The sequence below is a fragment of the Nocardiopsis sp. NPDC049922 genome (assembly GCF_040660275.1).
Taxonomy (GTDB): Bacteria; Actinomycetota; Actinomycetes; order Streptosporangiales; family Streptosporangiaceae; genus Nocardiopsis.
This window is the reverse complement of sequence record NZ_JBFAME010000004.1, coordinates 110,722-224,634: the sequence shown is the minus strand read 5'-3', so window position 1 is coordinate 224,634 and position 113,913 is coordinate 110,722. Positions and strand designations below refer to the sequence as shown.

108 protein-coding genes and 1 pseudogene (2 of these 109 cut by a window edge) are annotated in these 113,913 nt (G+C 72.7%); 40 read left to right on the top strand and 69 right to left on the bottom strand.

Annotated features, from left to right (window positions below):
- The 14 genes from AB0I72_RS09980 to asnB form a co-directional block, all read left to right on the top strand.
- Nucleotides 1–184 carry the 3' portion of a beta-ketoacyl-[acyl-carrier-protein] synthase family protein gene (locus AB0I72_RS09980; RefSeq protein ID WP_358565096.1) on the top strand. Its footprint begins 1,088 nt before the window's first position, so the window shows 184 of its 1,272 coding nt (coding positions 1,089–1,272); its start codon lies beyond the left edge, outside the window; the stop codon is at nt 182–184.
- Complete coding sequence (locus AB0I72_RS09975; protein ID WP_358565093.1) at nt 181–1,422, top strand: ketosynthase chain-length factor; 1,242 nt, start codon at nt 181–183, stop codon at nt 1,420–1,422. Before AB0I72_RS09980 ends, AB0I72_RS09975 begins: the two co-directional genes overlap by 4 nt.
- Nucleotides 1,423–1,432: 10 nt before the next feature.
- Nucleotides 1,433–1,693: an acyl carrier protein gene (locus AB0I72_RS09970; RefSeq protein WP_358565090.1), complete on the top strand. Its 261-nt coding sequence runs from the start codon at nt 1,433–1,435 to the stop codon at nt 1,691–1,693.
- The gene (locus tag AB0I72_RS09965) at nt 1,690–2,151 is read left to right on the top strand and encodes an SRPBCC family protein (protein ID WP_358565087.1); all 462 of its coding nucleotides are present in this window, start codon (nt 1,690–1,692) and stop codon (nt 2,149–2,151) included. The genes AB0I72_RS09970 and AB0I72_RS09965 overlap by 4 nt, the downstream gene beginning before the upstream one ends.
- Nucleotides 2,152–2,221: 70 nt before the next feature.
- Entirely contained in the window at nt 2,222–2,686 is a 465-nt protein-coding gene (locus AB0I72_RS09960) for a DUF1772 domain-containing protein (RefSeq protein WP_358565084.1), read from the top strand.
- A gap of 120 nt (nt 2,687–2,806) precedes the next feature.
- Nucleotides 2,807–3,556, top strand: a complete 750-nt coding sequence (locus AB0I72_RS09955) for an SDR family NAD(P)-dependent oxidoreductase (RefSeq protein ID WP_358565082.1) — start codon at nt 2,807–2,809, stop codon at nt 3,554–3,556.
- Between the two features lie 2 nt (nt 3,557–3,558).
- A complete protein-coding gene (locus AB0I72_RS09950; RefSeq protein ID WP_358565079.1) occupies nt 3,559–3,891 on the top strand; it encodes an antibiotic biosynthesis monooxygenase in 333 nt (110 codons plus the stop codon).
- Entirely contained in the window at nt 3,888–4,205 is a 318-nt protein-coding gene (locus AB0I72_RS09945; protein WP_358565076.1) for an antibiotic biosynthesis monooxygenase, read from the top strand. The genes AB0I72_RS09950 and AB0I72_RS09945 overlap by 4 nt, the downstream gene beginning before the upstream one ends.
- Nucleotides 4,206–4,207: 2 nt before the next feature.
- The gene (locus AB0I72_RS09940) at nt 4,208–6,118 is read left to right on the top strand and encodes an acetyl-CoA carboxylase carboxyltransferase subunit alpha (RefSeq protein WP_358565073.1); all 1,911 of its coding nucleotides are present in this window, start codon (nt 4,208–4,210) and stop codon (nt 6,116–6,118) included.
- Complete coding sequence (locus tag AB0I72_RS09935) at nt 6,115–6,681, top strand: biotin/lipoyl-containing protein (protein WP_358565070.1); 567 nt, start codon at nt 6,115–6,117, stop codon at nt 6,679–6,681. Before AB0I72_RS09940 ends, AB0I72_RS09935 begins: the two co-directional genes overlap by 4 nt.
- Before the next feature lie 11 nt (nt 6,682–6,692).
- On the top strand, nt 6,693–8,030 hold the full coding sequence (locus AB0I72_RS09930; RefSeq protein WP_358565067.1) for an acetyl-CoA carboxylase biotin carboxylase subunit: 1,338 nt from the start codon (nt 6,693–6,695) through the stop codon (nt 8,028–8,030).
- 25 nt (nt 8,031–8,055) lie between these two features.
- A complete protein-coding gene (locus tag AB0I72_RS09925) occupies nt 8,056–9,102 on the top strand; it encodes a ketoacyl-ACP synthase III family protein (RefSeq protein WP_358565065.1) in 1,047 nt (348 codons plus the stop codon).
- Nucleotides 9,099–10,574 (top strand): oligopeptide:H+ symporter, encoded by a 1,476-nt coding sequence (locus tag AB0I72_RS09920; RefSeq protein ID WP_358565062.1) that lies wholly within the window; start codon nt 9,099–9,101, stop codon nt 10,572–10,574. Before AB0I72_RS09925 ends, AB0I72_RS09920 begins: the two co-directional genes overlap by 4 nt.
- 44 nt (nt 10,575–10,618) lie before the next feature.
- On the top strand, nt 10,619–12,478 hold the full coding sequence (asnB, locus tag AB0I72_RS09915; protein WP_358565059.1) for an asparagine synthase (glutamine-hydrolyzing): 1,860 nt from the start codon (nt 10,619–10,621) through the stop codon (nt 12,476–12,478).
- 13 nt (nt 12,479–12,491) lie between these two features.
- Here asnB and AB0I72_RS09910 read toward each other — a convergent pair whose 3' ends face one another.
- Nucleotides 12,492–13,439 carry a cation diffusion facilitator family transporter gene (locus tag AB0I72_RS09910; RefSeq protein WP_358565056.1) on the bottom strand — a complete coding sequence of 316 codons (948 nt, stop codon included), beginning with the start codon at nt 13,437–13,439 and terminating at the stop codon, nt 12,492–12,494.
- Nucleotides 13,440–13,709: 270 nt separating this feature from the next.
- On the opposite strand from AB0I72_RS09910, the gene AB0I72_RS09905 reads away from it, so the two are divergent.
- Nucleotides 13,710–14,081 carry a calmodulin gene (locus AB0I72_RS09905; RefSeq protein ID WP_358565053.1) on the top strand — a complete coding sequence of 124 codons (372 nt, stop codon included), beginning with the start codon at nt 13,710–13,712 and terminating at the stop codon, nt 14,079–14,081.
- Between the two features lie 8 nt (nt 14,082–14,089).
- Here AB0I72_RS09905 and AB0I72_RS09900 read toward each other — a convergent pair whose 3' ends face one another.
- The 3 genes from AB0I72_RS09900 to AB0I72_RS09890 form a co-directional block, all read right to left on the bottom strand.
- On the bottom strand, nt 14,090–14,986 hold the full coding sequence (locus AB0I72_RS09900; protein ID WP_358565050.1) for a phosphorothioated DNA-binding restriction endonuclease: 897 nt from the start codon (nt 14,984–14,986) through the stop codon (nt 14,090–14,092).
- A gap of 106 nt (nt 14,987–15,092) precedes the next feature.
- Entirely contained in the window at nt 15,093–15,794 is a 702-nt protein-coding gene (locus AB0I72_RS09895; protein ID WP_358565047.1) for a CBS domain-containing protein, read from the bottom strand.
- A gap of 103 nt (nt 15,795–15,897) precedes the next feature.
- Nucleotides 15,898–16,545 carry a class I SAM-dependent methyltransferase gene (locus AB0I72_RS09890; protein WP_358565044.1) on the bottom strand — a complete coding sequence of 216 codons (648 nt, stop codon included), beginning with the start codon at nt 16,543–16,545 and terminating at the stop codon, nt 15,898–15,900.
- A gap of 553 nt (nt 16,546–17,098) precedes the next feature.
- Between AB0I72_RS09890 and AB0I72_RS09885 the strand changes: the two genes are divergently transcribed.
- The 3 genes from AB0I72_RS09885 to AB0I72_RS09875 are packed head-to-tail and all read left to right on the top strand — an operon-like array spanning nt 17,099 to nt 20,000.
- The gene (locus AB0I72_RS09885) at nt 17,099–18,211 is read left to right on the top strand and encodes an iron ABC transporter permease (protein WP_358565041.1); all 1,113 of its coding nucleotides are present in this window, start codon (nt 17,099–17,101) and stop codon (nt 18,209–18,211) included.
- On the top strand, nt 18,211–19,002 hold the full coding sequence (locus tag AB0I72_RS09880) for an ABC transporter ATP-binding protein (RefSeq protein WP_358565039.1): 792 nt from the start codon (nt 18,211–18,213) through the stop codon (nt 19,000–19,002). Before AB0I72_RS09885 ends, AB0I72_RS09880 begins: the two co-directional genes overlap by 1 nt.
- Nucleotides 18,999–20,000, top strand: coding sequence for an ABC transporter substrate-binding protein (locus AB0I72_RS09875; protein WP_358565036.1), 1,002 nt, complete (start codon nt 18,999–19,001; stop codon nt 19,998–20,000). Before AB0I72_RS09880 ends, AB0I72_RS09875 begins: the two co-directional genes overlap by 4 nt.
- Nucleotides 20,001–20,068: 68 nt before the next feature.
- On the opposite strand, the gene AB0I72_RS09870 is transcribed toward AB0I72_RS09875, so the two are convergent.
- Nucleotides 20,069–21,091: a pyridoxal-phosphate dependent enzyme gene (locus tag AB0I72_RS09870; RefSeq protein ID WP_358565033.1), complete on the bottom strand. Its 1,023-nt coding sequence runs from the start codon at nt 21,089–21,091 to the stop codon at nt 20,069–20,071.
- A 135-nt stretch (nt 21,092–21,226) separates the two neighbouring features.
- On the bottom strand, nt 21,227–22,024 hold the full coding sequence (locus AB0I72_RS09865; protein ID WP_358565030.1) for a DUF364 domain-containing protein: 798 nt from the start codon (nt 22,022–22,024) through the stop codon (nt 21,227–21,229).
- A gap of 290 nt (nt 22,025–22,314) precedes the next feature.
- Between AB0I72_RS09865 and AB0I72_RS09860 the strand changes: the two genes are divergently transcribed.
- From AB0I72_RS09860 to AB0I72_RS09845, 4 genes are read left to right on the top strand one after another with little or no spacing between them, the layout of a single operon-like run.
- Nucleotides 22,315–23,529, top strand: a complete 1,215-nt coding sequence (locus AB0I72_RS09860) for an MFS transporter (RefSeq protein ID WP_358565619.1) — start codon at nt 22,315–22,317, stop codon at nt 23,527–23,529.
- A 59-nt stretch (nt 23,530–23,588) separates the two neighbouring features.
- Nucleotides 23,589–25,049, top strand: coding sequence for a PepSY-associated TM helix domain-containing protein (locus tag AB0I72_RS09855; RefSeq protein WP_358565027.1), 1,461 nt, complete (start codon nt 23,589–23,591; stop codon nt 25,047–25,049).
- A gap of 16 nt (nt 25,050–25,065) precedes the next feature.
- The gene (locus AB0I72_RS09850) at nt 25,066–26,253 is read left to right on the top strand and encodes an MFS transporter (protein WP_358565024.1); all 1,188 of its coding nucleotides are present in this window, start codon (nt 25,066–25,068) and stop codon (nt 26,251–26,253) included.
- Nucleotides 26,250–27,479, top strand: coding sequence for a hypothetical protein (locus AB0I72_RS09845; protein WP_358565021.1), 1,230 nt, complete (start codon nt 26,250–26,252; stop codon nt 27,477–27,479). The genes AB0I72_RS09850 and AB0I72_RS09845 overlap by 4 nt, the downstream gene beginning before the upstream one ends.
- A 357-nt stretch (nt 27,480–27,836) precedes the next feature.
- On the opposite strand, the gene AB0I72_RS09840 is transcribed toward AB0I72_RS09845, so the two are convergent.
- On the bottom strand, nt 27,837–29,003 hold the full coding sequence (locus AB0I72_RS09840) for an acyl-CoA dehydrogenase (RefSeq protein ID WP_358565018.1): 1,167 nt from the start codon (nt 29,001–29,003) through the stop codon (nt 27,837–27,839).
- 147 nt (nt 29,004–29,150) lie between these two features.
- Here AB0I72_RS09840 and AB0I72_RS09835 point away from each other — a divergent pair, with 147 nt between their 5' ends.
- Nucleotides 29,151–30,767, top strand: coding sequence for a CoA transferase (locus AB0I72_RS09835; RefSeq protein WP_358565015.1), 1,617 nt, complete (start codon nt 29,151–29,153; stop codon nt 30,765–30,767).
- Nucleotides 30,764–32,416 carry a class I adenylate-forming enzyme family protein gene (locus AB0I72_RS09830; protein ID WP_358565012.1) on the top strand — a complete coding sequence of 551 codons (1,653 nt, stop codon included), beginning with the start codon at nt 30,764–30,766 and terminating at the stop codon, nt 32,414–32,416. The genes AB0I72_RS09835 and AB0I72_RS09830 overlap by 4 nt, the downstream gene beginning before the upstream one ends.
- Nucleotides 32,417–32,525: 109 nt before the next feature.
- Here the strand turns inward: AB0I72_RS09830 and AB0I72_RS09825 are convergent, their stop codons facing one another.
- The 11 genes from AB0I72_RS09825 to AB0I72_RS09775 all read right to left on the bottom strand — a co-directional run bounded on the left by AB0I72_RS09825 (nt 32,526) and on the right by AB0I72_RS09775 (nt 40,946).
- Nucleotides 32,526–33,383 carry a zinc ABC transporter substrate-binding protein gene (locus AB0I72_RS09825; RefSeq protein WP_358565009.1) on the bottom strand — a complete coding sequence of 286 codons (858 nt, stop codon included), beginning with the start codon at nt 33,381–33,383 and terminating at the stop codon, nt 32,526–32,528.
- Nucleotides 33,344–34,204 carry a metal ABC transporter permease gene (locus AB0I72_RS09820; protein ID WP_358565006.1) on the bottom strand — a complete coding sequence of 287 codons (861 nt, stop codon included), beginning with the start codon at nt 34,202–34,204 and terminating at the stop codon, nt 33,344–33,346. The genes AB0I72_RS09825 and AB0I72_RS09820 overlap by 40 nt, the downstream gene beginning before the upstream one ends.
- Nucleotides 34,201–34,845, bottom strand: a complete 645-nt coding sequence (locus AB0I72_RS09815; protein WP_358565003.1) for an ATP-binding cassette domain-containing protein — start codon at nt 34,843–34,845, stop codon at nt 34,201–34,203. Before AB0I72_RS09815 ends, AB0I72_RS09820 begins: the two co-directional genes overlap by 4 nt.
- Nucleotides 34,846–35,140: 295 nt before the next feature.
- Nucleotides 35,141–35,698, bottom strand: a complete 558-nt coding sequence (locus AB0I72_RS09810) for a copper chaperone PCu(A)C (protein WP_358565000.1) — start codon at nt 35,696–35,698, stop codon at nt 35,141–35,143.
- 113 nt (nt 35,699–35,811) lie between these two features.
- Entirely contained in the window at nt 35,812–37,074 is a 1,263-nt protein-coding gene (locus AB0I72_RS09805; protein ID WP_358564997.1) for a Dyp-type peroxidase, read from the bottom strand.
- On the bottom strand, nt 37,071–37,694 hold the full coding sequence (locus AB0I72_RS09800; RefSeq protein ID WP_358564994.1) for an SCO family protein: 624 nt from the start codon (nt 37,692–37,694) through the stop codon (nt 37,071–37,073). Before AB0I72_RS09800 ends, AB0I72_RS09805 begins: the two co-directional genes overlap by 4 nt.
- Nucleotides 37,695–37,783: 89 nt before the next feature.
- Complete coding sequence (locus AB0I72_RS09795; RefSeq protein ID WP_358564991.1) at nt 37,784–38,410, bottom strand: sigma-70 family RNA polymerase sigma factor; 627 nt, start codon at nt 38,408–38,410, stop codon at nt 37,784–37,786.
- A 237-nt stretch (nt 38,411–38,647) separates the two neighbouring features.
- On the bottom strand, nt 38,648–39,283 hold the full coding sequence (locus AB0I72_RS09790; protein ID WP_358564988.1) for a hypothetical protein: 636 nt from the start codon (nt 39,281–39,283) through the stop codon (nt 38,648–38,650).
- Nucleotides 39,284–39,361: 78 nt separating this feature from the next.
- A complete protein-coding gene (locus AB0I72_RS09785) occupies nt 39,362–39,487 on the bottom strand; it encodes a hypothetical protein (RefSeq protein ID WP_358564985.1) in 126 nt (41 codons plus the stop codon).
- 47 nt (nt 39,488–39,534) lie between these two features.
- Entirely contained in the window at nt 39,535–40,635 is a 1,101-nt protein-coding gene (arsB, locus tag AB0I72_RS09780; RefSeq protein ID WP_358564982.1) for an ACR3 family arsenite efflux transporter, read from the bottom strand.
- Nucleotides 40,632–40,946 carry a metalloregulator ArsR/SmtB family transcription factor gene (locus AB0I72_RS09775; protein ID WP_358564979.1) on the bottom strand — a complete coding sequence of 105 codons (315 nt, stop codon included), beginning with the start codon at nt 40,944–40,946 and terminating at the stop codon, nt 40,632–40,634. Before AB0I72_RS09775 ends, arsB begins: the two co-directional genes overlap by 4 nt.
- Nucleotides 40,947–40,976: 30 nt before the next feature.
- On the opposite strand from AB0I72_RS09775, the gene AB0I72_RS09770 reads away from it, so the two are divergent.
- Complete coding sequence (locus AB0I72_RS09770; protein WP_358564976.1) at nt 40,977–41,420, top strand: arsenate reductase ArsC; 444 nt, start codon at nt 40,977–40,979, stop codon at nt 41,418–41,420.
- An 11-nt stretch (nt 41,421–41,431) separates the two neighbouring features.
- On the opposite strand, the gene AB0I72_RS09765 is transcribed toward AB0I72_RS09770, so the two are convergent.
- A complete protein-coding gene (locus AB0I72_RS09765) occupies nt 41,432–42,328 on the bottom strand; it encodes a metalloregulator ArsR/SmtB family transcription factor (RefSeq protein WP_358564973.1) in 897 nt (298 codons plus the stop codon).
- Between the two features lie 108 nt (nt 42,329–42,436).
- Between AB0I72_RS09765 and AB0I72_RS09760 the strand changes: the two genes are divergently transcribed.
- Both AB0I72_RS09760 and AB0I72_RS09755 read left to right on the top strand, forming a co-directional pair.
- Nucleotides 42,437–43,756 carry an FAD-dependent oxidoreductase gene (locus AB0I72_RS09760; protein WP_358564970.1) on the top strand — a complete coding sequence of 440 codons (1,320 nt, stop codon included), beginning with the start codon at nt 42,437–42,439 and terminating at the stop codon, nt 43,754–43,756.
- A complete protein-coding gene (locus AB0I72_RS09755) occupies nt 43,753–45,051 on the top strand; it encodes an MFS transporter (RefSeq protein WP_358564967.1) in 1,299 nt (432 codons plus the stop codon). The genes AB0I72_RS09760 and AB0I72_RS09755 overlap by 4 nt, the downstream gene beginning before the upstream one ends.
- A gap of 44 nt (nt 45,052–45,095) precedes the next feature.
- Here the strand turns inward: AB0I72_RS09755 and AB0I72_RS09750 are convergent, their stop codons facing one another.
- From AB0I72_RS09750 to AB0I72_RS09740, 3 genes are all read right to left on the bottom strand, one after another.
- Nucleotides 45,096–45,344: a DUF1049 domain-containing protein gene (locus AB0I72_RS09750; protein WP_358564964.1), complete on the bottom strand. Its 249-nt coding sequence runs from the start codon at nt 45,342–45,344 to the stop codon at nt 45,096–45,098.
- A gap of 105 nt (nt 45,345–45,449) precedes the next feature.
- The gene (locus AB0I72_RS09745; protein WP_358564961.1) at nt 45,450–47,507 is read right to left on the bottom strand and encodes a heavy metal translocating P-type ATPase; all 2,058 of its coding nucleotides are present in this window, start codon (nt 47,505–47,507) and stop codon (nt 45,450–45,452) included.
- A gap of 226 nt (nt 47,508–47,733) precedes the next feature.
- Nucleotides 47,734–48,123, bottom strand: coding sequence for a VOC family protein (locus tag AB0I72_RS09740; protein ID WP_358564958.1), 390 nt, complete (start codon nt 48,121–48,123; stop codon nt 47,734–47,736).
- Between the two features lie 160 nt (nt 48,124–48,283).
- Here AB0I72_RS09740 and AB0I72_RS09735 point away from each other — a divergent pair, with 160 nt between their 5' ends.
- Nucleotides 48,284–49,459 (top strand): MFS transporter, encoded by a 1,176-nt coding sequence (locus AB0I72_RS09735; protein WP_358564955.1) that lies wholly within the window; start codon nt 48,284–48,286, stop codon nt 49,457–49,459.
- 117 nt (nt 49,460–49,576) lie between these two features.
- Here the strand turns inward: AB0I72_RS09735 and msrA are convergent, their stop codons facing one another.
- Nucleotides 49,577–50,266 carry a peptide-methionine (S)-S-oxide reductase MsrA gene (gene msrA / locus AB0I72_RS09730; RefSeq protein ID WP_358564952.1) on the bottom strand — a complete coding sequence of 230 codons (690 nt, stop codon included), beginning with the start codon at nt 50,264–50,266 and terminating at the stop codon, nt 49,577–49,579.
- A gap of 99 nt (nt 50,267–50,365) precedes the next feature.
- On the opposite strand from msrA, the gene rarD reads away from it, so the two are divergent.
- The 3 genes from rarD (at nt 50,366) to AB0I72_RS09715 (ending at nt 53,815) form a co-directional block, all read left to right on the top strand.
- Nucleotides 50,366–51,280 (top strand): EamA family transporter RarD, encoded by a 915-nt coding sequence (rarD, locus tag AB0I72_RS09725; RefSeq protein ID WP_358564949.1) that lies wholly within the window; start codon nt 50,366–50,368, stop codon nt 51,278–51,280.
- 118 nt (nt 51,281–51,398) lie between these two features.
- The gene (locus tag AB0I72_RS09720) at nt 51,399–52,226 is read left to right on the top strand and encodes a hypothetical protein (RefSeq protein ID WP_358564946.1); all 828 of its coding nucleotides are present in this window, start codon (nt 51,399–51,401) and stop codon (nt 52,224–52,226) included.
- A 215-nt stretch (nt 52,227–52,441) separates the two neighbouring features.
- Nucleotides 52,442–53,815 (top strand): hypothetical protein, encoded by a 1,374-nt coding sequence (locus AB0I72_RS09715; protein ID WP_358564943.1) that lies wholly within the window; start codon nt 52,442–52,444, stop codon nt 53,813–53,815.
- A gap of 140 nt (nt 53,816–53,955) precedes the next feature.
- Here AB0I72_RS09715 and AB0I72_RS09710 read toward each other — a convergent pair whose 3' ends face one another.
- From AB0I72_RS09710 to AB0I72_RS09630, 17 genes are all read right to left on the bottom strand, one after another.
- Complete coding sequence (locus tag AB0I72_RS09710; protein WP_358564940.1) at nt 53,956–54,960, bottom strand: polyprenyl synthetase family protein; 1,005 nt, start codon at nt 54,958–54,960, stop codon at nt 53,956–53,958.
- A gap of 142 nt (nt 54,961–55,102) precedes the next feature.
- A complete protein-coding gene (gene nuoN / locus AB0I72_RS09705) occupies nt 55,103–56,767 on the bottom strand; it encodes an NADH-quinone oxidoreductase subunit NuoN (protein ID WP_358564938.1) in 1,665 nt (554 codons plus the stop codon).
- Nucleotides 56,764–58,299: an NADH-quinone oxidoreductase subunit M gene (locus tag AB0I72_RS09700; RefSeq protein ID WP_358564935.1), complete on the bottom strand. Its 1,536-nt coding sequence runs from the start codon at nt 58,297–58,299 to the stop codon at nt 56,764–56,766. The genes nuoN and AB0I72_RS09700 overlap by 4 nt, the downstream gene beginning before the upstream one ends.
- 3 nt (nt 58,300–58,302) lie before the next feature.
- The gene (nuoL, locus tag AB0I72_RS09695) at nt 58,303–60,246 is read right to left on the bottom strand and encodes an NADH-quinone oxidoreductase subunit L (RefSeq protein ID WP_358564932.1); all 1,944 of its coding nucleotides are present in this window, start codon (nt 60,244–60,246) and stop codon (nt 58,303–58,305) included.
- A gap of 14 nt (nt 60,247–60,260) precedes the next feature.
- Nucleotides 60,261–60,560: an NADH-quinone oxidoreductase subunit NuoK gene (nuoK, locus tag AB0I72_RS09690; protein ID WP_017601055.1), complete on the bottom strand. Its 300-nt coding sequence runs from the start codon at nt 60,558–60,560 to the stop codon at nt 60,261–60,263.
- A complete protein-coding gene (locus tag AB0I72_RS09685; protein ID WP_358564929.1) occupies nt 60,548–61,516 on the bottom strand; it encodes an NADH-quinone oxidoreductase subunit J in 969 nt (322 codons plus the stop codon). The genes nuoK and AB0I72_RS09685 overlap by 13 nt, the downstream gene beginning before the upstream one ends.
- On the bottom strand, nt 61,513–62,052 hold the full coding sequence (gene nuoI / locus AB0I72_RS09680; RefSeq protein ID WP_358564926.1) for an NADH-quinone oxidoreductase subunit NuoI: 540 nt from the start codon (nt 62,050–62,052) through the stop codon (nt 61,513–61,515). The genes AB0I72_RS09685 and nuoI overlap by 4 nt, the downstream gene beginning before the upstream one ends.
- The gene (nuoH, locus tag AB0I72_RS09675) at nt 62,045–63,415 is read right to left on the bottom strand and encodes an NADH-quinone oxidoreductase subunit NuoH (RefSeq protein ID WP_358564923.1); all 1,371 of its coding nucleotides are present in this window, start codon (nt 63,413–63,415) and stop codon (nt 62,045–62,047) included. Before nuoH ends, nuoI begins: the two co-directional genes overlap by 8 nt.
- A complete protein-coding gene (locus AB0I72_RS09670) occupies nt 63,412–65,871 on the bottom strand; it encodes an NADH-quinone oxidoreductase subunit G (protein ID WP_358564920.1) in 2,460 nt (819 codons plus the stop codon). Before AB0I72_RS09670 ends, nuoH begins: the two co-directional genes overlap by 4 nt.
- Nucleotides 65,868–67,202 (bottom strand): NADH-quinone oxidoreductase subunit NuoF, encoded by a 1,335-nt coding sequence (gene nuoF, locus AB0I72_RS09665; RefSeq protein WP_358564917.1) that lies wholly within the window; start codon nt 67,200–67,202, stop codon nt 65,868–65,870. The genes AB0I72_RS09670 and nuoF overlap by 4 nt, the downstream gene beginning before the upstream one ends.
- Entirely contained in the window at nt 67,199–67,948 is a 750-nt protein-coding gene (gene nuoE, locus AB0I72_RS09660) for an NADH-quinone oxidoreductase subunit NuoE (RefSeq protein WP_358564915.1), read from the bottom strand. The genes nuoF and nuoE overlap by 4 nt, the downstream gene beginning before the upstream one ends.
- Nucleotides 67,945–69,240, bottom strand: coding sequence for an NADH-quinone oxidoreductase subunit D (locus AB0I72_RS09655; RefSeq protein ID WP_358564912.1), 1,296 nt, complete (start codon nt 69,238–69,240; stop codon nt 67,945–67,947). Before AB0I72_RS09655 ends, nuoE begins: the two co-directional genes overlap by 4 nt.
- A gap of 46 nt (nt 69,241–69,286) precedes the next feature.
- Nucleotides 69,287–70,039 (bottom strand): NADH-quinone oxidoreductase subunit C, encoded by a 753-nt coding sequence (locus AB0I72_RS09650; RefSeq protein ID WP_358564909.1) that lies wholly within the window; start codon nt 70,037–70,039, stop codon nt 69,287–69,289.
- Nucleotides 70,040–70,041: 2 nt separating this feature from the next.
- On the bottom strand, nt 70,042–70,587 hold the full coding sequence (locus tag AB0I72_RS09645; protein WP_358564906.1) for an NADH-quinone oxidoreductase subunit B family protein: 546 nt from the start codon (nt 70,585–70,587) through the stop codon (nt 70,042–70,044).
- 70 nt (nt 70,588–70,657) lie between these two features.
- Nucleotides 70,658–71,017, bottom strand: coding sequence for an NADH-quinone oxidoreductase subunit A (locus AB0I72_RS09640; protein WP_017601065.1), 360 nt, complete (start codon nt 71,015–71,017; stop codon nt 70,658–70,660).
- A gap of 137 nt (nt 71,018–71,154) precedes the next feature.
- Complete coding sequence (locus AB0I72_RS09635; protein WP_358564903.1) at nt 71,155–72,459, bottom strand: geranylgeranyl reductase family protein; 1,305 nt, start codon at nt 72,457–72,459, stop codon at nt 71,155–71,157.
- Nucleotides 72,460–72,892: 433 nt separating this feature from the next.
- Nucleotides 72,893–73,603 carry a demethylmenaquinone methyltransferase gene (locus tag AB0I72_RS09630; protein ID WP_358564900.1) on the bottom strand — a complete coding sequence of 237 codons (711 nt, stop codon included), beginning with the start codon at nt 73,601–73,603 and terminating at the stop codon, nt 72,893–72,895.
- A gap of 159 nt (nt 73,604–73,762) precedes the next feature.
- On the opposite strand from AB0I72_RS09630, the gene AB0I72_RS09625 reads away from it, so the two are divergent.
- From AB0I72_RS09625 to AB0I72_RS09605, 5 genes are all read left to right on the top strand, one after another.
- Complete coding sequence (locus AB0I72_RS09625; protein WP_358564897.1) at nt 73,763–74,071, top strand: hypothetical protein; 309 nt, start codon at nt 73,763–73,765, stop codon at nt 74,069–74,071.
- Nucleotides 74,072–74,096: 25 nt separating this feature from the next.
- Nucleotides 74,097–74,468, top strand: a complete 372-nt coding sequence (locus tag AB0I72_RS09620) for a DUF6507 family protein (RefSeq protein ID WP_358564894.1) — start codon at nt 74,097–74,099, stop codon at nt 74,466–74,468.
- A gap of 82 nt (nt 74,469–74,550) precedes the next feature.
- On the top strand, nt 74,551–77,136 hold the full coding sequence (locus tag AB0I72_RS09615; RefSeq protein WP_358564891.1) for a hypothetical protein: 2,586 nt from the start codon (nt 74,551–74,553) through the stop codon (nt 77,134–77,136).
- 9 nt (nt 77,137–77,145) lie between these two features.
- Nucleotides 77,146–77,796: a hypothetical protein gene (locus AB0I72_RS09610; RefSeq protein ID WP_358564888.1), complete on the top strand. Its 651-nt coding sequence runs from the start codon at nt 77,146–77,148 to the stop codon at nt 77,794–77,796.
- A 256-nt stretch (nt 77,797–78,052) separates the two neighbouring features.
- Complete coding sequence (locus AB0I72_RS09605) at nt 78,053–79,318, top strand: delta-60 repeat domain-containing protein (RefSeq protein ID WP_358564885.1); 1,266 nt, start codon at nt 78,053–78,055, stop codon at nt 79,316–79,318.
- A 34-nt stretch (nt 79,319–79,352) separates the two neighbouring features.
- Here the strand turns inward: AB0I72_RS09605 and AB0I72_RS09600 are convergent, their stop codons facing one another.
- Nucleotides 79,353–79,637 (bottom strand): DUF4229 domain-containing protein, encoded by a 285-nt coding sequence (locus AB0I72_RS09600; protein WP_358564882.1) that lies wholly within the window; start codon nt 79,635–79,637, stop codon nt 79,353–79,355.
- A 434-nt stretch (nt 79,638–80,071) separates the two neighbouring features.
- On the opposite strand from AB0I72_RS09600, the gene AB0I72_RS09595 reads away from it, so the two are divergent.
- Nucleotides 80,072–80,272 (top strand): BldC family transcriptional regulator, encoded by a 201-nt coding sequence (locus tag AB0I72_RS09595; RefSeq protein ID WP_358564879.1) that lies wholly within the window; start codon nt 80,072–80,074, stop codon nt 80,270–80,272.
- Between the two features lie 127 nt (nt 80,273–80,399).
- On the top strand, nt 80,400–80,756 hold the full coding sequence (locus AB0I72_RS09590; RefSeq protein ID WP_358564877.1) for a PLD nuclease N-terminal domain-containing protein: 357 nt from the start codon (nt 80,400–80,402) through the stop codon (nt 80,754–80,756).
- A 93-nt stretch (nt 80,757–80,849) separates the two neighbouring features.
- Here the strand turns inward: AB0I72_RS09590 and ccsB are convergent, their stop codons facing one another.
- From ccsB to AB0I72_RS09530, 12 genes and pseudogenes are all read right to left on the bottom strand, one after another.
- Complete coding sequence (gene ccsB / locus AB0I72_RS09585; RefSeq protein WP_358565617.1) at nt 80,850–81,815, bottom strand: c-type cytochrome biogenesis protein CcsB; 966 nt, start codon at nt 81,813–81,815, stop codon at nt 80,850–80,852.
- Between the two features lie 26 nt (nt 81,816–81,841).
- Entirely contained in the window at nt 81,842–83,458 is a 1,617-nt protein-coding gene (locus AB0I72_RS09580) for a cytochrome c biogenesis protein ResB (RefSeq protein WP_358564874.1), read from the bottom strand.
- On the bottom strand, nt 83,458–84,261 hold the full coding sequence (locus AB0I72_RS09575) for a cytochrome c biogenesis protein CcdA (protein ID WP_358564871.1): 804 nt from the start codon (nt 84,259–84,261) through the stop codon (nt 83,458–83,460). Before AB0I72_RS09575 ends, AB0I72_RS09580 begins: the two co-directional genes overlap by 1 nt.
- On the bottom strand, nt 84,261–85,019 hold the full coding sequence (locus tag AB0I72_RS09570; protein ID WP_358564868.1) for a TlpA disulfide reductase family protein: 759 nt from the start codon (nt 85,017–85,019) through the stop codon (nt 84,261–84,263). Before AB0I72_RS09570 ends, AB0I72_RS09575 begins: the two co-directional genes overlap by 1 nt.
- A 225-nt stretch (nt 85,020–85,244) precedes the next feature.
- Complete coding sequence (locus AB0I72_RS09565) at nt 85,245–85,448, bottom strand: helix-turn-helix domain-containing protein (protein WP_017601078.1); 204 nt, start codon at nt 85,446–85,448, stop codon at nt 85,245–85,247.
- A 253-nt stretch (nt 85,449–85,701) separates the two neighbouring features.
- Nucleotides 85,702–86,499, bottom strand: a complete 798-nt coding sequence (locus AB0I72_RS09560; protein WP_358564864.1) for a phosphatase — start codon at nt 86,497–86,499, stop codon at nt 85,702–85,704.
- A 188-nt stretch (nt 86,500–86,687) separates the two neighbouring features.
- Nucleotides 86,688–87,848: an acetoin utilization protein AcuC gene (locus tag AB0I72_RS09555; RefSeq protein ID WP_358565615.1), complete on the bottom strand. Its 1,161-nt coding sequence runs from the start codon at nt 87,846–87,848 to the stop codon at nt 86,688–86,690.
- A gap of 183 nt (nt 87,849–88,031) precedes the next feature.
- Nucleotides 88,032–89,549 (bottom strand): DUF1109 domain-containing protein, encoded by a 1,518-nt coding sequence (locus tag AB0I72_RS09550; RefSeq protein ID WP_358565613.1) that lies wholly within the window; start codon nt 89,547–89,549, stop codon nt 88,032–88,034.
- Between the two features lie 505 nt (nt 89,550–90,054).
- Nucleotides 90,055–90,852 (bottom strand): annotated as a pseudogene (proC, locus tag AB0I72_RS09545) (pyrroline-5-carboxylate reductase); the annotation flags it as partial.
- Between the two features lie 78 nt (nt 90,853–90,930).
- Complete coding sequence (locus tag AB0I72_RS09540) at nt 90,931–91,890, bottom strand: sugar phosphate isomerase/epimerase (protein WP_358564861.1); 960 nt, start codon at nt 91,888–91,890, stop codon at nt 90,931–90,933.
- 170 nt (nt 91,891–92,060) lie between these two features.
- A complete protein-coding gene (locus AB0I72_RS09535; protein ID WP_358564858.1) occupies nt 92,061–92,627 on the bottom strand; it encodes a C40 family peptidase in 567 nt (188 codons plus the stop codon).
- A gap of 212 nt (nt 92,628–92,839) precedes the next feature.
- Entirely contained in the window at nt 92,840–93,661 is an 822-nt protein-coding gene (locus AB0I72_RS09530) for an SGNH/GDSL hydrolase family protein (RefSeq protein WP_358565610.1), read from the bottom strand.
- Nucleotides 93,662–93,920: 259 nt separating this feature from the next.
- Between AB0I72_RS09530 and radA the strand changes: the two genes are divergently transcribed.
- The gene (gene radA, locus AB0I72_RS09525; RefSeq protein WP_358564856.1) at nt 93,921–95,282 is read left to right on the top strand and encodes a DNA repair protein RadA; all 1,362 of its coding nucleotides are present in this window, start codon (nt 93,921–93,923) and stop codon (nt 95,280–95,282) included.
- Between the two features lie 22 nt (nt 95,283–95,304).
- Here the strand turns inward: radA and AB0I72_RS09520 are convergent, their stop codons facing one another.
- The 3 genes from AB0I72_RS09520 to AB0I72_RS09510 all read right to left on the bottom strand — a co-directional run bounded on the left by AB0I72_RS09520 (nt 95,305) and on the right by AB0I72_RS09510 (nt 97,331).
- Nucleotides 95,305–95,757 carry an SSI family serine proteinase inhibitor gene (locus AB0I72_RS09520; RefSeq protein ID WP_358564854.1) on the bottom strand — a complete coding sequence of 151 codons (453 nt, stop codon included), beginning with the start codon at nt 95,755–95,757 and terminating at the stop codon, nt 95,305–95,307.
- Between the two features lie 100 nt (nt 95,758–95,857).
- A complete protein-coding gene (locus AB0I72_RS09515) occupies nt 95,858–96,478 on the bottom strand; it encodes an SSI family serine proteinase inhibitor (protein WP_358564852.1) in 621 nt (206 codons plus the stop codon).
- 175 nt (nt 96,479–96,653) lie between these two features.
- Nucleotides 96,654–97,331 (bottom strand): hypothetical protein, encoded by a 678-nt coding sequence (locus tag AB0I72_RS09510; RefSeq protein ID WP_358565607.1) that lies wholly within the window; start codon nt 97,329–97,331, stop codon nt 96,654–96,656.
- Nucleotides 97,332–97,475: 144 nt separating this feature from the next.
- On the opposite strand from AB0I72_RS09510, the gene AB0I72_RS09505 reads away from it, so the two are divergent.
- On the top strand, nt 97,476–98,351 hold the full coding sequence (locus AB0I72_RS09505; RefSeq protein WP_358564850.1) for an A/G-specific adenine glycosylase: 876 nt from the start codon (nt 97,476–97,478) through the stop codon (nt 98,349–98,351).
- Nucleotides 98,352–98,371: 20 nt separating this feature from the next.
- Here the strand turns inward: AB0I72_RS09505 and AB0I72_RS09500 are convergent, their stop codons facing one another.
- From AB0I72_RS09500 to AB0I72_RS09440, 13 genes are all read right to left on the bottom strand, one after another.
- Nucleotides 98,372–99,241 (bottom strand): DUF3105 domain-containing protein, encoded by an 870-nt coding sequence (locus AB0I72_RS09500; protein ID WP_358564848.1) that lies wholly within the window; start codon nt 99,239–99,241, stop codon nt 98,372–98,374.
- A 135-nt stretch (nt 99,242–99,376) separates the two neighbouring features.
- Entirely contained in the window at nt 99,377–101,887 is a 2,511-nt protein-coding gene (locus AB0I72_RS09495) for an ATP-dependent Clp protease ATP-binding subunit (protein WP_358564846.1), read from the bottom strand.
- A 990-nt stretch (nt 101,888–102,877) separates the two neighbouring features.
- Entirely contained in the window at nt 102,878–103,222 is a 345-nt protein-coding gene (locus AB0I72_RS09490; RefSeq protein WP_358564844.1) for an Lsr2 family protein, read from the bottom strand.
- Nucleotides 103,223–103,436: 214 nt separating this feature from the next.
- Nucleotides 103,437–103,706, bottom strand: a complete 270-nt coding sequence (locus tag AB0I72_RS09485) for a hypothetical protein (protein ID WP_358564842.1) — start codon at nt 103,704–103,706, stop codon at nt 103,437–103,439.
- Between the two features lie 431 nt (nt 103,707–104,137).
- Entirely contained in the window at nt 104,138–104,728 is a 591-nt protein-coding gene (locus tag AB0I72_RS09480) for an amino-acid N-acetyltransferase (protein WP_358564840.1), read from the bottom strand.
- Nucleotides 104,729–104,865: 137 nt separating this feature from the next.
- Entirely contained in the window at nt 104,866–105,189 is a 324-nt protein-coding gene (locus AB0I72_RS09475; RefSeq protein ID WP_358564838.1) for a LuxR family transcriptional regulator, read from the bottom strand.
- A gap of 661 nt (nt 105,190–105,850) precedes the next feature.
- Entirely contained in the window at nt 105,851–107,350 is a 1,500-nt protein-coding gene (gene lysX / locus AB0I72_RS09470) for a bifunctional lysylphosphatidylglycerol synthetase/lysine--tRNA ligase LysX (RefSeq protein WP_358564836.1), read from the bottom strand.
- Between the two features lie 119 nt (nt 107,351–107,469).
- Complete coding sequence (locus AB0I72_RS09465) at nt 107,470–108,252, bottom strand: type III pantothenate kinase (protein ID WP_358564834.1); 783 nt, start codon at nt 108,250–108,252, stop codon at nt 107,470–107,472.
- A 65-nt stretch (nt 108,253–108,317) separates the two neighbouring features.
- Nucleotides 108,318–110,909 (bottom strand): L-aspartate oxidase, encoded by a 2,592-nt coding sequence (locus tag AB0I72_RS09460; RefSeq protein WP_358564832.1) that lies wholly within the window; start codon nt 110,907–110,909, stop codon nt 108,318–108,320.
- A 101-nt stretch (nt 110,910–111,010) separates the two neighbouring features.
- Nucleotides 111,011–111,898 (bottom strand): pantoate--beta-alanine ligase, encoded by an 888-nt coding sequence (gene panC, locus AB0I72_RS09455; RefSeq protein ID WP_358564830.1) that lies wholly within the window; start codon nt 111,896–111,898, stop codon nt 111,011–111,013.
- Nucleotides 111,899–111,973: 75 nt separating this feature from the next.
- Entirely contained in the window at nt 111,974–112,858 is an 885-nt protein-coding gene (locus tag AB0I72_RS09450) for a DUF2520 domain-containing protein (protein WP_358564828.1), read from the bottom strand.
- 315 nt (nt 112,859–113,173) lie between these two features.
- Nucleotides 113,174–113,416 carry a hypothetical protein gene (locus tag AB0I72_RS09445; RefSeq protein WP_358564827.1) on the bottom strand — a complete coding sequence of 81 codons (243 nt, stop codon included), beginning with the start codon at nt 113,414–113,416 and terminating at the stop codon, nt 113,174–113,176.
- Nucleotides 113,417–113,874: 458 nt separating this feature from the next.
- Nucleotides 113,875–113,913, bottom strand: partial view of a DUF320 domain-containing protein gene (locus tag AB0I72_RS09440; protein WP_358564825.1) — the final stretch only. It continues 201 nt past the right edge of the window; the window shows 39 of its 240 coding nt (coding positions 202–240); the start codon falls outside the window, past its right edge — the gene reads right to left on this strand; it ends in the stop codon at nt 113,875–113,877.

The following is a 113,913-nucleotide window of genomic DNA, read 5'->3' as shown; positions in this document are numbered from 1 at the left end:
GATCGAGCACGACGTCATCCCGCCCACCGCCAACCTGCGCAACCGGGACCCCGAGTGCGACCTCGACTACGTCCCGGTGACCGCGCGCGACCAGCGCACCGACGTGGCGCTGTCGGTGGGCAGCGGCTTCGGCGGGTTCCAGAGCGCGATCGTCATGGCCGCACCGCGAGGAGGCTCCGTATGAGCGCCGTACGTGTGACCGGTCTGGGGGTGGTCGCCCCCAACGGCGTCGGCGTCCAGGCGTACTGGGCGGCGACGCTGGCGGGCAAGAGCGGGATCGACCGGATCCGCCGCTTCGACTGCTCCCAGTACCCGGTGACGCTGGCCGGGGAGGTCGCCGGCTTCGACCCGGCCGAGCACGTCCCCAGCCGCCTGATGGCGGAGACCTCGACCATGAGCCACCTGGCCTTCGCCGCGGCCGCCGAGGCGCTCGCCGACGCGGGCGCCGAGCCGACCGAGCTGCCCGAGTACGAGATGGGCGTGGTCACCGCGAACAGCACCGGCGGGGTGGAGTTCGGCCAGCGGGAGCTGGAGGTCCTCTGGAGCACCGGCCCGAAGAACATGAGCGCGTACATGTCGATCGCGTGGTTCTACGCGGCGACCAGCGGCCAGCTCTCCATCCGGCACAAGCTGCGCGGGCACTGCGGGGTGCTCGTCGCCGACCAGGCGGGCGGGCTCGACGCGCTCGGCCACGCGCGGCGGGTGCTGGGACAGGCCCAGAGCCTGGTCCTGGCGGGCGGCACGGAGTCGGCGATGTCCCCGGCCGGTCTGGTCTCCCAGATCCCGACCGGGCGGCTGACCACCGCCGACGACCCCGGCCGCGCGTTCCTGCCGTTCTCACCGGACGCCACCGGCCACGTCCTCGGCGAGGGCGGGGCGATCCTCGTCCTGGAGACGGAGGAGGGCGCGCGCGGGCGCGGTGTCCGGCAGGACCACGGGAGCGTGCTCGGCTACGCGTCGACCTTCGACCCGCGTCCGGGCAGCGGTCGGCCGCCCGCGCTGGAGGCGGCGGCGCGCGGCGCCCTGGCCGACGCCGGCCTGGAGCCCGGTGACGTCGACGTCGTGTTCGCGGACGCCGCCGGGGTCCCGGACCTGGACCGCGCCGAGGCGGAGGCGATCACCGCGGTCTTCGGCCCGCGCGGGGTGCCGGTGACCGCGCCCAAGACGCTCACCGGACGGCTGTCGGCGGGCGCGGGCCCGCTGGACGTCGTCACCGCCCTGCTGTCCTGCCGCGACGGGGTGATCCCGCCGACCGCCAACGTCACCGCGCTCGCCCCCGGGTGCGACGTCGACCTGGTCCGCGGCGAACCGCGCACCGCGCGCGAGCTGCGCACGGCCCTGGTCCTGGCCCGCGGCTACGGGGGCTTCAACTCCGCGCTGGTGGTGCGCGGACCCGAGAGCACGACCGAACACGCGTCCTGAGGAGGCACAGATGACACGATTCACCCCCGACGTCTTCCGCCGGGTCACCCGCGAGTCCGTCGGCGTCGACGACACGGTCGACCTGGACGGCGACATCCTCGACACCCCGTTCCCCGAGCTGGGCTACGACTCCCTCGCGGTCATGGAGATCGCCAACAAGGTGGAGAAGGAGTTCGGGCTCTCCCTGCCCGAGGAGGACCTCGGCGACCTGGAGACCCCGCGCGCCTTCATCGACTACGTCAACTCCCGCGTGGAGGTGGTGGGCTCGTGAGCGCGCGCACCGAGGCGACCATCGTCATCGACGCCCCCATGGACCTGGTGTGGGACATGACCAACGACGTCGAGTCGTGGCCGGAGCTGTTCACCGAGTACGCCGAGGCGGAGATCCTGGAGCGCCGCGGCGACACCGTCCGGTTCCGGCTCGCCCTGCACCCGGACGAGGACGGCAAGGTCTGGAGCTGGGTCTCCGAGCGGACCCCCGACCGGGAGAGCCGCACGGTGCGGGCGCACCGCGTCGAGACCGGGCCGTTCGAGTTCATGAACATCTACTGGGAGTACCTCCCCGTCGACGGCGGCGTGGAGATGCGCTGGGTCCAGGAGTTCCACGTCAAGGACGAGATGCCCTTCGACGACGACGCCATGGCCGAGCACATCCGCGGGAACACCGCCGAGCAGATGCCGCACATCAAGGAACAGGTCGAGAAGGCCGCACGGAACCGGTCCTCCTGAGCGCGCGGCCGACGGCCGCGGCGCCGCCCGGCGTCGGCCCCGCCCCGGAGGGCTCCGACTGGAGATGACCATGGCCTGGATCCTTCTGCCGCTCGCGATGGTCGGCAGCGGGCTGGTGACGGGGGGCATGATGATCGCCTTCCTCGGCGGAGCCCCGCTCCTGCTCCGCCTCCCCCGGGAGCAGTACGTGCCCGTGCACATGTTCCTGGTCTCCCGCTTCGACCCGTTCATGCCGATCTGCCTGCTCACGGCGCTGGTCAGCGACGCGCTGCTCGTCCTGGCCGCACCGCACGCGACGGCGCGGGTCCTCGCGGGCGCCGCCGCGCTGCTGCTCGTCGCTGCGATCACCGTGTCCCTCACCAAGAACGTCCCCATCAACCGCTGGGTCGCCCGGCTGGACCCCGACGACCTCCCCGAGGACTGGGAGTCGGTCGACCCGCGCAGGCGCTGGCGGGACTGGAACGCCGTCCGCACGGCGCTGGCCGCCGCCGCCCTGGTGTGCAACGCCCTGCTGCTGGGCTCCGTCCTGGCCTGACCGCCGCCGTGCCCCGGCGCCGCGCCGGCGCACCCCTGACCCCCCGGGACACCTGGCACCGTCCCGGCCCCCCTGGCACCGCACCGCCCGCATCCCCCGCCGACGTAGGAAGAGGAACCCATGAACGCCTCCCTGTCCGGAAAGAACGCCCTGGTCACCGGTGGATCCCGAGGGATCGGCCGCGCCGTCGTCCTCACCCTGGCCCGGGCCGGGGCCAACGTCACCGCCTGCTACCGGACCGAGAGCGAGGCCGTCCGCGAACTGGAGCAGGAGCTCAAGGAGATCCCCGGCGACCACCACGTGGTCCGAGCCGACGTGCGCTCCAAGGAGGACGTGGACCGGCTCGTCGCGGAGTGCCGCACCCGGTACGGCCGCCTGGACACGGTCGTCAACAACGCCGGCGTGATCAGCCACGTCCCCTACGACGAGCTGGCCGAGGACGAGTGGCACCGCGTCGTCGACACCCACCTGACCGGCGCGTTCCTGGTCATCCAGGCCGCGCTGCCGCTCATGGGCGAGGGCGGGTCGATCGTCAACATCGGCTCGCGGGTCGCCACGGTCGGCATCCCCACCCGTTCCCACTACACCGCCGCCAAGGCCGGTCTCATCGGCCTGTCCCGGTCGCTGTGCAAGGAGCTCGGCGGGCGCGGCATCCGCGTCAACGTCGTCGAGCCCGGTGTGATCGAGACCGAGGAGGCGGCCAAGCTGCCCAAGGAGAAGTACGAGCAGCTCCAGGCCCGTTACCGCCAGCTGACCTCCCTGGGCCGCCTGGGCACCCCCGAGGAGATCGGCGGCGCCGTCCTCTTCCTGGCCAGCGACCTGTCCCGGTACGTCACGGGCGCCACCATCCCCGTCGACGGCGGAATCTAGCCATGAAGCACACCAACGAGGAGAACACCATGTTCCGCGTCCTGCTGCGCTTCGAACTCAACCCCGGCATGGAGAAGGGGTTCGAGGACACGTGGCTGTCCATCGGCAACGTCATCACCGACCACCCCGCCAACCTCGGCCAGTGGCTGCTCCGGAGCAGTGACGAGGAGAGCGTCTACTACGTCGTCAGCGACTGGGTCGACGAGAAGCGCTTCCGCGAGTTCGAGCACAGCGACGAGCACGTCCAGCACCGGACCAAGCTGCACCCGTACCGGCGCGGCGGGGCGATGTACACGATGAACGTGGTCCACGAGCTGGTCGGGACGCGCGGGTGAGCGGGCGCGCACGGGTGCTCATCTGGCACCGGGCGCCCGACGACGGCCCCGGCGCGGTCGAGGACGCCTACCGCGCGATCAGCGAGGAGTTGGCCGGAACCCCCGGTCTGCTCGGCAACGAACTGCTGGGCGCGGTGGACGACGCCGGTCGACTGCTGGTGATGAGCGAGTGGGAGAGCCTCGCCGCCTTCCTGGACTGGGAGCGCGGCGCGGACCACCGCACGGCGACGGCGCCGCTGCGCCCCTTCCAGGACCGCGAACGCGACCGGTTCTTCGAGGTCTACGAGGTCAGGGACGCGTTCGGCGGGGAGTGACGATGGCGACGCCGAGCGACCACCCGGCCCCCCAGGACCCGCGGCGACGGCTGCTGGCGGGGCTGCGCTGGGCCGGGTGGGCGCTGGCCGCGTACGGCTGGCACCACTCCCCGACCCCCTACGGTCCGGGGGCGGCCGAGTTCGGCCTGCCTCCGGGCGCTCCGCCCGCCCCCGACCGACACCCACGCCAACGACGCCCCCGACGGCCCCCGCGACCGGCGGAGGGAGGAGTGGACATGACGGAGACGATCGAACCCACGGCCACGGCCGCCGACTGGGTGACCTGCGGCCGCTGCTCCGCGCTGCTGTACGCCAAGAGGTTCCGACGCGACCTCGGGGTGTGCTCGGAGTGCGGCCACCATTCCCGCCTGACCGCGCCGGAACGCCTGGCGCAGCTCCTCGACGAGGGCTCCGCGACGGTGCTGACCAGCCCGCACCCGCCCGAGGACCCCCTGGGCTTCGCCGATCTGCGGCCCTACGCCGACCGGCTGCGCGAGGCCCGCGCGGACACCGGAATGGACGACGCGCTGCTCCAGGCCACCGGGACGATCGAAGGGCACCCGGTCGTCGTGTGCGTCCTGGACTTCGCGTTCATGGGCGGCAGTCTGGGCACGGCCGTGGGCGAGGGCATCGCCGACGCCGCCGAGACCGCCCTGCGCACGCGCACGCCGCTGGTCCTGGTGACCGCCTCCGGAGGGGCGCGGATGCAGGAGGGCGTCCTGTCCCTCCTACAGATGGCCAAGACCAGCCAGGCCCTGGCCGCCCTGGACCGGGCGGGGGTGCTCACTGTCTCGGTCATCACCGACCCGACCTACGGCGGCGTGGCGGCCTCGTTCGCCACGCTGGCCGACGTCATCGTCGCCGAGCCCGGTGCGCGCATGGGCTTCGCGGGTCCGCGCGTCATCGCCCAGACCATCGGGCAGTCGCTGCCCGAGGGCTTCCAGACCGCCGAGTTCCTGCTGGGCAAGGGCCTGGTGGACGACGTCCGCCCGCGCGCGGAGCTGCGGTCGACCCTGGCCGGCCTCGTGCGGGCGGCCCGGCCGGACCGGGGGTCCGAGCCGGGGCCGGACACGCTGATCCGCCGGTTCGAGGACCTGCCCGAGCGCGACGCGTGGGAGTCGGTCCGCGCCGCCCGGCACGAGAGTCGGCCCACCGCGCTCGACTACGTCTCCCACCTGCTCGACGGCTTCCAGGAGCTGCACGGCGACCGGATCGCGGGCGACTGCCCGGCGATCGTCGGCGGGATGGGGCTGCTGGACGGGCGCACGGTCATGGTGATCGGCCACCAGAAGGGCCACACCACCCGGGAGCGCGTCGCCCGCAACTTCGGGATGCCCACCCCCGACGGGTACCGGAAGGCGGCGCGGCTCATGCGGCTGGCCGCCAAGCTGCGGATCCCGGTGGTGACCCTCATCGACACCCCGGGCGCGTACCCGGGCATGGAGGCCGAGGAGCGCGGGCAGGCGGTGGCGATCGCGGAGAGCATCCGGCTGATGTCGCAGCTGCCCGTGCCGGTGGTCAGCGTCGTCACCGGCGAGGGCGGCAGCGGGGGCGCGCTGGCCCTGGGCGTCGCCGACCGCGTGCTGTGTCTGGCCTCGGCGGTCTACTCCGTGATCAGCCCCGAGGGCTGCGCGGCGATCCTGTGGCGCGACGGCACCATGGCCCAGGACGCGGCGGCGGCGTTGCGCCTGGACGCCCGCGAACTGCTGCGGATGGGCGCCGTGGACGCGGTGGTCCCGGAGCCGGGCGAGGGCGCGCACACCGATCCGGTGGCCGCCGCCGACCTGCTCCACGAGGCCCTGCGCACGGCCCTGGCCGAGCTGGACGGCCGCTCGGAGGACGAGCTTCTGCACGAGCGCGGACAGCGCTTCCGCGACATCGGACGGAACCCGATCAGGAGGTCGGCACGGTGACCGAGACACCCCTCAACCACACCGCACGGGACACGGACGCAGACGAGGACGCGCCCGCGCTGGACGGGGCTCCGTCCGTCGCGGAGCTGTGCCGTCAGGCGGGGGCGCTGGTCCGCGACACGCACGGGCCGCTGCGGCGGCTGACCGTGCGGTCCGGGCCGACCGTCGTCGAACTGGAGTGGGCCGGAGCCCCGGCGGAGGCCGCGGCCCCGCCTCCCGCGCCCGGTGCCGGTCAGGCGGTCCAGACCGTGGGGACACCACTGGCCGGAGCGCATACCGCCGGGGCGGCGGATGCCGGCGGGGAGGACGTCCGACACGTCACCGCCGTCATGGTCGGCACCTTCTACCACGCGCCCGAACCCGGGGCGGCGCCGTTCGTCAGCCCCGGCGACCTCGTCGACAAGGGCCAGCAGATCGGGATCCTGGAGGCGATGAAGCTGATGAACCCGATCGAGTCGGACGTGCGCGGCCGGGTCGTGGAGGTGCTCGTCCCCGACGGGACCTCCGTGGAGTACGGGCAGCCGCTCATCGCCGTGGCGCCCGAACCGTCCGAGGACCTGTGAGGGAGACGCACGTGATCGGCAGCATCCTCATCGCGAACCGGGGCGAGATCGCCCTGCGCGTGGCCCGCACCTGCCGCGAGATGGGCATCCGCACCATCGCCGTGTGCTCCACCGCCGACCGGGACTCGGCCGTCGCGCGGTTCGCCGACGAGACCGTCGTCATCGGCCCGGCGCCCGCCAGGAAGAGCTACCTCAACATCCCGTCGATCATCGAGGCGGCGGCCCGCGCCGGCGCCCAGGCCGTGCACCCGGGGTACGGGTTCCTGTCCGAGGACCCCGACTTCGCCGAGGTCTGCGCGGCCAACGGACTGACCTTCGTCGGCCCCCGCCCCCGGGTCATGGCCGAGCTCGGGGACAAGGCGGGGGCGCGCTCCCTCATGGAGCGGGCCGGGCTGCCCGTGCTGCCCGGCAGCCGGGTCCCGCCGCCCAACGCGGCCGCGGCCAAGGAGGCGGCGGACGCGATCGGCTACCCGGTGATCGTCAAGGCCGTGGCGGGCGGCGGCGGGCGCGGGATGCGCGTCGTGTACGACCCGCGCGACCTGCCGCGCGCGTTCCGCGAGTGCGTGGCCAGCGCCCGCGCGGTGTTCGGCGACGGACGCGTGTACCTGGAGCGCTTCGTGGAGTCGGCGCGCCACGTCGAGGTGCAGGTCCTGTGCGACGAGCACGGGAACGGCGTCCACCTGGGGGCGCGGGACTGCTCGGTGCAGCGCCGCCACCAGAAGCTGGTCGAGGAGACCCCGGCGCCGGGCCTGTCGCCCCGGACGGTGGAGCGCATGTGCGAGGCGGCGGTGCGGGGCGCGCTGGCGGTCGGGTTCACCGGCGCGGGCACGTTCGAGTTCCTCGTCGACGGCGAGGAGTTCTTCTTCATCGAGATCAACTGCCGCATCCAGGTCGAGCACCCCGTCACCGAGATGGTCACCGGCGTGGACCTGGTCCGCGAGCAGATCCGGGTCACCTCCGGGATCCCCCTGGAGACGGACGCGGTGCCGCTCGACGGCGCGAGCATCGAGTGCCGGATCAACGCCGAGGACCCCCGGCGGGACTTCGCGCCCACGCCCGGCACGCTCACCGAGTTCCACCCGCCGGGCGGCCCGTTCACGCGGGTCGACACGCACGCGTACCCGGGGTGGACGATCACGCCCGACTACGACTCGCTGCTGGCGAAGGTCGCGGTGTGGGCGCCGGACCGGAGGGCGGCGATCGCCCGGATGGACCGGGCGCTGAGCGAGCTGCGGGTGTCCGGACCGGGCGTGCGCACGACCGCGCCGCTGCTGCGCGAGGTGCTGGCCGACTCGCGGTTCGTGGGGGCCAAGCACGACACGTCGCTGCTCCAGGACATGTTCCCGTGACGGATCGGGCGGAAGGGAGCGCGGGGTGAGGTACGCGCGAATGTACGTCGCCGGAACGGGGCGGTGGTTGCCCCCGACCGTGCGGGTGGAGGACGCCGTCCGCGAGGGGTGGTGTCGGAGCAGCGACGTGTGGCGGACGGGCATCGAGTCGGTCTGCGTGTCCGACGACGCGTCCGGGCCTGAGATGGCCGCGCGCGCGGCGCGGGAGGCGCTGGCGCGGGCGGGGGTCGGCCGCGCCGACCTGGTGCTGCACGCCTCGACCTACCACCAGGGCCACGACATGTGGGCGCCCGCGTCCTACGTGCAGCGGGTCGCCCTGGGCGGGGGTGCTTCCGTCGAGCACGGCCCGGCGTTCGAGGTGCGTCAGCTCTCCAACGGCGGGCTGGCCGCCCTGGAGCTGGCCGCCGGGTACCTGTCGGCGGGTGAGGGGCGCTCCACGGCCCTGCTCACCACCGGCGACCGGTTCTGCCCGCCCGGCTTCGACCGGTGGGTGACCGACCCCGGGACGGTCTACGGCGACGGCGGGACCGCCCTCGTCCTGTCGAACCGGGGCGGGTTCGCCCGGCTGGTCAGCCTGGTGACCGCCGCCGACCCCGGCCTGGAGGGCATGCAGCGCGGCCGTCGGCCGTTCGGGGCGGCGCCGCTGGAGCACGGGACGCCCGTCGACGTCGACGCGGCCCGGCGCGGGTTCGTCGCCGACCACGGACTGGACGCGGTGCTGGAGCGGATCGACGCCGGGCAGGAGGCGGCGCTCGACCGGGCGCTGTCCGAGGCGGACCTCAAGATCGAGGACGTCGCCCGGTTCGTGCTGCCCCACCTGGGGCTGGCCCGGATGCGGGCGCACTTCCTCAACCGGTTCGAGATCGACCCCGAGCGCACCACGTGGGAGTGGGGCCGCCGGATCGGGCACCTGGGCGCGGGCGACCAGTTCGCGGGCCTGCACCACCTGGCGGCCTCCGGCGGGCTCCGGCCCGGCGAGCGGTGCGTGCTGGTCGGCGTGGGCGCGGGGTTCACGTGGTCGGTGGCGGTGGTGGAGCTGCTGCACCGCCCCGAGGGGGGTCGGGGCCGGTGACCGCGAACGCCTCCGGACGGGCCCCGGCGCGCGAACGGACCTTCTTCGGGTACCCGCGCTGGTTCGGGACGCTGTTCGTCGTCGACATGTGGGAGCGGTTCAGCTTCTACGGTCTGCTGGCGATCCTCTACCTCCACCTGGTCGCCGACCCCGAGGGGGGCGGCCGGGGCATGGCGGACGGAGGCGCCGCCGCGCTGGTCGGGATCTACATGGCGCTCGTGTTCATGGCGTCCCTGCCGGGCGGGTGGGTCTGCGACCGGCTCCTGGGACCGCGCCGCGCCACGCTGTGGGGCGGGGTGCTCATCATGTGCGGGCACACCGTGCTCGCCGTGCCGGCGGGCCCGTCGCTGTACGCGGGGCTCGGGCTGGTCGTGGTCGGGACCGGGCTGGTCAAGCCGAGCATGGCCGCGATGGTCGGCCGGATGTTCGAGGGCAGACCGGAGCGGCGCGAGGCGGCGTTCTCGGTCTTCTACGTCAGCATCCAGGTCAGCGCGCTGTTCGCACCGCTGATCACCGGATACGTGGCCGAGCGGATCGGCTGGCACCTGGGGTTCGGGGTGGCGGCGGTCGGCATGGCGTTCGGGCTGGTCCACTACGTGCTGGGCCTGCGCGGGCTCGGCGACGTCGGGGCGCGGCCGGGCGACCCCGCCACGGAGGAGGAGCGGCGGCTGGTCCTGCGGCGGACCGCGCTGTGGGGCGGGCTGCCCGCCGCGGCGGTGGCCGTGGGCCTGCTCACCGGTGTGCTGACCGCCGAACGGGTGCTCATGCTGGTCGGGATCGGGGTCCTGGCGGTCCCGGTCGTCTACTGCACGCGCCTGCTGCGCCGCCTGCCCCGGAGCGGCGACGACCGGACCCGGATGGGCGCCTTCGTCTGGATGCTGATCGCGTCGGCGGTGTTCTGGCTGCTGTTCGCGCAGGGTCCGGCGCTGCTCAACCTGTTCGCGCTGGAGTCCGTGCACCGGACGGTGGCGGACTTCCTGGTTCCGGCGAGCTGGTTCCAGTCGGCGCAGCCCCTGTTCCTGCTGCTGCTCGCGCCGCTGTTCGCGGCCCTGTGGGTCCGGCTGGGGTCGCGGGTCGGCCCGGCGGTGAAGTTCTCCGGCGGCCTGCTGTTCGGGGGCGTGGCGTTCGCGGTCATGGCCGTGGCCGCGCTCGGGGCGGAGGCGGGGCCGGTGTCGCCCCTGTGGCTGCTGGGGGTGTACCTGCTGCTCGTGGTCGGTGAGCTGGCGGTGGCGCCGGTCGGGCTGAGCCTCGCCTCGCACGTGGCCCCGCGTGGGCTGGACGGGCAGGTCCTCGGGCTGTTCTGGCTGTTCGCGGCGGTGGGCGCGGCCCTGGGCGGGCAGCTGGCGCGGCTGGTCGACGTCATCGGGGAGCCCGTCTACTTCACGTGCCTGGGCGGGCTCGGACTGTGCACCGCGATCGCCGTGTGGGCCGCGCGGCGCGGGCTCCAGCGGCGCCTGGCCGCCGGTCGGTAGACGACGGCGGGCGCCGGTCCGCCGCACGAAGCGAAGGGAACGACATGTCGGCGATAGCGGGCTGGGTGGACCACGGACGCGACCTGCGGCGTGAGTGGTCGGTGATCAGGGCGATGACCGCGGCGACGGCCTGCCGGGGGCCGGAGCACGAGGCGGTGTGGCACTCCGAGCGGGCGCTGCTGGGTCAGCGCGGGGCGCCGGGCGGCGACTCGGGTGAGGGACCGCCGCTGACCGTCGAGCGGGACGGGCGCGCGGTGGCCGTGGCCGTCCTCGACGGGGAGGTGTACAACGCGGACGGGCTCGCGGGCGAGCTGACCGCGCGCGGGCACCGGCTGACCGGCGGCGGACACACGGAGATCGTGGCCGCGGCGTACCTGGAGTGGGGCTCCGGATGCGCCGAGCGGCTGCGGGGGATCTACGCGTTCGCGGTGTGGGACGTGCTCCGCGGGGAACTCCTGCTGGTCCGCGACCGCCTGGGCAACAAGCCGCTGTTCTACCTGCCCGGCGGACACGGCGTGCTGTTCGCCTCCGAACGCAAGGCGCTGCTGGCCCACCCCGGCACGGAGAGCGCGGTCGACCTCGACGGCCTGCGGGAGATCCTGTCGTACGCGGGGACCCCCGGCCACGGGATCTTCCGGGGGATGCGCCAGGTGCGTCCGGGGCACCTGGTACGCGTGGGGACCGACGGCGTGCGGGAGGAGCGCTACTGGTCGCTGGAGGCCGCTCCGCACACCGACGACCACGACACCACCGTGGCCACCGTCCGCGCGCTGCTGGACGAGGCGGTGGGCGAGCAGACCGGCGGCCCCTCCCCCGTCGGGATGATGCTCTCCGGCGGGCTGGACTCCAGCGGGGTGACCGCGCTGGCCGCGCGGCGGCTGGCCGACCGCGGGGCGGGGCCGCTGCGCACGTTCTCGGTGGCCTTCGGCTCGGAGGAGGACTTCCGCGCCGACGAGGTGTGGAGCACGCCCGACGCCCCCTTCGTCCGGGAGATGGCCGCGCGGGTCGGGGCCGAGCACACCGACATCGTGGTCGACACCGCCGACCTGCTCGACCCGCTGGTCCAGCGGAACGCGCTGCGGGCCAAGGACGTGCCGAGCCCGTTGGGGAACATGAACACGTCGCTGTACGTGCTGTGCCGGGCGGTGCGCGAGCACACCGACCTCGCGCTGCTGGGCGACGCGGCCGACGGGGTGTTCGGCGGGGTGATGTGGCTGGAGCACGAGCAGCTGCTGCGCGCCCCCACGTTCCCGTGGATCGCGATGGCCCGGTGGACGGGGGCGAGGTACGGCCTGGGCACCGACCTGCTCGCACCGGACCTGCTGGCGTCGCTGGACATGGACGGGTACTGCGCCGAGCGGTACCGGGAGACGATGGCGCGGGTGCCGCACCAGCCGGACGAGTCCGAGGTCGAGCGGCGGATGCGCGACGCCTGGTACGTCAACGTCACGAACTGGCTGGAGACGCTGGTCCCGCACAGCGAGTCGATCGCGCAGTCCGTCGGGCTGTCGCTGCGGCTGCCCTACTGCGACCACCGGCTGGTGGAGTACGTGTACAACGCGCCGTGGTCGATGAAGTCCTTCGACGGGCGGGAGAAGAGCCTCCTGCGGGCGGCGCTGGCCGACGTGCTGCCGACGTCGGTGCTGGAGCGCCGCAAGTCGCCGTACCCGGTGGTGCAGGACGTGGTCTACGCCGAGGAGCTGTGCGGGCGGCTGCGGCGGATCCTCGACGACCCCGGCGCCCCGGTCGCCGACCTGATCGACCGGGACGCGACCGCCAAGGTGGCCGCCGCGCCCGGAGCGCTGGTCTCCGGGCGCGGCGTGTGGGTGGCCCGCACCCACGCGGAGATGGTGATCCAGCTCAACACGTGGCTGGAGGTGTACGGGGTGCGGTTGCGGCTCTAGGGTCCGGACGCCGTCACTCGGCGGCGGCGGTCTCCTCCGCGGTCTGGAGCGTGCGCCTGAGGTCGGGCTCGATGTAGATGAGCGTGGCGATCGGCACCTCCTGGCGGACGCGCGCCTCGGCGGCGTCGATGGCGCGGGCGACGCGCGCCGCGTCGTCCTCGCCGTCGACGGCGACCTTGGCCGCGACCAGCAGCTCCTCGGGGCCCAGGTGCATCGTGCGCATGTGGATGACGGAGTCGATGTCCTCGGTGGCGGAGATGGCGCTCTCGATCTGGCGGACGTGCTCCTCGGTGGCGGACTCGCCGACCAGGAGGCTCTTCATCTCGACGGCCAGGACGATGGCGATCGCGACGAGCAGGAGACCGATCGCGGCGGTGCCGAGGCCGTCCCAGACGCCGTTGCCGGTGATGAGGGTCAGGCCGACGCCGATGAGGGCGAACACCAGGCCGAGGAGGGCGCCCGCGTCCTCCAGGAGGATGACCGGCAGTTCGGGCGACTTGGAGCGGCGGATGAAGTCGACCCAGCTGGCCTTGCCGCGGACGGCGTTGGACTCCTTGATGGCCGTGCGCATGGCCATCGACTCCAGGATGATCGCGACCACCAGGACGAGGACCGGGACCCAGCGCCAGTCCTCGATCGGGTGCGGGTCGGAGATCTTGTGCCAGGCCTCGTAGAGCGCGAACAGGCCGCCGACGCTGAAGAGGACGATCGCGACGAGGAAGGCGTAGATGTAGCGCTCGCGGCCGTAGCCGAAGGGGTGCGCGGCGGTGGCGTCGCGCCTGGCGCGCTTGCCGCCGAGGAGGAGCAGGCCCTGGTTGCCGGAGTCGGCGACGGAGTGGATGGACTCCGCCAGCATGGAGGAGGAGCCCGTGAGCAGGAACGCCACGAACTTGGTGACGGCGATCCCGAGGTTCGCCCCCAACGCCACCACGACGGCCTTGGTACTTCCATCAGCAGCCACTGTGCTCTTCTCTCTGCTCTTCCGGCTCAGTCCGCGTCGCATCCTAGCGATCACGGGTGCCGCAGGTCATACCGGAGGTGAACGGACACCGACCGCTGGCCGCACCCGGCCACGTGCACCGCGCGTCGAACGCCGTGAAGGATCACGGGCCGACACGCCCCACGCCGAGAACGCGCGACCCTCGGCACTCACGCGGTCGCTCGATGTAGTCTCCTGTTCAGCGTCCGCCCCGCGCACGCTCGACCCCTCCTCCCGGTGACGGACCCGACCGTGTTCCACGCATCCGAGGGGCTCTCCATGGCCGACGCCGTCTACTTCGCCTTCCAGTACCCCGAGCACAGCGAGTTCGTCATCAAGCTGACCAACGAGAAGCGGATCGCCCACGCCCGCAGGATCGTCTCCGGGGACGAGACGAAGAGGGTCAACGTCAAGGGCACGATCATCAGGAGGCAGGTGGACTACAACCCCGACTGGGACTTCCACCTCGATCCCGCCAGCATCTCCTTCTTCCAGACGGAGATCGAGGTGTGCGACGCCCACCCGGCCTACGTCGGCGACCACCTGGACGTCGTCGGCCGCGGTTTCCTGCCCGGCGCGATCTGGTGCCCGTGGAAGTCCACGGTCCTGCGCGAGGTCGGGTAGCGCCCCGGCTACCCGGCCAGGGCCAGGTGGTCGCCGCGGAAGACCTCGCGGCCGTGCCAGTCGACGTGGTCGGGTTCGACGGCCGGATCCGCGCCCCCCGGACGGTTCAGCGGACGACCCTCCAGTGCGGACACCAGCCGCTCCGAGGCCGGGGAGCGCCCCTGGAAGCGGGTCGACACGGCGACGGTGTGGTCGCGTGAGAGCCCGAGGACGCCCTTGTCGAACAGCCGGTGGTGGATCGAGCACAGGCACAGGCCGTTGGCGAGGTCGTCGGGGCCGCCGAGCGCCCACCAGCGCACGTGCGCGGCCTCCAGCGCCACGGGACCGCCGTCGATCCACCCGTCATAGCCGCAGAAGGCGCAGCGGTGGTCGTAGGCGTCCAGCACCAGGTCGCGGAAACCGGGGTCGCGCCGTCCCGCGACGAAGCGGACGCCGCCGTGCCGGGCGATTCCGCTCTCCAGGTCGAGCCCGGCGAGCGTGCAGATCTCCGCGTGGAGGGAGGGTTCGAAGTTCGCGTCGAGGAGGTAGCGCGCGATGCGGGCGGCCAGGCCCGGGTCCTGCGACAACGCCGCGGAGAACTCGGGGCTCAGGCTGCCGCGCGCGCCCTCGCCCCGCAGCCGGACGGCGGTGTCGGCGTCGCACTGCTCGCCGTCGACGGTGGTGACCCGCCACAGGCCGTCGCTGGCGAGGTGGTGGAACGGGTAGGCGGGCGACGTCCGCCGGGGAGGCCCGAACTCCCGGAGCAGGGCGGCCAGGTGCCGCTCGGCCTCGCTGTAGGAGATGGGGCGAGCGCCGTGGCGCTGGTGGTGCCCCAACGCGTAGAGGAGCAGGAGGGGCTTGTGGGGGGCGCGATAACCGTTGCGGTTCCAGCGTCTGATCGCCGCGACCCGGTCGATCCAGTCCATCCCGCGACCCTAGCGCGCCCGGCTCCGGGCACGAAGGGCGAGCGCGGCCCCGACGGTCGCGCTCGGGCGGGCCCCGGCGCGGCCGGGGCCCTCGCCGCACGTCCGGCTACGGGGTCACGGAGCGCCAGCGGACGTGCTCGGGGACGATGTCGTCGACGTGCCAGTCGAGGTCGGAGTCGACGGTGACCACACCCTCGACCCGCTGGGCGCGGCGCACCAGCTCCTGGGCCTCGCTGCGCAGCCGCACGGTCCCGGTCAGGTGGACGACGCCGTCGGAGACCGTCGCGGTCGGCTCCTCGTCGCGCGCCCGGTTCAGGACCTCGGTGATCTCACCGCGCACCTCGTCCCTGATCTCGCCGTCCCCGCGCAGGAACACCCGCAACAGGTCGGACCGGCTCACGATCCCGACCAGACGCCTCTCCTCGTCCACCACCGGCAGGTGCTTGACGCCGCGCCGCTCCATCACCCGTGCCGCCTCGACCACACTGCTGTCGGGGCCGACCGTCACGGCGGGCCGCGTCATGAGTTCGCCCGCGCTCGTGGCCTGGGCCTTGTCGCGCGCCGCGCCGCCGACTCCCAGTCGGGCACGCAGCCGGGCCCGCGGCGGCGGGATGTAGTCACCACCCTTGAACTCCTCCTTGTGGAGCAGGTCCTCCTCGGAGACCACCCCGACCACGCGCCCCTCGGCGTCGGTCACGGGCAGCGCGCCCACGTGGTGGTCGACCAGCGCTTCGAGGATCTCCCGGTAACCCGCGTCCTCGGTGACGGAGAAGACCTCGGACGTCATGACGCTGCGGACCGTACTCATCACGGACCCCCCTTGTCCGTCGGGCCGCCCACCCGCGCGAACACGGACGCGCGGCCGTCGAGTCCCCTTCCAGGCTACTCCCGCTCGTCCCGGGGGCGCGGGGTCATTCCTTGCGCAGGACCCACCTGTCCCCGTCGACCTCGGGGTCCTGCCCGATCGCCGCGCCGAACTCCCGCGCGGCCGTCCTCACCCCCGGACGGTCGGCCCGGAAGCCACTCCCGATGAGCACGCCGCCGTCGCGCACGAGCGCCCAGTAGTCCTGGATGTCGGTCATCACGTCGCGGTACTCGTGCCCGGCGTCGAGGTAGGCGATGTCGCAGCGCACCCCCTCGCGGTCGAGGATCCTGGCGGCGCGGGCGCTCGTGCACGGGAACGGCGTGATGATCTCCTCCAGCCCCGCGTGCACGACGTTGGCCAGGAACTGGCGGTAGATCTGCGGGTACCCGAACTCCAGTCGCAGTTCGGACCGCCGCCTCGGGAGCGTCCAGTGCTCGACGTCGCCCAGGAAGCTGTCGACGCAGACGATCTCCGTCGTCAGCCCCAGGCCGCGCGCCACCCTCGCCATGTGCAGCGCCGACGCGCCCGTCCACGTGCCGACCTCGATGATCAGCTCGGGTGAGAGCCGGGAGATCTCCCGGGCGAACACCGGGTGGTCGGCGCCCCGCCCCTGCGGGTCGAACCCGGTCCCCTCGGCGAGGAAGCGTTCGTAGGGGGACGTCTCGTGCAGCAGCGACATCACTTTCTGGACCATGCGGGACCCCCTCGGTCATTCGGTCACAGACAGCTCCATCATCACACAAAGTGGTGGATTGGGCACGAATCGGAGCGACAGGGGGAGAGGTGGAACCAGACGATCCGGTGGTCGCGCCAGCCGTTGTCGTCCCACCGGGTGGCGAAGGCGTCGACCATGGCCACCCCAGCTCCGGCCTCTCCGTGCCGTCGAGCTCGCGCGGGTCCGCCCGGCCGACCCCGCTGACCGCCACTCGCAGGCCGTGCGCCCTCCGGCCGCGCGCCTTCCTCCCCCGAGGAACCACCGCCGTTCCTCCGCTCGTCGCCCCCTCCTCGACGAAGCCTCACCTCCGCGCATCGGCACCGCCGCGCCGGGCACGCGCCGGAATCGCGGGGTCGCCTCACCTGGGACTTGACAGAATGATTATCATTTTCATTATCTATCCCGCTTCGCCCCTGCCCGGGGAGAGGACCGCCCCCGTCGTGCCCCTCCCCCACCAGCCACGCCCCCGTGACCCCCGGCGCCGGTTCCCGACCGCCGACCGCTCCCCCACCCGAGAAGGAAGGTGCGCCCCGTGGCGCGGACCGCGACCCCGCCCCCGACCACCCCGCCGCTGACCGTCGGCGGACCCCCGCCCCCGCGAACCGCCCGCCGCCGCACGGGCACCGCCTGGACGGTCACCGTCCTGTCCGTAGTGTTGGCCGTCTCCGCGGTGCTCGCCATCGGCCTCGGGTCGGCGGTGGTCGCCCCCCTCGACACCCTCCGCTACCTCTGGGCGGGCACCACCGGCGACGTGATCGGCGCCGACGAGGTCACGCGCTACCAGATCATCTGGCAGCTGCGCACTCCCCGCGTGCTGCTCGCCGCGACCGTCGGCGCGGGGCTGGGCGCCGTGGGCGTGGCCGTCCAGGCGCTCGTGCGCAACCCGCTGGCCGACCCGTTCATCCTGGGCGTGTCGTCGGCGGCGTCGGTCGGCGCGGTCGCGGTGGGCGTCTTCGGCGTCCTGGGCTCGCTCGGGATCTACGCGGTCTCGGCGGGCGCCTTCCTGGGCGCGCTCGGCGGCACGGTGCTCGTCTACCTCGCGGCGCTGTCGGCGGGCGGCGTCACGCCGCTGCGCCTGGTCCTGACCGGCGTCGCCCTGTCCTTCGGCTTCCAGGCGGTCATGGGCGTGATCGTCTACTTCGTCCCCGGCAACGAGGCCACCAGCACCGTCCTGTTCTGGACGATGGGCGGCTTCGGCGCGGCCACCTGGGGTTCCCTGCCGCTGGTGCTGGCGATCGTGGTCGCGGGCATCGCGCTGCTCACCTCGGCCAGCCGCCGCCTGGACGTGATGACCCTCGGCGACGAGACCGCCGCCAGCCTGGGCGTGGACACCGACCGCCTGCGCCGGGGCCTGTTCGTCCTCACCGCCCTGATGACCGGCGCGATGGTCGCGGTCAGCGGCGCGATCGGGTTCGTCGGCCTGGTCGTCCCGCACGTCGTGCGCATCGTCGTCGGCGCGGGCCACCGCCGGGTCCTGGTGGTCGCGCCGCTGGTCGGCGCGGTGTTCATGGTCTGGGTCGACCTGGTCGCGCGGGTGGTCGCCGCCCCGCGCGAACTGCCGCTGGGCTTCATCACCGCGCTGGTCGGCGTCCCCGTGTTCATCCTCCTGCTGCGCCGCAGGGGCTACCTGTTCGGAGGCCGCTGATGGAACTGCGCGTGGACGGACTCTCGGTCAGCGTCGGCGGCGCGGAGCTGGTACGCGAACTGTCGCTGGAGGTGCCCAAGGGTCGGGTGGTGGGGCTGGTCGGCCCCAACGGCTCCGGCAAGTCGACCGCACTGCGCTGCGTCTACCGGGCGCTGCGGCCCTCGCGCGGCACCGTGTGGCTGGACGGGCGGGACCTGGGCGAGCTGAGCCTGCGCGAGAGCGCCCGGTCGGTCGCCGCGCTCACCCAGGAGGGCGGCAGCGACCTGGACTTCACCGTCGCCGAGATCGTCGCGCTGGGCCGCACCCCGCACGTGCGGGGCAACCGCCCCCTCGACGCGCGCGAGCGGGAGCTGTGCCGGGCCGCGATGGAGCGCATGGACGTCGCCCACCTCGCCGACCGGGGCGTGCTCTCGCTGTCCGGCGGCGAGCGCCAACGCGTCCTCGTCGCGCGCTGCCTCGTGCAGGAACCGCAGGTCCTGGTCCTGGACGAGCCGACCAACCACCTCGACGTGCGGCACCAGATCGGACTGCTCTCGCTCGTGCGGAGCGCGGGGATCACCGTCCTGCTCGTCCTGCACGACCTCAATCTGGCCGCCGCGGTCTGCGACCGCATCGGCGTGCTGTCCGAGGGCCGCCTGGTCGCCTCCGGAACCCCCCGGGAGGTCCTCGTCCCCGAGCTGATCGAGCGGGTCTTCGGCGTGACGGCCACGGTCGTCCCCCACCCCCTGACCGGAGACCCCCAGCTCCTCTACACCCTCAACCCCGACACACCAGAGGAAGGCACCACATGAGCCACCGATTCGGCCGACCACTGCGCGCCCCCGCGGCACTGGGCGTCCTCGCGCTCCTGACCGCGGGCTGCGGCGCCCAGGTCGAGGGCGCCGAGGACGCCGCCGCCGCGACCGTCACGGTCAACCGCTGCGGCGAGGAGGTCGAGTACACGACCCCGCAGCGCGCGGTGGTCTACGAGGGCGGCAGCGCCGACAAGATGTTCGCGCTCGGCCTGACCGACCACGTGCACGGCTACGTCCTGCCGCCCGCCAACCCGCCGGTCTCCGAGTCCCCCTGGGCCGCCGAGTACGAGCGGGTGGAGTTCCTCAGCGACGACCTGCTCAACCGCGAGCTCGTGGTGGACGCCGAGGCCGACTTCGTGCTCGCCGGATGGAACTCGGGCTTCAGCGACGAGCGCGGGATCACCCCCGAGATCCTCGACGAGCTGGGCATCCAGAGCTTCATGCACGCCGAGTCCTGCTACAACTACCCGAACTTCCCCGAGCGGCACACCCCGTTCGAGGGCCTGTACACCGACCTGGAGCGGCTGGGCCGGATCTTCGGCGTCGAGGAGCGCGCCGAGGAGCTCGTGGCCGAGTACCGCGAGCGGGTCGAGGCCGTACAGGAGCGGGCTCCCGAGGGCGACCCGGTCCCGGTGTTCCTCTACGACTCGGGCACCGACCAGCCGTTCACGGCGGCGGCCCAGGTCCCGGCGAACGACATCATCGAGTTCGCGGGCGGCGAGAACATCTTCGGCGACCTGGACGAGCGGTGGACCCAGGTGGGCTGGGAGGCCGTCGTGGAGGCCCAGCCGGAGGTGATCATCATCTTCGACTACGGGGACCAGCCCGCCGAGGACAAGATCGAGTTCCTGCGGGAGTACGAGGCCACCGCCGACCTTCCCGCCGTCCAGAACGACGACTTCTACATCCTCGACTACAACGAGGGCATCTCCAGCCCGCGCAACATCGACGGCCTGGAGGGCTTCGCCGAGTACCTGCGCGAGCTGGACGCGTAGCGGCGAGGACATGGGACGGGCCCGTGCGGAGTCGATCCGCGCGGGCCCGTTCGTGGTGGGGACGCGGCTCAGGCGGTGCGGTCGAACCGGGCCTGGCGCGGCGCTCCGGCCCGGTGCCACTCCATGCGCGCCCAGGGCAGCTGGAGTTCGGAGGTGTCGGCGATGTCCAGCGGCTTGAGGTCCTCGACCGCCTCCGCCTCCCGGTGCCGGGCGAACACCGAGTCGGTGTATCGGTGGCCGGTGTCGGCGGCGACGAACACCACCGTCCGGCCGGGGTCGAGCTCACGCTCCCACCGCGCGGCCAGGTAGGCGGCCCCGCTGGAGAGCCCCGCGAACACGGCGTGCCGCCGCAGCAGGTCGACCGTTCCGGCCAGGGCGGCCTCGAAACCCGTCCAGTGCACGGTGTCGTAGAGGGTGTGGTCGACGTTGCCGAACGGGATGGCGCTGCCGATGCCCGCGATGATGATGTCGCGGTCGGGCACGCCGTCGCTGGCGAAGGTGACGCTGCCGAACGGCTGCACCCCCACGACGCGGGTGTCCGGGTCGGCCTCGCGCAGGTAGCCGCCCAGCGCCCCGCTGGAGACGCCGGTCCCGACGCCGCACACGAGCGTGAGGCCGCCTCCGCCCGCCTCCCGGCGGATCGTCTCGGCGACCTCCCGGTACCCCAGGTAGTGGACGGGGTCGTGGTACTGGCGCATCCAGTGGTAGTTCGGGTTCTCCGCCAGGATCTCCCGGACCCGGCGGACACGGCGGTTCTGGTCGAGCCTGAGGTCGTCGGTGGACTCCATCTGCTCCAGGTGGACGCCCAGGATCTCCAGTTGCGCGCGCAGGGTGCGGTCCACGGTGGTGGAGCCGATGATGTGACAGCGCAGCCCGTACCGGTGGCAGGCCAGCGCGAGGGCGTGCGCGTAGACGCCGCTGGAGCTGTCGATCACGGTGTCGCCGGGACGGACGGTCCCGGTCTCGATGAGGCGGCGGACCGCGGCCAGGGCCGAGACCACCTTGAGCGTCTCGAACCGCAGGCAGAGGAGGCCGCCGCCGAGGTCGATGAGGTCGGGTCGGCCGATCGCGTCGGACACGTGCTCGTCCACGGTCGTTCTCCTTGGTGAGGGTGGGGTGGCAGGCGGACGGGCGGGCGCGCGGGAGGGACGAGGGGCGCGCGCCCGCCCTGCTCGGGGGCCGGACTGGGGGTTTCGGCGCTGGGCCGCGGCGGTGCCGCGTCGGCCTCAGACCGTGCCGGCGGCCGGGGCCCGGTAGCGGTAGAGCGTGGTGGCGTCGGCGCTGAACTGGGAGAAGGGGAACGGCTCGGCGGAGACCCCGGCGACGCCGTGCCCGAGGAAGGCGCGGGCGACGGCGCTCGCGCTCTGGGCGTAGACGTACAGCGGGATGCCGCGCTCGCGGCAGCGCCCGAGGAGTTCGTCGAAGGTGCCGTTGCCGAGGGTCATGCCGGTGGCCACGACGGCGTCGGCGACGTCGACCACCTCCGCCATCGACTCCGCGATCGGGTCGCCCCACCGGGTGGCGCGCAGGTTGAGGTCGCAGGGCAGGCACTCGCCGCCGCGCTCGCGGATCGCGGCCACGAGGGGGTTGACGACGCCGATCAGCGCGATCTTCGCGCCCTCGGCGACGGGGGCGAGCTCGGCGATGGCGGCGTCGCGGGCCGCGGCGCGCTGTTCGGGCGTCCCAGCGGGCAGGGTGACCGGCTCGGCGCGGGGGTCGTCGCGGTGGGGGGAGGTGTGGCCGAGGTAGGCGTCGAGCGCGGCGATCCGCAGGGGCAGGGGGCCGTCGGACAGCAGCTCGGCCAAGGGCGCGCCCGAGGCCTCGCGACACAGGTCCGGCGCGATCCCCCCGTCCTCGAACGCACAGGCCCCGAAGGCCCCGCCGACGCGGACGGCGACGTACTGGTTGAGGTAGGTGGTGCCGCTCCCGGCCAGGCGGGTGCCGTGGTGCAGCCAGAACACGCTGGTGGCCACGGTGTCGCCGACCTGGTCGAGGGCGTCGCGGAAGAGGTCGTCGAGGGTCATGGTCGTTCGGCCTTCTGGGATCGGAGGAGGGGTGTGCGAGCGGGGGCGGGACGTCCGGGTGGCGGAAGCCGTGCGCTATCTTAATGAAAATGATAACCGTTGTCAGCAGAGGGTGTCGGGAACCACCGTCGGAGACGGCGCCGATCGACCGCCGGTCGGGCTCGGGGCACCACGCCGAACCCGCCCCGCCGACCGTCACCCTCGCTGACCGCACATGGAAAGGACGTCGAACGACCGTGGCCCACCCCCGGACGACCGACCTCGACCGCCCCGCCCCACCGCGCACGTCCGTGCTGCTGGATCCGGCCTTCCTCAGGCTGTGGACGGGCAACACCGCCTCCGGCCTGGCCACGTGGGCGATGCCGTTCATCCTCGGCCTGGCCGTCCTGGACGGATCGCTCACCGCCGTCGGGCTCGGCCTGACCCTGGCCACCCGCACCGCCGGATTCCTCGTCGCCCTCCCCCTCGGCGGCCTGTTCGCCGACCGCTTCTCCCGCAGGTCGGTGGTGCTGTGGGCGGGACTCACCGCGGCGGTGGCCACCCCCGTGGTCGCCGTGGGCGTGAGCACGTCGACCATCGCGCTCGCGGCGGCCGCGGCCGTGTTCGTCGGCGCGGGTCAGGGCGCGTGCCGACCCGCGTTCCAGGCGCTGACCGCCGAGGTGGTCGACGGACCCCGACGCCAGCGGGCCAACGCGGCGCTCACCATCTCCGTCCGCGTGACGACGCTGGTCGCCCCCGCGCTGACGGCCCTGCTGTCGACGCTGCTGGGGACGAGCGCCCTGCTGCTGGTCACGGCCGCGGCGTGGGCGGTCGCGGCGCTGGCCCCGCCGAAGGGGGCACCGACCCAGCCGGTCGCCGCGGTGTCGGAGCGGCGGTGGTCGCCGGTCGCCGACTTCGCCGAGGGCCTGCGCGAGGCCCGGCGGCACACCTGGTTCCTCGCCGGGCTGGGCGCGCTGACCGCCGTCATCGCCGCCGGGTACTCCGCGACCAACGTCCTCCTCCCGGTGGTCAGCCGCGACACGTTCGGCACCGAGGCGGTGCTGGCGGGCGCGATGACCGCCTACACCGCCGGCGCCCTGGTCGGGGCGGTGCTCATCGGGCGCTGGCGACCTGCCGCCCAGGGCTGGGCGGCGCTGGCGGGTCTGGCGCTGTACGGCTTCGCGCCGCTGAGCCTGCTGTTCCCCGTGAGCCCGTGGACGGTGGTCGCGGCCTACGTCCTGGCGGGGATCGGGATCGAGCTGTTCAACGTCCCGTGGTTCACCGCCGCACAGCGGGAGGTCGCGCCGGACAAGCTCGCCCGGGTCTCCTCGCTCGACTTCCTGTTCTCCTACGGTCTGGCCCCGGTCGGACTGGCGCTGATCGCCCCGGCGACGCAGGCGTTCGGCGCCGAGGCGGTCCTGGTCGTGTGCGCGGTCCTGTGCTTCCTCGGTCCGGGCGCCGCCGCGCTCGCCCCCGGGGCCAAGCACTTCGGCGCGGGAACCGGACAGTCCTCGCGAACGACCTGAACAGGGAGAACACAGCACCACCTTCGGCGCGGCGCGCCGACGACGAGGAGAACGCCTCCATGGAACAGGACAAGGACACACCCCCCGAGAGCGCGGCGGGCCGAGCGCGGCCGGGGGCATGGACGGCGCTCCGACCACTGGTCCTGCGACTGCACTTCTACGCCGGGGTGTTCGTCGCCCCGTTCATCCTGGTCGCGGCGGTCACCGGACTGCTGTACGTGTGGACGCCGCAGATCGAGGACGCGGTCCACGCCGACCTGCTGCGCGTCGAACCCGCCGGGGAGACCCTGCCGCTGCACGAACAGGTGCGGGTGGCGCGGGGGGAACTGCCGGACGCCGAACTCGACGCGGTGCGCCCGCCCACGACCGAGGAGGACGCCACGCGGGTGCTGTTCAACGCGCCCGGGTTGGAGCCGGGGCAGCGGGCGGCGGTGTTCGTCGACCCCTACGACGGCGACGTGCTCGGGGTGACCGAGTCGTACGGCACGAGCGGCGCGCTGCCCGTGCGCACGTGGATCGAGGTGTTCCACGCCAACCTGCACCTGGGCGACGTCGGACGCCTGTACAGCGAACTCGCGGCGAGCTGGCTGTGGGTGGTCGCGCTGGGCGGCGTCGCCCTGTGGGTCGCCCGCGTGCGGCGCTCGCGTGCCGGGGTGCGGCGTGCGTTGGTTCCGGGCTCGGGGGCGTCCCCGGGGCGGGCGCGGTCGGTCTCGCTGCACGGCGCCACCGGCCTGTGGATCACGGTGGGCCTGCTGTTCCTGTCGGCGACCGGGATGACGTGGTCGCAGTACGCCGGCGGGAACATCGCCGACCTGCGGGAACGGATGTCCTGGACGACCCCGTCGGTGTCCGCCGAGACACCGCCCGCCGCACCCGGCGTGGACCGGGGCGTGGACACCGTGCTGGCCAGCGCGCGGGACGCCGGGCTGGACGGCCCGGTCGAGGTCGCCTACCCGGAGACGCCCGCCTCGCCCTACGTGGTCAGCCAGCTCGACCGGCTCTGGCCGACGCGGGCGGACAGCGCGGCGATCGCGCCGGACACGGCCGAGGTCACCGACGTGGTGCGGTTCGCCGACTACCCGCTGATGGCCAAGTTCACCCGGTGGGGGATCGACGCCCACATGGGGCTGCTGTTCGGGGTGGTCAACCAGGTCGTGCTGACCGCGCTGACCCTGGGGCTGCTGGCCGTGATCCTCTGGGGCTACCGGATGTGGTGGCAGCGGCGCCCCACGCGGTCGCGGGCGCTGGGCGTCGGCCGCCCCTACCCGCGCGGCGCCTTCCGGGCCCTGCCGCCGCCGCTCAGGGCGGCGGTGGTGGTCGTGCTGCTGGCGGTCGGCTGGGCGGTGCCGCTGGTCGGTGTGTCACTGCTGGTGTTCCTGGCCGTGGACGTCGCCCTGGGGTGGCGCGCGCGAAGGTCCGGCGGTGCGTCGGGCGAGGGATCGGATGCCTCGGCCGAGGACGCGGTGGAGCGGCCGCGCGAGCTGGATGAGAGACTGATCGAGACCGCGAATACCCCCTGACCGTATTGGAGCCCCGATGAACCGTGCCCGCCCGGTGGACACGACGACGCGCGAGCGCGTGGGCGGCATGACCGTCCTGCTGACCCTGGTCATGGCCTGGTCGATGCTGCCGCTGTTCACGGTCGCGGCGCTGGCGCCGAGGCTCGGGCCCGACCTGGGCACGGGCCCCGCGGAGCTGGGGATCGCGGTCGGAGCGGGGTTCGCGGTGGCCGCCGCGCTGTCCCCGTTGGCCGGTCGGCTGACCGACCGGTGGGGGCCGCGGCGGTGCACGGTCGGGCTGCTGGCCTTGGCGGCGGTCGGGCTGGGGCTGCTCGCGGTGTCCCAGGAGCTGGTCACGCTGTGCCTGGCGCTGGCGCTGTCCGGGCTGCCGCAGGCGTTCGCCAACCCGGCGACCAACAAGGCGATCCTGCGATCGGTGCCCGCCGAGCGGCGGGGCGGCGTGACCGGGTGGAAGCAGTCCGGCGTGCAGCTGGGCGCGCTGGTGGCGGGGGTGCCGCTGTCGCTGATCGCGGCGTGGTCGGGATGGCGGGAGGCGGTCGCGGTGGCCGCCGTGGTCGCGCTGCTGCTCGCGGTGTGGGCCCTGCTCACGCTCGCCCCCGACGCACCGGGCGGCGGTGCGCGCGGCGCGGACGCCGAGCCGCTGCCGCGCGGGCTGGTGGCGCGGTTGGCGGTGTTCTCGCTCTTCCTGGGGGTGGGGGTGTCGTCGATGAACGCGCACGTGGGGCTGTTCGCCGCCGACGAGCTGGGATTGGCCCCGGTCGCGGCGGGTCTGGTGGTGGCGGTCCTGGGCGTCGCCGGGGTCCTGGGGCGGGTGCTGTGGGCGGCCAGGGCCGGTCAACGGGGGGCGTTCGGACTGCTGGCGCCGCTGGCGGGCGGGGCCGTCCTGGGTCCCGCGCTGCTGGTGGCGGCCGCGTGGGTTCCGGGGCTGGTGTACCCGGCGGCGGTCGCGGTCGGGGGGTTGGCGGTGGCGGCGAACGCGGTGTCGATGATCGCGGTGATGAGCGCCGTGCCGGGGCCTCGGGCCGGGCGGGCGACGGCGCTGGTGTCGGCGGGGTTCTTCGCGGGGTTCGCGGTGGGGCCGGGGGTGCTGGGCGCGCTCGCCGAGACCGCCGGATACACGTACGCGTGGGGATGGCCCGCGCTGGCGCTGCTCGCGGCGGGCGCGACGGCGGCCCCGTGGCTGCGGAAGGAGGGACGGGCGTGACCGCCGACGCGACGTCGACGGCGGCGCGACGGACCCTCGACGCCCTCCTCGACGGCGTCGACGACCTGCATCCGAGGCTCGCAGGCCGGTATCCCCTGTTCCGACGCCCCGACGACGCGTGGGTCACGAGCCGACGCGGTTCGTGGACCGGCGGGCTCTGGGCGGGGCTGCTGTGGCTGCGGGCGCTGGAGCGGCCCGAGTCGGCGCGTGTGGACGCCGCCCGAACGGCCAGCGCAGGACTCGCGGTGTGGGCCGAGGCGGACACGGCCACGCGCGGGCTGGTGTTCTGGTACCCGCTCGCGCTCTCCCGCTTCGTGGTTCCGGGCGGTGTGGCCGCGCTGGAGGAGGCGGCCGGGCGGGCGGCGCGGTCACTGGGCGAGCGCTTCGCGCGTGAGGCCGGGGTGATCCCGTGGGGTGACGCGTTCGGGGGCTCGGGCGATCGCGTGCGTGTGGACGGTGCGCCTGGTGTGGCGCCGCTGATGCGGGCGGCTCGGGGGGTGTCGGAGTCGATCTCGGCGGCCGGGGCGGCGCACCTGGTGCGGCACCTGCGGCTGTGCTGGGACGGGTCGGCGGTGGTCCCCGTGTGGCGGTTGGACGGGGACGGTGTCGCCCGTGACGAGGCGCCGACGCGGTACTGGTCGCGGGGGCGGGCGTGGCTGCTGGCGGCGTTCGCGGACGCGGTGCGGCTGGGGCTCGTGGGGCCCGACGACCCGGCGCTGGGGACCGTGCTGGACGCGGACGCGCCGCTGGTGCCCCCGGCCGACGCGGAGGACGCGCAGGGGCCGGTGGACACGGGGGCGGCGGCGATCGAGGCGGTCGCGCTGCTGCGTCTGGCGCGTGCTCTGGAGTCGCCCCCCGCCGCGCGACCGTGGTCCTGGCCCGCGCACCCGGCCGCGGACGACGGAGAGGGAACGGTACGGGCTGGGGGCGAGGGAGCTCCGGTCGCCGACGCGGCCCACGGCCCCGCGCACCGGACCGCGACCGCCTCGCCTCGGGGCGGCGCCCCAGCCGGTGACCGCGCACGCCGCGCCACGGCCGCACGGGCACGGGCGCACGCGATCGTGCGGGCCCTGGAACGCGACCACGTGGGCGCGCACGGCCTCGGGCAGGGGTCCTACGAGGTGGCCGACGGGTTGGTCACCGGCATCGAGTCCGTGTGGGGGAACTTCTTCCTGGCTCTGGCGGCGGCGATGGTGCTGGGTACCGTCCCCGAAGACCTCGTCTGACTCCTCAGCCCCAAGACGATCGCTGTTCCGTGGCCGCCACACGGAACACACGCGCCACGCGGCACCACAGACTCACAGCACGCACCCTCGCGCTCCGCCCACCGACCGCACTCGTCCTCAACTCTGCCCTCACCGGACCGCTGACCACTTCAGTCCCAACGGCGGTACTGAACCGCGCGCACCCCACCCGCCCCATCGACACTCGCGACACAACCGAACTACGCGCGGCGCGACCGACCACGCACGACACCCTCGCCCCACCCAGCGCACACGACACTGCCAAATCCCGGCCTCGCTCGGGCCTCCCCGGACAGCGACGACCACCCCGGCCACCGGCCACGACACCCGACCGCCCCCTCAACCTCGAAGCAGGCGTCGCGCCACCTCGGACACATGCAGCTCGTCCGGCCCGTCCAACACCCGCGCCTGGCGCGCCACCCGCTGCAACCGCGGCAACGGCGTGTCCGGACCCAACCCCTCCGCCCCATGGACCTGCGCGGCGGCGTCGGCCACCGTCGACAGCGCCCGCGCGGCCGCCACCTTGGCCGTCGCCACCGCCGTGCGTCCCGGGTCCGAGGCCGGGTCCTCCACCGCCGCCACGGCCGCCCGCACCAGGGACCGCGCCGAGGTCAGGGCCAGGTGCGCCTCGAACACCGACCCCCGCACCAGCTGGTACTCCCCCAGCGCGGGCGTCCCCCGCTCGGTGTCGCGGGCCCGGTCGAGCAGCAGCTCGAAGGCCCGCTCCGCCTGCCCGATCCACCGCAGGCTCCGCAGCGTCCGTCCCAGCCCGACGCGGGACCCGGCCACGCGTAACCCGCCACCGACCTCGCCCAGCACGTGGTCGGCGTCGACCAGCACGTCGTCGAAGGCGATCTCGTACTGCCCGCCGACACCCCACACCGGCAACTCCCGCACCACGCGCACCCCGGGGGCCTCGGCGGGCACCGCCAGGACGGTCAGTCCGTCGCGACCGCGCGGGCCGGGCGGACCCGTGCGCGCCACCACGATGACCAGGTCCGCGTCCCGGGCCCCGGTCACGAACCACTTCGCCCCGCGCACCCGGAGACCCCGGGGGTCCGGGGTCGCGGTGGTCGCGACCGTGGCCGGATCCGATCCCCGCGCCCCCGGTTCGGTCATCGCGAAGCACGCCCGCAGCCGCCCCGACACCAGGCCCTCCAGGTAGCGCTCACGCAGGGCGGGCGTCGCGTGCGCGTCGAGGGTCCGCACGTCGAGCAGCGCCGCCGACCCGAGCACGGACGGCCCGTGGTCGCTCCGTCCCTCGGCCTCGGCCACGGGCGCGTACTCGGCCCACCCGAGGCCGCCCCCGCCGAGCCCCTCGGGCAACGGCAGCGCCCACAGCCCCTCCCGAACCGCGCGCCCCCTCAGCTCCTCACGTCGCTCCCGCGCCCGGTCCCCGCCCCCGTCCAGGACGTCCTCCCAGGGCTCGACCTCGCGCACCACGAAGTCGCGCACCCTGCCGACCAGCACCGACACCCCGTCCGACAACTCCCGCCCCACCGTCACCGCCTCCTCCTCGACCGGCCGCGCGGGAACCACCCGGCCCCGGACGGCGACTGCTTGTGCGACAGAAAGGTCGAAGCGGACGATCCACGAGTTCCCCCCATCCCTCCCCAACCCACATCCTCCGGACAGAATTCGCGAGGCACATCCATGACCTCCACTGTTCCCCTCACCCCACCGCCCCTGGCGGGAACGGACCTGACCTGCGACGGAGGCGGCGATCCGCACCGCCACACCGCACGCCAGCTCCGCGCCCTCGGCGCCGACCTGCCGGACACCCCGACCGACGGCGCCCCCGGCCCCTCCCGACTCCGGTTTCCCCACGGCGCCCGCGCGGTCCTGGACTGGCCCGCGCACGACGACGGCGAGACCGACCTCCAGGCCCGCGCCGGGCTGATGGCCGTCCACGGCCGCCGCCACGGCGCCCCCGAACCCCTGCCCCTCGCCTACGTCGGCACGGTCGCCGCCACCGCCCACGTCACCGGTCTCCTGGCCGCCGAGCTCCTGCGTCTGCGCACCGGGCACACCGGTACCGTCCACACCAGCGCCGAGGCGTGCGCCCTGGTCACCGTCTCCCAGTACCTGGCCGCCGCGGCCACCGAGGACGGCGAGGCCGTCACCCAAAGCCCGGGCACCGCCACGTTCACCAGCGGCGACGGCGTGGACTTCGAGATCGAGGCCCTCGCCCCCGAACTCTGGGGCCGGTTCTGGACCGAGCTGGACGCACCGAGGCGCGCGATCAGCGCGGGCTGGACCCCCTTCCAGTTCCGCTACGCGACCGCCTGCGCCCCCCTGCCCGACGAGCTGCGCTCGGCCGCCGCCGCGCGCTCCTGGGCGGACGTCCTCGCCGCCGCCGAACGCACCGGTGTCGGTCTCGTCCGCCTCACGGACGCCCCTCGGCACTCCCGGGAGCGGGCCGGGGAGCGACCGCCCTGGACCCTGCGCCCCCTGCCCACCGACGCCTCGTGTCTGGTCGCCCGCCCCGGTCCCACGGCGGACCCCGGCCGTCTCCCCCTCGCCGGGCTGCGCGTCCTGGAGGCGGGCCGCCGCATCCAGGCCCCGCTCGCCGCCCACCTGCTCCGTGCGCTCGGCGCGACGGTCGTCCGGATCGAACCGCCCGGCGGCGACCCCCTGCGCGGCATGCCGCCCGTCTGCCGGGGCCTGTCGGCGCGGTGGCTCGCGCTCAACCACGGCAAGGACGCCGTCGAGGTGGACATCAAGAGCGACCGGGGCCGCCGCGACCTGCGCGACCTGGCCCGCGACGCCGACGTCTTCCTGCACAACTGGGCCCCCGGCAACGCCGAACGGCTCGGTCTCGACGCGGCGGCCCTGACCGGGGCCAACCCGCGCCTGGTGTACGCCTACACCTCCGGGTGGGGCGGCCCCGCCGACGGCCTGCCCCCGGGCACGGACTTCATGGTCCAGGCGCACGAGGGCCTCACCGCCCCCGCCCCGACCCCCGGGCGGACCACGGTCGCCTCCCTGATGACCGTGCTCGACGTCCTCGGCGGCTTCCTCGGCGCCCAGGCCGTGACCGCCGCCCTGCTGACCCGCGAACGCCTGGGATCGGCGGTGGCCGTGGAGAGCTCCCTGCGCGCGGCGGCCGACCTGCTGCGCGGGGCCCGCCGGACCGGGACCCCCGATCCGGACGGCCACACGGTCACCACCGACCTGCCCGGCCTCGAACACGACCCGCGTCTGGGCCCCCTGCTCTCCCGTACCGCCGATGGTCTCCTGGCGGTCGACTCCCCGTGGAGGATCTCATGACGACGCCCCACACCCCCGCCGTTCCCGTCCCGGCCACCGCCCCCGAACCGAGCCGATTCCCCGACCTGGTCCCCGCCCGCCTGCGCGAACGGTGGAGAAGCGAGGGCCACTACCTCGGCATGGGCGTCTACCAGCTGTTCCGTACCGTGGCTCTGGCCCACCCCGACCGGGACGCCGTCGTCGACGACCACGGCCGGGTCTCGTACGCGGCCCTGCACCGCGAGGTCCTGCGCGTGGCCGGGGCGCTGATGGACCTGGGCGTGCGCCCCGGTGAGGTGGTCGCCGTCCAACTCCCCAACCAGGCGGCGGCCGTGGCCACCGAGCTGGCCGTCGCGGCGGTCGGCGCGGTCGCGCTCCCGTTCCCGGTGGGGCGCGGCGCGTCGGAGGTCGAGGCCCTGCTGCGCGGCGGCCGGGCGGCGGTCCTCGTGGCCGCCACCGAGCACCGGGGCCGCTCCCCCGTGCGGACCGCCGAGACGCTGCGCTCCCGCCTGCCCGACCTGCGGTGGGTGGTGGGCGTGGACACCCGGGGACGGTTCCTCTCGACGACCGACGGCCCGGCCCGGGAGTCCGACCTGCCCGCGGTGGACGCCTCCGGCGCCGCCCGGATCCTGGTCTCCTCCGGGTCGGAGGCCCTGCCCAAGATGGTGGCCTACTCCCACGACGCCCTCGCGGGCGGTCGCGGGAACTTCATGGCCTCCCTGCGGCGGGACGCCGAGCCGTTCCGGGCGCACTTCCTGGTCCCGTTGGGGTCGGCGTTCGGCAGCAACGCCACGTCGGTGGTCCTGGCCCGGCACGGCGGAACGCTGCTGCTCAACGACCACTTCGAGGCGGAGCGGGCGCTGGCGACGATCGGCGAGCACCGCCCGACGCACGTGCTGGGCGTGCCCACGATGATCCGCATGATGCTCGACCTGGACCGGTGCCCCCGCCCCGGCGACGGCGCGGTGCTGGTGCTGGGCGGCGCGCCGCTGGAGGCCGACACGGCGCGGCGGGCGCGCGAGGCGTTCGGCGGGTCCGTGGTCAACCTCTACGGGTCGGCGGACGGCGTCAACTGCCACACGGGTCTGGACGGCGACCCGTGCGACGAGTCGGGGCCGGGCCGACCGGCGGGGCGGCCCGACTCCAGTGTCGTGTCCATCCGCGTGGTGGACGCCGAGGGGCGGGACGTCGCCACGGGCGCGACCGGCGAGATCATCGCGCTGGGACCGATGACCCCGCTGTGCCACGTCGGCGAGGAGGGCCTCGACGGGCGCCACCGCACCGCCGAGGGCTGGGTGCGCACCGGTGACCTGGGCGTCCTCGACCACCGGGGCCTCCTGCGGGTGGTCGGCCGCCTCAAGGACGTGGTGATCCGGGGCGGCGCCAACATCAGCCCGGTCGAGGTCGAGGCCGCCGTGCGCGCCCACCCGGACGTGGCGGACGCCTGCTGCTTCGGGATCCCGGACCCGCTCATGGGCGAACGGCTGGTCGCGGCCCTGGTGCCGCGCGGCGGCCAGGAACCGCCCGACGTCGACGCGCTCGCCGTGCACCTCAAGGAGGGCGGGCTGGACGCGTTCAAGTGTCCGGAACGGGTGGTCCGGGTCGAGCGGCTGCCCCTGACGGCGGCGGGCAAGGTGGACCGCGACGCCCTGCGCGCGCTGGTCGACTGACCGCGCCCCGCCCCCAGGGGGAAGCCGGACTCGGTGCTGGGGGAGAGGGGCGCGCCCTCGGGTCGGCCGACCGGCTCCGCCTCTCCCCCACCACCACGGATGGGAGCCCCTAGTGGTCGCCGTGGCCCCCGGCGCCGGGTTCGGCCTCGCGCCCCGCGAACGCCTCCGCGATGGCGTGCGCGTTGGTCTCGTACAGCGCGACCAGGTCCAGGTCCTCGCCGGGGTAGTTGACCACGCCGATCTGGAGCGCGTCGGAGTCCGGCAGCACCCGTCCCGCCGACATGTGCGTGTTCTCGAACACGAACGCGGGCTCGGCCTCGGCCAGCCCCGCCACGTCGGACGCGCCCAGCTGCTCGGGGCCGTAGGTCTCGACCAGCTCCGCCCCCGCCAGTTCGGCGGCCCAGGTGGCGTAGACCTGCGCGACGGCGCGCGGGGCCTCACCGTCCGGCCACTGCCCGGCGAGCTCCTCGGCGATCCGCCGCCGCTCCTCGTCGAAGTCCTCCAGCCACCCCTCGGCGGCCTCTGCGGTGCCGAACAGCTCGCCGAGGCGGGTGACCTCGGCGGAGATGGTCTCCGGTGCGTTGTCCAGGTCCACCTCGACCGTCTCCGCGTCGCCCCCGGCGGCGTCGGTGATCTGCCGCGCGAACGGTTCGAAGGGGCTGTACAGCACGTAGTCCGCCTCGGCCACGGCGGCCAGGTCGGAGGGGGAGGGCTCGTACTCGGGGGCGTGCTGGACGTCGGCGGGCACGATCACCGTGACGTCCTCGGCCCCGGCGGCGGTCGCGAAGGCGCCCTGCCAGGTGGTGGTCGCCACGACCGCGGGCCCCTCGGCGGCGGTGTCGTCGGCGCTCCCCGTCGGGTCACCGGGCTCCGCACCGGCCGCGCAGCCGCTGAGCAGCAGCGCGACGGAGGTCAGGGCGGCCGAGGTCAGTGCGAGGGGTCGGAGGGGTGCGGGGTGCGGTGCCATGCGCGGCGTTTCCTTTCGGGGAGGAGGTGGGCGGCCACGGCGAGGAGCCCGGCCGTCAGGACCAGGACCGGTCCGGGGGGAAGGTCGAGGAGGAGGGCCAGGGCGAAGCCGACGACGGTGCTGACCAGACCGCACACCACGGCCCAGACCGCGATCGAGGCGAGCGAGGCGCCCAGGCGGCGGGCCGCGAGGGCGGGCAGGATGGTCAGCGCGTCGACCAGGAGCGCGCCGGTCAACCGGATCGCCCCGGCCACGGCGACGGCGACGATCACCAGCAGGACGAGGGTGAACCAGCGGACACGCACGCCGCTGACCAGCGCGAGCTCGCGGTCGTGCAGGAGCAGGGCGAGCTGGCGGCGGAAGAGGACGAGGAGACCGGGGACGACCACGGCCAGGCAGCCGAGGATGACCAGGTCGACGGTGCGCACCGACAGGATGGAGCCCCACAGCAGGGCGAACGCGCTGGCGGCGTTGGCCCCCGAGACCGCGATGAGCAGCAGGGCCGCCGCCATGGCCAGGCTCATGAGCAGCCCCATGCCGCCGGAGAGCCCGCCCGGGCGGTCGGCCAGGGGGCTGACGGCCGCCCCGGCGCAGGCGCACGCCACCAGGGCGCACAGGGTGGGGTCGGCCCCGGTGAGCAGTCCGACGGCGATGCCCAGCAGGGCCACGTGCATCATCGCGAAGCGGACCGGCATGATGTCCAGCCCGACGATGATCACCCCGACCAGGGGGAGGCCGACCGCGCCCAGGAGCAGGCCCAGCCCGGCGCGTTGGACGGCGGGCATGGTCAGGAGCGCGGTCAGGGTGTCCGCGTCGATCACGCGACCTCCCGGAGCCGACCCGCGGCCATCTCCAGCCGCCGGTCGCAGTCGGCCGCCAGGTCGGGGTCGTGGGTGACGACCAGGGTCGTCACGCCCAGGGAGAGCAGGTGGCGGGCGGCGTCGCGGCGGGCGTCGAAGTCGAGCGCGGCGGTCGGCTCGTCGGCCAGGACCACGCGGGCCCCGGCGTCGACGCGCCCGATCACGCGCGCCAGGTGCACGCGCTGGAGCTGTCCCCCGGAGAGGGTGGCGACCGGTCGACCCAGGAGGTGGCCGACGCCGAGGTCGTCGGCGGCGGCGCGGGCGCGCTCCGTGCCGCGTCCGCCGCTGTCCAGGAGCTCGCGGACCAGGAGCGGGAAGGATCCGGCCGACTGGCGCTGCGGGATCCACGCGCACTCGCGTCGGCGGCGGGCCCAGTCCCGGGAGGTGCGGGCGACGTGTCCGTCGACGGCGACGGTGCCGGAGGTGGACCGGTGGAGTCCGAGGACCGCGCGGACCAGGGTGGACTTGCCGGAGCCGTTCGTGCCGACCAGGGCGACCCGGCTGCCCGCCCGGATGTCCAGATCGACCTCGTGCACGGCCCTGACCGGCCCGTGGTCGCAGGACAGCGACTCGATCCGGATACTGGCTCCCGGTGGTGGCACGCGGCACCCGCCTTCCGCTGGACGGTTCCTTCCCGACAGGAGTCGTCGGGACACCGCGCGGAGTTCCCGAATCCCGATTTCGCGGGATCGGTTCCGGTTCGCCCGGACGATCGGGCGCCCCGGGCGGCGGTCTCGCCGCCCGGGGCGCGCGTGGGCGACCCCACGGACGGGACGGGCCCGTCGGCGTGGTCCGCTCGGCGTGGCGCGTCCCCGGTGGCCGAAGCGACCACGGACGCGGCACGGCGAGCGCCGCCGTCGCCCCACCGCCGCCCCGGACGTCGGGGCGGCGGCGAACCTAGTGGTGCCCCTCGTGCGCGTCCTCCCCGCCGTCTCCGGCGGTCATCGGCTGGACGGGGACGGTGACCTCCACCTCCCGCTCGCTGGCGAAGGTCAGGGTGAGCGTGACCTGGTCGCCGACGGCGAGGGGCTCGGCCAGGTCGTTGACCATGACGTGGTAGCCGCCCTCCATCAGCTCGGTCGATCCGCCGCCCGGCACGGGGATCTCCTCGACGGCGCGCATCATCGAGGCCCCGGAGTCGGTGGTCTCGGTGGCGTACAGGGCCGCGTCGTCGGAGGCGTCGGCGGTCACCGCCGTGATCGCGTCGTCGGCCTCGGCGCCGTTCTCCACGCGCAGGTAGACCGCGCCCACCTCCGGGTTGGCGGGCTCGGGCATCCAGGCGCCGGAGACGTGCAGGTCCCCGCCCTCGGCGGCGCCCCGCTCAGCCTCGTGCGCGCCGGCCGCCGCGTCCTGCTCCGCGGGCTCCTCACCCGCGCAGGCCGTCACGGTCAGGAGCGCGGCCAAACCCACCGCAGCCGCGCCCGACACGCGGCGTCTCGGCCCTTCACTCGACATGCTTCCTCGTCCCCCTCGTGGTCTGGTGTCGTCCGGGAGCCGGTGCGCTCCGACGCTCGGTTGTGGAGTCGCCGAAGCCCCCGCACGGGTTCCCGGCCGATGTCGGTGGTCTCTCACAGCAGCGTTCCGGCCAGGCCGGATCCGCCCTCGGACACGCGCGGAACCGCGAACACGGCACTGCCCTCGTGCCGGATGAAGGCGCTCAGGGCGTCCGACCCCTGGTCGAGGTTGGTCTGCACGGCCGTGAAACCGGACCGCGGATCGGCCTGCCAGGCGGTGAAGAGCAGGCCCGCCTGCCTACGGCCCCCGGCGTCCCAGCCCAGGTCGTAGTTGAACCCCCGCCGCAGCATCCGCGCGCCCAGCGTGCTCTCCGGGCTGGCGAGGCGGATGTGGGCGTCGCGCGGGATGACGGGCTCCCCGTCGTCGCCACGCGCCGCCAGGTCGGGCCGGTCGTCCTCCCGGTCGCCGCCGAGCGGGGCCCCGTCGGACAGGCGGCGGCCGATCACCGCCTCCCGCTCCCCGGTCTCCAGCGCGAACCAGTCGTCGAGCAGCATGCGGACGCGGCGCACGACGACGTAGGAGCCGCCGTCCATCCACGCCAGCGCCTCCTCGGGGTGCGCGGCCAGGACCTGGGAGTCGAACAGCGGCTCGGTGGGCTCCGGGTTGACCGTGCCGTCGACGCTGCCCATGAGGTTGCGCGGGGTCGCGGTGTGGTCCTCGGCGGTCACCGGCGAGCGCTGGAACCCGGGCAGGGCCCAGCGCACCCGGATCCGGTCCCCGGCCCGGCGCAGCAGGTACTCGACGGCCGAGCTGACCACCATCGGGTCCTCGGCGCCCACGTGCAGCATCAGGTCGCCGCCGCACCAGGCCGGGTCGAGGTCGTCGGCGCCGAACGCGGGAAGGTCCTCCAGGTGGGGCGGACGGCGGTCGGCCAGGCCCGCCCGGTCCAGCAGCGATCCGCCCAGGCCGACGGTGACGCCCAGGGACGCGGGGCGCAGCCCCCCGGAGGGCGCTCCCTCGTCGATCGCGGCCAGCCCCCGCTCGTGCAGGGCCGCCGCCTCCCCGGTCCAGACGTCCAGCACCTCGCGGGCGGAGGCGCGCACGGCCTCGGCCCCGTCGCCCCGGACGTCCACGCCCAGGATCTGGACGTGCGCGGGCGTGGGGGTGCGCAGCGCCGGAGGCCGTCCCGCCTCGGGGCCGCTCCGGGCGTGCACGGAGGCGAGAGCGGAGCCGTCGTCGACGGCGGCGCCGACCGCGACGGCGGAGGCGTACCCGCCCAGACCGCCCGCGCCGAGCCCGGTGAGCCCCGCCGCGCCGACCGCGGACAGCAGGCCGCGCCGGGAGACACGTCGGCGATCCCCCCTGGCGTCGCTCACAGGAGGTCGTCCCGCAGGGTCGGCAGGAGTTCGGCGATCTGGTCGGCCTCGGTGCCCTCGTCGAACATGCCCGCCGCCTCGCCCGTGGGCAGCAGGACGACGATCCGCCCGCCGTGGGTGACCAGGTACTCGCCCTCGGTCTCCTGCGGGGCCTCGATCGCGATGCCGTAGTCGGCGGCGGCCTCGACCGTCGTGTCGACGTCGCCGCGCACGCCCTGGAACGCGGGGTCGAAGCGGTCGAGCCAGGTCCTCAGCTGTTCGTCGGTGTCCCGCGCGGGGTCGGTCGAGACCATGACGACGTCGAACTCCTCGGCGGTCTCGCCCGCCTGGTCCAGGGCCAGGTCGATGTCGGCCATGGTCATCGGGCACACGTCGGGGCAGCTGGTGTAGCCGAAGAAGAGCAGCGTGAGTCGGTCGTCGGCGACGTCGGCGAAGGTCCAGGCGTCGCCGTCGACCGTGGTCAGCTCCGCGGTGGAGGCGGCCATCGGGTCATCGGACAGGTCGAGGTAGTACTCGGCGTCCGCCGCCGAGGCGCCCGCGGAGCAGGCGGTGGTGAGGGCGAGCACCGCCGCCGCGGCGGCGGTGAGCCAGCGCGCGGGGCGGAGGGGGCGGGGTGTCATCTGTCTCCTTGGTGGTGGGGCCGCGCGCGGCGGGCGCGCGCGGCCTTCGGTCGGTCACGGGCCGCACGGCACGGCCCGAGGCGTCGGGGTCAGGCGGCCTCGTGGAACAGACGCAGCAGGTCGCGGCGCCCGCGCGCCACCCGGGACCGGACCGTGCCGATGGGCACGCCGATGACCCTGGCCGCCTCGGCGTAGGGCATCCCCTCGATCTGCGTGAGGACGAACGCCGTGCGCCGGTCCTCGGGCAGCGCCTTCAGCAGGTCCAGGAGGGCCAGGTACTCGTCGAACCGTCCGGGGGAGGCTCCGGGGGCGACCCGCGACCAGTCGTCCACGGGCTCGTGGCGCGGGGCGCGGCCGTGGGAGCGGTAGCGGTCGGCGACGGTGTGCCGGGCGACGGACAGCAGCCAGGAGCGGACCGGGGCACGGCCCTCGTAGCGGGCCAGACCGTGCATCGCGCGGGAGAAGGTCTCCTGGGTGAGGTCGTCGACCCAGGAGGGGTCCACGCGGCGCGCGATGAACCGCGCGACGTGGTCCCGGGTCTGGGAGAACAGGGAGTTCATCTCCTCCATGCCGCCCTCCTTGGCCCGCAGCGCCAGGAGGGTCAGGTCCTCCCGCTCCGGGCGGTCGTCCGGGAACGGTTCCGGGCGTGGTTCGGTCGGGGAGGGGAGGCGTCTGTCCAGGGGTACGGGGGGCCGTGTCTCGACGAGCGTGGGCACGAGTGCTCCTTCGGTCACCGCGCGGGTCGGCGGACCGGCGGACGGCGAGGGCCGTCCGCGGGCTCGACCGCGGGCGCGGGGGATGTCTGGGTTCGTGGTGTCCGGTGGAGGCCACCGGGTGACAGCGCACGACCTGGGCATCGGGAGCGACCGGGACTCGGGGGTCACGGCGCACGGCGGACCGACGCGGTGCCGGGGGCAGCGCGGTCGGGGCGTGTGCGGTGGGACGCCGGATACTCAGGCGGTGCGCGGCGCCAGGGGTGGGCCGCGCAGGATCCGGGTGTGCCGGAGGTAGGGCAGGAGGGGCTGGGAGCGCTCCTCGTCGCCCCAGGGTCCCCGGCCGAGGGTGGGCTCGGGGAGGATCCGCACCCGCCCGAGGACGAGCAGGAGCGGGAGGAGGGTGAGCGCCATGAAGCCCAGGAAGGCGAAGAGGGCGTTCTCCCCGCGGTGCAGCCACCACGCGCTGACCAGGGCGGCCACGACGTGCATGGCGAGCATCTGCCAGGTCGACAGCGAGGCGTTGGCCGCCGAGTCCGCGACGTTGGCCGAGTAGGCGGCCGTGTCGGTGGCCAGGGAGGGGTTCTGGGCCGAGGCGATGTGAGCGCCGTGTCCGCCGCCCCGCAGTTGGGTGTAGCTGAACGCGAGGTGCAGGGCGAACTGGCCCCAGAGCATCCATCCGGCCAGGACCAGCGGGCCGTGGCGGCGTTTGGCGGCGGCCCACGCCACGGCCATGACCACCACCGCGCCGAGCACGAGACCGGCGACGGGGACGTCGTGTCCGGAGGTCAGGGCGTGCCCGTGCGCGGACAGGCTCGCGCACACCAGGGTGAACACCCCGGCGCGCAGCGGACGGCACGGCTGGCTCTCGGACATCTCCGCCCCATCGTCTCACCCCCTCCGGGCGCCCCCGGACCGGGATGCCCTGTTCCGCGTGGCCCGGCGCCGGGCCCCTCAGCGGTCGGCGTCCGCCGGGGAGCAGGCGATCCCGTGCGGGATGCCGCACTCGCTGACCAGCGATTTCTCCGACCGGAGCCCGGATGTGACTCCGCGCACGTGGAGGCGGCCACGGGTCGGCATGCCCGGTTCCGTGGCCGCCCCCGCCTTACCTGACGGTGACAGTCCTGTCACCGAGGAGCGGTCGCTCCCGTCCGGGCCCCGGGGAAGCGGCGTCGCCAGGCCAGGGACACGTACACCAGCGCGACGAGGACCGGCACCTCGATGAGCGGCCCCACCACCCCGGCCAGGGCCTGTCCGGAGGTCACGCCGAAGGTGGCGACGGCCACCGCGATCGCCAGTTCGAAGTTGTTGCCCGCGGCGGTGAAGGCCAGCGTCGCGGTGCGGTCGTAGGACATCCCGATCACCCTGCCGAACACGAAGGAGCCGAACCACATGAGGGCGAAGTAGACCAGCAGCGGCAGCGCGATCCGCGCCACGTCCCACGGCCGGTCGGTGATGGCGCCGCCCTGGAGGGCGAACAGCAGCACGATGGTGAAGAGCAGGCCGTACAGCGCCCACGGACCGATCCGTGGAAGGAACGCGGACTCGTACCGCTCCCGGCCCATCCGCCGCTCGCCGATCCGCCGGGTGAGGTAGCCCGCGAGCAGCGGGACGCCGAGGAAGATCACGACGTTGAGCGCGATCCCCCACGCCGGGACGTCCAGGCCGGAGGAGTCCAGGCCCAGCCACCCCGGCAGGAGGTCGAGGTAGAACCATCCCAGGAGGCCGAACGCGAGCACCTGGAAGACGGAGTTCAGGGCGACCAGCACCGCCGCGGCCTCGCGGTCGCCGCAGGCCAGGTCGTTCCAGATGATCACCATGGCGATGCAACGGGCCAGGCCGACGATGATCAGCCCGGTGCGGTACTCGGGCAGGTCGGGCAGGAAGATCCAGGCCAGCGCGAACATAACCGCCGGGCCGACCACCCAGTTGACCACGACCGAGGAGACGAGCAGCGCGCGGTCGCCGGTGACGGTGTCGAGGCGGTCGTAGCGGACCTTGGCCAGCACGGGGTACATCATCACGAGCAGGCCCAGCGCGATGGGCAGGGAGATGCCGCCCACCTCCAGCGCGGCCAGAGCGCCGTCGAGCCCGGGCACCACACGGCCCAGGCCCAGGCCGACGGCCATGGCGAGGAGGATCCACACCGCGAGGAAGCGGTCGAGGGCGGACAGGCGCGCGGCGACGGACACGGAGGCGGGGGCTGAGGGGGAGGGGGTGCGGGTCACGCGCAGGGCCTCCGCCGGTCGGCCGCGCCGGTGGCGCGGGCGGTGGCGGCGAGTTCGCCGAGCGCGCCGGCCAGGCCCTCCAGAACCTCGGGGCGGAGGCGGTAGTAGGTGTAGCGCCCGCACGGCTCGGTCTCGACCACCCCGGCCTCGCGCAGGACGCGCAGGTGGTTGGACAGGTTGGTCTGCCTGGCGCCGGTCTCCTCGACCAGGTGCGTGGTGCACAGCGTCTCGTGGGCGAGCAGGGAGACGACGCGCAGCCGCAGCGGGTCGCCCAGCACGCGGATCAGATCAGTGTCGGCTGATGTCAGCATGTACTGATAATGTCATATCAGCCAGAGCTGATGCGACACTCCGACCGCCGGGAGATCCCCATGGCCGACACGCCCTCCGTCCTCTTCGTCTGCGTGCACAACGCCGGCCGCTCCCAGATGGCCGCCGCCTGGCTGCGTCACCTCGCGGGCGACCGCGTCGAGGTGCGGTCGGCGGGTTCGGCCCCGGCGGACACCGTCAACCCGGCGGTGGTCGAGGCCATGCGGGAGGTGGGGATCGACATCGCCGACCAGCGGCCCAAGGTCCTGACCGCCGAGGCCGTGGAGGTCTCCGACGTGTGCGTCACCATGGGCTGCGGCGACGCCTGCCCGTACTTCCCCGGCAAGCGTTACCTGGACTGGGCGCTGCCGGACCCGGCGGGTCAGGGCGTGGCGGCCGTGCGCCCCATCCGGGACGAGATCCGGGGACTCGTAGAGGGGCTCCTCGCGGATCTGGGCGTCGATCCGACCCGCTGACCGGACCCGCCTCAGGCCTCCGCGCCGCCGGAGTCGCAGTCGCACACCGTGGACCGCGCGGCCTCCAGCTCCTGGTCGGGCCTGCGCCGCTCCAGCATGACGGTGTCGCGCCACACCCCGTGGTGCCGCCCGATCCGTTCGCGCACGCCGAGGGTGCGAAAGCCCGCCGAGTGGTGCAGGGCCAGGCTCGCCTTGTTCTCCGGGAAGATCGAGGTCTGGAGCGTCCACAGCCCGCCCGCGTCGGCCTCGGTGACCTGACGGTGGATCAGCGCCTTGCCGACCCCGCGCCCGCGTGCGTCCTCGGCGACGTAGACGGAGGTCTCGGCGACCCCCGCGTACACCTCGCGGGCGGAGACGCGGGAGGCCGCCGCCCAGCCGACCACCCGGCCCTCGGCTTCGGCCACCCAGCGGTGCGCGGGCAGCCACCGGGCCTCCACGTCGCGCGCGTGGGGCGCCTCGGTCTCGAAGGTGGCGTGCCCCGTGGAGATCCCCTCCGCGTAGATCCGCAGCACGTCGTCGACGTCCTGGGGGGCCATCGCCCGGACGGTCACGTCGGCGGGCAGATCGGTGGGGCAGCACGGGCGCGAGGCCAGGAGTCCCATGACGGCGTCGGCGGCGTGCGGCAGGCCGGCGCAGCAGGCCTGGTTGATCGCCACGTGCGTGGACGTGCCGACCTTGGTCAGGGTCACGAAGCCCACGTCGGCGAGTTTGCGCAGATGGTGGGAGACGGTGGGCTGGCGCAGACCGACCGCGTCAGCGAGCGCACCCACACTGAGCGAACCGGGGCCGGTGGCGATGGCGTGCAGGAGGCGCACACGCATCGGTTCGGCCAGGCAGGCGAACCAGGAGGCGTAGGTCTCGGCGTCCTCGGGGTGCAGCGCGGCACTGTCGGGTGTCATGACGGTCATGGCCCCATTATCAACGATGATCTATATCGACCGCCATCGATGTTGCTTTCATCGATGGAAATCTATACAGTCTCTCCATAGACACCAGTCGATGAAAAGGAGAGTGTCATGGTCGAGAAGCACCCCGTCGTGGTGATCGGCGCGGGGCCGGTGGGCTTGGCCGCGGCAGCCGAACTGGTCGCGCGTGATCTGCCCGTGCTGGTCCTGGAGCGAGGCGATGCCCCGGGAGCGGCGGTCGCGGAGTGGGGCCACGTGCGGTTGTTCTCGAACTGGCGCGACCTGATCTCCCCGGCCGCCGCGACGTTGCTCGCCACCACCGGCTGGCGGCGCCCCGACGACGACGCCTATCCCACCGGAGGCGACTGGGTCGAGGGCTACCTGCGCCCCCTCGCCGACGCCCTGGGGGACCGCGTGCGTCTGAACGCAGAGGTCATCGGAGTCAGCCGCCTGGGTCGCGACCGCGTGGTCGACGCCGACCGGGAGGGGCTGCCGTTCACGGTGCGCGTGCGCACGGCCGGTGGTGAGGAGCGACTTCTGGCCCGCGCCGTCGTCGACGCCTCCGGAACATGGGGCTCTCCGAACCCGCTGGGCGCCGACGGCCTGCCCGCGTCGGGCGAGGAGACACTCGCCCATCGGATCTCCCATCGCATCCCCGACCTGGCCAACCCCGCCGTCCGGGCCCGGTACTCGGGCCGCACCACGGCCGTCGCGGGGCGGGGGCACTCGGCCCTGACCGCGCTGGTCGCACTGGCCGCCCTCGCGGAGGAGGTTCCCGAGACCCGAGCGGTGTGGGTGCTGCGGCGCGGCACGGTGGGAAACGCCTTCGGCGGAGGCGAGGCGGACCAGCTCCCCGCGCGGGGCGCACTGGGCGAACGGGCGAGGAAGGCCGTCGAGTCCGGACACATCCGCGTGGTGGCCGGATTCCGCACCACCGAGGTCCGTGAGGAGACCGGTCGGCTGGTCCTCACCGCCGAGGACGGCCGCACGCTGGAGCCGGTGGACGAGGTCGTCGCCCTCACCGGATTCCGCCCCGACCTGAACCCCCTCTCCGAGATCCGCCTCTCGCTGGATCCGACACTCCAGGCCCCCGTGGAGCTGGCGCCGCTGATCGACCCCAACGTCCACTCCTGTGGCACCGTCTACCCGCACGGCGTGCGCGAACTCTCCCATCCCGAGGAGGGCTTCTACCTGGCCGGGATGAAGTCCTACGGACGCGCCCCCACCTTCCTCACCCTGACCGGGTACGAGCAGGTCCGCAGCATCGCCGCGCGGATCGCCGGGGACCACGCCTCGGCCGAGCGGGTGGAGCTGACCCTGCCCGAGACCGGTGTGTGCGGTGGGTCGGGGCTGTTCGACGAGGCCGAGTCCACCGAGGCCGGAGGCTGCTGCGGGGCGCCCGCCCCCCGCGACCCGGTATCCGCCCGGTGAGTTCGTCAGACCAGGCGGGTCCCGGCGCGCCGACCGGTGCGGTCACCATCGCGCAGGCGCGCCGGGGCCTCCTGGTCCTCTGCGCCACCGTCACCATCAGCTACGGGGCACTCTTCTACGCCTTCCCCGTGCTGTCCACGGCCATCGCCGCCGACACCGGCTGGTCCATCACGGTGATCACGGCGTTCTTCTCCGGATCGCAGGTGGTGGCCGGATTGGCCGGGATCGCGGTGGGGCGCCGACTCCAACGGCACGGCCCGCGCCCGGTGATGACGATGGCGGCACTGCTGGCACCACCCGCGCTGGTGGCCATCGCGGCGGCCCCCGGCCCGGCGGTCTTCGGCGCGGCCTGGCTGGTCGCCGGATTCGCGATGGCGGGACTCTTCTACCCGCCCGCGTTCGCGGCCCTCACGTCCTGGTACGGAGCCGGCCGGGTTCGGGCGCTGACCGTGTTGACACTGGTCGCGGCGTTGGCCAGCACCGTCTTCGCTCCACTCACGGCCTCGTTGGAGGTGATGTTCGGCTGGCGCGGCGCCTACCTGGTCCTGGCCGCGGTGATGACCGTGACCGTCGTGCCCCTGCACACCTTCGCACTGCCCCGGCCCTGGCGGACCGCCTCCGAGTCGGAACACGCCGCGTCGGATGAGGTCGTGGCCCAGGTCGTCCGCAGCAGGGCGTTCTGGTCGCTGACCGCTTCCCTGGGGCTGGGAACCCTCACCGTCCAAGCGGTGGTGGTCAACCTCGTCGCCCTCCTCCAGTCCCATGGCCTGACCGCCACCACCGCGGCGTGGGCACTCGGACTGGGCGGCGTGGGGCAGGTCCTGGGCCGACTGGTCTACGGCCCGCTGGAACGGCGGAGCCGCCACGTCGAGCGGTCGGTCGCGGTCCTGGGCGCCTGTGCGCTGACCACACTCCTGTTGGCCCTGGTTCCCGGACCGTCGGCTCTCGTGCTGCTGCTCGCGTTGCTCGCGGGGACGGCACGTGGGGTGCTCACCCTGCTCAAGGCCACGGCCGTCTCCGACCGATGGGGCACGACGAACTACGCCGCGCTGAACGGCGTGATGCAGACCCCGATCATGCTGAGCGCCGCCCTGGCCCCGTGGGCGGGTGCGGCACTGGCCGTGCCCCTGGGCGGCTATCCGGCGGCGTTCGCCGTGCTCGCCGCGCTGGCGGGGTTCGCCGCCCTGATCGCGACGGCCGGTGGCTCCACCCCTCGGAGCTCCCCCGACGCTCGTTCCACCACGCGCCGCCGATCGGCGTCACCCCTCCCCGACACGAGGCGGGAGAATCCCTGAGGGAACACTCCGCCCTGCTGATCCTCGGAGCCGTCCGGCGCACCTCACCTGTGCCGCCGCCTGCGGATCGACGGCACCAGGAGCAGTCCCACGAGCAGTCCGGCCACGACGGCGCCCGTGAGGGTCACCCACAGGGGCGCCACCACCGAGACGAGCAGCATGTGGATCTCCGTCGACTGCCGGTTCTGGACCACGAAGACGATGACGCCGATCAGGATGACGAGTCCCACCCAGACCCGGACGGGAATTCGCGCGAGCACACTCCGCCGCTCGTAGGGACCTTCACCGGTCATCCCGGCCTCCCCTCCTCCGACGGCGGAGGGGCCCGGCACCGGGCCCCTCCGCTCATCACACGGGCCCTTTCCTGAGAACCTGCCCGGCGCGCCGCCTCCTCCAGGTCAGCGGACGGCCAAGTCCTGACCGTCGAGCACCGCCGCCGTGCTGGCCTCGGGGCGCAGGTCCAGGCGGCGCAGCAGCTGGGCGTTGAGGGCCACGACCACGGTGGACAGCGACATCAGCACCGCGCCCACCGCCATGGGCATCACGAACCCCACGGGCGCCAGCACCCCGGCCGCCAGCGGCACCGCGACCAGGTTGTAGCCCGCCGCCCACCACAGGTTCTGCTTCATCTTCCGATAGCCCGCGCGGGACAGCTCGACGACCGACAGCACCGACCGGGGGTCGTCACTGGCCAGGATCACCCCGGCCGAGGCGATGGCCACGTCGGTGCCCGCGCCGATCGCCAGCCCCACGTCGGCCCGCGCCAGGGCCGGGGCGTCGTTGACGCCGTCCCCGACCATGACCACCCTGCGGCCCCGTTCCTGAAGGTCGGCGACCCGGGATCCCTTGTCCTCGGGGCGCACCTGGGCGAAGACCCGGTCGATGCCCAGCTCGTCCGCGACGGACCGGGCGACCGCCTCGGCGTCGCCCGTGACCATGACGACCTCCATTCCGAGGGCGTGCAGCGCGCTGACGGCCTGGCGCGACTCCTCGCGGACCTCGTCCGCCAGCGCGATCGCGCCGATGACCGCGCCGTCGGAGAGCACGTGCAGGACGATCGCGCCCTCGTCCTTCCAGGGCTCGGTGGCCGGCAGTTCGTCGGCGTCGTGGGAGCGCAGCATCCCGGGCCCTCCGACGCCGATCCGCGCGCCCGCGACCGTCGCGGTGACGCCGACCGCCGTGGACGCCCGGAAGTCGGCGGCCTCGGGGACGTCGAGGCCGCGGTCGCGTGCCGCGGCCACGATGGCCCGGGCGAGCGGGTGTTCGCTGTCGGTCTCCGCGGCGGCGGCCAGGGCCAGCACCTCGTCCTCACCGCGCCCCTCGGCGGGGACCACGCGTGTCACCGCCGGTTCGCCCCTGGTCAGGGTGCCGGTCTTGTCGAACAGGACGGTGTCGGCGGTGCGCATGCTCTCCAGGGCCATGCGGTCCTTGACCAGGACGCCGCCGCGCGCGGCGCGTTCGGTGGCGATGGAGACCACCAGCGGGATCGCCAGCCCCAGCGCGTGCGGGCAGGCGATGACCAGGACCGTGATGGTCCGTTCCAAGGCGTTGTCGAGCATGCCGAGCAGCGACCACACGGTCAGGGTGAGGGCGCCGGAGACCAGGGCGAACCAGAACAGCCAGGCGGCGGCGCGGTCGGCGAGGCGCTGGGCGCGTGAGGACGAACTCTGCGCGTCGCTGACCAGCCGCTGGATGCCCGCCAGGGCGGTGTCGTCGCCGACCGCCGTGACGCGCACGCGCAGCGCGGTGTCGGTGGAGACGGTCCCGGCCACCACCCGGTCGCCCGGACCGCGGCTGACGGGGCGCGACTCGCCGGTGATCATCGACTCGTCCATGTCCGCGGTGCCCTCGGCGACCTCGCCGTCCGCGGGGACGCGACCGCCGGGGCGGACCACGACCAGGTCTCCGACGGCCAGCTCGGAGGGGGCGACGGTGACCACCGTGTCCCCGTCGATCCGCTCCGCCTCGTCGGGCAGCAGCGCGGCCAGCGACTCCAGGGCCGACGACGTCCGGGCCAGGGAGCGCATCTCGATCCAGTGGCCGAGCAGCATGATGACCACCAGCAGGGCGAGCTCCCACCAGAAGTCCAGGTGGTGGGCGACCAGCCCCAACCGGGCGCCCCACGAGGCGAGGAAGGCCACGGTGATCGCCAGGGCGATCAGCAGCATCATGCCGGGGCTGCGCTCCCTGAGCTCGCCGACCGCCCCGGACAGGAAGGGCCACCCGCCCCAGAGGTACATCACGGTGCCCAGGACCGGGGAGACCCACGCGAGACCGGGCACGTCGGGGAGGGTGTAGCCGATCAGGTCCGCGAACATGCCGCTCAGCCCGACCGTGGGCACCGCCAGGACCAGCATGATCCAGAACAGGCGGCGGAACTGGCCGACGTGGTCACCGTGGTTCCTGTGCTGGCCCTGGTCAGCGTGTGCGTCGTGCTGAGGGGATGTCGGGTTCATGCCGCTGACCGTATACCCCCTAGGGGTATTTGACAAGCACGGCTCTCCCGACACACGGGAGACGACCCCATGGGGCGAAGAACCCCCAGGCGGTCCACGCGGACACGAGCGCGCCCACCCGCGTCGAAGGACGGGTCGGATCCCGCCGCCGCGTTCCCGATGCGGGCGCACCGGGAGCGGACGGGCGGGTCGAGGAACCGTCGCCGTGGTGGTCGGCGCGTGGTTCCTAGGATTCGGCCCGCTGGACGAGGAAGTACTCGTTGCCGAAGGGGTCGGTGAACCAGGTCGCCCGGTCCCCCCACGGCATGTCCTCGGGCGGCTGCTTGAAGTTCACGCCCTTGGCCGTCAGCGCCTCGTACTCGGCGTCGATGTCGTCGGTGAGGAGGGAGATGCCGCAGAGCCGGGGCGCGGCCGCCTCGGGCGCCTCCTGCTCGTACACCTCCGGCTGCCCCAACACCAGGGCGGTCTCCGCCCCGCGCGGCGCCACGGTCAGCCACCGCATCGGACCCATGGTGTTGTCCTCCCGCTTCTCCCAGCCGAGCAGACCGACGTAGAAGCGCAGCGCCTCCTCCTGGTCGCCGACGAGGACGGTGGTCGAATGCATCCTGGTGATCATGCGCCCAACCTAGTCCGCGCCCCCGCTCCGGCCCCGTACCTCCCGCCGCGGTTGCCGAGCCTTTACCCGCCGACGGCAACGGGGTGCCCCGATGGCGCACGGCGGCGACATGGGATGATCCCCTGTCGAGGTCGGCGGTGACCGGCGGGAGGAGAGCGCCATGGTGGAAGCGGGGTCGCCGGAACGACGTTGGCTGTGGCCCCTCCTGGTGAGCGTGGTCTTCGCGCACACCGCCCTCAACGTGGCCCGTCCCCTGATCTCCTACCGGACCATCGCCGTGGGCGGGGACGCCGTCGCGGTCGGGTTGGTCACCGCGGCCTACGCCCTGCTCCCGCTCCTCATGGCCGTCCCGCTGGGCCGGGCGACCGACCGCGCGCGGCGGACGGCCTGGATCGTGGGGCTGGGCTCGGCGGTCCTCGCCGCGGGCAGTGTGTTCCTGGCCTCCGCGACCGGGCTGGTCTCCCTCGCCCTCGCCAGCACCGTGGTCGGTGCGGGCCACCTGCTGTGCATGATCGCCGGGCAGGGACTGATCGCCCGGTTCTCGCCGCCGGAGCACCTGGACCGCGACTTCGGGTGGTACACCGCCGCCGCCTCCCTCGGCCAGCTCGCGGGTCCGCTGATCTCCGGAGCGATCCTCGCCGACGCCTCCGGGCCGGACCTGCTCCCGGCGACCTCGACGGCGCTGTGGGTCGCGTGCGCCATGGCGGTCTTGGGAACCGTGGGGATCCTCCCGCTCGTGACCCTGCGGTCGCCGACCCAGGCCGGGCAGGGCTCCGCCAGGACCGTCGGGGCGCGGGAGATCCTGCGCGGACGCCGGATGACCGCGGCGCTCCTGGCGAGTCTGTCCCTGCTCTCCGCGGTGGACATCCTCACCGCCTACCTGCCGCTGATCGCCGAGAGCCGGGGCATCTCCCCCATGTACGTGGGCGTCCTGCTGAGCGTGCGTGCCGCGACCTCCCTGGTCTCGCGACTGTGCCTGCCCTGGCTGCTGGCGCGCTGGTCGCGCCGGAGCCTGATCGTCGCGAGCACGGCGGTGGCCGGACTGTCACTGGCGCTGGTGGCCGTGCCGGGCGGCGGACCGCTGACGCTCGGGGCGGTGCTGGCGGCCGGAGGCTTCCTGCTCGGTCTGGGGCAGCCGCTGACCATGGCGGAGGTCGCCACGGCGGCTCCGGAGGGAGCGCGCGGATCCGCGCTGGCCCTGCGCATCTGGGGCAACCGGCTCGGCCAGGTCGCCATCCCCGCGGCCGCCGCGGGCGTGGCCGGGTCGGTCGGGGCGCCGGGAGCGCTGCTGGTCTCGGCCGCCGTCCTGTTCGCGGCCGCCCTCACCGCCCGGTAGAGGTCCCGTCGATCGCCCCGGTCACCCCCGCGACACCGTCCTGCGGCATCCGCGGCCCCGAACCCTCCGTGCGAGGCGGCGGGGCGATCATCCGGCCGTTCCCCGTGCGCGGGCGTACTACTCGACCGAAGGTCCAGAGGGAGCATCGTCCGAGGTCACCACGCCGATCGGGCAGCTGGCGCCGGTTCCGCCGATCCCGCAGTAGCCGTTCGGGTTCTTGGCGTCCGACAGGTACTGCTGGTGGTAGTCCTCGGCGAAGTAGAACGCCCGCAGCGGCGCGATCTCGGTGGTGATCGGCCCGTAGCCCGCTCGGGTCAGGACCGGCTGGAAGGCGTCCCGCGTGGCCTCGGCCGCGGCCCGCTGGGCGTCGTCGTGGTAGAGGACCGCCGACCGGTACTGCGTGCCCACGTCGTTGCCCTGGCGCATCCCCTGGGTGGGGTCGTGGCCCTCCCAGAACACCTTGAGGACCTCGGTGTAGGAGATGCGGGCGGGGTCGAAGACCACGCGCACCACCTCGGTGTGGCCGGTCCGCCCCGAGCACACCTCCTCGTAGGTGGGGTTGGGCGTGTACCCGCCCGCGTAGCCCACGGCGGTGGTGAGGATCCCGCGCTCCGCGCCCAGCCGCCAGAACGTCCGCTCGGCGCCCCAGAAGCAGCCCATGGCCACGTCGGCGATCTCGTGGCCCTCCGGGTAGGGCGGGGTGAGCGGTGTGCCCAGGACGGTGTGCCGCGCGGGCACCGGCATCGGGGTGTCCCTGCCGGGCAGGGCGCGCGCCGGGTCGACCATGGTCGTCTTCGAACCGAACATGCGTCCAGGGTAGTCACGGCGGAGCGGGTGCGCACGGGTTGTCCACAGGTGTCCGATATCCCGGAGACACCCAGGTGGGTTCGTCCTACGATGTTGTTTGTGCCCGAATCCAACCGCGGCGTCGCGATCGGCGCGAGCGCCTTCGTCTTCTGGGGCTTCGCGGCCCTCTACTGGCCCCTCCTCTCCGCCTCCGAACCCAGCGAGGTCCTCGCCCACCGCATGGTGTGGTCCCTCCTCGCGATGTGCGTCTTCCTCCTGCTCGCCCGGCGCGGCTGGGCCTGGCTGCTCCCGGTCCTGCGCAGCCCGCGCCGCTTCCTCCCGGTCGCCGCGGGGGCCGTCCTCATCGGGCTCAACTGGTGGGGGTTCATCTACGCCGTCTCCGTCGAGGAGACCCTCCAGGCGTCGCTCGCCTACTTCGTCAACCCGATGATGGCGGTCTGCCTCGGCGTGCTCGTCTTCTCCGAACGCCTGCGCCCCACTCAGTGGGTCGCGGTCGGCCTGGGCGTCGCTGCGGTCGGGGTCATGACCGTCGCCTACGGCTCCACCCCCTGGCTGGCCCTCCTCATGACGTCGGCGTTCGCGGCCTACGGCGCGGTCAAGAAGTACGTCGACCTCGACGGCATGCAGAGCCTCACCGTCGAGACGGTCCTCATGTTCCCGCCCGCGCTCGGCTACGTCGTCTACCTGGAGCTGACCGGGGGCGGCACGATGTTCTCCGTCTCCCCCGGACACACGGCCCTGCTGGTCGGCGGCGGGTTCGTCACCGCTCTGCCGCTGCTGCTGTTCGGCGTGGCCGTCAGACTCGTGCCGATGAACGTCATCGGCATGCTCCAGTACATCGCGCCGTCGATCATCTTCGTCATCGGCTGGCTGGTCCAGGGCGAGGAGATGCCGCCGAGCCGGTGGTTCGGGTTCGGGTTCGTGTGGCTCGCGGTCCTGGTGTTCGTGTTCGACCAGATCCGCGTCTCCGCCTCCCGCGAACGCAAGGTCAGAGCCACGGCTCCGGTCGACTGACCCCGGTTCCCCGGTTCCGGCAAACCGAAACTACTGTCGGTGACTCTGTGCTAACGTCAGGTCGCGGGTGGGGGTCGACCCACCCCGACCACAGCACGACGTCGCGGAGGGACCGCCCATGCCCGCCACCAGCCGAGCCGGACGCGCAGCCCGCGTCGCCTCGGCCGCGTGCGCGCTGGCGCCCTCACTGCTCGGCCTGCCGCTGCTCGTCGGCGCCTTCCTCACCACGCTGTGGCTGGTCGGCGCCGCCCCGGCGCACGCCGACGGGCTCGGTCTCCAGGACACCCGTCCGCTGACCGACACCGCGCCGCTCACCGAGGTCGTCCGGGTGACCGACCCGGTCACCTCCACCCTCGGCACCGTCCACCAGGGGCTGGAGGAGCGGGCCGAACGCACCGCCGAGCGGGGCGTCGACCTGTCCGAACCGGCCCAGGCGGTCGGCGAGGTCGGCGCCGGGGCCCGCCGCGTCGTCGAGGAGATCCGCCCCGCACGGCTCGACACGCCCACGGCCGACCTCCTCCCGGCTCCGCCGGTCGTCACCGACGAGGGCTCCGCCCGCGCCCCGCGCGCGGAGTCCGGCCCGACGCCCGACCAGGAGCGCGCGGCCCAGCCGACCGCCGCGTCGGACACCGGCACCCCGCCCGCCACCGCCACCGGCTCCGTCCCGCGGCCCCACTCCGCCGAGACCGCCGCTCCCGAGGCCCCCCGCCGCGCCGACGAGGACACCCGCGCGGCCCAGCGCGACGCCGACCGCCTCGGCGGCCACCTGACCACCGGCTCGACGCCCACCGCCGCCGGGGGCTCCTCCCCCGCGCCCGGCGTCGCCGGATACCTCACCTCCACCCCCCTGGCGGCCCCGGCCTCCGCGCCCGTCCGGCCGACCGACACCCGGTTGCACGCGGTGCCCGTCGACCCCGCCGACGACCCCACGGTCTCCCCCGACTAGGGACGGTCCCCTCCGGCACGCCCGCCGTGCCCCGGACCGTTCCCAGCCCGGGCCCTCCCGCCCACCCACGTTCTGGGAGCTGACCTGAGTCCCGTGGGCTCACTCACGTGATTCATGTCAGCCGGTGGTCCTCTGCTCCTCCGGCTCCGGCCCCGCGCCCCCGTCGCGCGACAGGCCGCCCCGTATCCACGCAACGCAGCTTTGGAAGGTTAACCATGACGCAGGTCAAGCGGACCTCAGCCCGGACCCTCGTCCTCGCCGCAGGGACGGCCGGATTCGTCGCCCTGGGCGCGGGCATCTCCGGCGCCGACGCCCTGGAGTCCCCCACTCGGGAGATCGCCCCCATCGTCGAGTGGGCCATCGTCGATGGCGTCGCCCCGACCATGCGGGGGCTGGCCCCCGACGGCGCCGTCCCGATCGCCGACGCCACGCTGTCCGAGCTCCAGCGGACCGCGCACGACCCGGCCAAGCCCGCCCCCGACCTGTCCGCGCCGCTGCCCGAGTCCGGCCACCTGGTCACCCCCGTGGGCGAGTTCGACAGCCCCCTCCCCGCCGTGGGCGACACCGTCGCCGGGATGCAGGACGCGACAGGCCTGGACGGGGACCCGCACCACACCGTCGGCCACGCCGCCGGGGACTCCGTGGCCGACACCGCCCAGGACGCCGGGAACTCCCTGGAGGACACCGGAGGCATGGTCGAGGGCACCGCGCGCGACGCGGGCGGCCGGGTCGAGAGGTCGGCGGGCACACTGCTGCCGCACACCGTCCACGCCGCGCACGAACTCAAGGACGAGCTGGACGTCCCCTCGACCTCCGAGCTGGCCCGCATGGTCAACCCCTCCCAGCTTCCCCAGCCCGCCGACCTGACCAGCGGCGCGAGCCTGCCGCTGGACGTGGACTCCAGCCTCACCGACGGCTCCGACCTGCCCCAGCCCACCGAACTGACCGACCTGACCGGCGAGAACACGCTCGCCCTCAGCGACGTCGTGGACCTGGGCGAGCAGCTGGGCGGCCCGACCGGCACCGTGCACCAGAGCTCGGCCGCCACCGCCGTCCCGAACGTGTGGGACATGGCCTACGTGTTCGGTCTGGAGACCCCCAAGCAGGCCCAGGACCTCGTGGAGTCCAACCCGGTCACCGACGACAACTACGTCGACCTCGGTGAGGGCGAGATCCTCGGGATGGTCGGCCAGCGCAACATGGCGGACCCGCTGGCCATGACCATCGCCCAGGCCGCCCCCGGCTCCGACGGGCTCGGCGACGGGGGCGGCCTGCTCCCCCAGATGCCCCAGGTGACCGAGATCGCCTCGCTGCCCCAGATGCCGCAGGTGACGGAGATCGCCCAGCTTCCCGACCTGACCGAGGGCGGGCTGCCCCGGGTGGCCGAGGGCGCTGACCCCCAGACCGTCGACGACCTGTTCACCACGCTCGGCCAGGGCCCCTCGGCGCTGGAGGAGCTGGACACCAGCGACCTGGTCTCGATCGAGGGCGGCGACCCCGCGCAGGCCCCGGCCGCCGACGACGGCATGATCCACCACCCGACCTTCACCGACCTGCCCGGCCACGAGGCCCTGCCCGCCGTGAGCTGACACGCCCGGACGCGACGACGGCCCCGCCGCCCGGTTCGGGCGGCGGGGCCGTCGTACGTGTGCGTTCGGCCGACGAGGGGAGCGGAGCCGTTCAGCGGACGGCGCCCGGGTTCAGCGGGTGGGCACGGCGCCGCGCGGGATCAGCCGGAGCGCCGCACCACGTAGTCGCACAGGGCCTCGAAGGCGTCGCGCGCCGGGCCCTGGGGGAGCGTGGCCAGCTCCTTGCGCGCCAGGTCGGCCCAGCCTTCGAGGGTCGCCTCGGCCTCGGCCATCGCCGGGTGCCGACGCAGCAGCGCCAGCGCCTCCTCGGCCTCCTCGTCGCCGAGCGGGCGGCCCAGCAGCGACCGCAGACGCTCGTCCTCCGGGGCGGTCGACCGCAGCGCGTAGAACATCGGCAGGGTGAGCACGCCCTCCCGCAGGTCCGTGCCGGGCGTCTTGCCGGAGTCGGCGGTCTCGCTGGCGACGTCGAGCAGGTCGTCGGAGATCTGGAAGGCCATCCCCAGCGCGTCGCTGGCGCGGGTCAGGGTGCCCACGGCCTCCGGGTCGACCTTGCCGAACATGCCGCCGAACTCGGCCGAGGACGCGATGAGCGACGCGGTCTTGTCGCTGATCACCTGGAGGTAGTGGTCCAGCGGGTCGGCGCCCTCCGGCGGGCCGGAGGTCTCCAGGATCTGGCCCTGGACGAGGCGGCCGAACGTGGCCGCCTGCAACCGGACCGCCTCGGAGCCGAGGTCGGCGAGCAGCTCGGAGGCCTTGGCGAACACGTAGTCGCCGGTGAGGATGGCGATGTTGTTGCCCCAGCGCTGGTTGGCGCTGGCCTCGCCGCGCCGCAGCTCGGCCTCGTCCATGACGTCGTCGTGGTACAGCGTCGCCATGTGGGTCAGCTCCACCACGGCCGCGGCGGGGATGAGGTCGGGAACCGTCGGGTCGCCGAAGTGCGCGGCGAGCAGCACGAGCGTGGCGCGGAACCGCTTGCCCCCGGCGGAGATCAGGTGGGAGGCGGCCTCCGTCAGCATGGGGTTGCTGGACTCCACCGTCGACCTGAGCAGGCTCTCGACCTCCTCGAGGCCGGCCTGGACCTCACGGGCGAGTGTCGGGTCGACTCTCGGCAGAGCGAGAAACCCGCTCGGGACAGCACCGCTCACCGTAAAGCTCCACCTGTCGAGAGGGCGCGCGGGCGGTCCTCGGAGGAGGAGGACCACCCGCGCGCTCAGCACATGAACATGATCCGACTTGCCACGGTATCCGACCCGGATTGAACAGCCAAAGCCACACCCGGGTACCCGCTCACTCGCCTCCGATATCCGCCGTGACCTGGTACACCGTCACCGAGGCGGGCTGCGAACCCGGCTCCGTGGCCGGCAGGAGGTTCTCCAGCAGCGGCCCCGGGAGGACACCCAGCAGCAACGTGGCGGCCACCCCCAGGGCGATGACGCCGCCGGTGAACACCCCCGCCGGGGCGACCGTCGGTCCCTCGCCCTCCGGGTCCCGGAAGAACATCACGACGATGATCCGGACGTAGAAGAACGCGGTGACGGCGCTGCTGAGGACGCCGACGACGACGAGCGGCGCGGCGCCCGCCGCCAGGGCCGCCTCGAACACGGCGAACTTGCCGATGAAACCGCTCGTCAGCGGGATCCCGGCGAAGGCGAGCAGGAACAGGCCCAGGGCCCCGGCCAGTGCCGGGGAGCGTCGGCCCAGCCCGGCCCAGCGGTCGAGGTCGCCGAGTTCCTGACCGCCGTCGCGGGTGCGCACCAGCGTCACCACGGCGAACGCGCCCAGCGTCGTGAACCCGTACGCCGCCAGGTAGAACATGGCGCCCGCGAGCCCCTCGACGCTGTTGGCGACGACCGCGGTGAGCACGAACCCGGCGTGCACCACCGACGAGTAGGCCAGCAGCCGCTTGATGTCGCGCTGCGTCACCGCGATGACCGCGGCGGCGACCATCGTGAGAATCGCCACCGTCCACAGCATCGGCTCCCACAGCTGCGCCGACTCCCCGAACGGGACGAAGAACACACGCAGCAGCGCGCCGAACGCCGCGACCAGCGTGCAGGAGGCCATCAGCGCGGTGATCGGCGTCGGGGCGCCCTGGTAGACGTCCGGCTTCCAGTTGTGGAAGGGCACCGCGCCGACCTTGAACAGCAGGCCGACCGCGACCAGGCCGATCCCCATGAGCAGCAGCGGCTGTCCGTCGCCGCCCTCGAAGATCGCCGCGCCGCCGTTCGCCACCGCGACGCGCACGTCGGCGAAGTTCACCGAGCCCGCGTAGCCGTAGACCATCGCGATGCCGAACAGGAAGAACGCCGACGCGAACGCGCCCAGCAGGAAGTACTTGACCGCGGCCTCCTGGGAGAAGAGGCGGCGACGGCGGGCCAGCCCGCACATCAGGTACAGCGGCAGGCTCATCACCTCCAGGGCGATGAACATGGTGAGGAAGTCGTTGGACGCCGGGAACATGAGCATTCCCAGCACCGCGAACAGCACCAGCGGGTAGACCTCGGTGTGCTGGGAGCCCGCCATGATGTGGGCGCGCTCCTCCTCGCTGCCGGGCACCGTGGCCGCCTGCGCCGCGAAGGCGTCGCGGCCGTGGCGGCGCTCGGCGATCAGCATGAGGCTGACCAGCGCCAGGACCGTGATCGTCCCCTGGAAGAACAGGACCGTGCGATCCACGGCCAGTACCCCGGCGGCCAGCAGCGCGCCGTCCTCGGGCACGGTGCCCATCTGGACGAGCAGCATGACGAACGTGGCGAGCAGGGCGACGACGGCCAGTCCGAGCTGGAGCCCCCGCCGCCGCGCGCTGGGCACGAACGCCTCGAACAGGGTGGCGAGCACGCCCGCCGCGAACACGGTGAGCAGCGGCGCGAACAGCCACCAGTCCAGCTCGGGTGCCGCCTCGGTGAGTCCGGGGAGCGTCGGCTCCACCGCCTCGGCGGGGATGAGGGGGATCACTCCTCGTCTCCTTCCTGTGCGCCGCCGTCGGCGACCGCTCCGGCCTCGGAGGTCTCCTCGGCGACGGTGCGTTCGACGGCGGGGTTGATCACGTCCAGCAGCGGCTGCGGGTAGACGCCGAACGCGATGATCAGGGCGACCAGCGGGCTGACCGCCCAGGCCTCGCGGCCGGACAGGTCGCGCAGCCCGGACAGCTTCTCCGGGACCGGGCCGGTCATGGTGCGCTGGTACATCCACAGGATGTAGAGGGCGGCCAGGACGACGCCGGCCGTGGCCAGGACCGCCGGGACCGCGCTGAACTCGTACACCCCGACGAACACCAGGAACTCGCTGACGAACGGGGCGAGCCCGGGCAGCGCGAGCCCGGCCAGGCCTACGACCAGAAAGGTCCCGGCGAGCTTCGGGGCGATCTTCTGCACGCCGCCGTAGTCGGCGATGAGCGCCGAGCCCCGGCGGGCGATGAGGAAGCCCACGATGAGGAACAGCGCCCCCGTCGCGAACCCGTGGTTGACCATGTAGAGGGTCGCCCCCGCCTGCCCCTCCTGGGTCAGGGCGAAGATGCCCAGGGTGATGAAGCCGAAGTGGGACACGGACGTGTAGGCGACCAGCCGCATCATGTCGGTCTGGCCGACGGCGAGGATCGCCCCGTAGACGATGCTCACCAGGCTCAGTCCGACCACCGGCCACACGAACCAGGAGATCGCCCCGGGGAACAGCTCCATGCAGTACCGGAGCATCCCGTAGGTGCCGACCTTGTCCAGCACGCCGACCAGCAGGACCGCCGTGCCGGGCCGCGACGCCCCGGCCGCCGACGGCAGCCAGGTGTGCACGGGCCACATCGGCGCCTTGATCGCGAAAGCGATGAAGAAGCCGAGGAACAGCCACCGCGCGACGTCGGGCGAGACCGCCCGCAGCGGACCGCCGTCCGCGACCAGGTCGGTCCACAGGAAGGTGCCGCCGTACACGTACACGCCGATCACCGCGACCAGCATGACCAGGCCGCCCGCGAGGCTGTACAGCAGGAACTTCACGGCCGCGCGCGACCGCTCGTCGCCGCGCCCGTACCGCCCGATCATGAAGTAGACCGGGATGAGCATCGCCTCGAAGAACACGTAGAACAGGAAGACGTCGGTGGCGGCGAAGACGCCGACCATCATCGCCTCCAGCACCAGGACGAGGGCCAGGTACCCGCGCCCGCCGTCCTCGCGGTCGTCGTGTTCGTTCCACGCGGCCAGGACGACCAGCGGCACGAGCACCGCCGACATCAGGATGAGCGCCAGCGCGACGCCGTCGACGCCGACCGCGTAGTGGACCCCGAAGTAGGGGATCCAGGGGTGGACCTCCTCGAACTGGAGCCGCCCCGCGGCGGAGACGTCGAAGCGCAGCGCCATCGCCGCGATGACGAGCAGCGTGCCCAGGGAGAAGCCCAGGGCGATCCGCTTCGCGGACTCGGCCGAGCCGCGCGGGGTCGCCCAGAGGACGACCGCGCCGACCGCGGGGAGCGCGATCGCGATGGTGAGCCAGGGGATCATTGTCTACAACCTCACAACCAGCGTCGCGGCGACGATCACGGCGCCGAAGAGCATGGTGAGCGCGTACGTGCGGGCGAACCCGGTCTGGGCCCGGCCCAGCTCCCGGGAGGAGTCGCGCACGCTCATGCCGAGCCCGTCCACCGCCGCGTCGATGACCTTCTCCTCGACCACGACCATGGCCTTGGTGAGGATCTGTCCGGGCTTCATGAACAGCTCCTCGTTGATCTCGTTGCCGTACAGCTCCCTGCTCGCCGCGACGGTCACGAAGTTCCCGGCGGGCGCGGTCCGCGCGATCGGCCGGCGCAGGTACACGGCCCAGGCCGCGGCCACGCCGAGCACGAGCACGCCCAGGGCCGCCAGGCCGTAGGGCGAGGTGAGGGCGTGGGCCACGCTGAAGTGGTGCGGTTCGGCGGCCACGGCCGGGGCCAGGAAGGCCGCGAACCGGTCGCCGAACATCAGGAACGCGCCCAGTGCGGTCGAGCCGATCGCCAGCACGACCATCGGCGCGGTCATCACGCCCGGGGACTCGTGCGGGTGCGCGCCGTCGTCCCACCGCTTCTGGCCGAGGAAGGTCATGAAGACCATCCGCGACATGTAGAAGGCGGTCAGTCCGGCGCCGACGATGACCGCGACGCCGAGCACCGTGCCCTGCGTGCCGCCGATGTCGAAGGCCGCGGAGATGATGCTCTCCTTCGTCCACCAGCCGGACAGGAACGGGACGCCGATGATGGCGAGGTAGCCGAGGCCGAAGGTGGCGAAGGTGATCGGCATGACCGTCCGCAGCCCGCCGTACCGGCGCATGTCCACCTCGTCGTTCATGGCGTGCATGACCGACCCGGCGCCCAGGAACAGCCCGGCCTTGAAGAAACCGTGCGTGACCAGGTGGGCGATGGCGGCGACGTAGCCGACCGGGCCGAGCCCGGCGGCCAGGACCATCATCCCGATCTGGCTCATCGTCGACCCGGCCAGGGACTTCTTGATGTCGTCCTTGGCCGAGGCGATGACGCCGCCGGCGATCATCGTCGCCGCGCCGACCACGGCGACGGCGGTCTGGGCGGCGGGCGCGCCCTCGTAGATCGGTCCGGCGCGCACCACCAGGTACACACCGGCGGTGACCATGGTCGCCGCGTGGATGAGGGCCGACACCGGGGTGGGGCCCTCCATCGCGTCGAGCAACCACGCCTGGAGCGGGAGCTGCGCGGACTTGCCGCACGCGCCCAGCAGCAGGAGGAGGCCGATCGCCAGCAGCAGGCCGTCGCTGATCCCCGGCACCTGTGCGAACACGTCGCTGAAGCCGACCGCGCCCAGCGTCGTGTACATGATCATGATCGCCACGAGCAGGCCGATGTCGCCGACCCGGTTGATCAGGAACGCCTTCTTGGCGGCGGTGGCCGCGCTCGGCTTGTACTGCCAGAACCCGATGAGCAGGTAGGACGCCAGGCCCACGCCCTCCCACCCGAGGAAGAGCAGCACGAAGTTGTCCGCGAGCACCAGCACGAGCATGGCGGCCACGAACAGGTTGAGGTAGGCGAAGAACCGCCGCCGGTCGGGGTCCTCGGCCATGTAGCCGACCGAGTAGACGTGGATGAGCGAGCCGACGAAGGTGATGAGCAGGGCGAAGGTGATCGACAGGGGGTCGATCAGCAGGTTGACCTGCGCCGACAGGCCGCCCGTGGCGAACCACTCGTACACCGGCACCGAGACGGCCCGCGCGTCGGCGGCCCGCCCCAGCAGGTCGAACAGGATGAGGACCGCCCAGGCGCAGGACGCCACCGGCAGGGCCACGGCCAGCCAGTGCCCCCAGGCGTTGGTGCGCCGCCCGCCCAACAGCAGGATCGCCGCGCCCGCCAGGGGGAGGGCGATCAGCAGCCAGGCGTAGGACAGCACGGTGCTGTCGGCCGCGACCGCCACCGCGGGTTCGGCGGCGAGGTATGCGTGAGATGTCACTGCCACGTCGCCTTCTAGTGCTTGAGCAGGTTCGCGTCATCGAGCGACGCCGACCTGCGGGTTCGGAAGATCTGCATGATGATCGCCAGTCCGACGACCACCTCGGCGGCGGCGACGACCATCACGAAGAAGGCGATGACCTGCCCCTCGATGTCCCCGTGCATCCGGGCGAACGCGACGAACGCCAGGTTGCAGGCGTTGAGCATGAGCTCCACGCACATGAAGACGATGATGGCGTTGCGCCTGACCAGCACTCCGACGGCGCCGATGGTGAAGATCAGCGCCGCCAGGACGATGTAGTTCATCGGGTCCACGAGGACTCGACCTCCTGCCCGTTGCCGTTGGGACCGCCGTCCGCGTCACCCTCGGACTCCCCGGCGGAGCCGTGTCCCTCCGCCGAGCCGTCGGCGCGGTTCTCGTCGAGGGTCGGCGTGCCCTCCTTGGACCGCGCGGAGTCCGACGCCCCGCCCGGGAGCGGGGGCCGGCCCGCCCGGACGTCGCCCGGCACGCCCGACTGGAGTTCGGGGTCGCGCGCGGCGAGCACGGGGTTGAGCGAGAGGTGGGCGACCGTGCCGTCCGGCAGCAGCGCGGGCATGTCGATCGCGTTGTGCCGGGCGTAGGTGCCGGGGCCGGGCAGCGGGGTCGGGTGGTCGCCGCGGATCCGGTCCTCGGAGATCTCCCGCTGGGTGCGGCGCTTCTTGGTGCGGGCCGTGTGCGCCAGGACCAGCGCGCCCAGGACCGCGGTGATGAGCAGGGCGCCGGTGGCCTCGAACGCGACCACGTAACGCAGCAGCAGTTCGTTGGCGATCCACGGGATGCTGCCCCCGGCGACGGCCGCGCCCCCGGCGATGCCGACCGGGTCGCCCACGACGATCCGGGTGATCCCGGTGGTCAGGGCCCCGACGAAGCACAGCGCGACGACGGCGGTGAGGATCCGCTGTCCGCCGAGCGTCTCGGTGAGCGAGTCCGCGGAGCTGACGCCGATGAGCATCAGCACGAACAGGAACAGCATCAGGACCGCGCCGGTGTAGACGACGATCTGGACGACCATGAGGAACGGCGCCTCGTTGACGCCGTAGAAGACGGCGAGGCCGACCATGGCCAGGGCCATGGACATCGCCGAGTGGACGGCCTTGCGGGAGAAGACCACGCCCAGGGCGCCGAGGACGACGAGCGCGCCCAGCACCCAGAAGGCGTTGGCCTCCAGTCCGCCGATGGGGGCCGCGAGCGCGGGGGCCGACGTGGCGGCGGCGACGGTGGCGGGGGTCAACGTGCCGCCTCCGTCGTCTCCTGCGACCCGTGCTGGCCGCGCCCGGTGGCGTAGTAGTCCTCCTCGGTGTCGCCGAGCCGCATCGGGTGCGGCGGCGCCTCCATCCCCTCCCTGAGCGGGGCGAGCAGCTGCTCCTTCGTCCAGATCAGGCTCTGCCTGCTGTCGTCGGCCAGCTCGTACTCGTTGGTCATGGTCAGTGCGCGGGTCGGGCAGGCCTCGACGCACAGCCCGCACAGGATGCACCGCAGGTAGTTGATCTGGTAGACGCGCCCGTACCGCTCGCCGGGCGAGTACCGTTCGTCCTCGCTGTTGTCACCGGCCTCCACGTAGATGGCGTCGGCCGGGCAGGCCCAGGCGCACAGTTCGCACCCGATGCACTTCTCCAGCCCGTCGGCCCACCTGTTCAGCTGGTGACGGCCGTGGAAGCGGGGCGCCGTGGGGCGCTTGACCTCCGGGTACTCGACCGTCGGCACCTTGGTGAACATGGTGTGGAAGGTGACGCCGAACCCCTTGACCGGGTTGAGCCACTCAAGCACCGCTGACCTCCTCACGCTTGTCGTTGCGTCCGGCGGCGGCCGTGGCCGTCCGCGGCGGTTCGGCGAGCACGCTGCTGCCGTAGTGCGGGGCGGTGCTCGGGGGCACGGGGAACCCGCCGAACGACGCGTCCTCGTGGGCGCGGCGCGCGTTCTCGGCTCGCTCGCGGGCCGCCTCGGCCCGTTCCCGGCGCGCGTGGCGCACCCAGGCCCAGAACGCGGCGAGCGTGGCCGCGGTGAACGCCACCACGACCGCGCCGACGACCACCGGGGAGGCGCCGTCGAGGACGAGCATCCGCACGACGGCGACCGCGGTGATCCACACGAGCTGGACGGGGATGAGCACCTTCCAGCCGAACCTCATCAGCTGGTCGTAGCGGACGCGGGGCAGGCTGCCGCGCGCCCAGATGAACAGGAACATGACGGCGACGAACTTGAGCAGCCACCACAGGGCGGGCCACCAGCCCTCGTTGGCGCCGGGCAGGACCGCCTCGACCCCGGGCGGGGCGAGCCAGCCGCCGAGGAAGAGCGTCACCGACACCGCCGCGACCGTGCACATGTTCACGTACTCGGCGAGGAAGAACATCGTGAACTTCATGGACCCGTACTCGGTCATGAAGCCGCCGACGATCTCCCCCTCGCCCTCGGCGAGGTCGAACGGGAGCCGGTTGGTCTCGCCCACCATCGTCACCAGGTAGACCAGGAACGAGGGCAGGAGCAGCACCGCGAACCACAGGCCGCGCTGGGACTCGACGATCCCGGACGTGGTGAGCGTCCCGGACATGATGAAGACCGCCACGAACGACATGCCCATGGCGATCTCGTAGCTGATCACCTGCGCCGACGCCCTCAGGCCGCCGAGCAGCGCGTACGGCGACTGCGAGGCCCATCCGCCGAGCACGAACCCGTACACGCCCAGGGCGGCGGTGGCCAGGACCACCAGCGCGGCGATCGGCAGGTCGGTGAGCTGGAGCGGCGTCACCACACCGAACAGGTTCACCTCCGGACCGACCGGGATGACCGAGAAGGCGATGAAGGCGGGCACGGCCGCGATCATCGGCGCGGCGATGTAGACGAACCGGTCCACCCCGCGCGGGATCAGGTCCTCCTTGAGGGAGAGCTTGATGCCGTCGAACAGGGACTGGAGGAGGCCGAAGGGGCCCATCCGGTTGGGGCCGTGCCGCTGCTGCATCCGGCCCATGACCTTGCGGTCGGCCATGATCATCATCAGCACGCACAGCATGAGGAAGACGAAGATCGCCACGGCCTTGATCGTGGTGATCCACCAGGGATCCTGGCCGAAGGCGTCCAGTGTGGCCTCCGAGGCCAGCTGGACCGCGTGCGGGTCGAGGGCGGCGGGGGTCACTGGTTCCTCCCGGCGTCGTTGGCGGTGGCCAGGATGACCGTCTCGCCCGCGCCGCCGCCGAGGTCGCGCGGGACGTCGCAGCCGTGGGCGTTGGCGGGCAGCCAGACGACCCGGTCGGCGATGTCGGTGACGACGACGGGGACGGTCACGGAGCCGCGGGTCCCGGTGACGCGGAGCGCTCCGCCGTCGGGGACGCCGACCTCGTCGGCCGTGGCCTTGGACAGGTAGGCGCGGGGCGCGCGGGCGGTCCCGGCGAGGAACGGCTCGCCGTCCTCCATCCGGCCGGTGCCGAGCAGCTGGCGCCAGGTCGACAGGACCGCCTGCCCCGGCCCGGTGTCGGGGACCGGCTCGGGGCGGACCGACGGGCCGTCGGCGCGCTCGCCGCTCCACAGCCCGAGTTCGAGCAGTTCGCGGTAGGCGGTCGCGGCGTCGGGCAGGCCGAGGTGGACGTCCATGCCGTCCGCGATCGCCGCGAGCACCCGCAGGTCGGAGAGGGCTCCGGGCACCTTGAGCGCGTCGCCGAAGGGCCGGTGGCGGCCCTCCCAGTTGACGAAGGTCCCGGACTTCTCGGCGACCGCGGCCACCGGCAGCACCACGTCGGCGCGGTCGGTGACGTCGCTGGCCCGCAGTTCGAGGCTGACGATGAACGGCACCCGGGCCAGCGCCGCGCGGGCGGCGTCGGGGTCGGGCAGGTCGTCGAGCTCCACCCCGGCGACGAGCAGGGCGTCCAGCTCACCGGCGGCGGCCGCCGCGATGATGCCGGCGGTGTCGCGCCCCGGCGCCTCCGGCAGGGAGCCGACGTTCCAGACGCGGGCCACCTCGGCGCGGGCGGCCGGGTCGGCGACCGGGCGCCCCCCGGGCAGCAGTCCCGGCAGCGCTCCGGCGTCGACCGCGCCGCGCTCGCCCGCGCGGCGGGGCACCCACACCAGGCGGGCCCCGGTCCGCTCGGCCAGGTCGGCGGCCGCGGTCAGGGCGCCGGGGACGGCGGCGAGCCGCTCACCGGCGACGATCACCGCGCCCTCCCGGCGCAGCGCCTCGGCGGCCTCGGGCTCCTCGGTCTCCAGGGCGTTGAGGACGCGTCCCTCGTCGCCGGGGACCGCGCGGACGAGCCGCCCGCCGGTCTTGGTCAGGCCGAGGCTGGCGTGCGGGGCGACCGAGAAGACCCCGACCTTGTTCTTCCGGGCGCCCTTGCGCAGCCGGAGGAACATGCTCGGGGACTCGTCCTCGGGCTCGATCCCGGCCAGGAGCACGGCGGGCGCCTTCTCCAGGGCGGTGAAGTCGACCCCGATCGGGGCGCCCGCGACGTGGGCGGCCAGGAACGCGGCCTCCTCGTCGGAGTGGGCGCGGGCCCGGGCGTCGACGTCGTTGGTGCCCAGGGCGACCCGGGCGAACTTGGCGTAGGCGTAGGCGTCCTCGTAGGTGAGGCGCCCGCCGACCAGGACGCCGACCCGGCCGCGCGCGGCGGCCAGACCCCGGGCGGCGACGTCGACCGCCTCGGGCCAGGAGGCGAACTCCAGGGCCCGGGACTCCTCGTCGCGGACGAGCGGGCGGGCGAGGCGGTCGGGCTGGGTGGCGTAGGTGAACGCCCACCGGCCCTTGTCGCAGTTCCACTCCTCGTTGACCTGGGGGTCGTCCCCGGCCAGGCGGCGGGTGACCTTGCCGCGCCGGTGGTCGGTGCGCTGGGCGCAGCCGCCCGCGCAGTGCTCGCACACGCTGGGCGTGGACACCAGGTCGAAGGGGCGGGACCGGAACCGGTAGGCGGCGCCGGTGAGCGCGCCGACCGGGCAGATCTGCACGGTGTTGCCGGAGAAGTAGGAGTCGAACGCCTCGCCCTCGGCGATGCCGACCTGCTCCTGTGCGCCGCGCTCCATGAGTTCGATGAGCGGGTCGCCGGCGATCTGCGCGGCGAAGCGGGTGCAGCGGGCGCACTGGATGCAGCGTTCCCGGTCCAGCAGCACCTGGCTGGACAGTGCGATCGGCTTGGGGAAGGTGCGCTTGACGTCGACGAAGCGCGTCTCCCCCTGCCCGTTGGACATCGCCTGGTTCTGGAGCGGGCACTCGCCGCCCTTGTCGCAGACCGGGCAGTCCAGCGGGTGGTTGATCAGGAGGAACTCCATGATCCCGCGCTGGGCCTTCTCCGCCACCTCGGAGGTCAGCTGGGTGTTGACCACCATGCCGTCCATCACGGTGATGGTGCAGGAGGCCTGCGGCTTGGGCATGCCCCGGCCGTTGCCCATGTCGGGGATCTCCACCAGGCACTGGCGGCAGGCGCCGACCGGGTCGAGCAGCGGGTGGTCGCAGAACCGGGGGATCTGGATCCCGAGCAGCTCGGCGGCCCGGATGACCAGCGTGCCCTTGGGCACCTGGATCTGGAACCCGTCGATGGTGACGGTGATGAGGTCCTCCGGTGGCGGTGCGGGCGCCGCCCCGCCGGAGGAGTTGGACGTGACGGTCACTGGTTCCCTCCCCGTTCCGTGGTGGTCGAGGTCGGCCGGTCCCCCCAGAGGGTGGCCCGGGAGTGGTCGAAGGGGCAGCCGCCCTTCTCCACGTGGTCGATGTACTCCTGGCGGAAGTACTTGATGGAGGAGGTGACCGGGCTGGTCGCGCCGTCGCCGAGGGCGCAGAAGGAGCGGCCGAGCAGGTTGTCGCAGATGTCGAGGAGCTTGTCGAGGTCCTCCTCGGTGCCCTGGCCGTTCTCCAGCCGGTCCAGCACCTGGACCATCCAGAAGTTGCCCTCGCGGCAGGGCGTGCACTTGCCGCAGGACTCGTGGGCGTAGAAGGCGATCCACCGGCCGACCGCGCGGACGACGCAGGTGGTCTCGTCGAAGATCTGGAGGGCGCGGGTGCCGAGCATGGACCCGGCGGCGCCCACCGACTCGAAGTCGAGCGGTGTGTCGAGGTGGTCGTCGGTGAAGATCGGCGTGGAGGAGCCGCCGGGCGTCCAGAACTTGAGCCGGTGCCCGGAGCGGACCCCGCCCGCCATGTCGAGGAGTTCGCGCAGGGTGATCCCGAGCGGGGCCTCGTACTGACCGGGGTTGGTCACGTGCCCGGACAGGGAGAAGAAGCCGAACCCGGCGGACTTCTCGGTGCCCATGGAGGTGAACCACTCGGCGCCGTTGGCGACGATGCTCGGGACGCTGGCGATGGACTCGACGTTGTTCACCACGGTCGGCGAGGCGTAGAGCCCGGCGACGGCGGGGAAGGGCGGCTTGAGCCGGGGCTGGCCCCGGTAGCCCTCCAGGGAGTCGAGCAGCGCCGTCTCCTCGCCGCAGATGTAGGCTCCCGCGCCCGCGTGGACGACCACGTCGAGGTCGAAGCCGGTGCCGAGGACGTCCTTCCCGAGCAGCCCGGCGTCGTAGGCCTCCGCGACGGCCCGGCGCAGGCGGCGGATGACGTGGACGACCTCGCCGCGCACGTAGACGAAGGCCTGGTTCGACCTGATCGCGTACGAGGCGATCGCGATGCCCTCGACCAGCACGTGCGGGTTGGCGAGCAGCAGCGGGATGTCCTTGCAGGTGCCCGGCTCGGACTCGTCGGCGTTGACGACGAGGTAGCGCGGGTTGGGGTTGTCCGGCGGCAGGAAGCCCCACTTCATGCCGGTCGGGAACCCGGCGCCGCCGCGCCCGCGCAGCCCGGACTGCTTGACCGTGTCGACGATGGCGTCCGGCTCCATGGCCAGCGCCGTGCGCAGTGCCTCGTAGCCGCCGGTGGCCCGGTAGCCGTCGAGGGTGAAGGAGTCCGGCCGGTCCCAGTGGGCGGACAGGATCGGGGTCAGGGCGGTGCTCACGCGTTCCCCTCCTCTCCCTGCTCGTCGGGTGTGGAGGGGCGGACGGCCCCGGGGTCCGGCGCCGACCATCCGCGCCGCTGGGCCAGCTTGAGCCCGGCCAGGGACGGGGCCGCCGCCTGGACGCCCTCGTCGGCTCGGCCGTCGTCGAACCCGGCCAGCACGCGCGAGGCCTGCTTCCAGGTGCACAGGCTCGACGGGCCGCGGGTGGGCGCGACGTCCCTGCCCAGCCGCAGGTCGTCGACCAGTTCCTTGGCGGTCTCGGGCGTCTGGTTGTCGAAGAACTCCCAGTTGACCATCACGACCGGCGCGAAGTCGCACGCCGCGTTGCACTCGACGTGCTCCAGCGTGACCGTGCCGTCCTCGGTGGTCTCTCCGTTGCCCACGCCCAGGTGCTCCTTGAGGGCCGCGAAGATCTCGTCGCCGCCCATCACCGCGCACAGGGTGTTGGTGCACACGCCCACCTGGTAGTCGCCGCCGGGGCGGCGGCGGTACATGGTGTAGAAGGTGGCCACCGCGTTGACCTCGGCGAGCGTGATGCCGAGCTGGTCGGCGCAGAAGCGCATCCCGGCCCGGCTGACGTGGCCCTCCTCCGCCTGCACCAGGTGCAGCAGCGGCAGGAGCGCGGACCGCTCCCTCGGGTAGCGGCTGATCAGCCCCTTGGCGTCCTGCTCCAGCCGCGCGACCACCTCGTCGGGGAAGCGGTCGGGCGCGGCGCCCGCGCCGTCGGGTGTACTGTGCTCGGTCACCGGTCCACGCCTCCCATCACCGGGTCGATACTGGCCACGGCCGCGATGACGTCCGCCACCGTGCCGCCCTCGCACATGGCGGCGACGGCCTGGAGGTGGGTGAACGAGGGGTCGCGGAAGTGCACGCGGTAGGGGCGGGTGCCCCCGTCGCTCACCGCGTGGCACCCGAGTTCGCCCTTGGCGCTCTCGACGGCCGCGTACGCCTGGCCCGCGGGCACCCGGAAGCCCTCGGTGACCAGCTTGAAGTGGTGGATGAGCGCCTCCATGGAGCCGCTCATGATGTGCGCGATGTGGTCGGGCGAGTTGCCCATCCCGTCCGGGCCGAGCGCCAGCTTGGCGGGCCAGCCGATCTTGGCGTCCTCGATCATCACCGGGCCGGGCTGGAGCTTGTCCAGGCACTGCTCGACGATCTTGAGGCTCTCGGTCATCTCGGCCATGCGCACGCGGTAGCGCGCGTAGACGTCGCCGCCGTCGGAGACGGGGACGTCGAACTCGTAGTCCTCGTAGCCGCAGTAGGGCTTGGCCTTGCGCAGGTCCCAGGCCAGGCCGGAGGCGCGCAGCAGCGGGCCGGTGATGCCCAGCGCCATGCAGCCGGGCAGGTTGAGGTAGGCCACGTCCCTCGTGCGGGCGAGGTAGACGGGGTTCTCGTCCAGGAGCTTGCGCATGGTCCTGATCCGCTTCGGCATCTCCCTGAGGAGTTCGCGGATCTTGCCGATCGCTCCCGGCGGCAGGTCCTGGGCCACGCCTCCGGGGCGCACGTAGGCGTGGTTCATCCGCAGGCCCGTGATGAGCTCCAGGATGTCCAGGATCATCTCGCGCTCGCGGAAGCCGTTGGTCATGACCGTGGTCGCGCCGAGCTCCATGCCGAACGTGGCCAGCGCCACGAAGTGCGAGGCCATCCGGTTGAGCTCCATGACCAGGACGCGGATGACGCTGGCCCGCGCGGGGATCCGGTCGGCGACGTCGAGCAGCCGCTCGACGGCCAGGCAGTACGCCGTCTCGTTGAACAGCGGCGTCAGGTAGTCCATGCGGGTCACGAACGTGGTCCCCTGGGTCCACGTCCGGTACTCCATGTTCTTCTCGATACCGGTGTGCAGGTAGCCGATACCGACGCGCGCCTCGGTGCAGGTCTCACCGTCGAGGGTGAGGATCAGGCGCAGGACTCCGTGTGTGGACGGGTGCTGGGGGCCCATGTTGACGACGAGGCGTTCGGCGCTCGTGGCCTGCGCCCTCTCGATGACCTCGTCCCAGTCCCCGCCCGAGGCGTCGATGTAGTCCTCGGTGACGGTCATGCCGGGCCTCCCTTCAGGCCGAACCGTGGTGTGGTGGTCCGCGGGCTCACGTGTAGGACCTCCGCTCGTCCGGCGGGGGCACGGTCGCGCCCCGGTACTCGACCGGGACGCCGCCCAGCGGGTAGTCCTTGCGCTGGGGGTGGCCGTGCCAGTCGTCCGGCATCTGGATCCGGGTGAGCGCGGGGTGCCCGTCGAAGACGATCCCGAAGAAGTCCCAGGCCTCGCGCTCGTGCCAGTCGTTGGTCGGGTAGACCGACACGATCGAGGGGACGTGGGGGTCGGCGTCGGGGCAGGCGGTCTCGACGCGGATCTGGCTGTTGTGGGTGATCGACCGGAGGTGGTAGACGGCGTGCAGCTCCCGGTCCGTGTCGCCGGGGTAGTGCACACCGGACACCCCGGCGCAGAGCTCGTAGCGCAGGGCGGGGTCGTCCCGGAGGGCGCGGACGACCTCGACCAGGGCCTCGCGGCGGACGTGGAAGGTGATCTCGCCGCGGTCGACGACGATCCGCTCGACCCCGTCCGCCCGCTCGCCCAGGGCGGCCTCCAGGTCGTCGGCGACCCGGTCGAAGTCGGCGGTGCGCGGGTCCTCGGGGTCGGTGAACGGCCGGGAGCTGGCGGCGGGAGCGCTCCCCCGCACGCGCAGACCGCCGTAGCCGGAGGTGTCGCCGGTCGTGGTGGCGCCGAACATGCCGGTGCGGACGACGGGCGCGGCCAGGCGCTCGCTGCCCCGGCGCTCGGGGAGGTTCTCGGCGGGCGCGCCGCCGTCGCCGTTCTGGTTGGCCTCGTTCTCGGTGCTCATGCTCAGTCCTTGCTCACCAGCGGGAGCGAACGGCGCAGCATCCGCTCCTCGGTCTCGGCGATCTCCTGCTCCCGGTGGGCGCCGAGCTTGGTGTTCTGCACCTTGTCGTGCAGCTTGAGCACGGCGTCCAGGAGCATCTCCGGCCGGGGCGGGCAGCCCGGCAGGTAGATGTCGACCGGGACGATGTGGTCCACGCCCTGGACGATCGCGTAGTTGTTGAACATGCCGCCGCTGGAGGCGCACACACCCATCGCGATGACCCACTTGGGCTCGGGCATCTGGTCGTAGATCTGGCGGAGGACGGGCGCCATCTTCTGGCTGACCCGGCCGGCGACGATCATCAGGTCGGCCTGGCGGGGCGTGGCTCCGAACTTCTCCATGCCGAATCGGGCGAGGTCGTAGTGCGGGCCGCCGACGGCCATCATCTCGATCGCGCAGCACGCGAGCCCGAAGGTCGCGGGCCACATCGAGCTCTTGCGGGCGAGCCCGACGATCTGTTCGACGGTGGTGAGCGCGATGCCGCTCGGCAGTTTCTCCTCGAGTCCCATCAGTGACGGACCTCCTCGGGGCCGTGGTGCGGGGTGGGCCGGGTGCGGGACGGGCGTGCCGTCGTCGGGGTCAGTCCCATTCGAGGCCTCCGCGGCGCCACTCGTAGGCGTAGGCGATGGAGACGTTCACCAGGAAGAGGACGATCGCGACCAGTCCGAACCAGCCCAGGGCGTCGAAGTGCACGGCCCAGGGGATGAGGAAGATGATCTCGATGTCGAAGACGATGAACATCATGGCCGTCATGTAGTACTTGACGGTGAAGCGTCCGCCGCCCGCGGGCTGCGGGGTGGGTTCGATGCCGCACTCGTACGCCTGCATCTTGGCTCGGTTGTAGCGTTTGGGGCCCATCACCGCCCCCGCCACCATCGACACCACGACGAACGCGGCGCCGATCCCGCCGAGCACGAAGATCGGTGTGTAGAGCTCCATCGGTCACCCTCCTTCTGGCTGGTCGGGGAGGTCGTGGAACATGCTTGTGATCGCTTTCACTAGCGGCGGCTCATCCTTCTGGGCTTCTCCCCGCGCGGGGGGAGACGGGCGTGTGCGTGGCTGCCGTCCGACCGGCCCTAGGCGGCGGGCGCGATGCGCGACAGACCGTTGATCACCCGGTCCATGGCGTCTCCCTGGGTCGGTTCGGTGAGGTTGGCGAGCATCTTCAGCGCGAACTTCATGAGGGTGCGCTGGCGCAGGCCGTAGCGGGTCGCGTACTTCATGAACTCGGGCTGGCCGAGCATCTTCACGAAGTAGCGCCCGAGCGTGTAGTAGCCGCCGTAGGTGTCGGCGAGCACGTGGGGGTAGCGCAGGAGCGCCCGCTCCCGCGTCTGCTGGGTGGGGCGCCCGTGCGCCTGCGTGATCACGTCGGCGGCGATGTTCCCGGCCTCCATGGCGTAGGCGATGCCCTCGCCGTTGAAGGGGTTGACCATGCCGCCCGCGTCGCCGACGAGCATGAGGCCGCGGGAGTAGTGGGGCACGCGGTTGAAGCCCATCGGGAGCGCGGCGCCCCGGATCGCGCCCCTCTGGCGGTCCTCGGTGAAGCCCCAGCCCTCGGGCATGCTCTCGGTCCACCGGCGCAGCAGCCTGCGGTAGTCGACCTCCTGGAAGGAGGAGGTGGAGTTGAGGATGCCGAGGCCGACGTTGCAGGTGCCGTCGCCGACGCCGAAGACCCAGCCGTAGCCGGGCAGGAGGACGTCGCGGTCACCGCTGCGGTCCCACAGTTCGAGCCAGGACTCCAGGTAGTCGTCGTCGTGGCGGGGGCTCTCGAAGTAGGTGCGCACGGCCACGCCCATGGGGCGGTCGTCGCGTTTGCGGATGCCCATGGCCACCGACAGGCGGGAGGAGTTGCCGTCGGCGGCGACGACGAGCGGGGCGCGGTAGGTCACGGGTTCGCGGTCGGCGTCCTTGGCGTGCACGCCGACGATGCGGTTGCTGCGCTCGTCCATGACCGGCCCGGTGACCGTGGTGCGCTCCAGGAGCTTGGCCCCGGCGGCGACCGCGCGGTCGACCAGGATCTGGTCGAAGTCGAAGCGGGTGCGGACGAGTCCGAAACCGGGGTAGGCGGCGAGGTCGGGCCACGGCAGGTCCAGGCGGACCCCGGCGCCGATGATGCGCAGACCGTGGTTGCGGACCCACCCCTCGTCCTCGAAGGTGATCCCCATGGCGGTGAGCTGCTTGACCGCGCGGGGCGTGAGCCCGTCGCCGCAGACCTTCTCACGCGGAAAGGAGGTCTTCTCCAGCAGGAGGACGTCCAACCCTGACTGGGCCAGGTAGTACGCGGTGGTGGAGCCCGCGGGTCCGGCGCCGACGACGATCACGTCGGCGTCGTACTCGATCCGCTCCCGGCCTCTGGGGGAGGAGGTGGCTGTCTCGCTCACGGTGGGTCCTCGACTACTCGCGCGGTGCACCGTGGCGGGCCTGTGCGGGGTCCGACCCGCTCACGGGGTCTGTTGTGCGGCGACCCCAGCCGCCCGGGATGTCCGGTTTGTGGCTTGTGGGATACGCCTCGCGCCCTTGTGAAGCACTTCACAAGGCCACTTTTCCGCAGTCTAGACCCTCGGGGGGTCGATAGGCGAGCCCCGAGGGGGTATTCGGAACGCTTCGGCAATAAACAGGACATACGGCAACAGACAGTGCCATCAGCCACGGAAGGCCGTCACCCTCCGACAGACACGCAGGTCACGGGCGGTTTCTGGCGTCACATCGGCCACTCCAGCCACAGAAAAACCCTGACAAACACGAAGTTCATCAGGGTTTGAGCGTTTTGAGTTATATGCGATCTATGGGGTCAAGAGTTCCCCATGTCGGATTTTACTCTTCCCGGAACGCCCGGTGCAGGGCGACCGTCCCCAGCGTCAGGTTGCGCCAGGCGACCCGCGACCAGCCCGCGTCCTGGAGGTCGCGCGCGAGCTCGGGCTGGGTCGGCCACGCCATGATCGACTCCGACAGGTAGTCGTAGGCCTCGCCGCGGCCGGACACCGCGCCCGCGATCCTCGGCAGGGCCGCCATGAGGTAGGTCGAGTAGATCCGGTCCACGGCCTCCACCGGGATGTGGCTGAACTCGCAGATCACCAGCCGCCCGCCGACCTTCGTCACCCGCCGCATCTCGCGCAGGGCCTGGCCCGCGTCGTTGACGTTGCGCAGTCCGAAGGAGATGGTCACCGCGTCGAAGGTCTCGTCGGCGAACGGCAGCCGCAGCGCGTCGCCCGCCACGAAGGTGACCCCGCCCCTCGACGCTCCGCCGCGCCGCTCGACCCCCGCGCGCAGCATCCCCAGGGAGAAGTCGCAGGCGATGACCCGTGCGCCCTTACGCACGAAGGACTCCGAGGAGGTACCCGTCCCCGCGGCCAGGTCCAGGACCAGTTCACCGCTGTGGGCGTCCACCGCGTTCACCGCGGCGCGCCGCCAGACGCGGTCCTGGCCGAGGGAGATGACGTCGTTGACGAGGTCGTACCTGGAGGCGATGCCGTCGAACATCGCGGCGACGTCCTGGGGCTTCTTGTCGAGCTTGGCGCGGGTCATGGGACCAGCCTAAGGGGGCCGTCCCGGTCACCGGGCCCCTCCCCCGAATCCGCCCGCGCACCAGGGGGTGTGGCACCGGGGAGTGAACCGAACGCGCGCGCGGACCGTCTCAACCTCGTGGAAGCGGATCTCCCACGGACGGAGGGGGCGGGGACCGGCGTGAAGTTCGAGCTGGTGGAGCCAGGCGAGGAGCAGGCCATGCTCCCCGAGACCGAGCAGGAGCACACCGCCGAGGAGCCGGAGGCGGTCCAGGCCCAGGAGGCGCACCCCGGGATCCACCCGCGGCTCACGCGCGCCTCCGCGTCGATGCGCACCCGGGTCAGGGCGGACCTGGCCACCCTCCAGACGTCCCTGAACCGGCTGGGGCAGTCCATCGCCGCCGCGCACAGGACCGAGCCGCGCCCGACCGCGCAGGCGGCCCCGCCGCGCAACTTCCGCGCCGGGGCCTTCACCGGCCGCCACGACTGAACCCCACGGGAAGGGAACGAGCCACGTGTCCACCTGGGACATCACACCGAGCGACGTCGGCGGCGTGCTGACCGCCGTCGCCGGTCACCTCGGCGAGGAGGGCGGATCCGACGGACTCATCGGATCCATGACCGCGATCGAGGGGCGTCTCACCGCCATCAGCGAGAAGGCCGGGAGCGTCCCGGTCAGCGTCGCCCTCGGCGAGTTCGCCGAACACCACTTCGGCCTCATGGGCGACATGGCCTCGTTGACCGTCAGCGCCATCGAGGGAACCAGCGAGGCCACCACGGCGTACGTGAACGGCAACCTGGAGATGGCCGCCCAGCACCAGGCCGCGGCGGGCGAGGTCCCCGAACCCGAGCACCAGAACCCCGGCGGCCCGAACGACCCCCTGTGACGTCGGTCCCTCCCCCACGGCCCCGGACCCCGGGCCGCCGACTTCCCCCAGCACCACCGCGGCACCGCTTGGAGAGACGGCAGTGACCACCCGTATGTGCACGCCCACGGGCGGCGTGATCAACCCGAGCATGTTCCCGATCCCCACCACGGACCCCGACGAGCTGGAGGCGCTCGCCGGCGCCCTCCGCACGGACGGGGAGACGGTGTCCGACGTCGGCGCCGACATCAAGTCAGCGTGGGCGGGCCTGACCTCCTGCTACTCCGCTCCCGAGGCCGCGGAGCTGTACGCGGTGGTGGACCCGGTCGCCACCGACGGGGACTCCGTCCAGAGCGGCATGGCCAGCGCCGCGACCGCGCTGGAGACCTTCGCCGACGAGGTCCGCGGCATCAAGGCGCGGTGGGCCACCCTCACCACGGACGCCAACGACTTCCTCGCCAGCATCGAGGGCGACGACGACTGGCGCAGCCCCGACACGTGGTCGTGGGAGTGGTGGTCCGGCGGCGAGAGCCCGAAGGTCGCCGAGCACCAGGCGCTGCTGGACCGCGCCGACCAACTGCGGCAGGACTTCGAGGCCGCCGAGGTGACGTGCGCCAACGCCCTCAACGCGGGCATCCCGGGCCGCACCTCGTTCGTGCACGGCGACGGCGGCGAGCCGGGCCCGAACGAGTTCGCCCACGGGTACGACGGGTACCTGGGCGACGTGCCCATGGCCTGGGGCGGTCCGGTGGAGACCGACGACGCGTGGTTCGTCGACGTCGGCAACTCGGTCAAGGACTTCGGTGTGGGCGCCCTGGAGGACCTCGGCGGCCTGGTCGGCATGCACAGCTCCGAGGGCTGGTTCCAGATGTCCTGGGGCGACGCCCTGTGGGAGAACTACGAGGGGGCCGTCCAGGGCGCGGCCTCGCTCGTCGGCATGTACGACTCCGAGAGCGGTGACTGGGGCTGGGCGGGCTGGGACAACGTGGGCTCGGCCTGGCGCGACGCCGCGCACGCGGTGGTGCCCTGGGAGGAGTGGGGCGACCGGCCCTGGTACGTCATCGGCACGGCCGTGCTGAACATCGGCGCCACGGTCGGCGGCGCGCTGCTGACCGCCACCGGTGTGGGCGCCGTGGTCGGTGTGCCGCTCATGGCCTGGCGCGGTTCGGCCATCCTCGGCCGGATGGGCGGCGGCCGCACACCGGACGTGGACCTGCCCGACGGGGGGACCCCCGACCTGGCCATCCACCTGAACCTGCCGCGCTTCGCCGGGGGCGCCCGGGAGCTGTTCAGCGTCGACCTGCCCCACCTCGACCTGGCCGGGGTGAGCCCGTCGCGGATGGCGGACATGCGGGAGGCGCTGGACCGCCTGGTCGGCCGGTACGGTGTCGGCGACGGAGCGACGGACGGCGCCCACGGCCCCCGAAGCGACCGTCGGTACGGTGACGGCGGCGAGGACCCCACCACCCAGGACCTCGCGGACGCCGTCACCGTCGAGGACGTGCTCAACCCGGCCTCGCCCGAGGCCACCCGCCTCCGGGACCGGTACCAGGGCGAGTTCCTGGAGAACGACCTGCGGTCGGAGGGCGGCTGGGAGGCGTCGCAGACCGGGCGGAACGACGGCCCGGAACTGGACCGCGAGCCCGCGCTGCTCGGCCCCCGCGCCGACACCGGCGACGCCGCCGCAGCCCCCGACAGGCCGTCCCGGCGCGTCGACCTGACCGGCGACGACGGCCTCGACGACCTGCCGGACCACCGGCGGAACGACGTCGACACGGGCGATCGGACCCCGGACGTCACCAACAGCGTGGACGGCGCCGACGGGACCCGCCCGCGCGACACCGGCGACGACGGCCCGTCGAACGGCACGCGCACGAGCGACCCGGGCGACGGACGGGTCGATCCCCCCAGCGACACCGGTGGCCACGGGCCAATGCCCCCCACCCCGCGACCGGTGTCCGGCCTCCCCGACGACACCGCCTCGGAGACCCCTGAACCCCTCGAGACCCCCGAACCCACGCAGCCGAGCAACCTGAAGCCGGACCACGGCGGACCGATGTCTCCCGAACTCAGGGACGACGTCCGGGCCAGGATCCAGGAGGTCCCCGGCTTCAGGCAGCTCCGCTTCGACGCCAAGGACTTCGAGAGCCTCTTCAACTCCCTGGAGAACAGGAGGTCCACGGTCGGCGCGCAGACGGCCGACATGCTCCTGGGCGGACGCCTCGCCCACGTGGAGGGGTTCGGCGACATGATCTCCTCCCTGAAGAGCAGGCAGGACCTTCCCGCCCGGAACCAGGAGATGAGGATCGCGACGGACCTGCTGGACGCGGGATTCCCAGCGGAGAGGGTCGCGTTCCCCGGAAAGAACCCCGTCACCGGCGAGGACCTCGACGTGGCCGTGCGGGGCGAGGACGGCAGGATCGAGTACGGGTACCAGGCGAAGGTCGTCGACAACCCGGAGGGCATCAGGAGCGCGCTCCGAAAGATCAGGAAACAGTTCCCCGCGACGTCAGAGGCGACCCACCGGGGTGGCATCATCGAGGCGAACTTCGAGATGGGCAAGCTCCTCGACAGGGACCTGAGGGCCCTCCACGACGCCGCCAGGGCCGATGGCATCTCGTTCCACATCCACTTCCTGGACGGAACCCTCGACTTCCCCCCTGGCACGCCCCTCTACCCGACCAACTAGGAAGAACTCATGTCAACGCTCCTGCGGGCACCAAGTGAAGTCGGTTCGTGGCTGTGGTACGTCGAGGGCCCCGAGAAGCCTGACATCGGTGACAGCCTCGACGTCCTGGCCAGGGTGGCGGGCGTGCTGGAGAAGCACGGCCTCTTTCGGTCGGATGTCCTGGAGGTCTGCTGGAACGAGTACGGGAGGGGCAAGATCGGCGTCTGGACGCGGCTGGCTCCGGGCGTCCCGTACACCGACCCCCGATACGCAGCGTTCGTGCGACAGAGCAGGCCCTCCGGCTTTCCCCAGGCGCACGCCGCGCACCTCGACACCGTCAGCACCGGCACGTGGATCGACGCCCGAGGCGGACGGCGGCAGGAACTCCAGTTGGTCAACCTGACAGTCTCCCCCGAACCGGGGGAGATCGAGGTGGAGGTCAGCGTCCACCACGACATCTGGTCCTGGTACGACTTCTCCGGGCACCCCCATCCCGAGGTCCACGACCGGAACGCTCCGCGCCTGGCCGCGGCTCTCGAAGAGGTGGAGACGGCACTCCAGACCGGGACGGAGAACGGCGAGAGCACGTACTTCGGCGTGTCGGAGGGCTTCTGGATCAAACGCCCGGACCCCGAGGACCTCGTGGACGGTCTGGCCATGGACGCCACCGACAGGTTGTGACCGCTATGCGACCCCACGAGGAAGGCGCGCGCTTCGACCAGGTCTGGTGCACGGAGGACGGGGGACTCGTCCTGGTCGAACTCAAGGGGGACCCGGAACCTCCGTGCCCTGCCGCGTCCATGGAAAGCCGGACACCCGCGACACAACACCCATAACAATGTGTGATTAAGGAGCGACTCTTTGCCACAATGTGGTGGCGCCCCAATCCCGTGGCACACCGGCCCCGGCCGACATCCACGACCGAGGAGAGTCCTCCGTGATACCCACCCGACTGACCGCGCTCACGATGAGCGCGATGCTCCTGCTCCCCGTCGGGGTCGCCGTCGCGGCCCCGACCGCCGCGGCGACCGGTACGGGCGCCGTCAGCGAGGAACCCGTCCCCTGGACCCCGCACGTCCTGGACGGGCGTGTGAAGGACATCCTGCGCGTCGGTGACGTCGTCGTGGTCGCCGGGGACTTCAACCGCGTGGCGGACAGCGACCGGCTCCGCATGCACGACCGGCGCAACCTGTTCGCGTTCGAACACGGAACCGGCCGCCTCATCGAGGAGTTCGACCCCGACGTCAGCGGAACCGTCCACTCCGTGGTCCCCGGCCCCGACGGCTCCGTGATCATCGGCGGCGCCTTCCGCCTCGTCAACGGTGAGCGGAGCGGGGGTCTGGCGCGCCTCTCCCTGGCGGACGGCGGCACCGTCCCCGGGTTCGACGCCCGGCTCGACGACGGCACCGCGATGCGCCTGGCCACGGACGGCACGCACGTCTACGTCGGGGGCGCGTTCCACGGGGTCAACCGCGAGGCGCGCGTGGGCATCGCCCGGATCGACGCCCGCACCGGCGCCGTGGACCCCGGCTTCGCCCCCCGGATCTCCGCTCCGCGCCGCGGAAGCACGCGCCTCCAGGAGCTCGCGCTGAGCCCCGACGGCGGCCGTCTGCTCATCAACGGCACCTTCACCAGGGTCGACGGCCAGAAGCGGTTCCAGATCGCCATGATCGACACGGCCACCGGCGCCCCGACCCCGTGGTCGACCACGGCCTTCGAACCCGACTGCGACTACTCCCGCATGCACACCTACATGCGGCAGATGGACTTCTCCCCCGACGGGTCCTTCTTCGCCGTCGCGACCGCGGGCGGCCCCTACATCAAGCCCGGACTGTGCAAGGCGGTCGTGCGCTTCGACGTCACCGACACTCCGGACGCCAGCCCCACCTGGTACAACAAGACCGGCGGCGACGCGGTGTACTCGGTGGAGGTCACGCCCGGCGCGGTGTACGTCGGCGGGCACCAGCGCTGGATGGACAACGAGCTCGGCGCGCACAACGCCGGCCCCGGCGCGGTCGCCCGCGAGGGGATCGCCGCGGTCCACCCGGAGACCGGCCGCGCGCTGCCCTGGAACCCCGGCCGCCCCCGCGGCCACGGAGCCGAGGCCCTGCACGCCACCCCGGACGGCCTGTACGTCGGCAGCGACACCGAGCGGCTGGCGGGCGAGTACCGCGCCCGGCTCGGCATGTTCCCGGCCGCCTGAGGGCGCGGCGCGGGAGCCGTCGGCCGGGGAGGACTCAGGCGTCCCCGGCCGACGCGCGGGTCTGGTCCCCGTCCTCGCGCGAGGCCCCGGCCGAGAGGCGGTCGCCCACCCCGGGGTCGCGGCGCTCGTTCAGGCGCTCGATCGTGGCGGCGGACATCTGGTCGCGCAGCCTCGACAGCAGGACGTAGGAGACGAGGCCGCTGACGAGCCAGGCGAGGACCAGTGCGATCCACGATCTGGCGCCGAACAGATAGACGACTCCGAAGGCCGCCGCGAACAACCCGAGGCGGGCAGCGGTATAGGTCAGCCAGCTACGCATGGAAAAGCCTCACAACAGACGATTACCTGGACTAGATTGGTCGCAACACCCATCAGCGCGCGTTTGCGTCCGACCCCCGACGGGCCGGGAGCGTTCCGGGCGGCCGTTCCGCCCGTGCGCGCGCTGGCCGGGTGAGACGCCCCAGAAGCCCTGACCTCAAGGTTAAGGGCGTGCACCGGGAGGCCCGCACCAGGGCGGCGTGTGTCGTCTCTCAGGGGGTGGCCGGGACGGTCCAGCCATGGGTCTGGACGGTCATGGGATGTTTCAATCCCGACAGCAAGGTCCGAACATCACGTTCCGGTCACATATCCCGTACTCCTCCCCCCAACAACGCAATTTCTCCGAAAACTAGGGAGGAAACGGACCAACTCGTGCACACTAGGGGATCAAACGCCCGCCGCCCCCGCAGCCGAGGCGGGCACGATTGGGGGAATGTGAAGGTGGAACGAGCTAGCGAACGCCTGTTGACCCCCGGGGAAGTGGCCTCACTCTTCCGGGTTGATCCCAAGACCGTCACTCGCTGGGCCGCCTCCGGGCGGATCAGCAGCATCCGCACCCCGGGCGGTCACCGCCGCTTCCGGGAGTCCGAGGTACGCGCGCTCCTGTCCGGGGAACCGGCCGAGAGCTCACACTGAGGGAGCCCTTCCGACGCGGGGCCGCGCCGCTCAGCTCCACGGTCCGCAGCACCCCCGTACGGCCTCCCCCGAACCCGTGTCCGGTGTCCCAGCTGTGAGGAGTCGACAGCAAGAGTAGGCTGGAAGCATGGTATGGCTCGGTGGCCTGATCACTCTCGCGACGATCGTTCTGTGGGTGTACGCGTTCTGCGACGCGCTCACCACGTCAGTCCAGGATGTGCGCAACCTGCCGAAGTTCCTGTGGTTGGTCGTCATCGCGGTGTTCATGCCCGTCGGCGCGATCCTGTGGCTCTTCCTGGGGCGACCTCGCCAGTCGGCCCCGGCGTCCGGCGGCACGCCCTCTCCGGCCCAGGCCGGGTCGACCGCGGACGATCTCGACCCGTCCGACTTCACCAAGCCCTCCAGCGGCCCGCACCCGCTCGGGCCCGACGACGACCCCGAGTTCCTGCGACGGCTCGACCGCCGCATCGACCCGGACGAATGACCGACCGCGCGATCACACGACGGTGGGGCCGCACCCGCGAGGGGGTGCGGCCCCACCGTCGTCCCGGGACCCGAACGCGCGGGCGCGGGCCCCTCAGGCGTAGGAGTGCAGTCCGCTGAACAGGTAGTTCACGGCGAAGAAGTTGAACATGATGGCCGCGAAGCCCACCAGGTTGATCCAGGTCGCCTTCCGGCCGCGCCAGCCGCCGGTGGCCCGGGCGTGCAGGTAGGCGGCGTAGATCACCCAGGAGATGAACGACCACACCTCCTTGGGGTCCCACCCCCAGAACCGGCCCCACGCCTCGTCGGCCCAGATCGCGCCCGCGATGATGCCGAACGTCCACAGCGGGAACGCGAACAGGACGAAGCGGTGCGACAGCCGGTCGAGCATCTCCGAGGTGGGCAGGCGCCCGGCGATCCCGGCGACCTCCTCGCCCCGCGCCCGCCTGCCCTCGGCCCAGTGCGACACCAGGTACACGATCGCCGCGACACCGGAGACCATGAACGCGCCGCCGGAGATGATCAGCGCGGTGATGTGGATCGGCACCCAGTACGAGTCGAGCGCCGGGATGAGCGGCCCCGGGTCCACGTACAGCCAGCGCACGCCGATCCCCAGCAGCACCAGCACCGGGACCAGGACGAACGCGCCGAGGTACCGCGCCTGGTAGCGGAAGGACGCGAACAGCAGGCCCGCGACGGCGACCAGGCACAGGGCGACGATGAACTCGAACATGTTGCCCCACGGCCACCGGTCCGCGGCCAGACCGCGCGTGACCACCTGGGCGACGCTGAGCAGGAAGCCCAGCGACGTCACCGCGAGGGCGATCCGGCCGAGCACGCTCTGGGAGGCCCGCGCCTCGCCCTCACTCGTGCGGACCCGGACCTCGATGCCGTCGTCGGCGGCGTCGGGGTCCGCCGTGGCTCCCGCGCCCACCGGCATGAGCCGGCCGGCCTTCAGCTTGGTGCGGCGCCCGTAGGCGGCCTCGATCGCGAAGAGGAACAGCGCCGCCGCGTACGCGAGGATCATTCCGATGATCAGCGTGTCGCTGGCGGACGCCATCGCCTCGTTCGACAGTGCGGCAATCGTCACCGCTCACTCCGTTCGTCGACTGGGTCGGATGGTCTGTCGTGTCGGTCCGCTGAGTCGGATCCCTGGCGGAGCCGGTCGGCGAGCCTGGTGGTGAGTTCGTGGAACTCGGCGTTGTCCCCCGCCACCTCGGTCTTGCCGAGCCCGGCCAGCTCGACCGTGGTCCGGCCGTCCTCCCCCTTCGTCGCGCGCACCCACACGCGGCGCGGACGGACGAACAGGGTGATGAGCAGTCCCCCGACGGCCGCGACGGCGGACCCGAGGGCGAAGGGCCGGGCCCCGTCGCGGTTGGTCTGGAGGCTGACGTACTCCCGGACGCCGGTGAAGGTGACGGACCCGGCGCCGTCCGGCAGCTCCCAGGTGTCGCCGACCTCCATCACGGGCGAGGAGCCGAGCTCCTCCATGCCCTCCGTGCGCAGCTGGTACACCGACTGCGGGTCGAGCAGCCCCAGGTCGCCCCGGTACCCCTCCAGGGTGACCCGCGGATTCCGCGCGCCGGGGAAGGTCGAGACCATCTCCCCGTCGGCGGTCTCCTGCGCCGTGGGCAGGAAGACGCCGACGAAGCCCAGCTGCTCCCCGCCGGTGTCGGGCACCTTGAGGACACCGTCGGAGGTGAAGGTGGCGGTCTCGCGGAACAGGAACGGCACCGCCTGGTCGAAGACCACCTCGCCGTCGGCGTCGCGGACGACGAACTCCGGCGCGTACCCGTGCCCGAGCAGGTAGAGCTGCACCCCGTCGACGGTCAGCGGGTGGTTGACCTCCAGCCGGTGCCGCCCCTCCTCGGCGTCGGGCGACTCCCGGTAGGTCATGTCGGCGACGTAGGACGAGGCCTGCCCGCGCAGACCCCCCTCCTCGATGAAGGTCGCCTCGAAGTCGTCGAGGCGGAGCGTGAACGGCTGGAGGTCGTCGGTGTCGGTCCAGTGCCCCGGGTAGATGGCGTCGTAGGAGGGCAGCGTGTTGGCGAAGCCGTCCCCCTCGACGATGAGCATGTTGCCCCGGTAGCCGAAGAACGCGCCCGCGGCCAGGGCCGCCAGGAGCCCGAGCAGCGCTAGGTGGAACAGCACGTTCCCGGCCTCGCGCAGGTAGCCGGTCTCGCTGGAGAGCGAGTCGCCGTACCGCTCGACCCGGTACCCCCGCAGGATCCGCCGGGCCTGCTCCAGCGCGGTCTCCGGGCTCGCGTCGGTCGTGAAGCGCGCCGCGTACGGCATGCGGTCGAGGTTGCGCGGGGTGCGCACCGGACGGGCGCGCAGCGCGCGGGCGTGCGCCACGGCGCGCGGGAGGACGCAGCCCGCCAGGGAGACGAACAGCAGCAGGTAGATCGCCGCGTACCAGGGCGAGGAGAAGACGTCGAAGAGGGCGAACCGGTCCAGCCACGGGGCCAGGTCGGGGTGCTCCCTGAAGTAGGTGTTGACCTCATCCACGCTGACCACGTTCTGCGGCAGGACCGACCCCGGGATGGCGCCGACCGCCAGCAGGAACAGCAGGATCAGCGCGGTGCGCATCGAGGTCAGGGTCCGCCAGGTCCAGCGCAGCCATCCGAGGACGCCGATCCCCTTCGGCCGCGGCGCGGCGGTCTCCCCCTCGGCGGCGGGTGTTCCGGTCTCGGTCGTCGTCATCAGATCACCGTCTGGAATCCGGCGGTCCAGCCCTGCATGACGGTGGTCAGCTCGGTCCACAGGCCGGTCACCATGGCGAGGCCGACCAGGACGAGCATGACACCGCCGATCACGGTGACCGCCCGGGTGTGGCGTTTGAGCCAGGCGAACGCGCCCAGCGCCTTGCGGTAGAGGAGTGCGGCCAGGAGGAACGGCAGGCCCAGGCCGACGCAGTACAGGAGGGACAGGAGCATGCCGCGCCCGGCGCCGCCCTCGACGAAGGCCAGGGACTGCACGGCGGCCAGGGTCGGCCCGATGCACGGGGTCCACCCGAGCCCGAACAGCACGCCGAGCAGCGGCGCCCCGGCCAGGCCCGCCCGCGGCAGCCGGTGGAACCGGAACTCGCGGCCGAATCCGGGCAGGACGCCCATGAAGGCCAGGCCGAGCACGACGGTGAGCGCGCCCAGGACCCGGGTGATGGTGTCGGTGTGGTCGAGCAGGACGTCGCCCAGCCAACCGACGAACCCGCCGACCGCCACGAAGACCAGAGTGAACCCGGCGATGAACAGGGCGCTGCCCGCGACCATGGTCCAGCGGCGCGAGGCCAGCTCGGTGTCGATATCGGTGGCCGTGGCCGTTCCGCCCCCGGACGCGGCCCGGCGCTCGCGTACGGCGGCGCCGCCCATGCCGGTGACGTAGGAGAGGTAGCCCGGGACCAGGGGGAGGACGCACGGGGAGAGGAAGGACACGAGTCCGGCGGCCATCGCCAGGGGCGCGGCCAGGAGCAGTGATCCGCTGAGGACGGTGGCGCCGATCGACTCCATCAGTCGGTGCCCTCGTCGGCCGCGCCGTCCGCGCCCTCGGTGGGCTCACCGGTGGGCTCGGCCTCCTCGGCGGAGGCGTCGGGGGAGGCCTCGGCGGACTCCCGCGCCTCCTCCGCCTCCTGTTCGGCGACGCGCGGCCGCTGCTCGGGATCGCCGAGGCCGAACTCGACCACGATCGGGTCGAGCAGGTCGGTGAGCTGTCCGTAGGTGGTGGGGCCGATGACGCGGGCCGCGATTCGGCCGTCCGGATCGATGACGATGGTGGAGGGGATCGCCCGGGGCGGGACGGTGTCGCGGAAGGCCTGCGGGATCTCGCCCGGCTGGTCGTAGACGCTGGGGTAGGGGATCTCCTGGGCGGCGACGTAGGCGCTCGCGGCGGTGTCGTCGTCCTTCATGTTGACGCCGAGGAAGTCCACGCCCAGGTCGGCGTACTCGGTGTGCACCTCGTCGAGGACGGGCTGCTCCGCCCGGCAGGGGCCGCACCAGCTGGCCCACACGTTGAGGACGAGGATGCCGCCCTCGTAGTCGCTGAGCGCGACGTCCTCGCCGTCCAGCGTGGTGCCGGAGACCTCGGGCGCCTCCAGCCGCTCCGCCGCCTCGAACACGGTCGCGCTGCCGTCGCCGGAGATGAAGCGCTGGTCCTCGTTGCTCTGGATCTCGGTCCCGCCGGCGCAGCCGGACAGGACGAGCGCGGCGGCGACGGGGAACGCCGCGAAGCGCGGCGCACGGGGCCGCGCACCGACTCTGGCACTGGGCATCGAGGATCCTCGCGAATGGGGCTGAGCAGGGCGGACTACGACAACGACAAAGTGTAGTAGCTGCCCGGCACCCCACCTCGGCGGCCCGGCGGTACCGGTGTTCGCCCAGCGCAGGGGGAAGGGGGATCCCGAGGGGGCCGGTGGTGGAGGACACACCCGCCCCCGGGATGGTCAGCAGACCGGGGGCCGGGCACACGGCCCCGCCCCGGTCGGCCGCTCCGCGCGTCAGCCGGCCTCGACGAAGGCCTCGCGGAGATAGTCGTGCACGGCACGCTCGGGGACCCGGTAGGAACGTCCCACGCGAATCGCGGGGAGAACCCCCGAGTGCACCATTCGGTAAACGGTCATCTTGGACACGCGCATGATCGTGGCGACCTCCGCCACGGTCAAAAACCTGACCTCGTCGAGAGGCGGCTTGCTCCCGTTCATCTTCCGACGCCCTCATTCCCGGACGTGAGCATTGGCTACCGTTCGGCCCGGCGTGGAAGCCCACGGAGGGGCGACCCCGGAATGCGCCCGTCCCACCGCCACGCCGGTGTGTCATACCGTCACTACTGACACGTCCGTTTTCAGAGTAGAACGGAGTTCGCCCGAGCGAAAGGGCGTTGGTCCCCTCTTCTCCGCACCGCCTCTCCAGCCCGCCCCAAGAGGTTTAGCGCTGGGTATAAATGGTCGACCCCGATCACACGAGTCCCGCCCGGGCGAGGACGTAATCACGCAGGGGCGCGTAGTCCTCGGGCGGATATCCGTCGTCCAAAGGCACGGTGACCAGCAGTTTTCCCTCGTGTTCACCGAGGAACAGAGCGGGGTCGTTACTGTCGGCGAAGCCCATCGCGGGCACCCCGGCCTCACCCGCCGCACCCGCGAAACCGTGGTCGGCGATGACCAACTGCGGCCACGCCTCACCGCGGTTCGAGAGGTCGCCGAGGATGGCACGCATGGCGAAGGGGTGATGGCTGTGACGGGGGTGGTGGCCGTCCGTGACGATGGCGACATCGTCCCTCCAGACCACGGTTCGGCGGCTCGGGGGGCGTTCCGCGGGCACCTCGTAGCTGTAACCCTCGGCCGCGGTCACGACGGGGCACCCCCGCGCGGCGAGGGCGCCCTTCCAGGCGGCGTACATCGCCCGGAGTTTGAGGGGGTGCCCGGTGGCGAACATGACCGACTCGCGCCGCTCGGCGGCCAGGGCGAGGCGGTCGGCGACCCCCTCCAGGGCGTCGACCGTGAGGTCGGGGTCGATGGTGTCGATCCCCCAGGTGTACTCCTCGTCGGCGACCACGCCGCACCGTTTGCTCATGAGCGCGAGCACCTCGGGGAATGTCCAGTCGTGGGAGAAGGTCAGACCGAACCGGTGGTAGGGGTCGCCGTCCACGAGCCGCCGATAGTGCCGAAGATTGTTCTGGCGAGGGGTGTCGACATGTCCCGCGATCCCCTTGCGGACCAGATACGTGACGAGTTCAGCGCGTGTCGGCGGCGTCACCGGCGTTCCCCTTCCTCGAATGCGCGGCGAGCGTGCGCCACGCTGTGCGGCCACCACGACGCCTGCTCCCGTTCGCCCGGTATTCAACCTCTTCCTACCCACTGAACGCACGCCACGCCCAATCCTGCCGATTTCGGCCGTGTGCGCACACACGTACGGACTCGCGGGGAAACTCCCGAAGGGCGCCGTCAGAGGCTGGGGTCGATTCCGTGGCTGGGGAAAACCGCGGTACGGGTCGCGTGGATCGCCCGGTCCACCGGGTCTCCGGGGTCGTACCCCTCCTCGAACCGGGCGAAATCCACCTCGCGCCCGTCGGTCATGTACAGCGGGGCCTGTTCGCCCGTGCGCAGCCGCACGAAGTCGCGCCACGCCTGCGGGGTCTCGGTCTCGGGGTCGACCGGCGCGCCGGCGGCCTCGGCCAACAGGTGGGTCCACGCGCGCGGGACGACGTGCACCAGGCCGTACCCGCCGCCGCCGAACAGCAGCCACCGGCCGCCCGCCGTCTTCTGCGCGAGCTTGTGCAGCTCGGTGTAGGCGCGGCGCTGCCCGTCGAGGCTCAGGGTGAGATTGGCGAGCGGGTCCAGGGCGTGGGTGTCGCACCCCTGCTGGGTGACGAGGATCTCGGGCTGGAACTCGTGCAGCAGCGGCGGCACGACCGCGTCGAAGGCCCGGTGCCACCCGGAGTCCCCGGTCCCCGCCGGGAGGGCGACGTTGACCGCGTACCCCTCGGCGCCCGGGCCGCCCGTCTCGAAGGCCTGCCCCGTGCCGGGGAAGAGCGTGGTCGGCGACTCGTGGAGGCTGATGGTGAGCACGCGGGGGTCGTCGTAGAAGGCCCGCTGCACCCCGTCGCCGTGGTGGACGTCGACGTCCACGTAGGCGATCCGCTTGGCGCCCTGCTCCAGCATCCACGCGATGGCCAGCGCCGGGTCGTTGTAGACGCAAAAGCCCCAGGCGTGGCCGCGCATGGCGTGGTGCAGGCCGCCCGCGATGTTGGCGGCGTGCGCGGTCTCGCCGTTCCACACGGCCTTGGCGGCGGCGACCGAGGCCCCGGAGATGAGCGCGGCGGCGTCGTGCATGTCGGGGAAGACCGGGTTGTCGGCGGTGCCGAGCATGTGGGCGTCGTCGGGCTCCAGTGTCTTCCCGGCCCGCTTCACCGCCTGGATGTAGGCGGGCTCGTGCACCAGGGACAGCAGCTCGTCGGAGGCGGGTTCCACGTCCAGGAGACCGACCCCGGGGGCGTCCAGGACCCCCAGCTCACGGCTGAGCGCCATGGTCAGCTCGACGCGGACCGGCGCCATCGGGTGCTGCGGTCCGAAGTCGTAGGCGGTGAGTCCGTCGTCCCACGCCAGCCGAAGCGAACAGGACGTGCGCCCTCCCATGCCGTGACCCCCGTTCCAGGTGCGCGTGCTCCACTGCACACAGTACGCACCGGGGACGGCGGACCGAACCGCGGGGTCGGTCCGGACCAGTCGGCCCGGACGCGGAACGGCCCGAGTCGGACGCTGGGTCCGGCCCGGGCCGCCGACGCGTCACTACTCCTCGCGCATCACGTAGAGGCAGGTCTCGTACCGGTCACCGCCGCTGAGGTTCAGCGTGCCGTGCAGGGGGATGGAGCGGCCCGAGTCGGAGACGAGCAGCATCCGGTACTCCCCCGGCTCGAACTCGACGCGCATGACCTCTCCGCCGCGCTCGAAGCACGAGTTGCCCGACGGCGGCGACGTGTACTCGCCGCAGTCCTCGCACGCGGGCGTGACGACCTCGTCGTGGACGCCGTCCGGCCCCACGTAGAGGAACCGCATGTCGAACGGACTGTCGTTGGTGACCTCCATGACGACCCGGTCGCCGTCCGTGCTGCCAGTGGGCCGCGCGTCGAAGTCGGAGTCCCCGTAGACGGTCAGGATGTCCATCTCCTGCTCGATGCGCGCGGCGCCCACGAAGCGGACCAGGTCCTCGACGTCGTCGGCCTCGTGGTCCGGGTACTCCGCGGTGAGGAAGTCGGTCATCTCCTCGGCGGTGTCGGCCGAACCGTCCTCGACCTCGGCCCATCCGCACTGGCGGGCCGCGTCGGGAGCCTCGGCGTCGATCCGCTCGGTGACCGCGGGGGCGGCGGACCAGTCGAGGTCGGCGAAGACCTCGATCTGCCGGAACGCCGCGCACCAGCGCTCCGCCGCGTACTCGGACGTGCCGAGGTCGTACAGCTCGACCATGGCGTCGGGCACCCGTCCGGCGGCCTCGGTCCCCGCGTAGTCGCCGGGGATGACGCCGTAGATCTCGTGCGCCCGCTGGAAGCCGTCGCGGATCTCGTCGGTGACCTCGCCGGTGTAGGCCTCGGCGGTCTCGTTCGCGATGCTCCCCGCGTAGGAGAGGTAGGTGTCGGCCACCTCGCCGTCGGTGTCCTCCCAGCGGGAGGCCGGGTGGGCGAAGTAGCTGCCGTAGGTGTCCAGCGCCTCGTCGTACTCCTCGTCGGACACCTGGTCCTGGGCCTCGGCGAGCAGGCGGCAGGCGTCGGCGCCGGCCCGCGCGCGGTCCATCAGGGACGGGGACATGGACAGCTGGAAACCGGCCTCGATCTGCTCGTAGTCGTCGACGGCCGCGTCGCAGTCACCGCGCGCGTGCGTGGCGTCGGCGACGCGCAGCCGCCACTCGCCCGCCTGCCACACACCGGCCAGGCCCGCCAGGACGGCGACCACCAGGGCGGCGGCCGTGAGCACGGGGGCGAGCTTCTTCGCGGGCTGCTCCCCGGCGGCCGTGGTGCGCTCGTCGCGGACCCGACCGGCGAACAGACCGTGCGTGGCCGCGGCGAGGAACCACACCAGCAGGACGGGCGCCCAGATCAGCAGGTGGTCCGCGGCGCCGTGGAACGCGGCGCCGACCAGGAGGCCCACGGTGACCGCGAGCGCGATCCCGAAGAACGGCCACTGGCGCAGGAACACGTACCCCGCGCCCAGTCCGGAGAGGTTGAGCAGCGCGGCGCGCACGCCCGAGGGCGAGGCGAAGAGCCCCAGTCGCGGCGGCCGGGGCGGCGGGGGTCCGAACTGCCCGGGAGGCATCCCGCCCGGGGGCATGCCGCCGGGGGGCATTCCTCCGGGAGGCATCGCACCGGGCGGCGTGCCCATGGGGGCACCGAAGGCGCCGGGCGGCGGCGAGCTGAACTGGGGTCCGGAGGGCGGCCCGACCGGAGGGGGCGGGGGAGCGCCGCCGGGCGGCTGCTGCGGTCCGAACTGAGGCGGCTGTGGCTGCTGGGGACCGGAAGGCTGTTGCCGCGGGGGCTGTTGGGGTCCCGACTGCGGCTGCTGCGGGGGCTGACCGGGCTGGGGCTGGCCCGGGGGCTGCTGGGACGGGTCGAACGGGGGTGGAGAACTCATGGGGGCCCTGGGGTCGGGAGGGGATGGGATGTCCCGCACACACGGGACCGAGATGGGGAGCGATGTCCCCTTCCTCGCACACTATCCGTGTCTGAGGACGTCCCACCCCGTGGTCAGCGGCCGATCCCGGCCAATCCCGCCCCCCGCCCCAGGCCCGCTCGGGCCCGCCCGAGCGCGGCCCGTCCGCGGATCAGCTCCCGGACAACGCCCGGCTGCGGTCGCGGGCGGCCTCGATCGCGTCGGTGAAGGCGGTGCGCACACCGTGGCGCTCCAGCTCACGCAGGGCGGCCGCGGTGGTCCCGCCCGGTGAGGTCACCGCCTCCCGCAGCACGACGGGGTGCTCGCCGGAGTCCGTGAGCATGGCGGCGGCGCCGGTCATGGTCTGCTCGACGAGCTTCTGCGCGGTGGCACGCGGCATGCCCATCGCCACACCCGCCTCGACCATCGTCTCGGCGATGAAGTAGAAGTAGGCCGGCCCGCTCCCGGAGATGGCGGTCACCGTGTCCATGTGCTGCTCGCCCACACGGATCACCTCGCCGACGGCGCCCAGCAGCTCCTCGGCGCGGTCCAGGTGCTCGGGCCCGGTGTTGGCCCCGCCCGAGATGGCGGTCATGCCGCGCCCCATGAGCGCGGGGGTGTTCGGCATCGCCCGCACCACGGGCACCCCGACCGGCAGGTGGCTCTCCATCACGGAGGTGGTGAGCCCGGCGGCCACCGAGATGACGAGGCGGTCCGGGGCCAGGTGGGCGGACAGGTCGTCCAGCAGCGCCACCATGTCCTGCGGCTTGAGGGCCAGCAGCAGCGTGTCGGCCCGCTTGGCGGCCTCCTCGGCGGGCACCACCTCGACCCCGTACCGCCGGCGGAGCTCGTCGGCGTGCTCCACCCGCGGCTCCGTGACCAGGACGTCCTCCGGCGCGTGGCCCCTGGCCAACATCCCGGCGAGGAGCGCCTCGCCCATCTTCCCTGCACCGATGATCGCGATCATGAAGGTTCCTCTCCGCGGGTCTCCTCCACGCTAACGGCACGGGGGCTCCGGTGCGGACGGGACGTCTCACACCGTGGACGGTCAGCGGCGGTCGGGACCCTCCGTGCCCTGGTCGCCGTCCTGGTCGTCGACGGTTCCCTGCGGATCGACGGAGAAGTGGCGGGGCGGCGCGGGCGGCCTGCGGCGCAGCAGGGCGATGCGTTCACGCCGGTCGTGCGGCTGGGTTCCGGCGTCGGCGGTGGGCTTGGCGAAGTGCAGGCGCGTGAAGGCGAGCGCCTCGGCCAGTTCGCGCATGCGGGACGTGCGGTCGGGCGACTTGCGGGTGCTCACCTCCAGGACGAGCTGGCCCTCGTAGCCGTCGGCCGCCAGGTACTCCAGGAGTTCGGCGACGGGCTGGCGTCCCCGGCCGGGGATGAGGTGTTCGTCGAGGTTCTGGCCGCCGAATCCGTCGGCGACGTGGACGTGCGAGAGGCGGTCGCCGAGCCGCTTGGCCATGTCCATGGCGTCGGAGCCGGACATGGCGGTGTGCGACAGGTCGAGTGTGACGTCGGGGTAGTCCCGGTCGAGCGGGTTCCAGCTCGGCGCGTAGGGCACGACCTCGCGGTCGCGCACGCGCACCGGGTACATGTTCTCCACGGCGAAGACGACGTCGGTCTCGTCCTGCATGCGCGCGACGCCGGTCTCGAACTCACGGGCGTAGTCGCGCTGCCAGCGGAAGGCCGGGTGCACGACGATGGCCTTCGCGCCCAGGGCCTCGGCCATCTCCTTGGACCGGACGAGCTTGCCCCAGGGGTCGCGGCCCCACACGCGCTGGGTGAGGACCAGGCAGGGGGAGTGGACGGCGGTGACGGGCATCTGGTGGTAGTCCGAGAGGCGCCGCAGCAGGTCGATGTCCTGGCTGGCGGGGTCGGAGGAGACGAGCACCTCCACGCCGTCGTACCCCAGCTTCGCGGCGATCTCGAAGGCGGCCGGGGTCTTCTCCGGGTAGACCGACGCCGACGAGAGGACGACGGGCGCGTCTGGGACCTGGATAGGGCTCACGAGACCCAGACTATGCGCTCCGCCCCCTTCCACGGGTTCCGCTCCGGTGAACGCGGCGTGCCGCGTCGGGAAGGAGCGAAGGAGTACGAGGAAGAGGCACCAGGGACACGGGTGCCGGGTCCGGGTCGATCAGGCCTGGCGGGCGGCGTGCGCGCCGCCCTTGGGCAGGGTCACAGCCGTACGGCTCCCGCTTCGGCCATCACGTCGCGCTCGCGCACGTGGTCGCCGCTCTCCGGGGCGTCGATCATGCGGCCCCCGCCGAGGTAGATGCCGACGTGGTAGACGTCACCGCCGCCGTGGGTCCAGTAGACGAGATCACCGCGCCGGGCGCGGGAGTAGGGGATGCGGGTTCCGGCCGCCGCCTGGTCGCGGGCGATGCGGGGCAGTGCGACCCCCGCCTGGCGGAAGGACCACTGGACGAGGCCGGAGCAGTCGAAGGTGTTCGGCCCGGTTCCGCCCCAGGCGTAGGGCGCGCCCTTCTTCGACTCGGCGGCGCGGATCGCCGTCTCCACGGCCGACCAGGGAAGTGCCTGGTGGACGCGGTCGGCGGTCCCCCCGGCGGGCGCCGGGGCCGCGTGGGCGAGGGCCGGTGCCGGGGCCAGCGCCGCGGCGAGCAGGGACACGGTCGCGACGGTGACGCGGAGCGTCCGCACGACGGTCCGCACGGAAACGGCCTGCCGCCCGGGATGGACCGGACGGCAGGCCGGGATTTGCTCGTGGTGTCGGGAGTGGGTCATGGGGTTCCCCGTTCGGATGTGCGTGCCCCGTGCCGGGTCGGCCCCGGGGCGTTCCATCCCAACGGATCACCCTTCGTCGCTTTCGTGCGGGAGCGAATCACCCTCGGTGATCAACTCTCCGTGCGACGACGGTAAAATCTCGCACGTAAATGGCGCATTTCAGTCGATGGATACGAAACCTCCATCACTCCTGACACGGTCGGTGACAGTGATCAGGACTGGACGCCCACGCCGGCCAGGAGCCGCTCGGCGACGGCCTCCATGCCCGCCTCGTTCGGGTGCACGGGAGCCGCGGTGTTCTCCGGGACCAGCCCCTCGACCCAGCGCCGGGACGAGGACTGGCAGACGTCGTGACCGCGTTCGAGGACGTCGACGAAGACCGCGCCCGCCGCCCGCGACTCCTCCGCGATCATCTGGTTGAGGGAGGTCTGGACGCCGTCCAGGTAGGCGACGTCGCCCCGGGCGATGGGCGCCTCGGGCCAGCATCCCCTGCGCTCGGGCAGGATCTGGAGGTACCCGACGCCGACGACGGTCGCCCCCGGGCTGCGCTCGGCGATCTCGGTGTAGACGCCCGACACGTCGTCGCGCAGGTCCTCGATCCGCTGGTCGAGCTCGTCGCCGTAGTGGTCGGCGCACGGGCTCCCGAACGGGTTGCGCAGGCTCCGCTTGGCGCACTGCATGAGGATGTCGGTGAACCCCAGGTCGTTGCCGCCGATCCCGACCGTCACCAGGTCGGTCTCGGGGGTGAGCGCGTCGAACTGCGGCGGGACGTCGGTCAGGTCGGTGTGCTGGGGCTCGCGCAGGTCCCGGATGACCGCGCCGGAGCAGCTGGCGTCGGTGAACTCGGCGACGCCCAGCGCGTCGGCGGCGAGTCGGGCGTAGTTGCTGGACGAGCGGAGGCAACGCGGGTCGGAGCCCGGGGCGTACGGGGGGATGAGCGGCCCCGAGGTGAACGAGTCCCCCAGGGCGACGTAGTGGTCGAAGGAGGCGGCCTCCGCGGTCTCGGCGGAGGCGGGGGCCGCGGCCAGGCACAGGGCGGCGGCGAGCGGAAGGGCGAGGAGCGGGGTTCGTCGGGGGCGGTGGGGCCGGGAAGCGGACACGGTCGTGCTGGCGTCGGTGCGGGGCACGCGGGTTCCTCTCCAGGAGCGGGGGTCAGGAAGCTTGGGACCCTACGCATTCTGTAACACAACCTACGAACGACGTTGACTAACCCGTAGGTAACTTTCATCTGTCCCGATGTGCCGCTGATCTGTCCCGCCCGGGGTGTCCCAGGGAGGCGTTAGCGTGACGGACATGGCCAAAGCAGCGAAGACGACGTTCCGGTGCACCGAGTGCGGGTGGAGCACCCTCAAGTGGGTGGGCCGGTGCGGCGAGTGCCACGCCTGGGGCACGGTGGAGGAGGCGGGCGCCCCGGCCCCGACGGCGGTCGCGCCCGCGCCCGTGACCTCCCGGGCCCGGCCGATCACCGAGATCAGCGTCGAGACCGCCGAGGCCGTGCCCACCGGGGTCGACGAGCTCGACCGGGTCCTCGGCGGCGGCGCCGTCCCCGGCGGGGTCGTCCTGCTCGCGGGCGAACCGGGCGTCGGCAAGTCGACGCTGCTGCTGGAGGTCGCGGCGATGCGGGCCGCCCAGGGCCCCGTGCTGTACGTGACCGGTGAGGAGTCCGCCGGTCAGGTGCGGCTGCGCGCCGAGCGGCTCGGCGCGCTGTCCGACAAGCTGTACCTGGCCGCGGAGACCTCGATCGCCTCCCTGGCCAGCCATGTCGAGGAGGTCGCCCCCCGACTGCTCATCGTGGACTCGGTGCAGACCATGGTCTCCCCCGACGTGGCGGGGGTGCCCGGCGGCGTCACCCAGGTCCGCCAGGTGACCGGCGCGCTGATCCAGATCGCCAAGGAGCGCGGGATCGCGACCGTCCTGGTCGGCCACGTCACCAAGGACGGCTCCATCGCCGGACCCCGCCTGCTGGAGCACCTGGTGGACGTCGTGCTGCACTTCGAGGGCGAGCGCCACTCCCAGCTGCGCCTGCTGCGCGCGGTCAAGAACCGCTACGGGCCCACCGACGAGATCGGGTGCTTCGAGCTGACCGAGACCGGCATCGTCGGACTCCCCGACCCCAGCGGCCTCTTCCTCACCGAGCGCACCGACCCGGTCCCCGGCACGTGCGTGACGGTCACCCTGGAAGGACGGCGGCCGCTCATCACGGAGGTGCAGGCACTGGTCGCGCCCACCCCGCTGCCCGCGCCGCGCCGGGCCACGTCCGGGCTGGACACGTCACGGGTGAACATGATCCTGGCGGTCCTGGAGAAGCGCACGGGCATGCGACTGGCCAACATGGACGTGTACGCGTCCACGGTGGGCGGCGTGCGGCTGGGCGAGCCCGCGGTGGACCTGGCCCTGGCGATGGCGGCGGGCAGTTCCAACAACGACGTGGCCCTGCCGCGCGGGTTCATCGCGATCGGCGAGGTGGGCCTGGCCGGGGACATCCGGGCCGTGAACGGCGTCCAGCGCAGGATCGCGGAGGCGCGGCGCCTGGGGTTCACCGAGGCGGTCGTGCCCAAGCACAGCGGGGACCCCGTGCCCGGCATCCGCACGCACGAGGTGGAGGAGCTCAGCGAGGCGCTGGCCTGGGTGGCGCGGCGCTCCAAGCGCGCATGAGTCGAGTGCCACGGCACACGCCCTAGAAGTCGAAGACCGCGCGCTTGGCCGCCCGCAGCAGGCAGCCGTTGCCGTAGGTCTCCTGGAAGGCCTCGGCGCCCATGGCGGTCGCGGCCACCGGGCGGTACTCCAGCGTGCAGACGGCGGCCGGGTCGGCCGGAACCGCCGCTATCGAACCCGCCCTGGCGATGGCGGAACAGGCCGCGGCGGCACGCGGGTGGGTGCCTCCGCTGCCCTGGGAAGCGCACAGGAGCGAGACCTCCCGCACCGACTCGTTCCCGAACCCCACGCCGTCGACCACGATCAACCGGTAGACGGCCCGGCCCCCGGCCCCCCACGCGGCGGGGTCGGGCGGGCTCGCCGGATCGGCGGGCGCGCTGGGAACGATGGGCGGCGCCGGAACGGCGGGCGCGGTGGTGGCGAGGACGGTCGCGGCTGCGACGAAGGCGGCCCGGGCGATCGCGACGAGTCTCATGGTGGCCTCCAGTCGGCCGAATGTGACGGCACGGGGCGGGGCCGCCGTGCCGTCACACCAGTCCCTTAGGACACTCCTACCCCGAACGGGACGCGGTGGCCTACCAGTAGATCTTGTGGCCGTTGTCGTCGTAGTAGTAGCCGTTGTGGCCGTCGTGGCCCTTCGGCTTCTTCGGCTTCTTGCTGTCGTGGTCACCGTGACCGTGCAGACCGTGGTGGCCGTGCAGACCGCCGTGGAAGCTGGGGTGGCCGACCCCCTCCATATCGCGGCCCTCGGTCATGCCGGGACCCTCGATCATGCCGCCGCCCTCGACCATCCCGGCGGTTCCCCGGTCCTTCTTGCCGTCCGAGAAGTCGAAGACCTCGCCCTTGACGTCGAGCAGGACGCACTTGTTCGGGAAGATCTTCTTGAAGTGCTCAGAGCCCTCGGAGCGCGCGACGACCGGGTCCCAGATCAGCGGGCAGGCGCTGTCGGCCAGGTCGATCTTCTTGATGGAGCCGAACGCGTAGATGAGGTCACAGGCCTCCTCCGCGTGCGGGTGGTTGCCACCGGGCGGGTCGCAGAACAGGAACTTGTGCTGCTTCTTGCCCGAGTGCTTCTTCTCGATCGAGAGGCGGTAGAACTCGCGCCTCTCATCCTCCGCCGCCTGCGCCGGAGCCGCCATCGACAGTGCGAAGACGGAAACGGCGATACCCGACAGGACGGTCCCGACAAGCTTCACGACTACTCCAGATGACTGCGGAATCGCTTGACGACACCTACAGTAACAGCTTCATAACACAGCGTGCTGACTCCCTCCGCGACTCCGCGTGGCGTGCCCTCGGCGAGCACGCCCCGTCGTCGGACACGGGGAAGGGCCCGACCGGACGATCCCGGCCGAGCCCCGATCGGTGTCGCTAACGCAGCTGGAAGACGATCTCGTCGGTGTCACCCGCGTAGTCGCCCCGCAGGTTCGCGCGGTACCAACCCGGGCGCGCCGAGGTGGCGTCACGGCAGTCGGTGAAGGACCGCTGCCGATCCCAGCCGAACGTGCTCTCGAACGGCACGCCCCGGCGGAGCTGGCGCTCGTCGGCGGCCTCACCCTCGACGCAGTCGCCCGTGGAGAAGACGCGGTCGTCACCGGAGTGGATGCGGATCTCCATCGCCTCGGGGCCCACGTCCACGGTGCAGGTCTGGTTCGCGGTGTTGACCACGGTGACCCGGAACTCCGGCTCGGCGCCGCTCCCGTAGACCTCGCGGTCCTCGTCGGCCAGCTCGAAGGTCACGACGACGTCCTCCGGGCGGCAGGCGTCCTCCGGGCTCTGGGGCGCGGCGACGGCCTCGGCGTCCTCACCGGATCCCCCGGCGGCCCCACCGCCCCCGCCCTCGGCGGCGCCGTCGGTGTCCGCACCGTCCTCGGCGTCCCCCTCGGACGCCTCGTCCCCGGGTTCACCGTTCGCGGTCGGGGAGGGCGTCTCGGGTGGGACACTGGCGGAGGGGTCGTCGTCCGCCACACCCGCCTCCGACCGGACCGGATCGGAGTCGTCCCCGTCGAAGGGGCGGCAGGCGAACGCGATCAGCGTGAGCACGAGCATGACCCCCGCCAACACGAGTGCACGCCGCTTCCAGTAGGTCTCGCGGCTGACGGCTCCTGGATGTCCGGTACTTGACGCCATGGGCCGTAGTATTGCGGTTTCGCGTGCCACTCACCTACCCAACCCGCCGATACCCCGTAAAAGATGAGCGATAACCCTTACAGCACAGCGGTTCTGGCGTGGTACGAGGCCAACGCCCGCGACCTTCCCTGGCGTGCCCCGGACGCCACCCCCTGGTCGATCCTGGTCAGCGAGATCATGCTCCAGCAGACGCCCGTCGTGCGCGTGCTGCCCGCCTGGCAGGCGTGGATGGAGCGCTGGCCCACCCCCGCTGACCTGGCCGGGGAGCCCTCCGGCGAGGCCGTGCGCATGTGGAACCGGCTCGGCTACCCCCGCCGAGCGCTGCGCCTGCACGCGTGCGCGGTGGCGATCACCGAGCGGCACGAGGGGCGGGTACCGGACGACCACGCGACACTGCTCGCGCTCCCCGGCGTCGGCGCCTACACCGCGGCGGCCGTGGCCAGCTTCGCCTTCGGACAGCGGCACGCCATTCTGGACACGAACGTTCGACGTGTCCTCGCCAGGGCCGAAACCGGGGTCCAGTACCCGCCGAAAACCCAGACGAAGGCGGAGACCGCGCTCGCCGAGTCGCTGCTGCCGGACCTCCCCTCCGTGGCGGCCCGCTGGGGCGTGGCCGTGATGGAGCTGGGCGCGCTCGTGTGCACCGCGCGGACCCCCACGTGCGTCGACTGCCCGATCGCCCGCCAGTGCGCCTGGCGGCTGGCGGGCAAGCCCGCGCACGACGGCCCGCCGCGCCGGGGGCAGACCTACGCGGGCACCGACCGACAGGTGCGCGGTCGGCTGCTGGCCGTGCTGCGCGACTCCGCTGACCCGGTGTCCAAGGACGCCCTGGACGCGGTGTGGGACGACGGCGTCCAGCGCGAACGCGCCCTCGACGCTCTGGTCGCGGACGGCCTCGTGGACCCCCTGGACGACGGACGCTACGCGCTGCCCGGCTGATCGCCGGACGGACGCGCCCGTCAGTCGTCCGTCTCCGCCGGGGAGTAGCCGTCCTCGCTCGCCGCGGCCGAGAATTCCTCGGCGGTCTCGCTGACGCCACCGCTGCACGGTGCACCCGGTTCGGGCGCGTCCGGGCTCTGCTCGTACTGGCGGACGAAGGCGGCCAGTCGCGGGTCGTCGGGGCCGTCGAGAAGGATCTGCGCGCCCCACGCGGAGGCCACGACCGGCGCGGGCAAACCCGCCAGCGGGCTGACGAGGAGATAGTCACCCGTGGTGTAGTGGCTCTCCAGGGTGGCCACCCCGTCGCCGTCGACGGCGACGGGGTCGTAGGTCACCCACACGGCGCCGTGCTCCAGGGAGTGCACGGCCGTCTCGTCCCGGATCGGCTCGGAGTAGACGCCGCAGTTCTGCCAGAAGGCGTAGTGCCGACCGCCGGCGGGCGGGAACATCTCGTAGTCGACGGTCCCCGTCACGTCCACGTGGTCGGCGGGCAGATTCGGGTACTCGACGACCGCGTCCAGATCGGCCGTCCCGCCACCGGGGGACGCACCGTCCCCGGAGTTCACCGCCCACAGGACGGCGCCCGCCCCGGCGGCGAGTAGGACCACCAGGGCCCCGGCGCCCGCCACCAGGCCGATGACGAGGCCACGGCCCTCCTTCCGCGGCTGGGGCTGGGGGTACTGGCCCGGCGCCGGGCCGTACTGACCGGGCTGTCCGGGCTGTCCAGGCCGCTGGCCGTACTGACCCGGCTGACCGTACGGGCCCTGGGGGGTGTACGGCTGCCCCTGGGGACCGTACGGCTGACCGTGCGGGCCCTGCTGGACCTGGGGTGGGAACTGGCCGGGCGGGACGGGGCCACCGGGCTGCTGGGGGTCCTGTGGATGGGTCACGCGGACACCCTAACCACACCCCGCGCCGGGCCGGCAACCCCGGGACGGGCGCCCCGAGGCCGCGCACACGCGGGCGGGGACACCCCCGAAGGGATGCCCCCGCCCGTCATCGGAACCGGTCCGCGACCGGTGCCGCTACTCGCTCTTGGCGGCCGACTTCTCCACCTCGGGCGTGTCCGGCACCGCGGCGGGCTTCGGCACACCCTTGAAGGTGAACTTGGCGTCGGTCCCCTCGCCCTCGGCGTCGATCACCACGATCTGACCCGACTTGAGGTCGCCGAACAGGATCTTCTCCGACAGCTGGTCCTCGATCTCGCGCTGGATCGTGCGACGCAGCGGCCGTGCGCCCAGGACCGGGTCGAACCCGCGCTCCGCCAGCACCTTCTTGGCGCCCGGACGCAGCTCGATGCCCATGTCCCGCTCCTTGAGCCGGGAGTCGAGGCTGGAGATCATCAGATCCACGATCTGGAAGATCTCCTTCTCCGTCAGCTGGTGGAAGACGATGACGTCGTCCACACGGTTGAGGAACTCCGGCCGGAAGTTCTGCTTGAGCTCCTCGCTGACCTTGCCCTTCATCCGCTCGTAGTTGGTCTGGGCGTCGTCCTCCTTGGCGAAGCCCATCGCCACGCCCTTGGAGATGTCCCGCGTACCCAGGTTGGTGGTCATGATGATGACCGTGTTCTTGAAGTCGACGTTGCGACCCTGGGCGTCGGTGAGGCGGCCCTCCTCCAGCACCTGCAACAGCGAGTTGAAGATGTCGTTGTGGGCCTTCTCGATCTCGTCGAAGAGAACGACCGAGAACGGCTTGCGGCGCACCTTCTCGGTGAGCTGGCCGCCCTCCTCGTAGCCGACGTATCCGGGCGGGGAGCCGAACAGCCGCGAGACGGTGTGCTTCTCCATGAACTCGGACATGTCCAGCTGGATCAGCGCGTCCTCGTCGCCGAACAGGAACTCGGCCAGCGTCTTGGACAGCTCGGTCTTACCCACACCGGACGGACCGGCGAAGATGAACGAACCACCGGGACGCTTGGGGTCCTTCAGACCGGCACGGGTGCGGCGGATCGCCTGCGAGAGCGCCTTGATGGCGTCCTCCTGGCCGATGACCCGCTTGTGCAGCTCGTCCTCCATGCGCAGCAGACGCGAGGACTCCTCCTCGGTCAGCTTGAAGACCGGGATGCCGGTGGAGGCGGCCAGGACCTCGGCGATGAGCTCCTCGTCGACCTCGGCCACGACGTCCATGTCGCCGGCCTTCCACTCCTTCTCCCGCTGCGCCTTCTTGTTCAGCAGCTGCTTCTCGTCGTCACGCAGCGACGCCGCCTTCTCGAAGTCCTGCGCGTCGATCGCGGACTCCTTGTCCCGGCGGACCTTGGCGATCTTCTCGTCGAACTCGCGCAGGTCCGGCGGAGCGGTCATCCGGCGGATGCGCATCCGCGAGCCCGCCTCGTCGATCAGGTCGATCGCCTTGTCCGGCAGGAACCGGTCGCTGATGTAGCGGTCGGCCATGTTGGCGGCGGCCACCAGGGCGCTGTCGGTGATGGACACGCGGTGGTGCGCCTCGTAGCGGTCGCGCAGACCCTTGAGGATCTCGATCGCGTGCGTGATGGTCGGCTCGTCCACCTGGATCGGCTGGAACCGGCGCTCCAGCGCGGCGTCCTTCTCCAGGTACTTGCGGTACTCGTCCAGCGTGGTCGCGCCGATGGTCTGGAGCTCACCGCGGGCCAGCATGGGCTTGAGGATCGAGGCGGCGTCTATGGCGCCCTCCGCCGCCCCCGCGCCGACCAGCGTGTGCAGCTCGTCGATGAACAGGATGATGTCGCCGCGGGTGCGGATCTCCTTGAGCACCTTCTTCAGGCGTTCCTCGAAGTCACCGCGGTAGCGGCTGCCCGCGACCAGGGCGCCCAGGTCGAGGGTGTACAGCTGCTTGTCCTTGAGCGTCTCGGGGATCTCCCCCTTGACGATCTTCTGCGCCAGCCCCTCGACGACCGCCGTCTTACCGACGCCGGGCTCACCGATGAGGACCGGGTTGTTCTTGGTACGGCGCGAGAGCACCTGCATCACGCGCTCGATCTCCTTGTCCCGGCCGATGACCGGGTCGAGCTTGCTCTCGCGCGCCGCCTGGGTCAGGTTCCGCCCGAACTGGTCCAGGACCAGGGACGTGGACGGAGCGGACTCGGAGGAGGCGCCCGTGGCCTGGGGCTCCTTGCCGCTCTGGTATCCGTGCAGCAGCTGGATGACCTGCTGGCGGACCCGGTTCAGGTCCGCGCCCAGCTTGACCAGCACCTGCGCGGCCACGCCCTCGCCCTCGCGGATCAGACCCAGGAGGATGTGCTCGGTGCCGATGTAGTTGTGGCCGAGCTGAAGGGCCTCGCGCAGTGACAGCTCCAGGACCTTCTTGGCGCGCGGGGTGAAGGGGATGTGCCCCGAGGGCGCCTGCTGGCCCTGACCGATGATCTCCTCGACCTGCTGCCGAACCGCTTCGAGGCTGATGCCAAGACTCTCCAGGGCCTTGGCGGCGACACCCTCACCCTCGTGGATGAGGCCGAGCAGGATGTGCTCCGTACCGATGTAGTTGTGGTTGAGCATCCTGGCCTCTTCCTGGGCCAGAACCACCACTCGCCGCGCGCGGTCGGTAAACCTCTCGAACATGTCTCGTCGCTCCTCTACAGAGCGGTCAGGCAGGGACGGTACTCGCCGACCCAACTCTTCCGCATATCGGCCCCACAGGGATAACCGCCCCGGGGAGCACTGTCGCACCCGTCCGTCCCAGGCGGCTGGCTGCCGACCGGTCGGACGTCTCCGCACGGCCGACCGTAGCCGTCCGTGCCAGAGACTTTCCCCGACGATAGGGCGTTCACCCAACATCCAACTACCAATTGGGGCGCCAGATTTCGGTGTACGCCGAAGGCGAACGGCCCGGGGCTCCCCTCCATCACGGGAGTCCCCGGGCCGCACGCGCGTAAGCCCGATTATCGGCTCTTAGCGAACACACCGATCGTTGAGTTGTTCTTCGCCGCCCGCTGTGCGAGGGGAAAGCCTCCGCCGGAACTTTCGCGCGGGTGCTCGCGTCCGCCGACCGTCCACCCGCGGCGGGGAGCGTCGGCCGACGACCGACCCCGTGGCGGGCGGGTCCTCCGTGCGACCGGAGCGAGACTCGCGCGACGGAGCCGGATCGTGTCCGGGTCCGTACCTCCTCCAACGGTGTGACGGGGTGGGGTGTTCCCCGTCGGGTTCCGGAGGTGCGGGCGAGCGGTGCGTCGAGAGTGCCGTCCCCGGCCCCGCGGCCCGTGGGCCGCGGGGCGGACGATGCGGGGGCCTCCGCGAGAACGGGGACCGCGGGGCCGTCACCCGTGCCGGACCGTGGCCGTACCGAACCGCCCCGCCGTCACGGCTCTCGCCGAGTCGGAGGGTCACGCGGTCCGCAGCGGTCTGGTCGCCAATCCGTGTCGGGTGTGGCGGCGGTGGATCCGGTCCACGCCGCCCGGGGCCCAGGAGCCCGTGCTATCCCCTTCATCCCGTGTCACGTCGGACCCTCGTGGGCCCGGGGATGGTCGGGTTCGGGTACGCGCCCCGGGACGCCGGTCCTGAATCGATCAAGACCTGACAACATTTCGGCGAACCCGGGTGCCTGCGGCAAACCTAGCCCTTGACGGCCTCATATTCGGCGACGATCTTCGCGGGGATACGGCCGCGCTCATTGACCGGCTTGCCCGCGGCCTTGGCCCACGCGCGAATCTCGGCGCTGCGCTCGCGGCTGGGCGCATTCCGGGTTCCGGTCCGGCGGGCGCCGCCGCGGCCGACGGCCTTGGCCGGAGCCTTGCGAGCGGCGTCGACGAAGGGCGTAAGAGCCTCGCGGAGCTTGGCGGCATTACCCGCGCTGAGGTCGATTTCGTACACGGAGCCGTCCAGACCGAACGTCACCGTCTCCTCGGCCTCGCCGCCGTCGAGGTCGTCGACCAGGAAAACCTGGACCTTCTGTGCCATGGATTCAAACCTTTCAGAAGAGCAGTGCCTTCGCACCTGCAATATAAAGCTATCTCGCGCGAACGCAGAAGACAATTCCCGACGTGCCAGTAATCACCTGGACTTGACCCGGGGTTTCGGGGGTCGCCGGAGCGGCGCGGGGCCCTGACGGGCCGACCCGCGCGGATGAGCCCTGATCAGGGCCACTCGGGGCGCGACTTGGTCAAGTACCGTATCAACGACCGTCGGATTCGGCGCGTTCCCCACCCCGGGTAATCGACGCCTCATCGCTCGCACCGGTCGCGGCCGTCGCGGTCGCCTCCGCCCCCGCGGCCTCGGTCGCGTCACCGCTGACCAGGCTGCCATCCATGCGACGGGGGGCCATCTCCCTGCGCAGCAGCTTGATGACGAAGGCACAGAAGACGGTCGCGACAACCACCGGAGGGATCAGCGCGGACAATACGTCGAGCAGCCCGGCGGGAAGCACCGACGAAAGGTCACCCATCGAAGCCGTCCACCCTTCCTGGTTGTTACTTATCGCAGCAAATACCCGACTCAGCGTCGGGCCAGTCCTGGGGGATGAGCACCGGGAACCCGGGCAATCGCATACCCGACATCATAGACATCGCTTGCCCCCGGTTTGACACCGGACGTACCGAAGCCCGCCCGGGCAAACCCGATGGTGGCCAATGTCCGGCCAAGTGGTCGGTGTCCCGTTGACCACGACACCCCCTGAGCGAACTCGATTCGCGACCCTTCGTAGCCGCCCCGGGGAACTCGATCCGCCGGAGGACCGCTGAGCGCAGCTACACATTACCCCCCGTCTTCCCCTCTCATACCACCCGGTGGACATAAGCGAGAGGTCAGGACGGCGCACGCGGACGCGCCTCGGGCCGGCCCAAACAGGCACTCAGTCCCAAGAGCGTCCGAAAGCCTTTAGGTGTGGGCGGTTCGGGACCCGGTCCCCAGATGCACAAGCATCCGCGTGTTCCCCAGGGTGTTGGGTTTGACCCTCTCGAGGTCGAGGAATTCCGCGACGCCCTCGTCATAGGAACGCAGGAGTTCCTCGTACACCCGGGAGGAGACCGGGGTGCCCTGGATCGGGGCAAAGCCGTGTTTGGCGAAGAAACCGGTCTCGAATGTCAGACAGAACACACGCCGCACATCCAACTCACGCGCCGCGTCCAGCAGTTTGGTCACGATTCGGTGTCCCACCCCGAAACCACGCAGAGAGGGATCGACCGCGACGGTGCGGACCTCCGCGAGGTCCTCCCAGAGGACGTGGAGTGCGCCGCAGCCCACGACCCGGTACTCGGTCTCCCCCGCTGCCTCGGCGGTGTCGGAAAGCGTCGTGGCGTCCCCGACGACCTCGGCCTCGGCCACCCAGAACTCCTGGATGTCCTCGTAGAGGTTGACGGTGCTCTTGGAGAGGACGCGGCGGTCGACCGTGTAGGTGTCGACCAGGCGGCGGATGTGGACCACGTCGCGCGTCTTGGCGCGACGGACCCGGACATGACGAACGGACATAGCCGGACCAGACTACGCCCACGTACGCGCCCGCACCCACCGGATCGCTCTTCCTCCGGCGGGTGCCGCGTACCCGTTCGCACTGGGCCGGGTATGCCCGTGGTCTCTCCCGGCTCATGGCGCCGGGACGGCCAGACTCAGATGAGCTGGCGTCGTGCGGCCCAGACGACCGCCTCGATGGGGGTGTTCACGCCGAGCACGTCGCAGATGTTGCGGATGCGTCGGCGCAGGGTGCGGGCGCTGAGTTCGAGTCGCCGCGCCGCCACCTCGGTGGTGACGCCGGTGGCGATCTCGGCGAGGAGCTCGAGGTCCTCGTGGCCCAGTTCGACCGGGGCGAAGGCGCCTCCCAGCGCCGTGTCGCGCGAACGCGGCTGCAGGGGAACCACGTTCTCCCGGTGCTCCCGCGGCTGGAGAGCGCTCTGGTCCTCAGCGTTTCGCCGTACGAGTGTGGCCTGTTCCACTCCGTCCTCCCTCATCCATGTGAGTGCGGAACATCAACTCGTCACCGGGCGAATCGAGCGCGCTTGGGGGTGACCGAGCCCCGTGGGCCCGACCGCCTTCCGAGAGGACCCCTCTGGCACAGGGGTGGAGGGCGTTGGGGGACACGGGTCGCACGGGGCCGGTTCGCTGTGGTCTGGGACGGTCAGACCACGCCGAGGGCACACGTGCGTGCGGGATGGGTGGGCCGTGGGGCGGCCCTCACACCTCGCTCACGGTCGTACTCGATCCACTTCGGCAATCTCGCGGACCAAGGTCCGCTCTCAGCACGCTAGGCGGCCGAGATGATACCGTCAAGGGCCGTTAAATCACCATGCGTAGCTCTGACACGCCGTTCGGTGACAGAGTGGCGGGTGGGACGCATTCGCCACCGGATTGACCTGCGTAAACCTTCATCACTCTCGGTCGACGTGCCGGGAACGGCGTCCCAAGGAAAAAGTGTGACCTGTCGTCGGCGACACTCCTCCCCCACTGCGATTTGGCGTGATATGCCCCAAGAGTGAGGTCTGTCCCGTGGCACGCGCCACATTCCGGCGACGGAAACGGGGGCACCGCGCTGAAGCGCGGCAGCCCCCTTCCTGTTTTCGGTCCTCCGGTAGCCCCGATTCGGTTCGGGGAAAGGACTCAGTCTCCGGAGGGCTTCACGATCGGGAAGAGCACGGTCTCACGGATGTTCTTTCCGGTGAACGCCATCAGGAGCCGGTCGATACCGACACCGACGCCACCCGTGGGCGGCATTCCGTACTCCAGGGCGCGGAGGAAGTCCTCGTCCAGCTGCATCGCCTCGGGGTCGCCCTCGGCGGCCATGAGCGACTGCTCGGTCAGGCGGCGACGCTGTTCGACCGGGTCCACCAGCTCCGAGTAGCCGGTCCCCAGCTCCATGCCGAAGCCGATGAGGTCCCACTTCTCGGTGAGCAGCGGGTCCTCGCGATGCTGGCGCGTCAGCGGGCTCGTCTCGACGGGGAAGTCGCACACGAACGTCGGTTGGACGAGCGTGTGCTCGACCAGCTCCTCGAAGAGGTGCTCGACCAGCTTGCCCTGGCCCCACTTGTGGTCGAACTCCACGCCCCTGGCCTCGGCCAGACGCCGGACGTCCTCGAGCGGGGTCCGCGAGGTGACCTCCGTGCCGAGCGCCTCCGACACCGCCCCGTACAGGGTGATGCGCGGCCACTCTCCGCCCAGGTCGAAGGTTTGGCCGTCGCGCTCGACCACGGTGGAGCCGAAGACCGCCCGCGCCGCGTCCTGGATGATCTCCCGGGTGATCTCCGCCATGTCGTCGTAGTCGGCGTAGGCCTGGTAGAACTCCAGCATCGTGAACTCGGGGTTGTGCGTGGAGTCCGCGCCCTCGTTCCGGAAGTTCCGGTTGATCTCGAAGACCTTTTCCAGTCCGCCCACCACGAGCCGCTTGAGCGACAGCTCCGGAGCGATGCGCAGGTACAGGTCCATGTCGTAGGCGTTGATGTGCGTGGTGAACGGACGCGCCGTGGCGCCACCGTGCACGCGCATCAGCATCGGGGTCTCGACCTCGATGAACTCCCTGGTGCTGAGCCCCTCCCGGATCGCCCGGATGGCGGCCGAACGGCGGCGCACCATCTGCTGGGACTCGGGGTTGACGATGAGGTCGACGTAACGCTGGCGCACGCGGGCCTCGGGGTCGGTGAGCCCCTTGTGCTTCTCCGGAAGCGGGCGCAGGCACTTGGCGGTCAGCGTCCAGGAGCGGACCAGGACCGACAGTTCGCCGCGGCGGGAGGTGATGACCTCGCCCTCGACACCGACATGGTCGCCCAGGTCGACGTCGGCCTTCCACGCGTCCAGCCGCTCCTGGCCGACCTGGTCCAGGGACAGCATGATCTGGACGTCGCCGGTCTCGTCGCGCAGCGTGGCGAAGCACAGCTTGCCGCCGGTGCGGTACAGCATCACCCGACCCGCGATCGAGACGTCCACCCCGGTGCGTGTGTCGGGCTCCAGGCCCTGGTGTTTGTCGCGCACGGCACCGATCGACGTGGTCCGCGGGAAGGTCACGGGGAAGGGGTCGATGCCCTCCTCCCGGAGACGGTCCAGCTTCTGGCGCCGGACCCGCATCTGTTCGGGCAGGTCGTCGTAGGAGTCGTGCGCGTCATTCACGGCCCCGATCCTACTCGCATCCGAGCACCCGAATGCCGCTGTCCACAGGCCGTCGGTCGCCTCGCCAGCGACGAGGACTGAACGGCGGTGCGGGGAGTCCCCGCACCGCACGGCGGCGCTCAGGCGACGTTGCGCTCGAAGACCAGGCGCAGGCCGGTGAGGGTCAGCCACGGGTCGTGCACGTCCACGGTCTCGCACTCGCCGACGACCACGGAGGCCAGGCCGCCGGTGGCGATCACGGTCACGTCGTCGGGGGCGTCCGTGAGCTCGGTGACCATCCGGTCCACGATCCCGTCGACCTGTCCCGCGAACCCGAACACGATCCCCGAGCGCAGCGCCTCCGTGGTGTTCTTCGCGATCGCCGCGCGCGGCTTGACGATCTCCACCATGTGCAGCTGGGCGCCCCTGCGCGACAGCGCGTCCACCGAGATGTCGATCCCCGGCGCGATCGCGCCGCCCACGTACTCCCCCTTCGCGCTCACCGCGTCGAACGTGGTCGCCGTGCCGAAGTCGACCACCACCGCCGGCCCCCCGTAGAGGTGGCTGGCGGCCAGCGCGTTGATGATCCGGTCGCTGCCCACCTCCTTGGGGTTGTCCATCCGGATCGGCACGCCCGTCTTGACCCCCGGTTCGACGATCACGGCGGGCACGTCCCCGAAGTGGCGGCGGAACATGTCGCGCATCTCGTGCTGCACCGACGGCACCGAGCAGCACAGGGCGATCCCGTCCACGTCCGCCGGGGACCCCAGCTCGCTCCCGTCGATGAGCCCGCGCAGCACCACCGCCCACTCGTCCGCGGTGCGACGCGTGTCGGTGCCCACTCTCCAGTGTTCGAGAAGGTCGTCTGCCTGGAACAGGCCGAACACCGTCTCGGAGTTGCCGACGTCGATGGCGAGCAGCATGCTGGGGACCCTCATCCGTGGTCGAAGTGGCGTGTTCTCAAGGAATCTTCCACCAACCGGGCCGTTCACGACAGGTCGAGCGCGATATCCAGTGCCGGACTGGAATGCGTGAGGGCGCCGACCGCGAGGTAGTCGACCCCCGTGGCGGCCACGTCGGCGGCCACGTCGAGCGTCAGCCCCCCGGAGGACTCCAGCCGCGCGCGCCCGGCGACGAGCCCGACGGCGGAGCGCAGCCCCTCCACGGTGAAGTTGTCCAGGAGGATCTCCTCGGCCCCGGCCGCGATCGCCTCCTCGATCTGGTCGATCCGGTCCACCTCGACCTCCAGGGGCAGGTCGGGGAAGCGCTCGCGGATCGCGCGCACGGCCGCGCCGACGCCGCCCGCGGCGACCACGTGGTTGTCCTTGACCAGTCCGGCGTCGCTGAGGCAGTAGCGGTGGTTGACGCCGCCGCCGCAGCGCACCGCGTACTTCTCCAGCGCGCGCAGCCCGGGGCGGGTCTTGCGGCTGTCGCGGATCCGGGCGCCGGTCCCGGCCACCGCCTCCACCCAGGCGCGGGTGGCGGTCGCGATGCCCGACATGTGCGTGAGGAGGTTGAGCGCCGTCCGTTCCGCGGTGAGCAGGTCGCGGGTGCGGGCGGTGACGGACATGAGCACGTCCCCGCGCTTGACCGCGTCGCCGTCCCGGGCGGGGCGGGCGATCTCCAGGGCGCCGTCGGTGACCAGCCAGAAGACCAGCTCGGCCAGGGGCAGGCCGCTGACCGTGCCGTCGGCGCGCGCCACGACGTGGGCGGTGCGCACCTGGTCGGCGGGGATGGTGGCCACGGTGGTCACGTCGATGCGCGGACCGGCGGTGAGGTCCTCGGCCAGGGCGCGGCGCACGAGGTCCACGTGGGACTGGTGGGGCGCGGTGTAGGGGAGGGTGAACTGGGCGCGCGTGTCCGGGTCGGGGGTCCCCTCCGCGAGCGGGAACGCGACGGCGTCCAGCTCGGCGACGAGCGCGGGCGGCAGGGACGGGGTCCAGTCCTCGTCGGCGGTCACGGGTGTGCTCCCCTCCAGTCGGACGACGGCCGGGCGCGCCCGGTACCCGGGGTCGGGTGCGGGGGCGTCGGCGCGCTGGTGCGAGCCGCGGCTCTCGGTGCGGTGCAGCGCGGCGGCGGCGACCAGCCGGGCCACGGTGAGCAGGTTGGCGGACTCCCAGGAGGCCGTGTCCGGGGGGACGTCCGTGCCGTGGGTGGTGAGCGCGTCGAGTTCGGTGACCAGCGCGGCCAGCCCCTCGGCGGTGCGCAGGACCCCGGCGTGGCGGGACATCAGGGCCCGCACGCGGGTGGCGGCGGGCGGGTCGACCAGGCGGGCGGCCTCCCCGGCGGGCACGCCCCGCGTCGGGATCGGACGCGCCTCGGCGGCGAGGCGGGCGGCGATCCGGTCCGCGTAGACCAACCCCTCCAGGAGGGAGTTGGAGGCCAGGCGGTTGGCGCCGTGGACGCCGGTGCGCGCCACCTCGCCGACCGCCCAGAGGCCGGGGACGCTGGTGGCGCCGTCGATGTCGACCTCGGCGCCGCCGGACGCGTAGTGCGCGGCGGGCGACACGGGGATCGGCTCGGTGACGGGGTCGATCCCGTGCGCGCGGCAGGCCGCCAGGATCGTGGGGAAGCGCCGCTCCCAGGTCCGCGCGCCGAAGTGGCGCGCGTCCAGGTAGACGTGGTCGGTGCCCTGCTCGGCCATGACGCGCGCGATGGTCCTGGCCACGACGTCGCGGGGGGCGAGGTCGGCCAGCTCGTGGACGCCCTCCATGATCCGCTCCCCGCGCCCGTCGACGAGGAAGCCGCCCTCGCCGCGCACCGCCTCGGAGACGAGCGGCTGCCTGCCGCGCGCGTCCGGGCCCAGCCAGAGCACGGTGGGGTGGAACTGGATGAACTCCAGGTCGCGCAGGCGAGCCCCGGCGCGCGCCGCGAGCGCGAGGCCGTCGCCGGTGGACACCGGCGGGTTGGTGGTGGAGGCGAAGATCTGGCCCATCCCGCCGGTCGCCAGGACGACGGCGGGGGCCAGCACGGCGCCGACGCCGTCGCGGGCGCCCTCACCGATGACGTGGAGGGTGGCGCCGACGACGGCGGAGGTGTCGGGGTCGCGCAGGACGTCCAGGGCGAGGGCGTGCTCAATGACCTCGATCCGTTCCTCGGCCATGACGGCGGCCTGGAGCGCGCGCTGGATCTCGGCCCCGGTGGCGTCGCCCCCGGCGTGCGCGACCCGGTCGGCGCGGTGTCCGCCCTCCCGGGTGAGGGCGAGGTCGCCGCCGTCGGTGCGGTCGAACTCGGCGCCCACCCCGATGAGCCAGCGCAGGGCGTCGGGCCCCTCGGTCGCCAGGACGTGCACGGCGAGGGGGTCGCACAGGCCCGCCCCGGCCAGGTGGGTGTCGACCATGTGCGCGACGGGGTCGTCGCCGGGGGCCATGGCCGCGGCGATGCCGCCCTGGGCGTAGGAGGTGGAGCCGGTGGACAGGCGGTCCTTGGTGACGAGCACGACGCGGCCGCGCTCGGTGCGCTGGACGTAGCGCAGGGCCGTGCTCAGCCCGGCGACGCCCGAGCCGATGACGGCGACGTCGGCGCCGACGGTCCACGTCGGGGCCGGTGCGTCGATCCGGGTCTGTCTGGATGAGGTCATGTGCGTCTCTTTCGCGAGTGCCGACCGTGGCTGGGCGGTCGTGGGCCGGCTCGGTCCCCAGGGGCGGTCACCGTCAGGGGGGCGGCGGCCCCGCGTCGCCCCTAGTCGTGGGGAAGCCGCACCGACACGTTGTCGATGAGCCGGGTCGTGCCGACGCGGGCGGCGACGGCGAGGACGGCCTCGCCCGCGTGTCCGGCTGGGACGTCGGCGAAGGTGGCGGGGTCGACCAGGGCGAGGTAGTCGAGTTCGACGGGCGGCGCGGCCTTGGCGGCCTCGTCGAGGACGGCCCGGGCGGCGGCGCGGACGGCGTCGGGTCCGCCGGCGGCGGCCTCGCGCCCGGCGTTCAGGGCCCGGGACAGGGCGAGGGCGCTGGCGCGCTCGTCCTCGTCCAGGTAGGCGTTCCTGCTCGACGTGGCCAGACCGTCGGGGTCGCGCAGGGTGGGGGCGCCGACGATCTCCACGGGGAGGTTGAGGTCGGTGACCATCCGGCGGACGACCGCGAGCTGCTGGGCGTCCTTGCGCCCGAAGACGGCCACGTCGGGGCCGACCAGGTGCAGGAGTTTGCTGACGACGGTGAGCACTCCGGTGAAGAAGCCGGGTCGGGAGGCGCCCTCCAGGCGCTCGCCCATGGGCCCGGCCTGGACGGTGACCATCTGCTCCGACGGGTACATGGTGTTCACGCTCGGGGCGAAGACCACGTCGACGCCCTCCTCCGCGCAGACCGCCGTGTCCGTGTCGAGCGTGCGCGGGTAGCGGTCGAAGTCCTCGTTCGGGCCGAACTGGAGCGGGTTGACGAACACGCTCACGACGACGGTGTCGGCCTGGGCGCGGGCGAGGCGCATGAGGCTGCGGTGGCCCTCGTGCAGGGCGCCCATGGTGGGGACGAGGGCGACGCGTCCGGCGTCGGCGAGGGCGCGGCGCAGGTCGTCCGCCGTGTGGACGAGCAGGGGTCCGTCGGCGGGCGCGGTCCGTGGCGTGGGTTCGGTCATGGTGGTTCCCCGTGGTGGTGGTGTTCGGCGCGGGCGCCGGCACGCGTCCGGTGTCGTCGGGTGTCGCGGCGGGCCTCAGCGGCGCAGGACGTCGAGCAGGCGCGCGGCGTCGGCGGGGTCGAGCATCCCCGCGTTGATCGCCCGGTCCGCGGTGAGGCGGGCGAGTTCGACGTAGCTGGCGACGCTCTCGGGGGCGTTCTCACGCAGCTGCTCGATGTGTCCGGCGACGGTTCCGGCGTCGCCGCGCAGGACCGGCCCGCTCAGGCCGTGGATGCCGAGGCGCAGTGCGTTGTCCAGGGCGGCGCTGAGCATGGGGGCGAGCATCCGGCCGGGCTCGGGCACCCCGGCGGCGGTGAGCAGGGCCGCGCTGTCGGCCACGAGCGTGACCAGGTGGTTGGCGCCTCCGGCGAGGGCCGCGTGGTAGAGGGTGCGTTTGTCCTCGGCGATCCACACCGGTTCCGCGCCCATCTCGACCACGAGCGCCTCGGCGATGGGGCGCAGCTGGTCGGGGGCGGTGACGCCGAACGCGCAGTTGGCGAGCCGCTCGATGTCCTCGTCGCGCCCGGTGAAGGTCATCGCGGGGTGGAGCGCGAGCGGCAGGGCCCCGGCGATGGTGGCGGGGGCCAGGACGCCGTAGCCGTGCGCCCCGCTGGCGTGGGCGAGGAGCTTGCCCCGCAGTGCGGCGCCGGTGGCGGCGAGTCCCTCGACGAGGTCGGGCAGGGCGTCGTCGGGCACCGTGACGAGGACGAGGTCGCTGGCCTCGACGACCTCGGGGGCGTCGAGCACCCGCGCGGTCGGCAGCCGGGACGCGACGTTGGCCTTGGAGGTCTCGGAGACCGCGGTGGCCGCGACGACCTTGTGGCCGGCCCTGCCCAGGGCCTGGCCGAGGACGGAGCCGACCCGGCCGGGTCCGATGACGCCGACTCGCAGCCGCGCCGGGCGGCCCTGCGTCGTCTCCATGGTCGTGCCCCTTCGTGGTCCGGTGCGTCCGGTCGCTCCCGCACCGTGACGCCTGAGCACACGATAACTCTCCCTGGCCGGTGACCCGCCGACCAGCCCCGGGCACGGATGCGGGGGCGGGTGTGGCGTGCCCGCCCCCGACGTGGGCGCTCCCCCGGTGTGCCGGAGGAGCGCCCGTCCGGCGCTGCCGTGGGCCGGCCCTCTCGGAACGACGGTTCCGGCGGACGCCGGCGGGAGGGCCGGAGCGAGGACCCTCGGGCGCATTCCGCGGACACCTTCCCTGCCGCGCGACGGGCGGTATCCACGGCACACGTCCTAGCCCTGGATGATCACCCCGGAGTTGTAGCAGGACGCGAGCGACTGGCCGAGGACGGCGTTGGAGTTGCCGCAACCGGCGTTGACGTTGTCGATGCCGTTGATGTAGGCGATGTTCCCGCTGACGTTGGAGCCGTCGCCGGAGGTCCAGGCACCGGCGTGGGCCGCCGCCGGTGCCGCGGTGAGGACGACCCCGGCGGAGGCGAGGGCGACGGCAGCGGTGGCGAACGTCTTCTTGAGCACTACGTGTCTCCTTCTGTGCCCGGCAGGGGGGACCGGCCGGACGCTCGGTGTTCTTTCGGAGCACCTTGGGGGCGCTGGTGAGGAAGTTACCCCCGGCAAACTCCGATTCACCCGCCTTGAGCTGGAGTTATCACGAGATACTTCGGGTTGTTCACACTCCGTGGCATGACACCTCGGGGCCGATCGGGACATAGGTTTCACATCGAAGCGCCCCGCATGCGCACAGAGTCACGGTTCGTCTGGATTCCAGCCGTACCCCAAACCGGGTTGCGGTTGACCGCTGGCGACGGGCTCGGACCGGCCCCGGACACGCGAGAAGGGCGCCACCCCGCGTTCGCGGGATGACGCCCCGAGCGTGCCGCTCTGGAACCTGACCGGATCGGATCACCCGGGACGTCTCCCGGGTGGACACCCCCGACCGGTCAGGTCGCTTGCTCGCGACCCGATCGCCCGTTCGACTACTCGATGACCTTGGCGTCGGAGCCGACGCAGCTGGC

Coding starts and splice junctions, on each gene's coding strand:
- msrA (WP_358564952.1), bottom strand. CDS start 50,266: ATGTTCGGTTCGAAGACGACCATGGTCGACCCGGCGCGCGCCCTGCCC.
- AB0I72_RS09875 (WP_358565036.1), top strand. CDS start 18,999: ATGAGCCACCGATTCGGCCGACCACTGCGCGCCCCCGCGGCACTGGGC.
- AB0I72_RS09855 (WP_358565027.1), top strand. CDS start 23,589: ATGGAACAGGACAAGGACACACCCCCCGAGAGCGCGGCGGGCCGAGCG.
- AB0I72_RS09590 (WP_358564877.1), top strand. CDS start 80,400: ATGGTATGGCTCGGTGGCCTGATCACTCTCGCGACGATCGTTCTGTGG.
- AB0I72_RS09955 (WP_358565082.1), top strand. CDS start 2,807: ATGAACGCCTCCCTGTCCGGAAAGAACGCCCTGGTCACCGGTGGATCC.
- AB0I72_RS09745 (WP_358564961.1), bottom strand. CDS start 47,507: ATGAACCCGACATCCCCTCAGCACGACGCACACGCTGACCAGGGCCAG.
- AB0I72_RS09810 (WP_358565000.1), bottom strand. CDS start 35,698: ATGTCGAGTGAAGGGCCGAGACGCCGCGTGTCGGGCGCGGCTGCGGTG.
- AB0I72_RS09800 (WP_358564994.1), bottom strand. CDS start 37,694: ATGACACCCCGCCCCCTCCGCCCCGCGCGCTGGCTCACCGCCGCCGCG.
- AB0I72_RS09900 (WP_358565050.1), bottom strand. CDS start 14,986: ATGGACTGGATCGACCGGGTCGCGGCGATCAGACGCTGGAACCGCAAC.
- panC (WP_358564830.1), bottom strand. CDS start 111,898: ATGACCGAACCCACGCCACGGACCGCGCCCGCCGACGGACCCCTGCTC.
- AB0I72_RS09765 (WP_358564973.1), bottom strand. CDS start 42,328: ATGACCGTCATGACACCCGACAGTGCCGCGCTGCACCCCGAGGACGCC.
- AB0I72_RS09640 (WP_017601065.1), bottom strand. CDS start 71,017: ATGGAGCTCTACACACCGATCTTCGTGCTCGGCGGGATCGGCGCCGCG.
- AB0I72_RS09645 (WP_358564906.1), bottom strand. CDS start 70,587: ATGGGACTCGAGGAGAAACTGCCGAGCGGCATCGCGCTCACCACCGTC.
- AB0I72_RS09650 (WP_358564909.1), bottom strand. CDS start 70,039: ATGAGCACCGAGAACGAGGCCAACCAGAACGGCGACGGCGGCGCGCCC.
- AB0I72_RS09465 (WP_358564834.1), bottom strand. CDS start 108,252: ATGCTGCTCGCCATCGACGTCGGCAACTCCGAGACGGTGTTCGGCCTG.
- AB0I72_RS09740 (WP_358564958.1), bottom strand. CDS start 48,123: ATGATCACCAGGATGCATTCGACCACCGTCCTCGTCGGCGACCAGGAG.
- AB0I72_RS09570 (WP_358564868.1), bottom strand. CDS start 85,019: ATGCCCAGTGCCAGAGTCGGTGCGCGGCCCCGTGCGCCGCGCTTCGCG.
- AB0I72_RS09850 (WP_358565024.1), top strand. CDS start 25,066: ATGAACCGTGCCCGCCCGGTGGACACGACGACGCGCGAGCGCGTGGGC.
- AB0I72_RS09610 (WP_358564888.1), top strand. CDS start 77,146: ATGTCAACGCTCCTGCGGGCACCAAGTGAAGTCGGTTCGTGGCTGTGG.
- AB0I72_RS09960 (WP_358565084.1), top strand. CDS start 2,222: ATGGCCTGGATCCTTCTGCCGCTCGCGATGGTCGGCAGCGGGCTGGTG.
- AB0I72_RS09550 (WP_358565613.1), bottom strand. CDS start 89,549: ATGCCTCCCGGGCAGTTCGGACCCCCGCCGCCCCGGCCGCCGCGACTG.
- AB0I72_RS09785 (WP_358564985.1), bottom strand. CDS start 39,487: ATGCCGACCCGTGGCCGCCTCCACGTGCGCGGAGTCACATCCGGGCTC.
- AB0I72_RS09655 (WP_358564912.1), bottom strand. CDS start 69,240: ATGACCGTCACCGAGGACTACATCGACGCCTCGGGCGGGGACTGGGAC.
- AB0I72_RS09520 (WP_358564854.1), bottom strand. CDS start 95,757: ATGAGACTCGTCGCGATCGCCCGGGCCGCCTTCGTCGCAGCCGCGACC.
- AB0I72_RS09770 (WP_358564976.1), top strand. CDS start 40,977: ATGCGACACTCCGACCGCCGGGAGATCCCCATGGCCGACACGCCCTCC.
- AB0I72_RS09825 (WP_358565009.1), bottom strand. CDS start 33,383: ATGGCACCGCACCCCGCACCCCTCCGACCCCTCGCACTGACCTCGGCC.
- AB0I72_RS09830 (WP_358565012.1), top strand. CDS start 30,764: ATGACGACGCCCCACACCCCCGCCGTTCCCGTCCCGGCCACCGCCCCC.
- AB0I72_RS09940 (WP_358565073.1), top strand. CDS start 4,208: ATGGCGACGCCGAGCGACCACCCGGCCCCCCAGGACCCGCGGCGACGG.
- AB0I72_RS09975 (WP_358565093.1), top strand. CDS start 181: ATGAGCGCCGTACGTGTGACCGGTCTGGGGGTGGTCGCCCCCAACGGC.
- AB0I72_RS09700 (WP_358564935.1), bottom strand. CDS start 58,299: ATGATCCCCTGGCTCACCATCGCGATCGCGCTCCCCGCGGTCGGCGCG.
- AB0I72_RS09495 (WP_358564846.1), bottom strand. CDS start 101,887: ATGTTCGAGAGGTTTACCGACCGCGCGCGGCGAGTGGTGGTTCTGGCC.
- AB0I72_RS09775 (WP_358564979.1), bottom strand. CDS start 40,946: ATGCTGACATCAGCCGACACTGATCTGATCCGCGTGCTGGGCGACCCG.
- AB0I72_RS09750 (WP_358564964.1), bottom strand. CDS start 45,344: ATGACCGGTGAAGGTCCCTACGAGCGGCGGAGTGTGCTCGCGCGAATT.
- AB0I72_RS09450 (WP_358564828.1), bottom strand. CDS start 112,858: ATGGAGACGACGCAGGGCCGCCCGGCGCGGCTGCGAGTCGGCGTCATC.
- AB0I72_RS09950 (WP_358565079.1), top strand. CDS start 3,559: ATGAAGCACACCAACGAGGAGAACACCATGTTCCGCGTCCTGCTGCGC.
- AB0I72_RS09790 (WP_358564988.1), bottom strand. CDS start 39,283: ATGTCCGAGAGCCAGCCGTGCCGTCCGCTGCGCGCCGGGGTGTTCACC.
- AB0I72_RS09715 (WP_358564943.1), top strand. CDS start 52,442: ATGACGCAGGTCAAGCGGACCTCAGCCCGGACCCTCGTCCTCGCCGCA.
- AB0I72_RS09565 (WP_017601078.1), bottom strand. CDS start 85,448: ATGAACGGGAGCAAGCCGCCTCTCGACGAGGTCAGGTTTTTGACCGTG.
- asnB (WP_358565059.1), top strand. CDS start 10,619: ATGTCGGCGATAGCGGGCTGGGTGGACCACGGACGCGACCTGCGGCGT.
- AB0I72_RS09460 (WP_358564832.1), bottom strand. CDS start 110,909: ATGACCTCATCCAGACAGACCCGGATCGACGCACCGGCCCCGACGTGG.
- ccsB (WP_358565617.1), bottom strand. CDS start 81,815: ATGGCGTCCGCCAGCGACACGCTGATCATCGGAATGATCCTCGCGTAC.
- AB0I72_RS09600 (WP_358564882.1), bottom strand. CDS start 79,637: ATGCGTAGCTGGCTGACCTATACCGCTGCCCGCCTCGGGTTGTTCGCG.
- AB0I72_RS09490 (WP_358564844.1), bottom strand. CDS start 103,222: ATGGCACAGAAGGTCCAGGTTTTCCTGGTCGACGACCTCGACGGCGGC.
- radA (WP_358564856.1), top strand. CDS start 93,921: ATGGCCAAAGCAGCGAAGACGACGTTCCGGTGCACCGAGTGCGGGTGG.
- AB0I72_RS09630 (WP_358564900.1), bottom strand. CDS start 73,603: ATGACCCGCGCCAAGCTCGACAAGAAGCCCCAGGACGTCGCCGCGATG.
- AB0I72_RS09890 (WP_358565044.1), bottom strand. CDS start 16,545: ATGGTCCAGAAAGTGATGTCGCTGCTGCACGAGACGTCCCCCTACGAA.
- AB0I72_RS09970 (WP_358565090.1), top strand. CDS start 1,433: ATGACACGATTCACCCCCGACGTCTTCCGCCGGGTCACCCGCGAGTCC.
- AB0I72_RS09835 (WP_358565015.1), top strand. CDS start 29,151: ATGACCTCCACTGTTCCCCTCACCCCACCGCCCCTGGCGGGAACGGAC.
- AB0I72_RS09535 (WP_358564858.1), bottom strand. CDS start 92,627: ATGACCCACTCCCGACACCACGAGCAAATCCCGGCCTGCCGTCCGGTC.
- AB0I72_RS09510 (WP_358565607.1), bottom strand. CDS start 97,331: ATGCTCGTGCTCACGCTGATCGCGTTCGCCTGCCGCCCCTTCGACGGG.
- AB0I72_RS09575 (WP_358564871.1), bottom strand. CDS start 84,261: ATGGAGTCGATCGGCGCCACCGTCCTCAGCGGATCACTGCTCCTGGCC.
- AB0I72_RS09505 (WP_358564850.1), top strand. CDS start 97,476: ATGAGCGATAACCCTTACAGCACAGCGGTTCTGGCGTGGTACGAGGCC.
- AB0I72_RS09480 (WP_358564840.1), bottom strand. CDS start 104,728: ATGTCCGTTCGTCATGTCCGGGTCCGTCGCGCCAAGACGCGCGACGTG.
- AB0I72_RS09720 (WP_358564946.1), top strand. CDS start 51,399: ATGCCCGCCACCAGCCGAGCCGGACGCGCAGCCCGCGTCGCCTCGGCC.
- AB0I72_RS09485 (WP_358564842.1), bottom strand. CDS start 103,706: ATGGGTGACCTTTCGTCGGTGCTTCCCGCCGGGCTGCTCGACGTATTG.
- AB0I72_RS09760 (WP_358564970.1), top strand. CDS start 42,437: ATGGTCGAGAAGCACCCCGTCGTGGTGATCGGCGCGGGGCCGGTGGGC.
- AB0I72_RS09580 (WP_358564874.1), bottom strand. CDS start 83,458: ATGACGACGACCGAGACCGGAACACCCGCCGCCGAGGGGGAGACCGCC.
- AB0I72_RS09880 (WP_358565039.1), top strand. CDS start 18,211: ATGGAACTGCGCGTGGACGGACTCTCGGTCAGCGTCGGCGGCGCGGAG.
- AB0I72_RS09865 (WP_358565030.1), bottom strand. CDS start 22,024: ATGACCCTCGACGACCTCTTCCGCGACGCCCTCGACCAGGTCGGCGAC.
- AB0I72_RS09735 (WP_358564955.1), top strand. CDS start 48,284: ATGGTGGAAGCGGGGTCGCCGGAACGACGTTGGCTGTGGCCCCTCCTG.
- AB0I72_RS09895 (WP_358565047.1), bottom strand. CDS start 15,794: ATGAGTACGGTCCGCAGCGTCATGACGTCCGAGGTCTTCTCCGTCACC.